General features: G+C 60.6%; 96 protein-coding genes, 1 tRNA gene, 1 pseudogene and 1 riboswitch (2 of these 99 running past the window's edge). Of the genes and pseudogenes, 56 read left to right on the top strand and 42 right to left on the bottom strand.

Annotation, left to right across the window (positions count from 1 at the left end):
- The 6 genes and pseudogenes from KUV39_RS05775 to KUV39_RS05795 form a co-directional block, all read left to right on the top strand.
- Positions 1–855 carry the 3' portion of a nucleoside hydrolase gene (locus tag KUV39_RS05775; protein ID WP_046210676.1) on the top strand. Its footprint begins 66 nt before the window's first position, so the window shows 855 of its 921 coding nt (coding positions 67–921); its start codon lies beyond the left edge, outside the window; it ends in the stop codon at positions 853–855.
- A 174-nt stretch (positions 856–1,029) separates the two neighbouring features.
- A tRNA-Ser gene (locus KUV39_RS05780) sits at positions 1,030–1,119 on the top strand.
- Between the two features lie 95 nt (positions 1,120–1,214).
- Positions 1,215–1,397, top strand: a pseudogene (locus tag KUV39_RS18780) (DUF6538 domain-containing protein); the annotation flags it as partial.
- Between the two features lie 12 nt (positions 1,398–1,409).
- Positions 1,410–1,655 (top strand): hypothetical protein, encoded by a 246-nt coding sequence (locus KUV39_RS05785; protein WP_222459204.1) that lies wholly within the window; start codon positions 1,410–1,412, stop codon positions 1,653–1,655.
- 74 nt (positions 1,656–1,729) lie between these two features.
- Positions 1,730–2,956 (top strand): site-specific integrase, encoded by a 1,227-nt coding sequence (locus KUV39_RS05790; RefSeq protein WP_222459205.1) that lies wholly within the window; start codon positions 1,730–1,732, stop codon positions 2,954–2,956.
- Between the two features lie 12 nt (positions 2,957–2,968).
- Positions 2,969–3,796, top strand: a complete 828-nt coding sequence (locus KUV39_RS05795; protein WP_222459206.1) for a hypothetical protein — start codon at positions 2,969–2,971, stop codon at positions 3,794–3,796.
- A 212-nt stretch (positions 3,797–4,008) separates the two neighbouring features.
- Here the strand turns inward: KUV39_RS05795 and KUV39_RS05800 are convergent, their stop codons facing one another.
- Together KUV39_RS05800 and KUV39_RS18785 are read right to left on the bottom strand one after the other, a co-directional pair.
- The gene (locus tag KUV39_RS05800; RefSeq protein WP_222459207.1) at positions 4,009–4,440 is read right to left on the bottom strand and encodes a hypothetical protein; all 432 of its coding nucleotides are present in this window, start codon (positions 4,438–4,440) and stop codon (positions 4,009–4,011) included.
- Positions 4,437–4,760: a DUF4236 domain-containing protein gene (locus KUV39_RS18785; RefSeq protein WP_419555529.1), complete on the bottom strand. Its 324-nt coding sequence runs from the start codon at positions 4,758–4,760 to the stop codon at positions 4,437–4,439. Before KUV39_RS18785 ends, KUV39_RS05800 begins: the two co-directional genes overlap by 4 nt.
- 285 nt (positions 4,761–5,045) lie before the next feature.
- Between KUV39_RS18785 and KUV39_RS05810 the strand changes: the two genes are divergently transcribed.
- The 7 genes from KUV39_RS05810 to KUV39_RS05840 all read left to right on the top strand — a co-directional run bounded on the left by KUV39_RS05810 (position 5,046) and on the right by KUV39_RS05840 (position 13,062).
- Entirely contained in the window at positions 5,046–6,146 is a 1,101-nt protein-coding gene (locus tag KUV39_RS05810; RefSeq protein ID WP_336512809.1) for a hypothetical protein, read from the top strand.
- Complete coding sequence (locus KUV39_RS05815) at positions 6,143–7,111, top strand: site-specific integrase (protein WP_222459209.1); 969 nt, start codon at positions 6,143–6,145, stop codon at positions 7,109–7,111. Before KUV39_RS05810 ends, KUV39_RS05815 begins: the two co-directional genes overlap by 4 nt.
- A gap of 115 nt (positions 7,112–7,226) precedes the next feature.
- Entirely contained in the window at positions 7,227–9,254 is a 2,028-nt protein-coding gene (locus tag KUV39_RS05820; RefSeq protein ID WP_222459210.1) for a type I restriction-modification system subunit M, read from the top strand.
- Between the two features lie 8 nt (positions 9,255–9,262).
- Entirely contained in the window at positions 9,263–10,654 is a 1,392-nt protein-coding gene (locus tag KUV39_RS05825; RefSeq protein WP_222459211.1) for a restriction endonuclease subunit S domain-containing protein, read from the top strand.
- Positions 10,654–11,445, top strand: a complete 792-nt coding sequence (locus tag KUV39_RS05830) for a hypothetical protein (RefSeq protein ID WP_222459212.1) — start codon at positions 10,654–10,656, stop codon at positions 11,443–11,445. Before KUV39_RS05825 ends, KUV39_RS05830 begins: the two co-directional genes overlap by 1 nt.
- Before the next feature lie 28 nt (positions 11,446–11,473).
- A complete protein-coding gene (locus tag KUV39_RS05835; protein WP_222459213.1) occupies positions 11,474–12,352 on the top strand; it encodes a hypothetical protein in 879 nt (292 codons plus the stop codon).
- Positions 12,353–12,720: 368 nt separating this feature from the next.
- Positions 12,721–13,062, top strand: a complete 342-nt coding sequence (locus tag KUV39_RS05840; protein WP_222459214.1) for a hypothetical protein — start codon at positions 12,721–12,723, stop codon at positions 13,060–13,062.
- 350 nt (positions 13,063–13,412) lie between these two features.
- On the opposite strand, the gene KUV39_RS05845 is transcribed toward KUV39_RS05840, so the two are convergent.
- Positions 13,413–14,075 (bottom strand): GntR family transcriptional regulator, encoded by a 663-nt coding sequence (locus tag KUV39_RS05845; protein ID WP_008562706.1) that lies wholly within the window; start codon positions 14,073–14,075, stop codon positions 13,413–13,415.
- A gap of 140 nt (positions 14,076–14,215) precedes the next feature.
- Between KUV39_RS05845 and KUV39_RS05850 the strand changes: the two genes are divergently transcribed.
- From KUV39_RS05850 to KUV39_RS05870, 5 genes are all read left to right on the top strand, one after another.
- On the top strand, positions 14,216–15,175 hold the full coding sequence (locus KUV39_RS05850) for a dihydrodipicolinate synthase family protein (RefSeq protein WP_222459215.1): 960 nt from the start codon (positions 14,216–14,218) through the stop codon (positions 15,173–15,175).
- A complete protein-coding gene (locus KUV39_RS05855; protein WP_222459410.1) occupies positions 15,166–16,110 on the top strand; it encodes a 4-hydroxyproline epimerase in 945 nt (314 codons plus the stop codon). The genes KUV39_RS05850 and KUV39_RS05855 overlap by 10 nt, the downstream gene beginning before the upstream one ends.
- Positions 16,110–17,540 (top strand): aldehyde dehydrogenase family protein, encoded by a 1,431-nt coding sequence (locus tag KUV39_RS05860; protein ID WP_222459216.1) that lies wholly within the window; start codon positions 16,110–16,112, stop codon positions 17,538–17,540. Before KUV39_RS05855 ends, KUV39_RS05860 begins: the two co-directional genes overlap by 1 nt.
- 54 nt (positions 17,541–17,594) lie before the next feature.
- Entirely contained in the window at positions 17,595–18,845 is a 1,251-nt protein-coding gene (locus tag KUV39_RS05865; RefSeq protein WP_222459217.1) for an NAD(P)/FAD-dependent oxidoreductase, read from the top strand.
- Positions 18,846–19,005: 160 nt separating this feature from the next.
- Complete coding sequence (locus KUV39_RS05870; RefSeq protein ID WP_222459218.1) at positions 19,006–21,288, top strand: methyl-accepting chemotaxis protein; 2,283 nt, start codon at positions 19,006–19,008, stop codon at positions 21,286–21,288.
- A gap of 117 nt (positions 21,289–21,405) precedes the next feature.
- Here the strand turns inward: KUV39_RS05870 and KUV39_RS05875 are convergent, their stop codons facing one another.
- The 8 genes from KUV39_RS05875 to KUV39_RS05910 form a co-directional block, all read right to left on the bottom strand.
- The gene (locus KUV39_RS05875; protein WP_222459219.1) at positions 21,406–22,557 is read right to left on the bottom strand and encodes a M56 family metallopeptidase; all 1,152 of its coding nucleotides are present in this window, start codon (positions 22,555–22,557) and stop codon (positions 21,406–21,408) included.
- On the bottom strand, positions 22,547–22,942 hold the full coding sequence (locus KUV39_RS05880) for a BlaI/MecI/CopY family transcriptional regulator (protein ID WP_037302556.1): 396 nt from the start codon (positions 22,940–22,942) through the stop codon (positions 22,547–22,549). Before KUV39_RS05880 ends, KUV39_RS05875 begins: the two co-directional genes overlap by 11 nt.
- Positions 22,943–23,096: 154 nt before the next feature.
- Entirely contained in the window at positions 23,097–23,375 is a 279-nt protein-coding gene (locus KUV39_RS05885) for a DUF2160 domain-containing protein (RefSeq protein ID WP_222459220.1), read from the bottom strand.
- The gene (locus KUV39_RS05890) at positions 23,375–24,172 is read right to left on the bottom strand and encodes a carbohydrate ABC transporter permease (protein ID WP_008561997.1); all 798 of its coding nucleotides are present in this window, start codon (positions 24,170–24,172) and stop codon (positions 23,375–23,377) included. The genes KUV39_RS05885 and KUV39_RS05890 overlap by 1 nt, the downstream gene beginning before the upstream one ends.
- Before the next feature lie 14 nt (positions 24,173–24,186).
- Positions 24,187–25,050, bottom strand: a complete 864-nt coding sequence (locus KUV39_RS05895; RefSeq protein WP_008561161.1) for a carbohydrate ABC transporter permease — start codon at positions 25,048–25,050, stop codon at positions 24,187–24,189.
- The gene (locus KUV39_RS05900; RefSeq protein ID WP_050672900.1) at positions 25,047–26,159 is read right to left on the bottom strand and encodes an ABC transporter ATP-binding protein; all 1,113 of its coding nucleotides are present in this window, start codon (positions 26,157–26,159) and stop codon (positions 25,047–25,049) included. The genes KUV39_RS05895 and KUV39_RS05900 overlap by 4 nt, the downstream gene beginning before the upstream one ends.
- A gap of 7 nt (positions 26,160–26,166) precedes the next feature.
- Positions 26,167–27,243, bottom strand: a complete 1,077-nt coding sequence (locus KUV39_RS05905) for an ABC transporter ATP-binding protein (RefSeq protein WP_222459221.1) — start codon at positions 27,241–27,243, stop codon at positions 26,167–26,169.
- A gap of 147 nt (positions 27,244–27,390) precedes the next feature.
- Entirely contained in the window at positions 27,391–29,124 is a 1,734-nt protein-coding gene (locus KUV39_RS05910; protein WP_008559243.1) for an ABC transporter substrate-binding protein, read from the bottom strand.
- Between the two features lie 305 nt (positions 29,125–29,429).
- Here KUV39_RS05910 and KUV39_RS05915 point away from each other — a divergent pair, with 305 nt between their 5' ends.
- Entirely contained in the window at positions 29,430–30,560 is a 1,131-nt protein-coding gene (locus KUV39_RS05915) for a THUMP domain-containing class I SAM-dependent RNA methyltransferase (RefSeq protein WP_222459222.1), read from the top strand.
- A 13-nt stretch (positions 30,561–30,573) separates the two neighbouring features.
- Here the strand turns inward: KUV39_RS05915 and KUV39_RS05920 are convergent, their stop codons facing one another.
- A complete protein-coding gene (locus KUV39_RS05920; RefSeq protein WP_222459223.1) occupies positions 30,574–31,431 on the bottom strand; it encodes a 2-dehydro-3-deoxygalactonokinase in 858 nt (285 codons plus the stop codon).
- 565 nt (positions 31,432–31,996) lie between these two features.
- Between KUV39_RS05920 and KUV39_RS05925 the strand changes: the two genes are divergently transcribed.
- The 3 genes from KUV39_RS05925 to KUV39_RS05935 all read left to right on the top strand — a co-directional run bounded on the left by KUV39_RS05925 (position 31,997) and on the right by KUV39_RS05935 (position 35,291).
- Positions 31,997–32,806, top strand: coding sequence for a sugar transferase (locus tag KUV39_RS05925; RefSeq protein WP_168612892.1), 810 nt, complete (start codon positions 31,997–31,999; stop codon positions 32,804–32,806).
- Positions 32,807–32,907: 101 nt separating this feature from the next.
- The gene (locus KUV39_RS05930) at positions 32,908–33,963 is read left to right on the top strand and encodes a CpsD/CapB family tyrosine-protein kinase (RefSeq protein WP_222459224.1); all 1,056 of its coding nucleotides are present in this window, start codon (positions 32,908–32,910) and stop codon (positions 33,961–33,963) included.
- 38 nt (positions 33,964–34,001) lie between these two features.
- Positions 34,002–35,291, top strand: coding sequence for a GumC family protein (locus KUV39_RS05935; protein ID WP_046210688.1), 1,290 nt, complete (start codon positions 34,002–34,004; stop codon positions 35,289–35,291).
- A 15-nt stretch (positions 35,292–35,306) separates the two neighbouring features.
- On the opposite strand, the gene KUV39_RS05940 is transcribed toward KUV39_RS05935, so the two are convergent.
- Positions 35,307–36,671, bottom strand: coding sequence for an oligosaccharide flippase family protein (locus KUV39_RS05940; protein ID WP_222459225.1), 1,365 nt, complete (start codon positions 36,669–36,671; stop codon positions 35,307–35,309).
- Positions 36,672–36,814: 143 nt separating this feature from the next.
- On the opposite strand from KUV39_RS05940, the gene KUV39_RS05945 reads away from it, so the two are divergent.
- Positions 36,815–38,044, top strand: coding sequence for a glycosyltransferase (locus KUV39_RS05945; RefSeq protein WP_222459226.1), 1,230 nt, complete (start codon positions 36,815–36,817; stop codon positions 38,042–38,044).
- A gap of 28 nt (positions 38,045–38,072) precedes the next feature.
- Here KUV39_RS05945 and KUV39_RS05950 read toward each other — a convergent pair whose 3' ends face one another.
- The 8 genes from KUV39_RS05950 to KUV39_RS05985 all read right to left on the bottom strand — a co-directional run bounded on the left by KUV39_RS05950 (position 38,073) and on the right by KUV39_RS05985 (position 57,033).
- A complete protein-coding gene (locus KUV39_RS05950) occupies positions 38,073–38,930 on the bottom strand; it encodes a glycosyltransferase family 2 protein (protein WP_222459227.1) in 858 nt (285 codons plus the stop codon).
- Complete coding sequence (locus KUV39_RS05955; protein ID WP_222459228.1) at positions 38,927–41,479, bottom strand: hypothetical protein; 2,553 nt, start codon at positions 41,477–41,479, stop codon at positions 38,927–38,929. Before KUV39_RS05955 ends, KUV39_RS05950 begins: the two co-directional genes overlap by 4 nt.
- On the bottom strand, positions 41,476–42,381 hold the full coding sequence (locus KUV39_RS05960; RefSeq protein WP_222459229.1) for a hypothetical protein: 906 nt from the start codon (positions 42,379–42,381) through the stop codon (positions 41,476–41,478). Before KUV39_RS05960 ends, KUV39_RS05955 begins: the two co-directional genes overlap by 4 nt.
- Positions 42,378–43,115, bottom strand: a complete 738-nt coding sequence (locus tag KUV39_RS05965) for a 4'-phosphopantetheinyl transferase family protein (protein WP_222459230.1) — start codon at positions 43,113–43,115, stop codon at positions 42,378–42,380. Before KUV39_RS05965 ends, KUV39_RS05960 begins: the two co-directional genes overlap by 4 nt.
- The gene (locus KUV39_RS05970; protein WP_222459231.1) at positions 43,112–47,767 is read right to left on the bottom strand and encodes a MupA/Atu3671 family FMN-dependent luciferase-like monooxygenase; all 4,656 of its coding nucleotides are present in this window, start codon (positions 47,765–47,767) and stop codon (positions 43,112–43,114) included. The genes KUV39_RS05965 and KUV39_RS05970 overlap by 4 nt, the downstream gene beginning before the upstream one ends.
- The gene (locus KUV39_RS05975) at positions 47,764–48,792 is read right to left on the bottom strand and encodes a glycosyltransferase family 2 protein (RefSeq protein ID WP_222459232.1); all 1,029 of its coding nucleotides are present in this window, start codon (positions 48,790–48,792) and stop codon (positions 47,764–47,766) included. The genes KUV39_RS05970 and KUV39_RS05975 overlap by 4 nt, the downstream gene beginning before the upstream one ends.
- Positions 48,793–48,795: 3 nt before the next feature.
- Positions 48,796–55,290 (bottom strand): type I polyketide synthase, encoded by a 6,495-nt coding sequence (locus tag KUV39_RS05980; protein WP_222459233.1) that lies wholly within the window; start codon positions 55,288–55,290, stop codon positions 48,796–48,798.
- Positions 55,291–55,569: 279 nt separating this feature from the next.
- Positions 55,570–57,033, bottom strand: a complete 1,464-nt coding sequence (locus tag KUV39_RS05985) for a hypothetical protein (protein ID WP_222459234.1) — start codon at positions 57,031–57,033, stop codon at positions 55,570–55,572.
- A 231-nt stretch (positions 57,034–57,264) separates the two neighbouring features.
- Here KUV39_RS05985 and KUV39_RS05990 point away from each other — a divergent pair, with 231 nt between their 5' ends.
- Complete coding sequence (locus tag KUV39_RS05990; protein WP_222459235.1) at positions 57,265–58,017, top strand: WecB/TagA/CpsF family glycosyltransferase; 753 nt, start codon at positions 57,265–57,267, stop codon at positions 58,015–58,017.
- A 5-nt stretch (positions 58,018–58,022) separates the two neighbouring features.
- On the opposite strand, the gene KUV39_RS05995 is transcribed toward KUV39_RS05990, so the two are convergent.
- Both KUV39_RS05995 and KUV39_RS06000 read right to left on the bottom strand, forming a co-directional pair.
- Complete coding sequence (locus tag KUV39_RS05995; RefSeq protein WP_222459236.1) at positions 58,023–59,003, bottom strand: glycosyltransferase family 2 protein; 981 nt, start codon at positions 59,001–59,003, stop codon at positions 58,023–58,025.
- Positions 59,000–60,103, bottom strand: coding sequence for a glycosyltransferase family 2 protein (locus tag KUV39_RS06000; protein ID WP_222459237.1), 1,104 nt, complete (start codon positions 60,101–60,103; stop codon positions 59,000–59,002). The genes KUV39_RS05995 and KUV39_RS06000 overlap by 4 nt, the downstream gene beginning before the upstream one ends.
- A gap of 185 nt (positions 60,104–60,288) precedes the next feature.
- Here KUV39_RS06000 and KUV39_RS06005 point away from each other — a divergent pair, with 185 nt between their 5' ends.
- Positions 60,289–61,242: a glucokinase gene (locus KUV39_RS06005; RefSeq protein ID WP_222459238.1), complete on the top strand. Its 954-nt coding sequence runs from the start codon at positions 60,289–60,291 to the stop codon at positions 61,240–61,242.
- An 80-nt stretch (positions 61,243–61,322) separates the two neighbouring features.
- Here the strand turns inward: KUV39_RS06005 and KUV39_RS06010 are convergent, their stop codons facing one another.
- From KUV39_RS06010 to KUV39_RS06020, 3 genes are all read right to left on the bottom strand, one after another.
- A complete protein-coding gene (locus tag KUV39_RS06010) occupies positions 61,323–64,946 on the bottom strand; it encodes a translocation/assembly module TamB domain-containing protein (protein ID WP_419555530.1) in 3,624 nt (1,207 codons plus the stop codon).
- Between the two features lie 32 nt (positions 64,947–64,978).
- Entirely contained in the window at positions 64,979–66,862 is a 1,884-nt protein-coding gene (locus tag KUV39_RS06015) for an autotransporter assembly complex protein TamA (protein WP_222459240.1), read from the bottom strand.
- Between the two features lie 150 nt (positions 66,863–67,012).
- Positions 67,013–68,245, bottom strand: coding sequence for a urate hydroxylase PuuD (locus KUV39_RS06020; RefSeq protein WP_222459241.1), 1,233 nt, complete (start codon positions 68,243–68,245; stop codon positions 67,013–67,015).
- A gap of 181 nt (positions 68,246–68,426) precedes the next feature.
- Between KUV39_RS06020 and KUV39_RS06025 the strand changes: the two genes are divergently transcribed.
- Complete coding sequence (locus KUV39_RS06025) at positions 68,427–69,353, top strand: LysR family transcriptional regulator (protein ID WP_222459242.1); 927 nt, start codon at positions 68,427–68,429, stop codon at positions 69,351–69,353.
- Positions 69,354–69,371: 18 nt separating this feature from the next.
- Here KUV39_RS06025 and uraH read toward each other — a convergent pair whose 3' ends face one another.
- Positions 69,372–69,743, bottom strand: coding sequence for a hydroxyisourate hydrolase (uraH, locus tag KUV39_RS06030; RefSeq protein WP_046210703.1), 372 nt, complete (start codon positions 69,741–69,743; stop codon positions 69,372–69,374).
- Positions 69,744–69,901: 158 nt separating this feature from the next.
- Here uraH and puuE point away from each other — a divergent pair, with 158 nt between their 5' ends.
- The 3 genes from puuE to KUV39_RS06045 all read left to right on the top strand — a co-directional run bounded on the left by puuE (position 69,902) and on the right by KUV39_RS06045 (position 73,407).
- The gene (puuE, locus tag KUV39_RS06035; RefSeq protein WP_222459243.1) at positions 69,902–71,317 is read left to right on the top strand and encodes an allantoinase PuuE; all 1,416 of its coding nucleotides are present in this window, start codon (positions 69,902–69,904) and stop codon (positions 71,315–71,317) included.
- A 43-nt stretch (positions 71,318–71,360) separates the two neighbouring features.
- On the top strand, positions 71,361–71,846 hold the full coding sequence (locus tag KUV39_RS06040) for an ureidoglycolate lyase (protein ID WP_222459244.1): 486 nt from the start codon (positions 71,361–71,363) through the stop codon (positions 71,844–71,846).
- A gap of 133 nt (positions 71,847–71,979) precedes the next feature.
- Entirely contained in the window at positions 71,980–73,407 is a 1,428-nt protein-coding gene (locus KUV39_RS06045) for a uracil-xanthine permease family protein (protein WP_008562663.1), read from the top strand.
- 82 nt (positions 73,408–73,489) lie between these two features.
- On the opposite strand, the gene KUV39_RS06050 is transcribed toward KUV39_RS06045, so the two are convergent.
- From KUV39_RS06050 to KUV39_RS06065, 4 genes are all read right to left on the bottom strand, one after another.
- A complete protein-coding gene (locus tag KUV39_RS06050; RefSeq protein WP_222459245.1) occupies positions 73,490–74,473 on the bottom strand; it encodes a type I glyceraldehyde-3-phosphate dehydrogenase in 984 nt (327 codons plus the stop codon).
- Positions 74,474–74,592: 119 nt separating this feature from the next.
- A complete protein-coding gene (locus KUV39_RS06055) occupies positions 74,593–74,985 on the bottom strand; it encodes a hypothetical protein (protein WP_244998251.1) in 393 nt (130 codons plus the stop codon).
- Between the two features lie 117 nt (positions 74,986–75,102).
- Positions 75,103–75,933 (bottom strand): bifunctional allantoicase/(S)-ureidoglycine aminohydrolase, encoded by an 831-nt coding sequence (locus KUV39_RS06060; RefSeq protein WP_222459246.1) that lies wholly within the window; start codon positions 75,931–75,933, stop codon positions 75,103–75,105.
- A 140-nt stretch (positions 75,934–76,073) separates the two neighbouring features.
- The gene (locus tag KUV39_RS06065) at positions 76,074–76,844 is read right to left on the bottom strand and encodes an IclR family transcriptional regulator domain-containing protein (protein WP_046210901.1); all 771 of its coding nucleotides are present in this window, start codon (positions 76,842–76,844) and stop codon (positions 76,074–76,076) included.
- A 405-nt stretch (positions 76,845–77,249) separates the two neighbouring features.
- On the opposite strand from KUV39_RS06065, the gene KUV39_RS06070 reads away from it, so the two are divergent.
- The 9 genes from KUV39_RS06070 to queF all read left to right on the top strand — a co-directional run bounded on the left by KUV39_RS06070 (position 77,250) and on the right by queF (position 87,565).
- Complete coding sequence (locus KUV39_RS06070; protein WP_222459247.1) at positions 77,250–78,701, top strand: glutamine synthetase family protein; 1,452 nt, start codon at positions 77,250–77,252, stop codon at positions 78,699–78,701.
- 275 nt (positions 78,702–78,976) lie between these two features.
- Positions 78,977–79,056, top strand: a riboswitch (glycine riboswitch).
- A gap of 91 nt (positions 79,057–79,147) precedes the next feature.
- Positions 79,148–80,290 (top strand): glycine cleavage system aminomethyltransferase GcvT, encoded by a 1,143-nt coding sequence (gene gcvT, locus KUV39_RS06075; protein WP_222459248.1) that lies wholly within the window; start codon positions 79,148–79,150, stop codon positions 80,288–80,290.
- A 41-nt stretch (positions 80,291–80,331) separates the two neighbouring features.
- Positions 80,332–80,694 (top strand): glycine cleavage system protein GcvH, encoded by a 363-nt coding sequence (gene gcvH, locus KUV39_RS06080; RefSeq protein WP_222459249.1) that lies wholly within the window; start codon positions 80,332–80,334, stop codon positions 80,692–80,694.
- A gap of 143 nt (positions 80,695–80,837) precedes the next feature.
- Positions 80,838–83,687: an aminomethyl-transferring glycine dehydrogenase gene (gene gcvP, locus KUV39_RS06085; protein WP_222459250.1), complete on the top strand. Its 2,850-nt coding sequence runs from the start codon at positions 80,838–80,840 to the stop codon at positions 83,685–83,687.
- A gap of 143 nt (positions 83,688–83,830) precedes the next feature.
- Positions 83,831–85,069 carry an acyl-CoA dehydrogenase family protein gene (locus tag KUV39_RS06090; protein WP_222459251.1) on the top strand — a complete coding sequence of 413 codons (1,239 nt, stop codon included), beginning with the start codon at positions 83,831–83,833 and terminating at the stop codon, positions 85,067–85,069.
- A gap of 231 nt (positions 85,070–85,300) precedes the next feature.
- Entirely contained in the window at positions 85,301–85,999 is a 699-nt protein-coding gene (queC, locus tag KUV39_RS06095) for a 7-cyano-7-deazaguanine synthase QueC (protein ID WP_222459252.1), read from the top strand.
- Complete coding sequence (queD, locus tag KUV39_RS06100) at positions 85,999–86,352, top strand: 6-carboxytetrahydropterin synthase QueD (RefSeq protein ID WP_046210713.1); 354 nt, start codon at positions 85,999–86,001, stop codon at positions 86,350–86,352. The genes queC and queD overlap by 1 nt, the downstream gene beginning before the upstream one ends.
- Positions 86,349–87,056, top strand: coding sequence for a 7-carboxy-7-deazaguanine synthase QueE (gene queE / locus KUV39_RS06105; protein WP_222459253.1), 708 nt, complete (start codon positions 86,349–86,351; stop codon positions 87,054–87,056). The genes queD and queE overlap by 4 nt, the downstream gene beginning before the upstream one ends.
- 44 nt (positions 87,057–87,100) lie before the next feature.
- The gene (queF, locus tag KUV39_RS06110; protein WP_008559824.1) at positions 87,101–87,565 is read left to right on the top strand and encodes a preQ(1) synthase; all 465 of its coding nucleotides are present in this window, start codon (positions 87,101–87,103) and stop codon (positions 87,563–87,565) included.
- A gap of 131 nt (positions 87,566–87,696) precedes the next feature.
- On the opposite strand, the gene KUV39_RS06115 is transcribed toward queF, so the two are convergent.
- Together KUV39_RS06115 and truA are read right to left on the bottom strand one after the other, a co-directional pair.
- A complete protein-coding gene (locus tag KUV39_RS06115; RefSeq protein WP_222459254.1) occupies positions 87,697–88,329 on the bottom strand; it encodes a PAS domain-containing protein in 633 nt (210 codons plus the stop codon).
- Between the two features lie 177 nt (positions 88,330–88,506).
- On the bottom strand, positions 88,507–89,277 hold the full coding sequence (truA, locus tag KUV39_RS06120; protein WP_008560788.1) for a tRNA pseudouridine(38-40) synthase TruA: 771 nt from the start codon (positions 89,275–89,277) through the stop codon (positions 88,507–88,509).
- A 200-nt stretch (positions 89,278–89,477) separates the two neighbouring features.
- On the opposite strand from truA, the gene KUV39_RS06125 reads away from it, so the two are divergent.
- The 3 genes from KUV39_RS06125 to KUV39_RS06135 are packed head-to-tail and all read left to right on the top strand — an operon-like array spanning position 89,478 to position 92,427.
- Positions 89,478–90,893: a YcjX family GTP-binding protein gene (locus KUV39_RS06125; RefSeq protein WP_222459255.1), complete on the top strand. Its 1,416-nt coding sequence runs from the start codon at positions 89,478–89,480 to the stop codon at positions 90,891–90,893.
- The gene (locus KUV39_RS06130) at positions 90,893–91,390 is read left to right on the top strand and encodes a GNAT family N-acetyltransferase (RefSeq protein WP_222459256.1); all 498 of its coding nucleotides are present in this window, start codon (positions 90,893–90,895) and stop codon (positions 91,388–91,390) included. Before KUV39_RS06125 ends, KUV39_RS06130 begins: the two co-directional genes overlap by 1 nt.
- Positions 91,387–92,427 carry a YcjF family protein gene (locus tag KUV39_RS06135; protein ID WP_222459257.1) on the top strand — a complete coding sequence of 347 codons (1,041 nt, stop codon included), beginning with the start codon at positions 91,387–91,389 and terminating at the stop codon, positions 92,425–92,427. The genes KUV39_RS06130 and KUV39_RS06135 overlap by 4 nt, the downstream gene beginning before the upstream one ends.
- Positions 92,428–92,429: 2 nt before the next feature.
- Here the strand turns inward: KUV39_RS06135 and KUV39_RS06140 are convergent, their stop codons facing one another.
- The gene (locus KUV39_RS06140; RefSeq protein ID WP_222459258.1) at positions 92,430–92,882 is read right to left on the bottom strand and encodes a group III truncated hemoglobin; all 453 of its coding nucleotides are present in this window, start codon (positions 92,880–92,882) and stop codon (positions 92,430–92,432) included.
- A 302-nt stretch (positions 92,883–93,184) separates the two neighbouring features.
- Here KUV39_RS06140 and ileS point away from each other — a divergent pair, with 302 nt between their 5' ends.
- The gene (ileS, locus tag KUV39_RS06145) at positions 93,185–96,115 is read left to right on the top strand and encodes an isoleucine--tRNA ligase (protein ID WP_222459259.1); all 2,931 of its coding nucleotides are present in this window, start codon (positions 93,185–93,187) and stop codon (positions 96,113–96,115) included.
- Positions 96,116–96,230: 115 nt separating this feature from the next.
- Here the strand turns inward: ileS and KUV39_RS06150 are convergent, their stop codons facing one another.
- Positions 96,231–96,560, bottom strand: coding sequence for a hypothetical protein (locus KUV39_RS06150; protein WP_222459260.1), 330 nt, complete (start codon positions 96,558–96,560; stop codon positions 96,231–96,233).
- Positions 96,561–96,749: 189 nt separating this feature from the next.
- Here KUV39_RS06150 and KUV39_RS06155 point away from each other — a divergent pair, with 189 nt between their 5' ends.
- The gene (locus tag KUV39_RS06155) at positions 96,750–97,208 is read left to right on the top strand and encodes a methylated-DNA--[protein]-cysteine S-methyltransferase (protein ID WP_222459261.1); all 459 of its coding nucleotides are present in this window, start codon (positions 96,750–96,752) and stop codon (positions 97,206–97,208) included.
- A gap of 22 nt (positions 97,209–97,230) precedes the next feature.
- Here the strand turns inward: KUV39_RS06155 and KUV39_RS06160 are convergent, their stop codons facing one another.
- The 5 genes from KUV39_RS06160 to fsa all read right to left on the bottom strand — a co-directional run bounded on the left by KUV39_RS06160 (position 97,231) and on the right by fsa (position 101,023).
- A complete protein-coding gene (locus KUV39_RS06160) occupies positions 97,231–97,926 on the bottom strand; it encodes a CDP-alcohol phosphatidyltransferase family protein (protein WP_037302949.1) in 696 nt (231 codons plus the stop codon).
- A 122-nt stretch (positions 97,927–98,048) separates the two neighbouring features.
- Positions 98,049–98,378: a hypothetical protein gene (locus KUV39_RS06165; RefSeq protein ID WP_222459262.1), complete on the bottom strand. Its 330-nt coding sequence runs from the start codon at positions 98,376–98,378 to the stop codon at positions 98,049–98,051.
- 131 nt (positions 98,379–98,509) lie between these two features.
- Positions 98,510–99,424 (bottom strand): tyrosine recombinase XerC, encoded by a 915-nt coding sequence (locus tag KUV39_RS06170; RefSeq protein ID WP_037302948.1) that lies wholly within the window; start codon positions 99,422–99,424, stop codon positions 98,510–98,512.
- Positions 99,425–99,453: 29 nt separating this feature from the next.
- Positions 99,454–100,167, bottom strand: a complete 714-nt coding sequence (locus tag KUV39_RS06175) for a DUF484 family protein (RefSeq protein ID WP_046210906.1) — start codon at positions 100,165–100,167, stop codon at positions 99,454–99,456.
- A 202-nt stretch (positions 100,168–100,369) separates the two neighbouring features.
- Positions 100,370–101,023: a fructose-6-phosphate aldolase gene (gene fsa, locus KUV39_RS06180; protein WP_222459263.1), complete on the bottom strand. Its 654-nt coding sequence runs from the start codon at positions 101,021–101,023 to the stop codon at positions 100,370–100,372.
- A gap of 158 nt (positions 101,024–101,181) precedes the next feature.
- Between fsa and KUV39_RS06185 the strand changes: the two genes are divergently transcribed.
- A complete protein-coding gene (locus KUV39_RS06185; RefSeq protein ID WP_222459264.1) occupies positions 101,182–103,377 on the top strand; it encodes a primosomal protein N' in 2,196 nt (731 codons plus the stop codon).
- A gap of 130 nt (positions 103,378–103,507) precedes the next feature.
- Here KUV39_RS06185 and KUV39_RS06190 read toward each other — a convergent pair whose 3' ends face one another.
- Positions 103,508–104,572, bottom strand: coding sequence for a YeeE/YedE family protein (locus KUV39_RS06190; RefSeq protein WP_336512810.1), 1,065 nt, complete (start codon positions 104,570–104,572; stop codon positions 103,508–103,510).
- 128 nt (positions 104,573–104,700) lie between these two features.
- Between KUV39_RS06190 and KUV39_RS06195 the strand changes: the two genes are divergently transcribed.
- From KUV39_RS06195 to KUV39_RS06205, 3 genes are all read left to right on the top strand, one after another.
- Positions 104,701–105,936, top strand: a complete 1,236-nt coding sequence (locus tag KUV39_RS06195) for an MFS transporter (protein ID WP_222459265.1) — start codon at positions 104,701–104,703, stop codon at positions 105,934–105,936.
- A 147-nt stretch (positions 105,937–106,083) separates the two neighbouring features.
- Complete coding sequence (locus tag KUV39_RS06200; RefSeq protein ID WP_008559202.1) at positions 106,084–106,956, top strand: 50S ribosomal protein L11 methyltransferase; 873 nt, start codon at positions 106,084–106,086, stop codon at positions 106,954–106,956.
- A 104-nt stretch (positions 106,957–107,060) separates the two neighbouring features.
- On the top strand, positions 107,061–107,405 hold the full coding sequence (locus KUV39_RS06205) for a hypothetical protein (RefSeq protein ID WP_037302551.1): 345 nt from the start codon (positions 107,061–107,063) through the stop codon (positions 107,403–107,405).
- 244 nt (positions 107,406–107,649) lie between these two features.
- Here KUV39_RS06205 and KUV39_RS06210 read toward each other — a convergent pair whose 3' ends face one another.
- On the bottom strand, positions 107,650–107,868 hold the full coding sequence (locus KUV39_RS06210; RefSeq protein WP_008560004.1) for a DUF1127 domain-containing protein: 219 nt from the start codon (positions 107,866–107,868) through the stop codon (positions 107,650–107,652).
- Positions 107,869–108,252: 384 nt separating this feature from the next.
- On the opposite strand from KUV39_RS06210, the gene ruvC reads away from it, so the two are divergent.
- From ruvC to tolB, 9 genes are all read left to right on the top strand, one after another.
- Positions 108,253–108,750, top strand: a complete 498-nt coding sequence (gene ruvC / locus KUV39_RS06215; RefSeq protein WP_008561008.1) for a crossover junction endodeoxyribonuclease RuvC — start codon at positions 108,253–108,255, stop codon at positions 108,748–108,750.
- Entirely contained in the window at positions 108,747–109,436 is a 690-nt protein-coding gene (gene ruvA / locus KUV39_RS06220; protein WP_046210722.1) for a Holliday junction branch migration protein RuvA, read from the top strand. The genes ruvC and ruvA overlap by 4 nt, the downstream gene beginning before the upstream one ends.
- 106 nt (positions 109,437–109,542) lie before the next feature.
- Positions 109,543–110,574 carry a Holliday junction branch migration DNA helicase RuvB gene (gene ruvB / locus KUV39_RS06225; RefSeq protein ID WP_046210909.1) on the top strand — a complete coding sequence of 344 codons (1,032 nt, stop codon included), beginning with the start codon at positions 109,543–109,545 and terminating at the stop codon, positions 110,572–110,574.
- A 308-nt stretch (positions 110,575–110,882) separates the two neighbouring features.
- Positions 110,883–111,551, top strand: coding sequence for a hypothetical protein (locus KUV39_RS06230; protein WP_046210723.1), 669 nt, complete (start codon positions 110,883–110,885; stop codon positions 111,549–111,551).
- 35 nt (positions 111,552–111,586) lie between these two features.
- On the top strand, positions 111,587–111,973 hold the full coding sequence (ybgC, locus tag KUV39_RS06235) for a tol-pal system-associated acyl-CoA thioesterase (RefSeq protein WP_008559577.1): 387 nt from the start codon (positions 111,587–111,589) through the stop codon (positions 111,971–111,973).
- 114 nt (positions 111,974–112,087) lie between these two features.
- Positions 112,088–112,783: a protein TolQ gene (gene tolQ, locus KUV39_RS06240; RefSeq protein WP_008559788.1), complete on the top strand. Its 696-nt coding sequence runs from the start codon at positions 112,088–112,090 to the stop codon at positions 112,781–112,783.
- A gap of 3 nt (positions 112,784–112,786) precedes the next feature.
- Complete coding sequence (gene tolR, locus KUV39_RS06245; protein ID WP_222459266.1) at positions 112,787–113,275, top strand: protein TolR; 489 nt, start codon at positions 112,787–112,789, stop codon at positions 113,273–113,275.
- A 13-nt stretch (positions 113,276–113,288) separates the two neighbouring features.
- On the top strand, positions 113,289–114,455 hold the full coding sequence (locus KUV39_RS06250; RefSeq protein ID WP_222459267.1) for an energy transducer TonB: 1,167 nt from the start codon (positions 113,289–113,291) through the stop codon (positions 114,453–114,455).
- 23 nt (positions 114,456–114,478) lie between these two features.
- Positions 114,479–115,343, top strand: the 5' portion of a protein-coding gene (gene tolB, locus KUV39_RS06255) for a Tol-Pal system beta propeller repeat protein TolB (protein ID WP_390655219.1). 449 nt of this gene lie beyond the right edge of the window; 865 of the gene's 1,314 nt are visible here — the first part of the coding sequence; its start codon is at positions 114,479–114,481; its stop codon lies off the right edge, out of view.

Raw genomic sequence — 115,343 nt, forward strand, 5'->3', positions numbered from 1 at the left:
GCGGCCCCGGATATCGACCTGCTCGGGCTCACCACAATCTTTGGCAACGTGACCACCAAGACCGCCACGCGCAACGCCCTGCGTCTGCTCGAAGCTGCAGGTCTGGATCTGCCGGTTGCCCATGGTGCCGAGGCGCCGCTGGTTCTGCCGCCGTTCACCCCCTCTGCCCATGTTCACGGCGATGAGGGTTTTGGCGATATTCCGGCTGCAACTCCCAAGGGCAAGCCGGTGGAGGAAGACGCAGCTGATTTTCTGATCCGCATGGCACGAGAGCACAAGGGAGAGCTGGTCCTGTGCCCGATTGGCCCGCTGACCAATATCGCCATTGCGATCCAGCGTGACCCGGAGTTTGCCCAAAACGTCAAACGGATCGTCATCATGGGCGGCTCGCTGGAAGAGGGCGGCAACATCACCCCCCACGCCGAAGCCAACATCTATCATGATCCCCACGCGGCAGAGGTACTGTTTGCCTCCGGTGCGCGGGTCGAAATGGTTGGCCTGGACGTGACACACCGCATCCTGTGTACCAAGGATGATTTCTCGGGCATCGCAGCGTCCTCGCCGCAACTGGGTGGTATGCTGCAGGAAATGTCAGTGTTCTATCTGCATTTCTACGAAACCGTGGGTAAGTTCGACGGCTGTTCCCTGCATGACCCGGCGGCCGTGATCGCCTGCACCCATCCAGAGTTGTTCACCGCCCGTTCAGTGCCAATGGAAGTCTCCTGTGAGGGCGACACATCTGGCGAAACCCGCCTGTCCGGCGAAGAGGGCCGCAAGCCGATCGACGTTTATATGGCCGTTGACGCAGAAGCGGTAAAATCCCTGTTCCTCAAGCGGTTGGCGATCCTGCCCTGAACCTTTGACAGCCCGCATAGGGCTCGAAGGCCCGTTGAATATCGCGCGCCCGCCCCGGTCATCCAGGGCGGGCGCCATCCGTTTGGGCCCATGATCCGGACCGCATAATTTTTTTCCCGAAAATGTCGATTTCGCCCTTGTTCTCAACGCCCTTGCGCTGATAGACGGGTCAGCGGAGACGTGGCCGAGTGGTCGAAGGCGCTCCCCTGCTAAGGGAGTAGGCGGGAAACCGTCTCGAGGGTTCGAATCCCTTCGTCTCCGCCATTTCACGGCTAACCTGCTGATATAAAACGATACTGGCTTTCGGGAAGGCCGAAATCCGCGCCCTGGTACAGTCAACTGGTATAGTGAGGGCAAGGATGGCCACGATACCAAGGCTGGTTACGCGCGGGCGAACCTTCTATTTTCGCGCCTCGGTTCCGCAGGATTTGTGGGATGTGGCGGGCCGAAAAGAGGTTAAGATTTCGTTAAGGACTGCTGAGCGATCATTGGCTCTCATGCGATGCCGCGCGATCAGCAATCATGTTGATCTCGTGGTGACGGAGGCGCGGAGGATGGCTCAAGGTCAGGACACAGCGATAGATCAGGCGATCCGCGACTATTTCCGCGAGGCGCTCGACTGGGGGCAGGAGTTTGCCGACATTTTCGCGCCCGAGGCTGAGGTGGATGTGGAGGATTGCATCGCGACCCTTGAGACGCGGCTCGCCCTCCTTCGTCGGCGTCTTGCGGTCAGGGACTTCCCAAGCGACGTACAGAGCGACGCAACCACTCTTGTGAGGCAATCCCCCCGGACACCCTAACAAGCCGCTTTCAGGCGCTCCAGCGCGCCCAGACGGGTCTGCTCAGAGCTAAGATCGAGGCGGACCGCCTACTGTTGGCGAAGCTGCACGGTGATTATGCTCAGACGCAGATTGCTGATCCGTTGTTTGAAGGCGTTGAGCCTTCGCCAGATGGCACAGTCCCGGCGGCGTTGCAGGTTACGCAGACAGTTCAAGCCCATTCAATTCCTGTCGCCCCGCCCTTGCGCGAGCTGGCCAAGAAATACGAAGAGGTGCTTGCCACGCAAAACATCAAGGAAAAGACGCTGGGCGATCTGCGCCTGTCCTTCGATCTGGCCCGTGCTGTGATCGACTTCGACAAGCCCTCGTCCCTGCTTGACACGAACGACATGAAGTCTTTGCGCGATCTGATCGGTCAGATACCTGCCCACTATCAGAAGAAGCCCGAAACCCGCGATCTGGACCCGGTTGCGGCGGTGGAAGCAGGCAAGCTGCTGCCCAAGATGGGTTATGAGACCCAGAAGAAGCGGTTCGATTTTTTCAAGCGGTTTGTCGCATGGATGGTGGCCGAAGAATATCTGCCGAAGGTACCGGGCGCTGACATCAAGCTGCTGGTCAAGAAGCCGCCCAAGGGCAAGCCCAAGCGGCTTCCCTACAGCGCCGAGCAGCTGCATCAGATATTCCAGACGCCGATCTACACCGGGCGGAGCAGTATTGCCCGATCTGGCGTAAAGGGTGATCTGCTGATGAAAGACGGTCGGTATTGGGTGCCTGTGATCGCGCTTTTTGCAGGGATGCGGTCGGGGGAGATTATCCAGCTGCTGAAAGCCGACGTCAGATCAGAGGAGGGGATCGCCTATTTCGATATTTCGAAATGGGAAGACGAGCCAGAGGAGGAGATCAAGAACCTCAAGACGGGTTCCAGCTATCGCCGCGTGCCGATCCACTCGGCCATCTTAAACCTTGGGTTCCTCGATTATGTAGCAGATCGACCCGGCGGTCGCCTGTTCCCAGATTTGAAGCTCGGTAGCGATGGGACATACAGCCAGCCGTGGTCCAAGTTCTGGAGCAACTACGGCAAGACATGGAAATTCCGAACCCCGCTGCATGTTTTTCACAGCTTCCGGCACAATTTTGTGGATGCGCTGCATGATGCCAACGTAACCGACGCCATCGCTATGCAGCTCTGTGGTCATTCTGATGATGCCGCGCACTGGGGTTATGGCAAGGATGCGTCCATAGCGCGGTTGAAAGAAGAGATCGAAAAGGTGCGCTACACCGGACTGGACCTGAGCCATGCGACCGGCTTCGGGTGGAAGTGAGGTGATGCGAGTATGAACGACTTTCCGCCGAAAACCGGCTGGCTGCATAAGGTCACCGCCGCAGCGAAGCAGCAATTCAAAAAGGAGATGTTTGACGGCGAGCCAGCTAAGCCGTTCGTGCCGCCGCCGGTGGACAGTGGCAAGTTCACGACCTACGGCTTTGAAGAGTATCAGAAGCTTAGAAAGACCCCACAGCCTAGCCCGGAGGACCTAAAGGGTGCGGCCAAAGAGGTATTTGCGCAGATCAAGTATTGGACGGAGCTTTCACCAATCCACGCCGAAGAGCGAGATTGGGCTGGGATCAAGCTGGACGACCTGGCGCAGGCCGTTGGGGTCAGCACCAAACAGGTGCAACGGATCGTCAAGAAACCTCCGTTTCACACTGCCACCAAGCTCATCGACAAGCGGACACGAAAGCTGATCAGGATCGGCCTGCCGTCAGACATGACCCACGAAGACTTTGCTCGCATAGTGGTGAGCGACTGGCGCAAAGAAAACAAAGAGGATTTCGGCCTGCTGGTCGGGATGGTCAAAGACGCGCCGAAGGGCCTCGCGCCGGACATCCTGCGCACTGTTGTAGCGAACTGGTCAGGCTTCATGGCTGGCGTCCATCTAGCTGTAGAAGTTGCGAAAGTCGAAGGTGATGCTTTCGATGGCAATCCCGAGCATTTCAAGAAGATGTTTTTTCACTACCCAGCGATTTCAGTGATACGTCGTTTCTGGCCGGTGGGCATCGAGTTTTATCACATGTTTATCCAAGAGAACTTGACGGGGGGTCCAATCCTTTATGACCAAATAAATAAGTTACTTAATAAACATGAGATACAGTCACCATTCTGACCAGTGGTCATAAAGAAAAGGACATGGTGACAGTTGCTCCACTCGCTACGCTCGCGGCGCACCTTGCCTTCGGAGAGGAAAGACTGAGAAAAAATGGATTGGGGAGATCAAGTGCTTTGCTGTTTTCGAGAAGGAACGGGGAGGCAGGTCTATGTCTTGCTCAGCTCTTGGGGATTTGCGCACACGACATTATGGCATCCATACGGATCGGATCAGATTTTGCTTTCGGCATCTGACAGCTCGTTCCCTACCTCGCGCCGAAGGCGACCCAAGGCCTCCAGCAGTTTGCGCGCGCCTTGGTGGTGCTCGTCTGCCAACAAGAGCAAGTCCTTTTGTGCCGCTTTCAGCTTGCCGCTAAATATTCCAAATCTCATGCCTCGCAGCCGATCCGTGATTGCCCGCAACTCTGCCCTCTGATCGTCAACGGTATCCTCGATTTTCTGATACCCGGCCATCGCCGTATCAAAGCGTTTTGTCAGGGTCTGAAACTTTGCGGTACTCGGGCCGCGACCGCCTTCAAAGCTGGCCACGGCCTTGTTCCAGCTTTCCGAGACCTTGTTGGTTTTTGGGGAGAGGGTGTTGAACGCTTTTGCCTGCCGATCCAAGAGCTTCCCCAATTGCAAAAGCTCATCTTCCGGCTTCATCGTCTTTGCATCAGACCACCGCTCTGTTTGGACCAAGATAGACCCGTCCCCGGAATGCCGACCGTGGTGCGAACGCCCTTAGAACTTAGATTGACGGTTCCACCTCTGCCGCCAAGGCTTGTACTGACGCCACTCTTGGACACATTCAGCCGCACACCCGGCGCGATCTTAATTCGTTTTTGAAATCGAAAAGCCACACGATGATTTCCTTTGAGAACATGTCGCGAGCTTAGTCTCCTAAGTCGGTTTGAGCGAGCCTCAAATTCTCCCTCAGGCTGTATCACTGACTGTCCCCGCGACATTTTTGGCGACAATTCCATATTCCGGGTTCAGCCAATGCAGGTTGGCCAGATGCGGGGTGCGCAAAGTGGAAATCCAGCGTCGTTTTCTGGGGGGACAAAACGGGTCCATCTGCTAATCCAGGTGTTGTGCCAATGTGGATATCTAGAGAAGTTGCAATTAACTGCACGCAACATGGGGTGGCATTATTTGGGGGGAACGCGTCCTGTCACCCCGATTTCCCTTCCCCTGTAGGTGTCACTGGATACGCTTAATGTGGGTGAGACGATCTCGCCCCCCTCCGGAAATGCCAAGGAGGGCACGACGTGATAGACACATCCAAACTCACCAGATTTCAGACCATCGCCGCACAAGGGATTGCCGCAGTTGATCTGGGGCCAAGGATCGCCCCGTTCACAAGCACCCATTGGGTCGCCAGCTCTTTGTTGCAGAAGGCCATCCGCCGGAGCGACCTGTATGCGGCGCGTCAAGCCGGACGGTTTTTGCTGGAGGCCAAAAGGGAACACCTGCTGCGCCGTCTCAATGTCATCGCCGCCGAAGACATCGGCATGGCGGATATCGAAACCGTGGGGATTGCAGCCTCCTGTCTGGCCAGCGCCAAGATACGGCGTGATCTGGGCGGGGATGTCTTGGTCACGGATTACCTGATCCGGCGCATGGTGGACGCCCGCAAATCCCGTGCTGCCGATGACCTGCTTATGAGCCTCGAACGACTGCCTGATTTGGGCGAGGATCGTACCCGCTTCGCTGCGATGTCAGATGATCGCCTGCGCCAGATTGTTCTGGGGTGCCCGTCACTCGACCGTAAGGCCCTCGCGCTTTGGTATCTGGTCGGCACGGCCCGTTGCCAGAGCGATTACCTGCCGACCCGCAAAGGCAATCCGAACTTGGCCTTCGATACCCTGGCTGAATTGGGCGTCGCGCCCACAATGGTACAGATCGCGCGAGCCAACTTCACCAAGACCTCGACCATGCTATCGCCGTTTGTCGCTCTGTTGTCCCTCGAAAACGGGGTGGTCGCAACCGGGGTTCAAGATGATCGAACCCCGGTTGAAACGCGGATCAATGGGGTGCCGTCCTATGCCTTTGACATGTACACGCGGCCCGGTCGTGCGGCCCTCGGGCGGTTGCTGGTGCGAAATGCAGGCATGGCGTCATGGGCCGGGGCGTTCCTGCCGCGAACGAACCGGGTGCAGGCGGCCGGGGAGTTGTTGTTTCGGGTCGAAGGTCAGTGCCTGCGCTGCCACGCTGTTGGGCCGCTGAGCGCCAGCCTGCGGGACAGGTGGCATTGGGAATGCTCAGGTCTGCCGCGTGACGCGCTCGAATTAGGGCTGGCCGCTCTCAAGGATGCGATGCCGGAGTTGAACGCGATCCGGGCCGAGGTTGTGCGGGAGGGCGTGGCATGAGCGATATCGTTCTAAACCGGCATAATCCTTTCTTATCCCGGTCCACAAAGGGCGGGGAAAGCGCCGATCTGACCGCCGATGAAGCGGTTGAGCATTTCATCCGCGAAAGCCTGTCCGAGAACACGCGCAAAGCCTACCGTTCCGATCTGGTCCATTTCACTGATTGGGGCGGGGAACTGCCCGCATCGGCTGATCTGGTTGCCCGCTATCTGGCCGATCACGCCGACACGCTGGCACCGTCCAGCCTCGCGCGGCGTGTGGCGACCCTGAGCATGGTCCACAAGGCGAACGCCTGGCCGAACCCGTGCCGCAGCGAGATCGTGCGCGCCACGATGCGGGGGATCAAACGAGTGAAGGGCACAGCACAGGATCAGGCCCGCCCCTTGCTGCGCGAAGACCTGTTCATTCTGCTGGACACGCTTGGGGATGACGCCCGTGGAAAACGTGACCGAGCGTTGTTGCTGATCGGTTGGGCGGGCGGGTTCCGGTCCTCGGAACTGGTCGGCCTTGATCTGGCCGATATCGAAGAGGTCCGCGAGGGGCTGGTGCTGCACCTGCGCCGGTCCAAAACCGATCAGACCGGCCAAGGTCGCAAGATCGGCATCCCCCTCGGTCGGACCCGCCATTGCCCCGTGGGCTCGTTGTCGGCGTGGCTGAGTGTCCTTGCGTCGGAAGAAGGCCCGATCTTCCGTCCCGTTGACCGCCACGGCAATGTGCAATCCGACCGCCTGCGCTCCGATGCCGTGTCCACCATCCTGCGCAATCGCCTCGCCAGAGCCGGGATCAACCCCGAGGGCTACAGCGGTCACAGCCTCCGCGCTGGCCTCACCACCAGCGCCATCAAGGCCGGGGTGCCAACCTACAAGGTGCGAGCACAGACAGGCCACGCCTCCGATCTGATGCTGTCGCGCTACGTAAGGGATGCGGGGCTGTTTGATGGCAATGCGGCGGGGGCATTGTTGTGATCGAGGCCGCCATAAGTCCTTGAGGAATACCCCTTCCAACCGCTAGAAGAGAGGCGACGGTTTCCGTTCAGAGCAAGGAGGCTCTGCGGAACCAATAAAATAGCGGGAAATACGAATGAATGTAGTCGCCTCTGAATTTAATGAATATGTGCTGTTTTCCGAGGCTGAGAATAATGCTCTTGATGAACGTAGTTTTCAAAAAGAACTACGTGGAAAGCAAGTCACCTATGTGACCTGCCTTGTGCGCGAAAAAGACGTTCAATTGAAGCCGGAGGAAAGAAACCGCCAGCTGTGGCTGTCCCGGTTAATTGAAAAGCTCGGGTACAGCCCGTCTCGAATTGCCGTCGAATACCCGATCACTTTCGGACGCGATACGTCAAAGCGCGCGGATATTGTCGTATTCGATGAGCACCGTCCAACCGTCCCTTACATCATCATTGAGGTGAAGCAGAAGAAGTACAAGGACGGGAAAGAACAGCTGCGGTCCTATGCTCATGCGACAGGCGCACCTCTCGCGGTGTGGAGCGACGGCATTCTGGCCGAAGTCTGGCACCGCAAGAACCCCAACTACTTCATGCCGATCCACGAGCTGCCTCGGGCCGATCAGACCATTGAGCAGGTGGTAGATCAGCCGTGGACGATCCAGACGCTGATCGACCTCGAAGACGAGCGCGTGAAGGAAGGCAAGTTCGCCCGATCCCTGCGCGATCTGATTGAGGATATGGAAGACGAAGTGCTGGCCAATGCCGGGGTCGATGTTTTCGAGGAAGTCTTCAAGCTGATCTTCACCAAGCTCTATGACGAGATGACCTCGCACCGACGGGGCACCGCACTGCGCTTCCGTAACCAGAATACCGCAGCCCAGCTAAAAGAGGCGATCCAGAACCTGTTCGACGAGGCCAAGAAGAAGTGGGAAGGCGTATTCCTCGAAGATGAACGCATCCGCTTGTCGCCCGACCACCTGCAAGTCTGCGTGGGGTCGCTTGAAGAGTGGAAGCTGTTCAACTCCAACCTCGACGTGATCGACGACGCCTTTGAATACCTGGTCTCGAAATCGTCCAAGGGCGAAAAGGGCCAGTATTTCACCCCGCGCTGGGTGATCGACATGTGCGTTCGGATGATGAACCCGCAAGAAGGCGAGACGGTGATTGACACCGCGTGCGGCTCGGCAGGGTTCACCGTGCACAGCATGTTCCACGTCTGGCGGCAGATCATCAAGGACATGGGCAAGGAGGAAAGCCACCTCTTCACCATGGACGAAAAGCCCGCCCGCTGTGTCGATTACGTCCGCGACAACGTCTTCGCCATCGACTTCGACGAGAAAAGCGTTCGTGTCTCGCGCTGCCTGAACCTGATCGCCGGGGACGGCGAAACCAACGTGCTGCACCTGAATACGCTCGATTTCACCAAGTGGGATGAGACGGTGAAGCAGGACGATTGGCAGGACACCTACGGTGATGGCTGGCGGCGGTTGCGCAAGCTGCGTGAGAGCACACGGCAGAAGGATTACCGCAACTTCGCCTTCGACGTGCTCATGGCCAACCCGCCCTTCGCTGGCGACATCAAGCAGTCGGATATGTTGTCGCCCTATGACCTGGCCCACAACGCCAAGTCGAACAAGCTGGAACGGGCCGTGGCGCGTGACTTGCTGTTCATCGAGCGAAACCTTGATTTCCTCAAGCCTGGCGGGCGCATGGCCGTGGTGCTGCCTCAGGGGCGTTTCAACAACTCGTCCGACCAGCGGTTGCGCGAATACATCATGGAGAAGTGCCGCATCCTCGCCGTGGTGGGCCTGCATCCGAACACGTTCAAACCCCATACCGGGACTAAGACCAGCGTCTTGTTCGTCCAGAAATGGAACGACAACGCCAAGGCGGGGCCGCTGTGCCCGAAGGTTGCGGACTACGACATCTTTTTCGCCACGCAGCAGATCGAGAGTGTGGATAACTCGGGCCGCAAGGTCTATCGCAAGAACCCGGACGGGACATTCCTGCGCGATACACATGGGCATTTCGTCGTGGCCCATGACCTGTTCAATCACGATGGGCTGACCGAAAATGGGGTGGCCGAAGCGTTTGAGGAGTTTGCCCGCAAGGAGGGCCTCAGTTTTTTTCGGGACGCCCCTTCGACCAAGGCCGCCTGAGCGGTCTGTTGGAGGGGCTTGAAGTAAGCTTCGTTTCGAATAACTCGCTAGAATACTCAGGCCGGATTGACGCTGAGTACTATCGGAAAGAATTTCTAGAGCTTGAAGAAGCCGTTCTGTCAAGAAACGGGGTTGAGTTAGGCTCGTTGGCTGATTTTCTCATAGGCCCGTTCGGCTCTGCGTTTACCGTCGACAATTACACAGATGACGCGAGCTATCGGTACATCCGCGGAAAAGACGTTAAGCCACTCACGCTTATGGACAACGACAATGTATTCATGCCTGAAACAGATTATTACCGCCTCCGTCGGTATGCGTTGCGTGAAGATGATGTGATGGTTTCAGTGGTAGGAACACTTGGAAATGCCGCTCTGGTGACGCCCAAAGACCTACCGGCGGTGTTCAGTTGCAAAAGCTCGGTCGTCCGGCCAGATAGCCTTAACCCTGTATATCTGACTGCATACCTCAACTGTCGTTATGGTCGAGGGCTGCTATTGCGAAAAGAACGAGGCGCAATTCAGAAAGGTCTGAACCTCGATGACCTGCGTGACGTTTTGGTTTTCGAGCCAAGTGAGGGTTCCCAGATCAACATAGAGCGCGCATTTCGCGCTGCTTTGTCTTTGCAAGAAAGATCGAAAAGCTTATTGGGTGCGGCCGAAAAAAAACTTCTCGACGCACTTGGGCTTGCGGACTGGACCCCACCTGAACCCCTTACCTACACCGCTCGTGCAGAGAATGTCTTTGCCTCAGGTCGGTTCGACGCGCGGTTCTTCGCACCGCGTATTCAGGTGCTCCTGGACCTAATTTCAGTTGATGGTCGCACAGTCGGCGATGTTGCGGCCCAAAGACGCGAGAGGTTTCGTCCGGCCAAGTGCGTGGACTTTCACTACATCGAAATCGGGGGCATCGACGGGGCCGGAGCGGCTACCTCCACCCACCTTGCCTGTTCTGAGGCACCCAGCCGCGCAACATGGCATGTCCGGCCCGATGACATCATCACCTCCACCGTGCGCCCGATCCGCCGCCTGTCTGCACAGATCGCGCCAGAGCAAGACGGCTATGTCTGCTCGTCCGGCTTCGTTGTCGTCCAGCCGCAGGACATCGCGCCCGAGGTTCTCTTGACCTACCTGCGCCTGCCGGTGATCTGCGAGCTTCTGGACCTATTCGCCAGTGCCAGCATGTATCCGGCGATCACCGATGCGGATATCTTCAACCTGCCGCTGCCGAACATTCCCAACGAAGTGACGGAGGAGGTGACGCGGAATGTGCAAGAAGCCAAAGCGGCCAAGGCCAGTGCAGCGAACATGCTCGAAGCCGCGAAGCGCGCGGTAGAGATCGCCATTGAAGACGGCGAACCCGCTGCAATGGCCTTCCTTGACCAAGCAGAGGAGGCAATCTGATGGCCCTGCCTCCCCATGCCGCAGACTGGATGAACCGGGCCGAGATCGACTACATCGGCCCCTTCGTCAAAGCCTGGGCCGCGTTCAACGCTTGGTTCCGCGAGGCATCCCGTGAGGGTCAGGAGCGAGTCATGCTGAACTGGGTAAAGAGCCAGCCCAACGCCGTTCGACGTGGCATTCTCCCTTTGCTGCGTGAGGATAATGATACGGCGGATGCGATCTCCTTCCAGCAGGCGGTGTCAGAGTTGCAGCAACGGCTCGACGCGATCCATCTGGAGGTTATGCGCAAGGGCATTCGGGAGCGTGTTTCCTTGCGGACGGTCTGCATCTACCCACGGCAGTTGAACCACGAGCGGATTGAGCATCGGCGCTATGAATTCACAGTGCGACGGGTGGCCGGGGGCCATATCCAAGTCCGCGTGGCCTCGACAGCGAATGGAACGGAACGCTTCAACGAAACCCAAGAGCAGTATGATCCGGCGGCATTGTATGCGCTCCCCGCTTTCACGACCAACTTGTCGGAGGATCAAAGGACGCGGCTGCGCGGGCTATACAATTCGTGTAATCCCCGGCCCATGATCGACCTGCTGCGCAACGGTGCGCCCGCCATGCAGATCGCAGCGGTCGAATTTCAATGCACCGATGAAGAGCTGTTCTCCGGCCTGATTGAAACAATTTATGCAATGCGAAACGCTCTCCTGCATGGGGAAGTGGAGCCGGACCCAACCGTGTTGGCCTGCTACGAGCCTGCGTATCAAATCGTGATGCAGTTCTTGAGCTGTGTGCGGTGATCGGGATGCGCTGGGTGGGTGAAAAGCCATGACTAAGGTCTTCTTCACCTATGTCTGGGGACCACCCGGCAACCCGGCGTGGCCGATGACGTTCGCCTCGAAAGCTGCGCGGTCACATGCTCGTAAGGTTCTGACGGAGGGCGACCTTGTCTTTACAGTTGGCACCAAGGGCGAATCGACAGCTCCGCAGGATCAAGGCCGGGTGCTGGGCGTGTTTCGCGTGTCCGACCTTGAGGTGAACACGCAGGACTATGGTCTGCCACGCCGCCATGAGAACCCCGAGTTCGACAGCGTGACCCGCTTCCCCTTCGCCCTGCATCCCATTGCAGTCTGGGAGATTACTTCGCCAGATAACATGTTTGCCGAGTTGGTCGGGCCGCTGACGCCGAACCATCATCTGCAAGCGCAGTCGAAGGTTGTCGAGCTGGACGAGATCACTGCCGAGCCTGTGCTGGCGCTGGACCGGCAGGAGGTGCCGCCTGCATTGCCCAAGACCGATTTCGGCAAGGGGCTGGTGGCGCAGAAGAACAGCAAGTTGGCCCCGAAGCACCAAGGCAGCTACACCGGCACGTTCGGGGATCACGACATCTGGTATGTCTACACGCTGGTGCTGCGTGACGCGAAGAAGAAGGCACTGGCGGTCAAGGTTGGGTATTCTAATGCACCAGAAGCAAGGGAAGCGGCACATAACGGCCCGCTGGCAGAAGAAGTGACAGGGCTACGCTGGCGTGTGGATGCTAAGCAGCCGACTGCAAGTGAAGACACCGCCCGAGAGATCGAGCAGGCCGTTCTGGCGAAGTATGAGAAACACAGGCTGGCCAGCAACGGCGAGATTATCTCCGGTGTCGATCCCCTGATGGTCGCTGCCGAGATCGGGACGCTGATGCGCTCACACTCGACGGAATAGCACGGTTATGAATTCTGGGGTCGGATGGGGAAGGCGAAAATAACGGAACCGCTACGCGCACGAAATTTGGTGGGTTTTCTAGCGGCATCCTCTTCCCATGGTCCAGTCATCTGGTACAGTATAGGCAAGTACTTGGGGCGTGGTCCAAGCTAACCCTCTGGTATCGTTACTTCGGCAGATTGAAGTAGGATATCCCTTCGTCTCCGCCATCACAACTTTTTCTATTATTTTCAAAGACTTAGGTGTTGGCATTGACCAACATTGACCAACAACATTGACCAATTGGGGCACCGTAGGGTTGGCGTATTTGACTGCCGTTGGTGTTTGCCAGACATTCACTTCAAAGCATTGCAGCAAGGATTGAGAAGTTGGCAAAGGATTGGTGGGATAAAGGGCTGATTATTGGCGAGGTGGCAGGCAAGGTCCTGACACCCATCGTGATAGGCGTGGCCGCATTGATCTTTAACAGCCAGACAAGCCAGCGGGAGCAAGCCGCTCGCATGACGCAGATCGCAGTTGGCATACTTTCTGAGAAACCTGAGTACTCGCCCGGAAACACCCAGCCTGACCCTTTGAGAAACTGGGCGATTTCCGTTCTTCAAAGGCCGGACGAGACTATTCCATTGGATGAAGAGGCAGCCGACGCCTTGCGCAAACAAGGGCTGTCCCTTGTTTTTCCGGAGTTGACCCTTTGTCTGCACTTAATCTAGTCACCGCAATGCAAAATACATGCATAGCTGAGAAGTCATTCAGAGGGCTGACCCCAGATGAAGCCAGAGCGGAATGTGCCACTGAAGCAGAAAGGCAATTCGAGGCTGTTCGCAAGCTTCTAGGGCCTGAGTAATCACCAAAAAGGTCGAAGGAGTCAGAAAACAACTGATACACACCAACGAACCCGTTCGCGTGAAACATATGTCAGGATTGCTGATCCTCATCCATCATACCCGCTCAAGTCGCTCTATGGTCCGCTTAACCTGCGATGCTTGCCATTTGCCGCCGCGAACCGTGGCGTCTTGGAGTGCTGCCTCGGGCTGGTTTGAGACAACGCATCGGTTCTCTCTTATCCCAGCTTGTTGAGTGTCTGCAGCAAGGCGTCGCAGGCGCCGGTGATGTGTTCGCGGGTGAGTGCGGCGGCGAGGTCGGCGTCGCCAGCAGCGCAGGCCTCCCAGATGGCGATGTGTTCGTCGTTTGCACGCTCACTGCCATTGGACAGGACGAGCTGGGCGCGCAGGTAGCTGTCGACCCGGTCCATCGCATTGTCGATGACATCCATATGATATTGCAACCCAGCCTCGCGGTAGAGAGTTGCGTGAAAATCACGGTTGAGATCGCCCCAGGTCATCGGATCTGAGGATTGCGAGAAGGCCACGAGGCACTCCTTGGCCTGGGCGAGGGCCTCTTTGGACATGCGAGGAACCGCTCTGCGGATGACCTCCGGCTCCAGAACTGCGCGCAGGTCGAAGATCTCCTGTGCTTCCTGCGCGGAGAGACCAGAGACAACGGCGCCCTTGTAGCGCTGCGTTTTGACCAACCCCTGTTCCTCTAGACGGGAAATTGCCTCCCGCACGGGGATTCGGCTGGTGTTGAACATCCGGGCAATTTCGTCCTGACGCAGGGGTTCCCCTTCCTTCAGATCGCCTTCGATGATGGCCTTGCGCAATGCGTCAAAGACAATGGTCGCGGCCGAGGCGGTCTTGGAAATATCGACGGATTTCAACTTCATGCGGGCTCTCCTCTGCACCGTTATAGCGCCGAAGACTGCAGGAGCAAAAGGATCCAAAAACTATTTATTGAATATTGGATCCAATATGGAATATGCACTGAGGCAGTTGAGCCATTCAAGCGATGACAAAGGAGCACCCCATGACCGACCTCGTTTTTTCCGGCTGTATTCCGGCCCTCATGACCCCCTGTACTGCCGAGCGGCAGCCGGATTTTGATGCTTTGGTGCGCAAGGGGCAGGAGCTGATGGCGGCGGGTATGTCGGCGGTTGTCTATTGCGGCTCCATGGGCGACTGGCCCCTGATCAGTGATGCTGATCGGATGGAGGGCGTGGCGCGTCTGGTGAAGGCGAGGGTGCCGACCATCGTGGGGACGGGCGCAGTCAACACTGCGCAAGCCGTTGCTCATGCGGCCCATGCGGCAAAGGTGGGTGCACGCGGGTTGATGGTCATTCCTCGCGTTCTGTCACGGGGCAGCTCGATTGCGGCGCAGCGGGCGCATTTTTCCGCCATCCTGTCCGCAGCGCCCGACTTGCCAGCGGTGATCTACAATAGCCCATATTACGGATTTGCGACGCGGGCGGACTTGTTCTTTGACTTGCGCCAGTCGCACTCGAACCTGATCGGGTTCAAGGAATTCGGAGGCGCGGCTGATCTGCGCTATGCGGCGGAAAACATTACGTCGCACGATGCGGATGTCACGCTGATGATCGGGGTGGATACCACCGTCTTTCATGGGTTCGTCAATTGCGGGGCGGGCGGCGCCATCACTGGGATTGGCAATGCGCTGCCCAGGGAAGTGCTGCATCTGGTGGCTCTGTGCCAGCGGGCGGCGCGGGGGGATGCAACGGCTCGCAGGCTTGCACTCGAGCTGGAAGCCGCGCTTGGGGTTTTGTCCTCATTTGATGAGGGGGCTGATCTCGTTCTCTTTTACAAACACCTAATGGTGCTGAACGGAGACCAGGAATACGGTCTGCATTTCAATGCAAGCGATGCGCTTACTGCGAGCCAGAAAACCTATGTAGAGACACAGTACACCCTGTTTAAGGCGTGGTATGCGGATTGGATCACCCAGCCAGAGGTCGCCGCATCGTGCGGGTAATCGACAGCCATACCGAGGGGCAGCCGACACGACTGGTCCTTGATCAGGGCCCCGATCTGGGTTCGGGGAGCCTTGCGGAACAGGCGGATCGGTTGCTTCGCGATCACGCGGATTTTTGCCGGGGCGTCCTGTGCGAGCCGCGTGGGCACGAGGCGATGGTCGGGGCGTTATTGCTGCCTCCAAATGCGCCGGATTGTGCGGCTGGGGTGATTTATTTCAACCCGGTCGGCCCCTTGGGGATGTGCGGTCATGCGACGATCGGCACCGCCGTCAGTCTTGCCCATTGCGGCAGGCTTTCACCGGGGGTGCATCGGTTTGACACGCCAGTAGGCCCTGTTGAGGTCAGTCTTGAAACGAACAATCGGGTCTCGGTCGAAAACGTCGAGGCGTTTCGCCATCGGGCTGATGTGGTGGTGGAAGTTCCCGGCTGGGGGCCTGTGAGGGGCGATGTGGCTTGGGGGGGGAATTGGTTCTTTCTCACTAAGGAATGCCAGATCCCGCTCGTTTCGGAGCAAATCGCCCCGCTGACACGATTTTCAACGGCGCTGAAAGAGGCGCTGGAGCAGGCAGGCATCACCGGAGAGGGTGGGGCGTTGATCGACCATATCGAACTGACTGGCCCGTCGCCGTCAGCCCACGCTGATGGTCGGAATTTCGTGCTCTGCCCCGGTGGCGCCTATGACCGCTCTCCCTGTGGGACCGGAAGTTCGGCCAAGCTGGCTTGTCTTGCGGCAGATGGGCTGCTCGCGCCGGGGGAGCGGTGGGTTCAGGAGAGCATCATCGGCAGCACCTACACGCTGAGTTATCGACCTGGCCCCGCTGGTGGGGTCGTCACAACAATCACGGGCAGCGCCTTTGTCACTGCAGAAAGCATTCTGCATTTCGAGCCATCAGATCCCTATCGGACCGGGATCATTCTAGAAGAGAGGCACTAATGGAGTTTCGCAATTTCATCGGGGGCGAGTGGCGTGAAACCGCAGCAGCCAGCGCCAATATCAACCCATCGGATATCTCGGATGTGATCGGCTACGCGGCTGAAAGTGATGCGGCGGAAATCGATCACGCAGTTGGCGCGGCAAAGGCCGCGGCCGTGTCCTGGTCGGCAAGCACCCCACAGCAGCGGTTTGATGTGCTTGATTTTATCGGCTCTGAACTCTTGGCTCGCAAGGACGAGCTGGGCCACCTTTTGGCGCGGGAAGAGGGCAAGACGCTTGCTGAAGGCATTGCGGAGACTGCCCGCGCCGGTCAGATCTTTAAGTTCTTCGCAGGAGAGGCCTTGCGCGGAGGCGGGGAGGCAATGGCCTCCGTCAGGCCGGGTGTTGGCGTGGAAATCACGCGCAGTCCGGTTGGGGTTGTAGGTCTCATCACCCCTTGGAATTTTCCCATGGCAATTCCTGCATGGAAAACTGCGCCAGCGCTTGCATACGGCAATGCGGTTGTTCTGAAACCCGCAGAGCTGACACCGGGATGTGCCCATGCGCTGGCAGAAATCATTGCGCGATCGGGGCTACCTGATGGGGTGTTCAATCTGGTCCTGGGCAAGGGCAAGGTGACTGGCGCTCGCTTGGTTGAGCATCGCGATACAGATGCGATTTCGTTTACCGGCTCGGCTGAGACAGGCAGCGAAATTGCTGCCACATGTGGTCGGCTGCGCAAGAAACTCCAAATGGAGATGGGTGGCAAAAACCCTATGGTGGTTCTGGACGATGCCGATCTCGACCTCGCTGTTGAGGCCTGTCTGAACGGGGCGTTTTATTCGACCGGACAGCGCTGCACTGCATCTTCGCGTCTGATTGTCGCGGGCGGCATTCATGACCGGTTTGTTGCCTCACTTACGGGCCGCATTGCTGCGTTGCGAGTTGGCAATGCGCTGGATCGGGCAACCGAAATCGGGCCGGTTGTGGATGGCCGCCAATTGGACAAGGATCTGAGCTATCTTGATATCGCCGCAAAAGAGGGTGGTCAGGTCTTTGGGGGACAGACCCTTCAGCGCACCACCAATGGCTTCTTTCTGGCACCTGCTCTGATCACGGAGACAAACAGCGGGATGCGGATCAATCAAGAAGAGGTCTTTGGACCGATTGCTTCCGTGAGCCGTGTTGAGGACTACGAAGCGGCGCTACAGGTTGCCAATGACACGCCGTTTGGTCTCAGTGCGGGGATCTGCACCGGGTCTCTCAAACATGCGACCCATTTCAAGGCCAACGCAGAGGCCGGCATGGTCATGGTCAACTTACCTACCGCTGGCGTGGATTATCACGTTCCGTTTGGGGGCACCAAAGGGTCGAGCTTTGGGGGGCGTGAACAAGGAGCTCATGCAAAAGAGTTTTATTCAAAAATCAAAACCTCTTATACGTTTGCATAAAAGTGAGTCCGTGGCGAGGTGGGAGCCTCGCCACATGTACGAGGGCAGTGCGATATGACACGGACGGTTGTGATCATCGGCGCAGGTGTGATTGGGGTCAGTACGGCCCTGCGCCTGCAGGAGGAACTGGCAGGAAAGGGGGATCAGGTCGTCCTTTTGGACCGCAAAGGTGTCGCTGCCGAAACCTCGCAGGGAAATGCGGGGGCCTTTGCTTTTACCGATGTAGAGCCTCTGGCCCATCCCGGCATCATGAAACAGGCGCCAGGTTGGTTGGTCGATCCGCTTGGCCCCTTGTCCATTCCGCCGAGCTACGCAATCAAGCTGGTGCCCTGGCTCCTACGGTTCTGGCGGGCCAGCCTGCCAGATCGCTACCGCGCCTCCATCGTGTCGCAGGCGGCTCTCATGAAACACTGCGAGGAAGCGACAGAACGTCAGATTGCCCGCACGGATGGCGAGCATCTGATTCAGAGACTTGGGGCTCTTCGGCTTTATGATTCCGAGGCCGCGTTTCGGGCCAGCAAACATAGCTGGGATCTGCGTGATGAATACGGGATCGACTATACTCTGCTGCACAGTCCCGACGAGATCGCAGAGATCCAGCCAGGTCTCAGCCGTCATTTCACCCATGGTGGGTTCACGCCAGGTTGGCACAGTACCATTGACCCCAAGGCCTGGGTGGAGCATCTGTTCGCGACGTTCCTGCAAAGAGGGGGTCGGTTCGAACAGGCCGAGGTGCGCGATATCGCAGCGTCTGATCACGGGGTCGTGCTCAAGACCGCTGATACGACCCTGAGGGCTGATCAGGTGGTTGTCGCAGCTGGCGCCTGGTCCCACCATTTGACCAAACGACTGGGCGACCCGCTCCCGCTGGAGACGGAACGGGGCTATAACACAACGCTACCGCCTGGCGCCTTTGACCTGCGGACCTCCCTCAGCTTTGGCAAACACGGGTTCGTGGTGAGCCCGATCAAGGGCGGCGTGCGGGTTGGTGGAGCCGTCGAGCTGGGCGGTTTGGAGCTGCCACCCAATTACAAACGAGCTGACAATCTACTGGCCAAAGCGAGCCGTTTCATGCCTGGCCTGGATATTTCAGGCGGCACCCAATGGATGGGCTACCGCCCGTCAATGCCAGATAGTCTGCCGGTGATCAGTCAGTCCCGTCGCCATAAGAGCGTGGTCTATGCCTTTGGCCACGGCCATGTTGGGCTGACGCAATCCGCTGGCACGGCGGAGTTGGCTGTCGATTTGTTGCAGGGACGTAAGTCTCTGATTGATATGGCACCTTACCGGGCAGATCGGTTCTGAAACCTCTGCACTTGGGTCTGAAATCCTGATGAGTGCGCGCTTTCGGCTGCCCCAGGCGGGCTCTGCGCAAAGAGAGCGTGAACGAATTGGAAGGATTTACATGCCTATTTTGAGCTGAATTTGGTCGTATTACGACGGAATCGGCACTGAAATAGGAGACATGCGCGTCATGCCCAAGACCCGGAAACTTTCGTTGAAGCTGAAATTGCCACTTATCATGGTGGCGTTGACGGCCACCTTTCTGGTGACGGTTTCATTCCTGGTCTATTCGATGGCTGAAAAAAGCATCCGGCAATTTGTCTATGCGTCAAAGGAAACGGCTGCGCGATCTGGAGAGCAGGCGCTTACCTTCATGGTTGATGCCGCCCGCAAGGATCTTGCGGTCAATGCTTCGCAGCCGACCGTGTTTCGCGCCATCAACAATTTTGACCGTGTCTACACAATGATCGAGGAGGAACCGACCGGGTTCCTGCGGCGCCACTACATAGAACAGAACCCGCATGAGGCCGACAAGCGATACGAGCTGGTCGATCCCGGTGACGGTTCTTATTACAGCCAGTCTCATGCGACCTACCATCCGACGTTTCTTCAGTCCTTGCAGGTCAACGGGTATGAAGATCTGTATCTCCTGAATGCGGCCGGTCAGCTGCTGTATTCCGTCAAGAAACGGGACGATTTCATTCAACAGTTCGGCTCTGGCCCCAATGCCGAAAGCGGTCTGGGTCAGGTGTTCGCGGCTGCGTTGACAGCTGAACCGGGTGAGGTCGTGACCTCTGATTTTGCAGTCTACGCACCAGGTGGCGGCGGAGCCGGTGCCTTTATGGGGGTGTCCGTTCTCAACAAGAAAAAAGAGGTGATCGGTGTGCTGGCTGTCCAACTGTCTAGCGCATCGGTGGTGTCTGCTTTGACCTCCAATCTGGATGGCAGCGGGCACCAGAACATTTTTCTTGTTGGTCCAAACGGGATTGCGCGCAGCCCGTCTGTGCTGGAGGGGCGATTTGCGGTTGGCGACAGTCTTCCCGACGCAACCCATATCGCTGCCGCCGGAACAGGGGAGGGGGGCCTGTTTGAGGGGATCACCTCCACTGCGGGAGAGCAGGTGATTGCCCTCGTCAAACCGCTTGATATCACAGGTTTTGACTGGTCTCTGGTTCTGGAAACAGATGAACATACGGCCTTCGCAAAGGTGAATGAGATCCGTTTGGTTGCGGTACTCATGATCGGCGTTTCGGTGCTGATCGCGATTGTGGTGTCCTTTATCGCTGCGCGTCACGTCACCAAACCCATTCTTGCCCTGCGCGAGGCCACGAACGCGCTGGCAGATGAGGATTACAGCGTTGATATCGCCGGTCGCAAACGTGGCGACGAGTTGGGTGACCTGGCCCGCAGTCTGGATACCTTCAGGGACAAACTGGTTCTGGCGGATGAGGCTGCCGAGCGCGAAGAGCAAGCCGCCAAGCAGACCGCTGCCGTGGTCGAGGAAATGAGCGGCGCGCTGTCCGAACTGCAACGCGGCAACCTTGCCTGTGACATTCAACAGCCCTTTGCAGAGCACTACGAGACCCTGCGCGAAAACTTCAATCGCTCGCTGGTCAACCTGCGCGAGTCGCTGTCAGAGGTGGTGGATGCCGCTCAGAATGTGGACAAGTTCTCTGAAGAACAACGCGCTTCAGCGCAGGAGATGGCGCATCGCACCGAAACCCAGGCAGGCACACTGGAAGAAACAGCCTCTGCGCTCAAGGATTTGACCAGTGGTATTCGGCAGACGGCGGATCGCGCGGGCAAGGTTGATGAAACCATGCGCGGGACACGCGACGAGGCCGAACATAGCAATCATATCGTGACATCCGCAGTGCAGGCGATGGACCAGATTCAGGAGGCGTCGGAGCAGATCTCGCAGATCATCAACATGATCGACGATATCGCCTTCCAGACCAATCTTCTGGCGCTCAACGCAGGCGTGGAGGCCGCCCGCGCAGGCGAGGCAGGGGCCGGGTTCGCGGTGGTTGCATCAGAGGTGCGCGCCCTTGCCATGCGGGCCTCAAAGGCCGCGGGGCAGATCAAGGATCTGACATCCGCAAGTGAAGAGCATGTCGCCAATGGTGTGGCGATGGTTGGCCGCGCAGGCGATGCGCTGAGCAGCATCATCGACCGCGTGACAAATGTGTCCGATCTCATCACAGAGATTGCAGATGGTGTTCAGAAGCAGTCGAATGGTCTCGAAAGCATCAACAACGCGATGACCCGTCTCGACGGAACAACCCAGCAAAACGCAGCGATGTCGGAGGAGGCATCTGCCGCGAGCCAGCTTCTGCAGAACGAGGCTCAGGCCCTGAGCGCAGTGGTGTCCCGTTTCCAGCTGGGGGCGGCCTTGGGCGATCACGGCGGGGATGTGGACTGGTCCCAGACCGAACATGGCGGTCCTCAGACGGCCTACGGCTGATGGGACATGCCAGTTAGGGGGAAAGGCCCGGTCTGACGGCAGACCGGGCCTTTTGTCGTTTGACTGTTTGTCCTGTGACGGTTGTGCGCTCGGCGCGCTTTTTTGTTCCGCTGCCGGTTACTGGCTGAGCGTCATGAAACCACCCTGTAGCGCCGTGACAGCGGTGTGGGTGGTTTCGGGCATGGCATTGCGATGCGCCATCCGCTCGAGGTTCACAATGGTAGAGAGCATGATCCGGTCGTGGCTCCAGTCACCTGGGCGCTGCATCAGCAGAGCTGTTGCCATAACACCAGTTGCCAGCAGGGCTGAAACAAACATCCAACTCAGAACATGACCGTCCTGTGGCTGTGCCGCAGTAACGGCCCGGATCCGTCGTTCCAAAGTCGCCCCACGGCGCACCTCGCGGCGGTCAACCAGCGCAACGGATGGGCTGCGACGAACAAATCGGATCGGGTCCTGAGCCGCCAATACGCAGGCACGGATCAGGCATTCGCAATAGGCCCGTACGTCCCGCTGACCGCGGCTGACAAGGGCCTGGTCGCAGGCGAATTCCCGCAGCATACGCACCTCGCGGCGCCAGATGTGGTAGGCCGGGTTCCAAAACAGCAACGGGCGCAGGGCTTCCAACAGAAACTCGCATTCCACGTCGCGCTGCCGGAAGTGCTGCAATTCATGCGCAACGCTCAGCCGCAGATCCGCGGGATTTTCAGCCAGCGCTGTCGGCAGAACGACATAACGGGTCCAGAGGCCGCGCGTCGAAAAGGCAACCTTGCTGCTGTCGCTAAAGCGGATTTGAAGGCGACCGATCCGTTTCCAGACATAAGCGTTCTTGAGAACACGGCGCAGGCGGGCAACCGAAATTGCGACCTGTACCACCGACATGGCAGCACCAAGAATCAGAACCGCCAGCGCAGCCTGGGCCCACAGGCTGGTTTGGGCCATCAGGTCACGCACCAGATCTTCGCGCAGGCCCAGAATGCTCTCGAACCGGGTGGCGCTCATGTTGACGTTGCCCTGAAGGTACTGCGCCACCAGCATGTCCGACAGGGTCGGAGGCTTGGACACAACATAAGTCGTCAGCGCGACAACGAGGAACGGGGACAAAGTCAGCAAAAGCGTCATGCCGTTGAGCAGGCGCAGTTGAGGGCGAAATGCAGGGCCCAGATGGCTTCGGGTCAGAACGGCACGGGATCCAAGCCAAAGGGCAATCCCAGCAAAGAGCAATAGATTGAGATCAATATAAGCGTTTAAAAAAGCTTCAGCGTTCATCGTCCCCCAACCTTTCATTCAGCAAGGCCCGCATCTCCACGAGCATTTCGTCGGTGACATCTTCGTCGTCCACCAGCCGGGCTACGAGAGCCGCCGGGGCGCCATTGAAGAGCTTGCTCGAAAGGTTCTTCAGGGTGGTTTTCTGATAGTCAGCTTTTGGTACCGCAGGGCGATACACGAGCGATCTGTCAGCGCGTTCGCTGGTCAGAAAACCTTTCTGTTCCATAATCTTCAGGACAGTCGCGACCGATGTATAGGCGCGTTCCTGCCGTTTGTTCAGCTCGGCAAGGATTTCCCGTACCGTGCCGCCGCCCGTTTCCCAGACAACTGTCATGAACTCGAGCTCTACCTCGGTCAAAAGCGGGTTGTCCTGTTTCTTTCGCATCACTTGGTGTCCGGTCCTCTTGGGCTTTTGTCATGCTAGGGGATAGCAGGGGCGTTTGAAAACTATTTTTTTAGAAGTTCATCGTCGCGTGGGCCGATCTAACCTTGGTCGGCAAGGGAAAAGGGGCCCTGCGAACAGGACCCCCCATTTTGGGTCACACCTTCCAGAAGGTGAAGATGAACCAGACAATCGACAGACCCAGCGGCCACCAGAGGGGCATCCCGACCAGTCCCAGCCACGCCAGGAAGATATAGGATGTCCCAAGGAGGCTGATGAACAGCCGGTCCCCGCGGGTTGTGACAAGTCCCAGCGCACCTTTGCGGGCATCTCCGCCGGGGCTGCGGATTTCGAGAACGATCAGCAGGCCAATGGCCGAAAAGATCCCGATAAAGACCAGGGCCGTGGGCCAGGTCCAAGCCATCCAACTCAGCATTATACCCTCCCCATCGCAAAGCCTTTTGCGATGTAGTTTCGGACGAAGTAGATCACGATCGCGCCCGGAATGATTGTCAGTGTACCCGCAGCCGCCAGCAGGCCCAGTTCATAGCCCGCGCTTGAGGCGGTTTTGGTCATGGTGGCGGCAATTGGTTTTGCGGCAACCGCTGTCAGTGTCTTCGCCAGCAGCAGCTCCACCCAAGAGAACATGAAGCAGAAGAACGCTGCCACACCGACGCCGGCCTTGATCGACGGGATGAAGATCGTCGCAAAGAAGCGCGGGAAGGAATAGCCATCCACATATGCGGTTTCGTCCAGCTCTTTCGGGATGCCACCCATGAACCCCTCAAGGATCCAGACTGCCAGCGGAATGTTGAACAGGCAGTGTGCCAGCGCAACAGCCAGGTGCGTGTCAAACAGGCCCACCGCCGAATAAAGCTGAAAGAACGGCAGTGCGAAAACTGCGGCTGGCGCCATCCGGTTGGTGAGCAGCCAGAAAAACAGCTGCTTGTCGCCGAGGAAGCGATAGCGCGAGAACGCATAGGCCGCAGGCAGCGCAACAGCAACAGAGATCACCGTGTTGATCGACACGTAGATGATCGAGTTGATGTAACCCCAGTACCAGCTCGGATCGGTGAAGATCGTTGCATAGTTTTCCAGCGTGAAGGTCTGCGGGAACAGCGAGAAGCCGGACAGGATTTCATTTGTCGTCTTAAAGCTCATCGCGACCAGCCAGTAGATCGGCAGCATGAGGAACAGGATATAAACGATGGGGACGATGGTACGTTTTTGCATCGAAGTATCCTCCTTTAGTTTTGATCGTCTTTGGTCATGACGGTGTAGAACAGCCAGCTGACCAGAAGTGTGATTGCAAAGTAGATGAGGCTCATCGCTGCCGCCGGACCAAGGTCGAACTGTCCAAGCGCGATTTTGACCAGGTCGATGGACAACAGTGTTGTCGAGTTGCCAGGGCCACCGCCGGTCAGAACAAACGGCTCGGTGTAGATGTTGAAACTGTCCATGAACCGCAGAAGGATCGCGATGGTCAGAACGGTTTTCATCTTTGGCAGCTGGATAAAGCGGAACACAGCCCAGTTGGAGGCACCGTCGATCTTGGCCGCCTGGTAATAGGCGTCCGGGATCGACACGAGGCCAGCATAGGACAGAAGCACCACAAGAGAGGTCCAGTGCCAGACATCCATGGTCACGATGGTGATCCATGCGGCAACGGGATCCTGGGTCATGTCATAGTTGATGCCAAGCGTGTGGTTCAGGAAATACCCCAGCAGGCCAATGTCGGGCAGGGTAAAGATGTTCCACATTGCACCAACCACGTTCCACGGGATCAGCATCGGCAGCGCCATCAAGACCAGACAGACAGGCACCCAGAACCCCTTGCGCGGCATCGACAGTGCGATGGCAATGCCAAGCGGGATTTCGATGATCAGGATCAGGAAGGTGAACATGAACTGGCGGCCAAGTGCCGCGTGGAACCGGTCAGAGCGCAGGATCTGCTGAAACCAGTCGAGCCCCTGCCAGAAAAAGACGTTGTCGCCAAATGTCTCCTGGACGGAGTAGTTGACCACAGTCATCATCGGGATCAGCGCGTTGAATGCAACGAGCAGCAGAACGGGCAGAACAAAGAACCACGCCTTTTGGTTTTCGGTTTTCATCGTGCCTCCTCCGCACTTTGGGATTGCGCCGCAGATTCAGCCGCTTCGGTTGCGATCCAGCCGTCGACATACAGTCGGGTCTGATCCTGACGGAACGCCAGATGGACGGTGTCGCCCTTGTTTGGCCCCGCACCTTCGACCACGGCGTTGATCCGATGCCCTTCAGCCTCGCACTCCACCACTGTGTGGCGGCCAACATCCGAAACCTTGGTCACGGTAGCGGGCAGGCCGCTGTCGGCCAGGGACACGAATTCGGGTCGGATGCCTACCTCGGTCTTGCCTGCAGCGTCGCCTTTGATGGGGCCTTCCAGTGCGATGGGGTGACTGCCGATGTAGGGCTGGCCGGCGCGCAGCTCACAGGGCAGGACGTTCATGCCCGGCGAGCCGATGAAGTGGCCGACAAACGTGTGGGCAGGACGCTCAAACAATTCGACCGGCGTGCCGATTTGAACAACTTCACCCAGCTGCATGACCACAACCTGATCGGCAAAGGTCAGCGCCTCTGTCTGGTCATGGGTCACATAGATCATCGTGGCCTTTACGCGCTGGTGCAGCTCTTTCAGCTTGGAACGCAGTTTCCACTTCAGATGCGGGTCGATCACGGTGAGGGGTTCGTCGAACATGACGACGTTCACATCCTCGCGCACAAGGCCGCGCCCCATGGAGATCTTTTGCTTGTTGTCCGGGCTCAGACCCGCAGCGCGCGTGTCCAGAAGATCGGTCACCTCCAGCATCTCGGCAATCGCCATGACGCGTTCCTTGACCGTGGCCTCGTCCCGACCGCGGTTGCGCAGCGGAAAGGCGAGGTTGTCGTAAACGGTCATGGTGTCGTAGATCACCGGGAACTGGAACACCTGCGCAATGTTGCGCTGGTCCGGGGGCAGTTTGGTGACATCCTTGCCGTCAAACAGAATCTGCCCTTCGGATGGCACCAGAAGGCCCGAGATGATGTTCAGCAGGGTGGACTTGCCACAGCCTGACGGACCAAGCAGGGCGTAGGCGCCACCATCAGTCCAGTCGAGATCGATTTCCTTGAGGGCATAATCGGACGCGCTGGAGGGATTCGGCATGTAGCTATGCCGCAGTTTCGAGAGAGTAATCTTAGCCATTTGCGCCTCACGCCACGCGGGAGCCATCGGGGGCAAACACATATGCTGCCGATGGATCCATGTAGAAGTCATGATGCTCACCCACCTCATAGGGGTGAACGCCAGCAGAAAGGGAAACCCAGCTGCCGTGATCGCTGTCCAGACCCATGTCGAAATGGGCGCTGCTTTCGGATCCCGAAAGCTCTGTTACCTGAACCTGCCCCGACAGCTGCACCGTGGTCAGAGGTGTCGCAACGGGCAGAACGTGATAGGGGCGGATGGCGATGGTATAGGGGCCGTCAGCCAAGTCTGCTGCCGCACCGGTCAAGGACCAGCTGACGTCATTGCCAAGGCGGGCGGTCGTGCCCTGTTTCACAATTGGGGCGGTATTGATCGGTGGATCAGAGAAAACCCGAGCTGCCGCGACATTGTCGGGGTTGCGATAGATATCAGCGGTCGTGCCGAACTGGGTGACGCGACCATCCTGCATCAGTGCGGTTTTGCCACCGAGCAAAAGCGCCTCTTCCGGTTCGGATGTGGCATAGACAACAACCGCGCCGCGACCGGCAAACAGTTCAGGTAGCTGATCGCGCAGCTCCTCGCGCAGTTTGTAGTCAAGGTTCGCCAGCGGCTCATCCAGGAAAACAGCGCGGCTTTCCTTGGCAATTGCGCGGGCCAGCGCGGTTCGCTGCTGCTGGCCACCAGACAATTCATGCGGGCGGCGGTGAAGCATCGGACGCAGCTGCAGGATGTTCGCAGCTTCTTCCACGCGACCTTCAATCTCGGATTTCGCCATGCCGGCCACTTTCAGCGGCGAGGCGATGTTCTCGTAGACGGTCATATGCGGGTAGTTGATGAAAAACTGGTGCACCAGGCTGATGTTGCGTTTCTGGGTGCTAAGTGCGGTCACATCCTGACCATCCATGAGCACCTGTCCGCTGGCAATCGGGTCAAGCCCGGCCATCATCTTGATAAGAGAGGTCTTGCCAGACCCGGTGGCGCCCAGAAGGACGTTGAAGTGACCCGGTTCCAGCACAAGGGAGGTTTCCTTGATATGCAGCTGGGCGCCGACACGCTTGGTCACGTTTCTGAGTTCGAGTGCCATCTTGTTTTGACTTTCCGGCGGGCGGCCTGTTGCGCGCGGCATGCGCGATCTTTGGGGACAAAATACCCCGGAGAGGGCCAGCCACGCTCCGGGGCGAAAGCGGGGAGCGCAACGGAAGATCCGCACGCTCCCCACGGGGAGGAGAGGTTACTGGGAGGCCCAGCGGGCAACCAGTTCGTCATAGTTGACGGTCTGGCCCTGAGGCTTCTCGTTCTCCAGTTTCGGCTTGGCGCCACCGTTGGCATACCACCACTCAGCGTCTTTCTCTTCGTTCAGACGCGGGCCGCAGCCGCCGTAGACATTCGCCTGCTCGTCTGCACGCTGCATACGGGCCATTGTGATGTCCATTTCTTCGGCCAGACGGTCCATGGCTTCCTGCGGGGTGAAGGCGCCGGAGTTCACGTCACCGATCTGCTGCCACCAGATTTGGGCCAGCTTCGGATAGTCAGGCACGTTCACGCCGGTCGGGGACCATGCAACGCGGTCGGGCGAACGATAGAATTCGACCAGACCACCCAGCTTGGGTGCACGCTCGGTGAAGCTCTCGTGGTTCACAGAGGAGTCACGGATGAAGGTCAGACCAACGTGGGATTTTTTCACGTCAACGGTCTTGGACACAACAAACTGAGCATAGAGCCAAGCAGCTTTCGCACGATCAACCGGAGTGGACTTCAGGAAGGTCCAGGAGCCTACGTCCTGATAACCGACCTTCTGGCCTTCTTCCCAATAGGGGCCATGCGGGCTCGGCGCCATCCGCCACAGCGGGGTGCCGTTCTCGTCGACGGTGTTGTTGCCTTCGGACTGCGGTTTTACCATGTCGGCGGTAAAGGCGGTGTACCAGAAGATCTGCTGAGCCACGTTGCCTTGCGCCAGTGCGGGCAGCGACTGGTAGAAGTCATAGGACGCAGCACCCGGAGGCGCGTATTTGCGCAGCCATTCGTCCCACTTGCGGATCGCATAGACAGCAGCCGGACCGTTGGCAGCACCACCACGGGTCACGCTTGCACCGGCAGGGTTACAGGAATCCGCTTCCATGCGGATGCCCCATTCGTCGATCGGCACACCGTTCGGCTCACCTTTCGAACCGGCACCGGCCATCGACAGCCAGGCATCGGTCATACGCCAGCCAAGGTCAGGCGCGCGCTTACCATAGTCCATGTGGCCATAGATTGCGGTGCCGTCGATTTCCTTGACGTCTTCGCTGAAGAACTCGGCGATGTCTTCATACGCGGACCAGTTGACCGGCACGCCCAGGTCATAGCCGTATTTCTCTTTGAAGGCGGCTTGCAGATCTTCGCGATCGAACCAGTCCTTGCGGAACCAGTAGAGGTTCGCAAACTGCTGATCGGGCAGCTGGTACAGGTCGCCATCGGGACCAGTGGTGAACTGGGTGCCCATGAAGTCGCCCAGATCCAGACCGGGGTTGGTGACGTCAAAGAAGTCGCCTTCCATCATGTCGGTCAGGTTGTAGGCAAGCTGCAGGCGCGAGTGGGTGCCGATCAGATCGGAGTCATTGACGTAAGCGTCATAGAGGTTCCGCTTGGTCTGCATCTGGGTCTGCACGGCCTGAACCACTTCGCCCTCGCCGAGGATCTGGTGGTTCACCTTGATGCCGGTGATTTCCTCAAACGCCTTGGTCAGAACTTCGGACTCGTAGCTGTGCGTCGGAATGCCTTCGGACAGGACGTTGATTTCCATGCCTTTGAACGGTTCAGCAGCGTTGATGAACCACTGCATCTCCGACATCTGCTCGTCCTTGGTCAGAGCCGAGGGCTGGAACTCTTCGTCGATCCATTTCTTGGCAGCTGCCTCATCGGCATAGGCTGCCTGTCCCGCGACCACGGCAATAACCGCGGCTGCGGACAAAAGATACTTGCGCATCTTTCTCCTCCCTAGTGATTGTGTCGCCAGACATGCCACACGGCACCTGACTGTCATTCAGGTTTCACAGAGCGGCTGGTCTTGTCAAACTAATTTTTTAGTATGACGTAATGTAATGTTTGGAAACGATTTTTCAGAAATCCTGATTTAGGCGAGGGACTCGCCTGCCGAGGGAATTCGTTGCTGCGATGCGGCAATCTGCAACCTGTGGGTGTGCTGGTCATATCGCGCACAAAATGGCAACGGCGCCGCAAGTGTCAAAGTTTGTCGTCGCTGAGGCTGGGTTTTGCGGTTATGGAGAGCGCATGGAAAACACTGATACCTTCGAGATCTTTCTGACCGCCCCACCGGGATTGGAACAAACTCTCCTGCGCGAAGCCAAGGAGCTGGGTTTTGCCGAACCAAAAACGGTTCCCGGTGGCGTGACTGTCCAGGGGGGCTGGCCGGATGTGTGGCGCGCCAATCTTTGTCTGCGTGGCGCCGCGCGTGTCTTGGCGCGGATCGGCTCCTTTCGGGCCTTTCACCTCGCCCAGCTGGACAAGCGGGCGCGCAAGTTCCCCTGGTCCGAAGTGCTGCGTGCCGATGTCCCTGTCCGGGTCGAGACGACCACAAATAAAAAGTCCAAGATCTATCACGCGGGCGCCGCAACCCAGCGGATCGAACGTGCCATCACCGAAGAGCTGGGCGCCGAAATCAGCGCAGAAGCGGCGATCACGATCAAACTTCGGATTGAAGACAATCTTTGCACCTTCAGCGTCGACACATCGGGCGAAGGGCTCCACAAACGTGGCCACAAGACTGCTGTGGGCAAGGCGCCCATGCGCGAAAACCTCGCCGCATTGTTCCTGCGGGACTGCGGATATACAGGCACGGAACCCGTGGTGGACCCGATGTGCGGCTCCGGCACCTTCGTGATTGAAGCGGCTGAGATCGCGCGTGGCCTTCTTCCCGGTCGCAGCCGCAATTTTGCGTTTGAACAGCTGGCGACCTTTGATGCCGATGCCTGGGCGGCAATGCGAGATGTCACAACGACCCAAGACACGGACGTGCGGTGCTACGGATCAGACCGAAATGCCGGCGCAGTCGAGATGGCCGCTGCCAACGCAGAGCGAGCGGGTGTTGCGGATCTTGTTCAGATCACACAGCAGGCTGTCAGCGATCTGACACCCCCTGATCTGGGAGAGGGAGAGCAGCCTGGCCTTGTGATCGTGAACCCACCTTACGGTGCGCGGATTGGCAACAAAAAGCTGCTCTATGCGCTTTATGCGGCGCTCGGCGAGACCTTGAAAAGCCGCTTCAGTGGCTGGCGCGTTGGTATCGTCACCAGCGAAACGTCACTGGCAAAGGCCACAGATCTGCCGTTCCTGCCCTATAGTCCGCCGGTGGCCCACGGCGGGCTCAAAATCCGGCTGTTCAAAACGGCCCCGCTTCCCTGATCGACCTTTGTGATCAGGCAGACAGGGTGCGCCAGGCGCTGACCAGACCGGCCAGCGTCATTCGCTCACCATCTGTCCGGGTCAGAGGAATGCCCTGATGGCCCAGGGCTGCGGCGTAGGCTGGCTCAATTTCGGCTGGGGAAACCAGGGCGATGTTCTGGCCCAGCCAATAAGGGCGCGCTGCAGATAGCTCGGCCCCCAACAGCAGCCCCCAAAGGCGCGCAGCACGATCTTGCGGTGAACCGGATTGATCTGCTTGCAGTTCGGCAACCCGTGCGGCCATCGCTTCGGGCCGGGATTGAACGCTTTCCATCGCGCCGGTCAAAGCCGACGTTGCGGCCGTGGCTGCTGTCTCCAGCGGATCCAGACCCAGCTGAGGCGCGAGCGCGCGCCACAGTCCTGCGGTCAGGAAGCTTTGAAAGCTCACCACTTCATTGGCGCTGATCAGAGCCCAGTGGGTTGTCTCGCCGGGAAGACAGACGACCCCATCCCAATTTGGGTTCAACGACAGAAACCCCGCGATCCGGGTTGCGGCCCCACCCATTCGCGCCACAGGGCTGTTCTGGCTGAGCCCGGCAATCAGGTGAACATCTCTTTCGCCCATCGCCATGACCGGCAGCTCTGCAGGCTTGGCGGGGACCGCTATGGCGGCTGTTGTCTCTGCGCCGGACAACATTACGGGCGCCGTGGCATGTGCCTCGCCCAGCTGGGCCCTGAGATCATCCAAAGCGGTCATGATGCCGTCGGCCAGGCAGCAGGTCTCAGCCCGCTCGGACACCGTCTCACCTGTCATGGCCCAGATAACGAGATGTCCGTCGGTAAAATCGGCGGCAATCCAACATTCTGTCTTGGCGGTCATGCTAGCGCTCATTGTTTCGGTCCTTCGGTCAAACTGGCGTAGGTTGGACGGGGCTGTCTCATTGCCAATTTTCGACCCTTTGATCAACACAGCGCCTTCAGAAAGTGGCTCAGCCGGGGTGTGGAATGGTTAACAGGTCTGCGCTGATGCTTCGAAGGTGATTCAAATTGTCATGAGTATTGCTCTTGATTCCTTATACTTTTGGGTAGTTTCGCAGAACAGTTCCTATCCTTATGAGGAATTGTTTCCACAAATGTCGCCTGATTTACTCCACAGGCCGCGAAATGCTGGATCTCACCGAATTTACTGAGATTTGTGTAAAATTGCTTTATTAAGGTTTTACCGCATCCGCGGACTGTAAACGGCCCAAAACGGGCCGGTTGATTGGGACGAAGGTGTCGGCCGCATTGGGGGTGCGGCCGGAAACAAACCATCGAACTGCACTGACGTGAGATCCGGGGCGCTGCCGTTCCCGGCCAGTCGAATTGATACGAGTGTCTCCGCTTCGGCGGACCGGAAAAGCTGTGTTCAGCGAAAAGTTGGGGGCTGCGGGGGCGGCCTTAGATTGGGGTTGGAAATGAAGGACTTTGTGCATGATGGGGCGGTGCATCCGCCACTGCGCTCTGGCCGGACGATGATGCTGCCGCGCTCGCGCATGTTCTATGCGGGCAGGCCATTTCAGCGGGTCGAACAGCCAAGGCTTATCGCCAATCTGAACACTGCCATCAGTCGGCAGCCGAGCCAGATTGTCGACTGGGCCCAGCGGGATCGCCCTGCATGGGCCTACGGACGATTTGGCAAGCGCGTGCTTGATATCCTGCTGGTGTTGATCGCCCTGCCGATCACGCTGCCGCTGATCTTGTTGGCCGCGCTCGCATTGTGGTTTGAAGGCGGACAGCCGTTTTACACACAGGACCGTCTGGGGCAGCGGGGACGGGTGTTCTCCATCCTCAAACTGCGCACGATGGTGCGAAACGCCGACCAGCTTCTTGAGGAACATCTGGCGCGTGATCCCGAAATGCGCCGCGAATGGAACGAAACACAGAAGCTCAAGCATGACCCCCGCATAACGCCGGTTGGTCGCTTCCTGCGCACGACATCGCTCGATGAGTTGCCGCAACTTTGGAATGTCATCATCGGAGAAATGAGCCTCGTTGGCCCACGTCCGATGCTGCCAGATCAATTGCCCCTTTATGGGGACGCGCGGCCCTATTTCTTGCTGAAACCGGGGATCACCGGGCTTTGGCAGGTGTCGGTGCGCAACGAAGGCGGCTTTGCGGTACGTGCAGGTTCGGACGCCAGCTATTGCCGCACCCTTTCATTCCGGCAGGATTTGGCAATCCTTTGGCGCACGGTGGGCGTGGTGCTGCGAGGCACCGGATATTAACGGCTTTGGCTTAGTCGGGATGGATGCTTCTTGCACCATTCCGGTTGGGCCGCGTCCTATAGGCGGGCTAAGGCGGACGTGGTAGAAATGCGGAGGCGGTTATGAAAGACACTCTGACAGATACCCAGTCTCTGACCTGGCCAGCACAGGATTTTGAAGGAAACGAAACACCCGCGATGACGCAGCAGGGCTTCAAACGATTTCGCCGCCGCAAGGGGCGGACGCAGGGCGAGCCGGAACAGCCATCTGTTCTGGACGGTCGGGTTGAGCCCGGCACGTCGCCCGATCGTCCGTCGCCTAAGCCAAAGGCGCGACCTAGTGACAAGACCCAGCGCCAGTCAGGTTTCTCCGGCCGTCCTGAAACACAGGACAAACCGGCGGTCAGGGGTGCCGCAGATGGCCTGCGCACGGGACCTGTCTCTCAGCAGCAGCTGCCAGCACCTTTGCCCGAAATGTGGGAACGCATTCATCGCGTTCCCATGGATATGCGCAGCCATCAGGTCGCGCGCTCGCCGCTGGTGAATTTTTTCCGCAGCTCACCCACTGCCAAGGCGTTTGATTTGCTGCGCACGCGCTTGCTGCACAGCCTCAAGGCGCATGGCTGGAAACGGGTCGCGATTGCCTCACCCACTGCGGGATGTGGTGCGACGTTTACGGCTGTTAATCTGGCGCTCAGCCTGGCGCGTGTTCCGAACACCCGCACGATCCTGATGGACATGAACTTTCGCCGCCCCGCGGTGGCTGCAACTCTGCGGCTGCCCGCAGCGGGGGATATGCGTGGCTTTCTGTCCGGGGAGCTGAGCATGCCGGAACATCTGGTGCGCCCCGCTGAAAGCCTTGCGGTCGGGCTGACTGCCGCGCCAGATCGCAATGCCGCCGAAATCCTGCACGATCCAACTTGCGCGCAGGTCTTGGATGACATGACGCTGACCACTGGGGCTGATGTTATTCTGTTCGATCTTCCGCCAGTTCTGGAACATGATGATGTGGCGGCCTTTCTGCCACAGGTCGACGGGGTTTTGCTGGTTGCAGACGGCACCCGTACGACTGCCGCCCATCTCGCGGCCTGCGAGCAGATGTTCAAAGGCCAGACGCAGCTTCTTGGGGTGAGCCTGAACCGCGCGCGCGGTGCCGGGCTGCTTCAGCATGGCCAATAACCCAGCCCATTCACTCAACAAAGAGACCAGCAAACCAAATGGGACCGATCCGCACACTCGAAGATCTCTTTGATATGCTGCGCCGCAGGGCGTTTGTGATCTTTTGGATCGTGGTTCTCGGGGCCATGGTGTCGGTTTGGGTCGCGCTCAAACAGCAGCACAGCTACGAAAGCGCGGCCGTCTTGCAGATCACCCGTCCCAAGATCGCGGGCGAGCTGGCAAAATCAACCGTTGACGGCTCTTCTGCGCGCAGGCTGCAGCTGATCGAACAGCGGCTGATGGCGCGCGGCTCGGTGGAAGAGATCATCGAGAAGTTCGGCCTTTACGGCAATCTGCCGCTGCACCCCTCGGAGAAAGTGGCGCTTTTGCGGGAGTCGGTTCTGTTGACCGGCGTGGCCGCTGCGCGCGAAGGGTTTACCGATGATGGCACCATTTCGGTTTTGACCATCACCGCCCAGATGCCGACCCCGGAACAGGCACAGGCCGTTGCCAGTGAATTTGCCAGCCGCACGATCGAGCTGAGCCAGAGCTCGCGGATCGAACAGGCCCGCGAAACGCTGTTGTTCTTCACGGACAAGGCCAACGCCCTGACCGCTGAAATTGCGGCTCTCGAAGATGAGATCACCGCCTATCGCAATTCCAACAACGTGGCTCTGCCCGGTGGGATCGAAATGCGCCGGGAGGAGATTTCGTCCCTGAACACGGGTCTTCTGGAAATCGAGCGCGAGCAGATCGAACTGCGCAGGCAGGCGGATCAGACGACATCGAACCAGCGGCCTGCAACTGCCCAGCGGATGCTTGCGGTTTTCGAAGAGAAGCTGGCCACACTGGAAGCGCAGCGAGAGCTGCTGCTTGAGCGCCGCGCCGCGCTAGAAGCCTCCCTGCAGACCACGCCAGAGGTGGAACGTCAGCTGGGCGTCTATGAACGGCGCATGGACCAACTGCAGGGAGAGCTGGAGACCATCAGCCAACGGCTGGCCGAGGCCGAAGTGGGGTTCCGGCTGGAGTCATCCCGTCAGGCAGAGCGTTTGACCGTGATCGAGCCTGCATCCTTGCCGGATTATCCAATCACCAGCGGACGAAAGAAACTGGCCCTGATGGGGCTGATTGCCAGTATCGGTATGGCGATGGGTGTCGCGTTCCTGATGGAGCTGCGCCACCCGGTTTTGCGGTCGGTCGCGCAGATGGAACGAGAGACCGGGCTGACACCAGTTGTGGCGATCCCCCTGCTGGATACACGGCCACGCAAACGCGGCCTGTTGGATCGGCTACGGGGCCTTTTTTCACGCAACGGGCGCGGCGGCATGGGGGCATCCTCCGGCGCTTGAGCCGCGCATCGACGATCAGCTGACCGCCGCAATCATCTCGGCAATGGCTGACTGGTGCCACCAGATGGCCCCACCGCCAATAGCTATCGTCAGAAGGGTAAAGCCAAGATCATGGCGAGGATCCCAGACGTGGTGTTTGCGCGCAAGCCAGACCATCACAGGGTAGGCCAGGATCATTGCCCCCGCCAGCGCGGCGATCCCTCCCGGCAGGCCAAACATCATGACAGCGATCAGAAACAATGCGGTCTGGGCAATCGCGCGGCTGGCGGTAAAGACAAAGAAGGATCGACTGTCGCCCGCCGCCAATGCCGCCTGATCGTAGGTCATGGTGATAACCGCAGGGGCCAAAGCGACCGAAATCAGAACGATCATTGCGCCTGCATGCAGGTATCGATCATCGTAAAGCACATCGACGAGCCATGGCCCCAACCACGCCATGCCCAGCAGCATCGACAGGATAAACGCGCTGAGACCAGCGCGCAGTTGGCGTTGCTTGCGCTTATAGCGTGGATCCGCCTGGGCAGGTTTGTCGCGGTAGACCGGGATCATCAGGCGCTGGTTGACAGCGTGCCCCAGAGCCATGGGAAAACTCGCCAGAAAAAATCCGATGTTGTAGATCCCCAGAACTTCCAGTGGGACAAACTTGCCGAGGATCGCCCGGTCCCCCTGTGAGGTCAGAAACCAGAACGCGGTCGAGAGAAAGATCCATTTCCCAAAGTGCAACAGTTCACCGAGCGCTTGTCGTTCCCAGTGGAACCGGCTGCGCCGACCGGGCAGGGCACGCCAGACCAGGATCAGAAAAGCAGTCGCCTGAATGACGCTACCCAGCACCAACGCCATGACCGATTGGGTCCACCAGGCAATCAGCACCATGGCGCCGATCCCAATCGCCTGACTGATGAGCTCCAGCGCGGTGAGCCGCCCGACCAGCAGATGACGATGCGCAGTTTCTACCCGGATCGGGTCGAGCCCGTTGATCGCGAGGGCCGCACCGGCAATTGGCAGGTACCACAACAGCTCTGGCGCGTCGTAGAACTCCGCAATGGGCCAGGCCAGCAAAAGGGTCATCCCCCACAGGATGAAACCCCGCACCACCTGAACGCTCCAGGCCGTGTCCAGAAAGTCGGGATCGTCGCCTCGTTTGCTCTGAGCGATAGACGGGCCCACGCCAATATCCGAAAACAGCGCAAGACCCGTGGTCACCACGCTGACCAATGCCATCAGACCAAAGGCTTCGGGAAACAGGAGCCGCGTCATCAGCAGGTTGGCGGCAAGGCGCAGAGCCTGACTGCCGCCATAGCCGATCATCAGCCAAGAGGCAGACCGCAGCACCCGTGCTGCCAGCCCTTCGCCGCTGAATAGGGACAAAACCTGCTGCATGACATGTCTCTCGGTCTTGGTTCTTGCGATCTGCCTGATCCCGAAAGGCGACAATTCGACGGCACCTTCGCGGCAATGCTGGGCAACTGGGTGAACTACGGATACGCTGCGGCAACTCTTGCACAAAATGGGCGTGTGTCCTCGTGAAAATTGCCTACATCCTCAATACCTACCCTCAGCCATCCCACAGCTTTATTCGCCGCGAGATACAGGCGCTGGAACGGCACGGCGTCGAGATCGAGCGCATCGCCATGCGCCCAGCTGATGTGCCATTGGTGGATCCGGGTGACATCGATGAACAGGGGCGCACCGACTATGTCCTTGCCAAGGGGGGCGCGCGGCTGGTCACTGGCCTTGTGCGGCGCATGTGGCGCAGTCCCCGGCGGTTCCGATCCGCCCTGGCCAAGGCCTGGGAAATGGGGGGCCGCTCTCAGGTTGGTCGCTTGCGACATCTGATCTATCTGGCCGAAGCGGCCTATGTGGCTGACCGGGTTGAGGGGGAGGGGATAGACCATCTCCATGCTCACTTTGGCACCAACTCCACCACGGTTGCGCTTTTGGCTGCGATGCTGGCTGATGTGTCGGGCGGGTTGGGCTACAGTTTTACAACTCACGGACCAGAGGAATTTGACGCGCCGCAGGTGCTGTCTTTGGGAGCCAAGGTGGACACGGCCGACTTCGCCGTCGCAATCAGCAGCTTTGGCCGCAGCCAGTTGAGCCGCTGGGCCGCATTTGGCAGTTGGGCACGGCTGAAGGTGGTGCATTGCGGCATTGAACCCTCGCGGTTTTCTGAACCGCAACCACTGCCAGAGGGGCCGTTGCGGCTGGCTGCGATTGGCCGATTTGTTGAACAAAAAGGGCAGATGGTTCTTATCCACGCGCTCGCAAAACTGGTCGAAACCCACCCGGATCTGCACCTCTCGTTGATCGGTGATGGAGAGATGCGGCAGGATATTGAGGCTGCGATCGCGCGTTATGACCTTTCGCGCCACGTCACATTGACCGGTTGGCTGTCAGAGGCGAACGTAAGGGCGGAGCTGGCAAAGGCGCATGCGCTCGTCATGCCGTCCTTTGCAGAAGGCCTGCCAATGGTGGTCATGGAGGCAATGGCAGCTGCCCGTCCGGTGGTGGCAACCTATATCGCAGGGACCCCTGAACTGGTTGTGCCGGGGCAGACAGGGTGGCTGGTGCCAGCTGGCGACCCCGACGTTCTGGCTGAGGCGATATCGGATCTCGCGGCCACACCAGTCGAGACACTAAGCCGGATGGGACAGGCCGGGCGCACACGCGTGCTGCAGCGGCACGATAGTGAGATCGAGGCGGGCAAATTGGTGCATCACTTTGAAGAGGCTGTCCGCGCGCGTCGCCCCTGACTGCCGCACCGCTTGCTTTCATCGTGGCCTACCGCCCGCGCGTCCAGCGATTGGCGCGACTGTCGCGGTAAAGTGGCGATTTCACCGCCACGGAAACTGCCGCATAGGTCAAAAAACCAGCCGGATCGCGCAACGCGCGCCCTGCGATCTGTGAAAGGGAAGGGCGGCGCACGTCCTCATTTGCCAGCAATTGCGGAAACCGGGATGCAATTTCGTCAACGCCTGCATTCTGCCTGCGCCGAACCCTGACCAGATTGCGAAACCCTTCGACCAGAGGCCAATGATAGGATGCCGCCAGACGCTGACGTTCCTGCGGGGCAAAGCTGAGGCGGGCAAAGATGTCGTCGGCAATGACATCGGGCCAGTCCCCCCAACGCGCGCGTCCGGCCTTGTTCATCGCAAATAGCCCGAACCCCGGAACACCCTTTTGCACGAAGGGCAATGTCGCCCAGAACCGGGCATATAGTCTGCTCACGGTGCTTCTGGCGCGCATCAGCTGCGGCTCGCCACTGGCGTAGCGCGGCTCGTTGCAGTCCAAAGTGGCGCAGATGAGCGGCAACAGCTGTGGTGAGACGAGGACATCTGCATCAAGATATACGAGCACACGGCCACGCGCACGTGTCTCTCCATCTTGCAGGGCGCCGATTTTGCCCCCTTCCGCGCGATCTATTACATGGCAGTCCCAACGATGGGGAACCGGGACCGACTGTGCCTCTGCCACAGTTGCATCAGAGCAGCCATTGGCCATCACGATGACCTCGCCGGTGGCTTGGTCGGGCAGCGGAGCGCTTTCAAACAGGGCAGAGAGGCACGGGCCAATATAGCCTGCTTCGTTATGCGCCGGGATGATAACACTCAGCGTCGGAGCAAGTGCTGTCGGCGTCATTTCGCGGCCTCCAGTGCCTGCCATCGCGGGTTGTCATCGCTCAGGGTGCGCAAGCTGCCCCAGCTGCCCCATTTGCCGGGGGTGGAAACGTCGGAATAGGCCGTGAACAGCGCACCGCCCAGTTCGGGCCACCCCCGCAACAGCGACCGATAGAGCGCGCCCATCTCCTCGGTGTAGTTGAAATGACTGAAAAACGCCGTGAGCGTTTCATCATCCACCATCGGGCCGAGGCCAACGACATGGCTCCCCCCCTCGTACATGATGAGATCCAGATCATGCTTGGCCGCGATTTTTGCGTGATAGGGCAGGACGCGCTCTAGTAGGTCAGTAATCGTGTCCTCGCGCGAGCCGGACACCAGCCCGTCACGCAGTTCGGCCTCGGCCAGTGCGCTGGCCGCATCATATCGGTGCTTGGTGACAAACGTTGCTGCGGCGGTTCCTTCCAGCCCGCGGGCTGCCGCCGTCGCCTCGGCCTGCTCGTGGCTTTGTGCAATCCAGGCTCGCAGCGTGGCCGCGCGCTCAGGCAGGCCAAGGATGCCGCCGAAGTAACCAGTGACCGCGTAAGCGTCAAAACTCTTGGCTGGTGGGCGGCGGGCCGGATCTTCGGCCACCCAGAGTGGCGCTTGCAGGATCTGCTCTTCCAGGCCCAGCCAGCCGGTCTGGGTGGAGAGCACGCGTACCAGGCGCTCTGGTGTGGTGTCGCCAAAGACCTCACTCCAGATCCCGGCAACCTCGGCCGCCCGACCGCCGTAATATTGCATCCACAGGTCAGAGCCGCCCCAGCGCGCCTTTGCCTGCGCATCTGCCCAGACCGCCTGCTCGAACTGCCAGTTCCATACCTCGTTGGAGTATTCCACATAGGCGCGCAAATCCGGGTCCAACTGATCCTGCACCAGCCGGGCATAGTTCCGGATATAGCTGTCATCCGCCATATGGGGCAGGGTGAACCAAGGCGCGGTTTTCAGCTGGTTTGCCAATGCAACCAGAACCTCGGCGGGGACGCCTGCTTGGGCCCACGTGTAATCCTGCGGGTGCGGGCGGTCTTCCCAGCCGATTTGGGAGGAGTCATTAGTTGCCATCCAGTCCATGAACCGCAGCGCCGCAAAACCCTGCATCAAAGACAGCCAGTCGGGATTGAACAGCTCTCCCCGCTGCCACAGAGGCAGGTGACGTTCTTGCACGACAGAAATGTTGCGAATGTAGTCGCCAGTGCCTCGGCGGTCGCTGCGCTGGATGCGAATGTCCACTGCACCGGGGCCGGGAGTATAGTCGAAACGGATCTCACTGCTCCCGTAGCGGATGTTTTCGGCGCGGCCTGCGACCTCGATGATCCCGTCTCCGTCAAACTGGAGGACATAGCGCCCCTCCAGCGTTGTTGCCGTGCGCGGCAGATCCGTCAGGATCAATGTGCCGATTGACCCCAACTCAGGAGGCAGCGATGTGGGCCAGCCGTACTCGTCCAGGTATCCAGCAGCGGCCAAATCCGGGTGATCGACCCCGCCCCATTGGCCGGGCAGGTGACCGATCCAGGGGCGTGCGGTTTTGAAATGGTCCAGAAACGGGGCCTGTGGGCTCCAGTCCGCGATTGCCGCGAGGTTCATGGCAATCGGTTGGCGTGGGACAGGAGCCGATTTTGCCAGAGTGGGTGCCTCGCCCGTGGCGCCAAGCTTGGCCTGAACCGGGGCATTCAGAACCGGCAGTGTCGGGTCAGTGGGCATCGGCAGAGGGTCAGCGGGCAGGGCGGCGCGAATAGACGTTTCTTGGGCAGCCTCCCATGCAATCATTTGCAGGCGCCGGGCAAGCGGCGGGGTGGGTGCCGCGTATGCCTGCCCCCACCGATTACGCAGCTGATGGGGCAATCCGACCGGGGACTGGCCGGTCAGAACGGCATATTGAAAAGCGGAGAGAAAGTAGAAACCGATATCATTGGGGTGAATGTCATCGTCAAAGATATCTTCAATCCGGTTGAGCCCGGGAACTGTTCCCGCGCGAATGGCGTCATCCAGCCGCGCCATCGCCTGACCTGCCTTGAGCAGGCGAATATCCCCTCCGGTCTCGCGATTGACGGCGTCAACCACGCCTTGCCAGCGGGGCAGGTCTGCCTCCAACCGGTCGCGCCACGGGATAGAGGCGTCAGCGTCAAAAGGCACCTCTGTCCCGCTGCCGCTCAGCAACGAGTGCCAGGTCTCCTGCAGGTAAACTTCCACCTCCGGGTTGGTCGTTTTGGCAAGGGTGTAGAAATCACCCAGCGCAGCCTCGGTGTTGCTCCACTTCAGGTGATTTGCGAGCGGGATGGCCTCGGTCACGATCAGGGCATCGACGGGCTCTTGAAGCCGCTCCCGGGCGTTGATGCCTTCCGCACGTGCGGCATGGGTCCAGTTGTAGCTGAGAGGCGCGCCGTTGATGATCTGTGCCTCAACCGTGACGGGCTGTGTGGTTTCGCGGCCGGGTTGTTCCGACAAAAGCTGGTTCAGCATGACGGGATTGTCCGGCCCAAACAGTGAATGGCCGACCATCACGACGCTTGTGACCAGCTCTGCCAGTGTCATCTGCGGACCCCGGTGCGGGGGTGGGACGTCACCACCGTCCAGACAATTTCCTGAACCTTGCGTGCAGCCTCTGCAGAAAAGGCCCGCGCTGGGCTGCCGTCTGCGCGTGTCAGCTGATGGGGCTGTCCTGCCGGGTTCACGTGGTAGAGCACGCTTAGATGGGTCAGTGCGACAATGTAGGCGCCCAGATCGTTGATATGGATCTGGTCCTGCGCTCCGTCAGGGGTGATGGCGAACACATCCTCGCGTCGTGACAGGCCGGGGATCTCTCCCGCCTCGATGGCGCGCACGACGGCGGCCATGACCTGACCTGCGGGGATCAGATAGGCCGGGCGGTTCGGGTTGCGCCGGGTGTCTGAGCCCGCCAATCCGCCGAGCCATAGCTGTTCCAGATCAGTGTCAATTCGGGCAAGCCAGCCATCGGGCGTATCCAGAGGGTGCCATGTTTCATAGAGATAGAGACGTGTATTGGCAGACCCGGCCCGTGCCAGATCAGCCCACCGGCGGAAGTAGCGCGCGCCTTTGAAATAACGGATCGCATCCCGCAGCTCGACCATCTCGGTCAAGATGACGGCATCATAATCACCCGAGCCCACCGCCTCGCGGGCATCCCGCCAGATTGGAGGGTGGTTGACCTGATCGAAATGCAGGATGTCCTGATCGGGCTCCCAATGCTGTTGCAGCGGTGTGCCGGACCCCAATTGCGTGTTGTAGGCATGTCCCTTGGGGGCCAGTTGCGCAAGCATATGTGGCATGTCGGCCCCAACCAGTGAATGCCCCAGATGATAGACCGTCATCGCACCGGATGGCGGGGCAAGTTCGGGTACGGCGAAAGGGGTCGCCTGAACAGAGCCAAGCGGCAGCAGAGCCAGAAATGCAAGAAAACCGCGACGCCCGATCATCGCACCCGCGGGAGCTGCGCCGCAGTTGCGATCAACCCCTCCCCAATAGCAAAGCGCCCTTCGATCCGGTCACCGGTCACAAATGGTGCACGCTCCGCAGTGAAACACGCCGAAAACCGGCCACAAAGCGTGACCTGGGCGTGTTGTGACGTCGCACAGGCGCTGTTATCCAATGTCAGGTCCAGTTCCATTCCCTCAAATCCGAAAAACTGCTGGCTCAGGTGATACTGACATTTATAGGCGGCTTCCTTGGCGGAGAATATCACTTTGGCAAGCTGACCGGGATTGGCCTGCCTGCTGAGCCAGGCGCGTTCTGCGGGTCGGCAGATCTGCGGGATCAGATCATCGGAAAGCGGTGTGTCTTCTTCCAGATCTACACCAAGGGCCTGAATGTCCTCTGCTTTGGTTGCCACGGCGACGGCCGCGCTGCGGCAATGGCTGATGGATCCAATGAGCCCGGTTGGCCAGATTGGCGCCCGTTTGGGGCCGATCAATATCGGTTCGGCCGTCAGACCAAGCGCCGCCATTGCCCGATGCGCCGCAGCGCGCCCTGCTGCAAATTCGCGCCGCCGCTTGTCGACGGCATTTGGCGAAAGACATGCAGCTTCAGACGGGAAGGGCGCGGGCGGGTCGTCTTGCGGATCGCAGGTTTCCACTGCAACGGATGCGGCAAACAAGGGCCGTATCAGCGCCCGGTGGCGGGCGCTGCGCTGGCTGTCCAGAATGGCAGTCATCCCTGACGCGCCCGCCTGTTGGCCCGCATTGCGCGGCGTTTTGACATCATGTCGGACTTGGCCGCCGCATCAACAGCGGTCGCCGCCGGCTCTGCTTCAGGGGGGGCGTCACCGGTCAGCGTGGCGATGTGGCCTGCCAGACCAGACAGCGTTGGGAAGCGGAAAATATCCGTGATCGACAGTTTTGGTACATCCAGCGTGCTCCGAATGTCGCGATGCGCCTGAACCGCTAGCAGAGAATGCCCGCCGAGCGTAAAGAAATTGTCCTCGGCGCCAATGCCTTCCAGCCCCAGAATGCGGCCCCAGATCTCGGCGATCTGGGCCTGCGTGCCCCCCGTTGGGGGCGCAGAGTGGACGGGCACGGCGATCTTCACGGGGGTCGGATCCGGCAATGCATTGCGGTCGATTTTTTTGTTGGGCGTCAGAGGGAAATGATCAAGGTGCTCAATGTGGCTTGGCACCATGACCTCTGACAGCTGCTGAGCCAAGGCGGCCTTGATCGCGGCCTGATCCAATGGCGCCTGTCCGGTGACATAGGCAATCAACCGTGTGTCAGAAGCCGTCACACCAGCGGTGGCCATGTCCCGCGCAACCACCACCGCTGCGGTGATACCCGGCAGCGCGGCCAGCGCGGCTTCGATCTCGCCCAGCTCGATCCGCTGGCCGCGGATCTTGACCTGATGGTCGCTGCGGCCAAGGAAATCCAATTGGCCGTCACTGCGCCAACGCACGAGATCGCCGGTCCGGTACAGATGAGAAGAGGCAACGCCGGTTGTTGCGGCCTTGGCAAAAGGATCAGCGACAAAGCGTTCGGCGGTCAGCTCCGGCCGCTGCCAGTAGCCCGCCGTGACCCCAGCGCCACCAATCATCAACTCCCCCGGCACACCAACTGGCTGCGGCTCTAGCTGATCGTCCACGACATAAACGGTGGTATTGGCAATGGGGCCACCGATGTGGGCGGTGCCTGCTGGCGTATCACCAAGGGTTTGCATGGTGGACCAGATCGTCGTTTCGGTCGGGCCATACATGTTGTGAATGGTGGCTTCGGTTGCGCCACGCAAGTCGCCAACCAGATCACCCGGCAAGGCCTCGCCACCAACCAGCAGCTGGGAAAGCCGGCCGAGAACGGGCCGCGCATCACTGTCAGCCGCGATCATCCGTGCCATCGACGGGGTGCACTGCATATGGGTCACGCCATGGCGCAGGATCTGCGCCGCGAGCGATACGTCATCAGCCGCCAACTCCTGTGGTGCATTTGACAGGCGCAGCACCTCAGCCAGCGGTTTCAACCCTTCCAAAACGACCTCCGGCGCGATGCCGTAGTCGATGAGGCAGGCAATTTCATCCACCCCGATGCGTTTGAGCTGTTCAACCCGCTGAAGCGCGTCTTCGACCGTGCCGAACAATCCCGAATCCTCAAAGTAACGCTCAAAGGCGAATTCGAGGATCGCTTCGAGCTCGTCTGCCGAGAGCATGCCAAGATCCATCTCAAACGGGTTTGAGACGCCTTTGGGTTTTTTGAAGGCGGGGAAGGCCCAGGCATATTGCTTGATGAGCCCGGCGGCCGCGCGCAGGTAGTCCTTCATCGGTTCGCGCGCGGTCTCACGCGCCTCTTGCCGTGTCGGGGCAAGATAGCTGTGCAACATGAGGGTGACCTTGTGGTCGCGCGGATCATATCCTGCAGCGCGCAGTGCGTCGTGATAGATGGTGATCTTGCCTGCGACCTCTTCGATGCTCTGGCCGAGCAAATGGGTCAATACGTTGGCCCCGATGCTGCCTGCTTCGCGCCAGGTGTCCGGGTTGCCGGCGGTTGTGACCCAGACGGCAAGCTCTTTGGAGACGGGTCGCGGCTGCGTCATCACGCTGTGCAAGGCACCATCCTTGCGCGCAAAGCTCACCTCTTCGCCGCGCCACAGCTTGCGCACGGTTTCGATGGCCTCAAACATCGCGGGCTTGTTTGCGGGCGGGGTGTTTTCAGGCCGCAGGATGAAATCATCCGGCTGCCAGCCAGAGGCAAACCCAATACCTGCGCGTCCTGCTGTCAGGTTGTCGATGACAGACCATTCTTCGGCAATCCGAGCAGGGTGATGCAGTGGTGCGACGCAGGATCCTGCCCGCACGCCAATATTCTGCGTGACAGCTGCAACCGCGGCGCCGGTCACGGATGGGTTCGGATAGGGGCCACCAAAGGCGTGGAAATGCCGCTCTGGCGTCCAGACCGCGTTGAACCCATGTTGATCGGCGAACTTCGCGCCCTCCAGCAGCAGTTCGTATTTGCGCGGGCCAGGACCATCGTCATTGCCCCAATAGAACAAGTTGAAGTCCATGCCGCGGTCACTGGTGGAAATCGGCCCGTTTGAGAGCTGCAACCGGCTTTCATCGCTGGACAACACCAGCTTCAACCCGCGCGACAGCGTCCAGAACAGTTCCAGCACGGAAATATCAAACGACAGGCTCGTCACGGCAAGCCAACAGTCCCCCGGCTGATGTGGGATTTTCCGGTCCATTGCGGCAAAGAAGTTGGCGACATTTCCGTGACGCACCATCACCCCTTTGGGGGTGCCAGTAGAGCCGGAGGTATAGATCAGATAGGCCAGATCCTCTGGCCCGGGGGGCTGGGCGCCTGCGTCCTGCCCGTTCACTGTGCGCGATGGGAGGTCATCGAGCGCCACAACGATTGCAGCTGCGCGATGCGGCAGCTGTGGTTGCAGGGTGCTGGTGGTGAGCAGGACGGATGCGCCGCTGTCGGTGATGAAATGTGCGATACGATCGGCGGGATAGGCCGGATCCAACGGCACATAAGCGGCGCCGGTTTGCATGGTCGCCAGCGCGGCAACCACCAGGTCGATGCTGCGATGCAGATAAATTCCGACCCGGTCGCCGCGTGTGACACCCTGTTGGCGCAGCACAGCAGCCAGCGCGTCAACACGCCCCTGAAGGTCGCGGTAGCTCAGGCTGTCATGTTCAAAAACCAGCGCAGTTGCATCAGGTGTGCGAGCCACCTGGGCTGCGAACTCTGCCGGGATTGTGCTGTCTGTTGTGCCCTCAAGCGCTGTGGCGTTCCACTCGACCAGTAGCTTGCGACGCTCGTCCTGTGGCAGGGCAGGAAGGTCGCTGATGGTGCGGAATGCCCCCTCCTGCAAGGCGGTGACCAACAGGCTGGCGCGCGCCACCAGCAGCTCTTGAGCGGTTTCGTCCAACTGGCTGCTATCAAGGATCAAGGTCAGCGTGGCATCCGTCAGGCATAGCGTCACAGCACAGCCTGCAATCGGTGCGTTTGTATCCAGGGCGCAGCCAAATGTCGGCTGCAAGGGGCCGCGGGCGCGCAGTTCCGGTGCGCGTTGCTGCAGGTCGACTGCAAAGCCTCCCAGCTGATCTGCGGTCTCGACCTCAGCTGCAAGCCCTGCGCGCAACTTGGGCAGATCATCCGTGCGCGCGACCTGGGCGGGCACCCAGTCGCTGATGAAACCGGGACGCGCCATTTGCGCAATGCGGCTGGTGCGCAGGGCAATACCTGTTGTTTCTGCCCCAGTGCTGCGCAGGCTCAGCGCGGCGGTTGCCAGCACCGCGTCCGCCGGTGTCAGCGCGGCTTTGGCGGGAACGGGGATCACATGGTTGACGTGGCCTGTTGTCGCCTGAGCGGAGATCAGCGCGAAATCATCAGCTGGCAGATCTGCCAGTCGCGCGCGCCACTGCGTTTCGCCTTTCTGGGTCGATTTGAGCGCATCGCCCAATGTCGTGCGCGCCGTCGCATCTAGCTGGGGCAGGATATCCCCCTCTTTGGCCACGGTTGCGAGATCGAGGCCAGAGCCATCGCTGCGTTTTACTGAGCTGAGATGCAGCGCCCCTTCGGCGCAGGCCACCGTCAGCCGGTCCTGCGAGACAGCCAGAACCTCACCCGCTGCGCCTGCGCCCTCAGCGCGGCTTGCGGTGCCAACACTCAGGACGTCAGTCTGTCCATCTGTACCGGCAACCATGATCTTGGCGGTGCACAGCGGATTCCAGTAGCCATTGAAATCCAGAGCCCGAACCAGACGCAGGAGATCATCTGCCGGTTGCCCGAAATCCAGAACACCGCCGGCCGCGGGGCGATCGGCGCGGGTATATAGCTTGCGTGTCGTGAAATCCTGCGGCTGTCGGTCCAGTGTGCCGCTTTCCAGTTGCGCCAGCACCTCGCCAAAATTGTCCATCGCAGCGGCGTAGCACTTTGCGTTCAGGCTGTAGGCGGTTTCGTCTTTTGCGATATCGAACAACCGTTGGGCAAGGATATCCCCCTCGTCCACGCCACCCTCGATCATGTGCCAGGTGATGCCATAGCTATCGGCACCCTCGATCAGGGCCCAGTTCGGAGTGTTAAGACCGGCATAACGCGGCAGTGGGCCGTCGTGAAAGTTCACGCCTCCCTTGCGAGCACGGGCCAGCACGGGGGCTGGAATGATGTCGAGATTGGCAATCGACAACAGCCAGTCTACGTCCCCCTCAAATGTACGCGCATCTGTTAGAACCGGCAGCCCCTTGCCTTCAGCCCAGGCGCTGATTTCGGCGTCGCGGCTGACAACGGCGCTGATCTGATGGCCTCTTGCCAGCAGGCTGTCCGCACAGGCGATCAGCAGTGATTCATTGCCAAGCACGATACAGGAGAAGGGTGTCATTTGGGTTCCTCCGCAGAAGACGGGGTGGGGCGCGTTTCCATAAGACGGGTCACATGCGGACGAAAGAGCGCACGTGAGTGATGGGCAAGCAGATCCCGCAGGAAATGGGGGGGATCTGTTGCAGGCTTGTTCGAAATCACCCGTCGCAGACGATAAAGCAGACTGCCTGCGACAAGTGCAGCCGTGGCAAGCGCTGCATAGGTGCGGCCACGGGTGCTGATAAAGTAATGCAAGCGGCTGTCGAACCAGTAGCGTGGCGTGCGCTGCCAGTTTTTCATGCCAGTGGATGCCGACCCGACATGGGCGACTTCGCTCGCGGGGAGGTAATGCGTCTGCCATCCCGCGCGAGCAGCCCGGTGGCACAGCTCGGTTTCCTCAAAATAAAGAAAGAAGGCCTCATCAAATCCGCCAACGGCCTCAATCACCTCTCGTCGGATCAACAGGCTGGCTCCCGCTGTCCAGTCCAGCGGTGCCGGTTCTTTTGGCAACGCCATCGGCACAACGGAATTGCGCAACAGGCGTGTGATGATCCCGGTTTGTACGGCGCCTTCAAACTCTCCCGCGACGGAGGGAAAGCGAAACGCCGTACAGTGCGGTTCGCCGTCCATGCCGCGCACATAAGAGCCGACCAGCCCGGCCCGTGGCGTGGCAATGAGATAGTCGCGCAGGGAGCGAATGGCGCCAGGCTGCACAAAGGCGTCAGAGTTCAGCAGATAGTAAAACGCAGGTGCGCTGCCATCCGAGAGACCAAGCCGGAAGCCGATGTTCATTCCCGCGCCAAAGCCACCGTTTCTGTCGCTGGCAATGACACGCAAGCGACCTGTGTTCAGCCAGCCGCGATCCTTGGCAGCGGCCAGTATCGTATCGTAGGATCCATCGCCCGACCCGTTGTCGATGATCACGATTTCCCCTGGCAGTTCCGCCATTTCAACCAGCGCCGCCGCCGCACAATCCAGCGTCATCTGTGGCGTCTTGTAGTTCAGGATAATCGTGAGAATCCGGATATCGTGCGTGGTGTCGAGCATAGGCTACTCTGCGGCCTCCGCTTGTCGGGAGGCACTGGACTGTCGGAACGCACCCCGGTCGGCAGCGTCGAGGCGGGCTTTTACCTCTGCGGCCAGTACGCTGACATTTGGAACCAGAACCATGCTGTCATGATCACCCGGCACCTCGACCACCTCGATGTTGCGGGCAAAGCGGGTCCAGTCGTTGTCTTCAAAGACATATTCACGTTCGGCACTGACCCAATTGCCCCCGGACACCGGCCAATGACGATCCAGTGGCGGACGGAACAGCGTCAGCGGTCCTTCCCATGGGCGTAAATCGTAAACCGGCAGCGCGGCCCGGAACGCCAGTTCGACCTTTCGGTTGTTGAAAGCGGGCAGAGTGCCATCTTCTGCAGGGCGGTCGCGACGCTTTTCGATCTCCCAGGCGATCCGGTTGCTCAGCCATTCGCCGAGATAGCCCAGCCCCTTGCGACGGAGTTCAGCCCATTTGATCAGCGCCTTGTCATGGCGGCTGAGCTCAGGGCGCATCGGCAGCGGTGTATCGAGCAGGATCAGGGCAGCGGTTTCCTCGCCTGCCTGCTTGAGCTGCTGCGCCATTTCATAGGCGGTCAGCCCCCCGCCAGAGAAGCCACCCAGCAGATAGGGGCCTTCGGGTTGGACACTGCGAATTTCAGCGAGATAGTCGCGCGCAGCATCGTCAAGACGGTCATGCGGCGCCTCCTCTCCGATCAGGCCCTTGGCCTGCAGCCCATAGACCGGGCGGTCCTTGCCAACCATCAGGGCAAGATGGCGCAGGTTCAGGACATTGCCGAACATGCCCGCCACAAGGAAGAAGGGCCGCCGTCCGGTGCCATCACCGGGGTGCAGCTGCACCAGATGGGTGTGGCGTGCCGCGGCCTGTGTCGATCCGGCATCATCGTCAGAGGATGCATCGGTTGTCAGCCCCCCGCCGGTTCGGGCGATGATGATCTCGGCCAGTTTTGCCACTGATGGGGCCTCAAAGAGGGTGGAGATGGCCAGATCGACGCCAAAGGTGCGTTTGATCTGCGCAAACAGTCGCACGGCAATCAGCGAGTGCCCGCCAAGGTCAAAGAAACTGTCCTCCACCCCGATCTGTGAGACGCCGAGCAGACGGGCGAACTGTGCGGCGATGTCTTCTTCTACCGCGTTGCGAGGCGCGATGTAGTCGGTATCGAGCTGCGGTCGGGCAAAGCTCTGATCGGTTGTGGCCTGTGCCTTGGGTGGTTGATCGGCCTCGGCAATCAGGTCCGGCAGATGAAGCGAAGAGACGACCACTTGGTTCAGGTCTGTCGCAAGCGCGCGGCGCAGTGCCTCTGGTCCCTCCTCGGCGCGAATGCCGTTTGCGATATTGCGGTGCAGACGACGTTCCTCGGGGGAAAGGGGCTGCGCGTGATTGGCGCTGGCCAGCCCCAGATCCGCTGTTGTGGCATCCACCGTGTTGACAGGCGCAGAGGCAACCGGCCCGCTCATTTGTTGCATTCGGAAGCCGTGAATTTCGACCAGAACAGCGCCGTCCGGGGCGCAAAGGGTGATGTCAAAGCGCGCGGCGCCAGCTGCGCTGTCGCGAAGGCGCATGTGGCTGACAATCTCGGAGCCCTTGGTGGCGGGCAGGGCGGCATAGATACACAGGCTGTCATAGGACACCGGCACCCACAGGGAAGTATCGCGGTAAGTCGGCGCGAGGTCGATGGCCCAGCCGGTGGCCAGATCCATCAAGCCCGGCGGTAGCAAGGTGGCGTCTGCGCTGGCAGCATCCGGCAGGCGCAGGCGCGCGAGACCTTCGCCGTTGCCGCGCCGCATCTCCTGCAGCGCGTGCCAGCGCGGACCAAAGTCAAGGTTGGCCTCTTGCGGGACCATCAGTCGATCACCAGCGGCATCGGCAAGCGCGGTGCAGCGGGCGCTGATCTCAGCAATCGGCAGCGGGGCGGGGTGTTCCGGTGCTGCGTCGGTGACCAGCACCGCCTGGACGTGCAGGGCGTAGCCTTCGGCAACTTCGCTGAACACGGCAAACTCATAGCCCTGTTCAACCGCGGTCAGGCGTACGACAATGTCGACAGGGCGGGCTGCCGTGACAATCAGCGGGCGCAGAAAATACAGCTCACGGATCTCAAATGGCGCCTCGTGGCCCAGCTCTGCCAGGGCTTCGGCTGCATACTCGATATAGCCGGTGCCAGGCACCAATGCGGTGCCATCCTTGGTCCTGTGTTCCGCAAGCAGCCATTGATCGTCTGTCAGGCGGCGATGGAACAGGACAGCGCCATCGCTGGCAAATTGACGGCTGTCAAACAGCGGTTGGCTGGATGGCTGTTCTTGTGGTGTCTCGCTTCCCGAGCGCGCGTCCATTGCATCTGCGGCCATGCCGACATCCGCCCAGACCCCCCAATCGATCGCAAGCACTCTGGTTTTGCTGTCAGGGCGCGCGGCATGGTGGCGGGCAAAGGCATTGAGATATTCGTTGGCCGCCACATAGTCGACCTGTCCGATGGGTCGCGTCACCGCAGAGGAGGAGGAGAACAGGACCATGACCTCCAGTTGATCCGGATCAAACAGGTCCGAGATGACCCGCAGCCCGCTCACCTTCGGGGCGAGCACCTGTGCGATGTCCTCTTCGGTCTTGGCAAGAACCGGCGCATCGTTGATCTGACCTGCGCCATGAATGACGCCCGTGATGGGACCGAACGCAGCCTCTGCACTGGCGACAGCCGCGCGCATCTGCTCGCTGTTGCAAACATCCGCAGCCAGCGACAGGACACGTCCCTTGCCGATCGCTTCCAGCTGCTGCACTGCGCGGATGCGCTGGGATTGTGCATTGGCAGGGCTGTGGCGGTTCAGATGGGTATCCCAAGTGTCGCGCGGGGGCAGGCCAGCACGCGAAATGAGCACCACATTCGCGGCATAGTTCCGCATCAGATCGGCTGCGATCGTGCGCCCAATACCGCCATAGCCCCCGGTAATCAGATATGTGCCACCGTTTCGGAAGCCGGGTGCGTCCGTCTCCGTCGCATCCGCTTTTGCAAGAGGAATGGCTCGCCAGCGCAGAGAATAACGCCGCCCATCCCGGATCAGCGCGATGTCATTTGAAGGCTCTGCCAGTAGATCCTCCAGAAGTGGCGACAATGACAGCTCTGTTTCCTGATTAGACAACAGTCGGCGCAGCCCGGTTGGCCGCTGTGGCAGCTCAATGTCCAGCGTTGCACAGGTGAGCCGGGCCACTTCGCGGGGCAGAACACCTGCGGGCCCAGCAATCATTGCCTTTTCCGGATAGGGCAGGGGCTCGTCGCGCAGTTGGGCCGCGCCTGTGGTCATGACGCAGAGGTGGATGGGATGGGGCAGATCAACTTGCGCAAGCGCCTGACCAAGTGCCGTCAGGGCGTAAAACCCCATCTCCAGATTGCGGTCAAAGAAGGACGCACCGGGGCGAAAGCTCTCTTGCTGCGTGACCAGCCAGAAATGGCCAATGCGGGTTGGCATCAGATCGCCATCTGCCAGATCGGAGAACAGCGCGTCATAGCCTGCGCGTCCCTGTTCGGGAGCAAGCATAAAGCGGGTTTCGCTCAGCCTTGCGTAGGTGTCGCCGGGAACCACGTGCACGACCCTGTGTCCCGCGTCTTCAAGCCTGCTGGCAAGCGCTGCGGCAAGTCCGGTGTCATCCTCAAAGAACAGCCAGGTTTCAGGGTGGCGGTTCAGATCATCCTCTACATCAATATCGCAGCTTGCAAAGGCAGGCCGCCAGGCTGGGCGATACCCCCAGTCGCGGATGTCCTCGTGGCGGGCGGGAGCGCTATAGGCCTGTTCCGCTGCCTTTTCCTTGGCCGGTTCGATGAAATAATGACTGCGCTGAAAGGCGTAGGTGGGCAGGGGCAGGCGGTTGCGACGTACATCGCCCCAGATCTGATCCCAATCCGCCTCGTAACCGCAGGCCCACAAACGGCCGATCACACCAAAGAAGTAGGCATCATCCGCGACGTCCTGTTCTGGGTGGCGCAGGCAGGACAACACCTGTCCCGGCTTTACCTGTGGCGCCATCTGAGCCAGTGATGACAGCGCTTTGCCGGGACCAACCTCAAGGAAGATGCGGTTGGGAACCGCGGCAAGCGTGTCGATGCAATCGGCGAACATCACAGTGTTGCGCAGTTGGCCGACCCAATAGTCCGGATCCGTCGCCTCTGACGCGGTCAGCGCCTTGCCGCTACGATTTGAGATAATCGGCAGATTTGGCGGCGTGAGCGTCAAGCCCTTCAGGAACTGGCGATACTCCTCCAGAATGCCGTCCAGCATCCGGCTGTGGGCAGCGATGTCGATCTGGATGCGTTGGTGATCGATGTCTTTGGCCGTCAGCTGCGCAGACAGCGCATCAAGGGCATCTTGCGGTCCGGACACGGCTGTCAGGTTGGGGGCGTTGACGCTGGCAATATCAAGATTAGGACTGATCAGGGCCTCAACATCCTGCAACGGAAGAGAAATCGAAAGCATGCCGCCTGCGGGCACATTGTCAAAGAGACGACCGCGCAACAGGATCAGGTCGATGCAGGCCTCAAACGACAAGACGCCGGCGAGGCATGCGGCTGTGTTTTCGCCCATTGAATGCCCGACCAGTGCCGCTGGGCGCACGCCCCAGCTGATCCACAACTGAGCAAGGGCGTATTCGACAATCATGATCAGCGGCAGCTGTACGGAGGGTTGTTGCAGGCGGGCATTTGCGGCCGCCTCGTCGCCGTCCTCTGCCAGCCAAATTGCGCGGATGTCATAATCCAGCTGGTTTTGCAGATGGTCGAGCCCCCGGTCCATCCAATCGGCAAAGACCGGTTCTGTCTCATATAGATCGCGGGCCATGCCTGCGTATTGTGCGCCGCCTCCCGGGAACATGAAGACGGTTTCTGGCGTGCCGTCCAGACGGTCATGGGTGAAGACCTTGCGGGGATCAGCCTCTATCAGCAGCGCGGCCGCTTCTTCGGCGGTTTCCGCAACCAGAGTGCGGCGTTTGGCAAAACCGCGTCGCCCTTCCTTTAGCGTGTAGGCGACATCTGCCAGATCAAGACCGGGATTGGCCTTCAGGTGGTCGGCCAGGGCATTGGTATTTGCATCAAGCGCAGCTTTGGACTGACCGGAAATGCACAGGATGTGGAATGGGAAATCGCTTTCCTCGGAAGGCGGGCGGGCAGGGGTCTCTTCCAGAATGACGTGGGCGTTCGTGCCACCCACGCCGAGAGAATTGACACCGGCGCGGCGCGGTCCCTTATGGGACGTCCAGGCCGTCAGCGCAGAATTGACGCGAAACGGGGAGCCATCAAAGTCGATGGCGGGGTTGGGGGCCTCATACCCCAACGATGGGGGGATTTCGCCGTGGTGCAGTGCCAGTGCGGTTTTGGTCAGGCTGACCACCCCCGCTGCGGTATCGAGGTGGCCAATGTTGGTTTTGACCGACCCGATACGGCAAAAGCCCGTGGCGTCGGTGCTGTCGCGGTAGGCTTCCGTCAAAGCGGTGACCTCGATCGGGTCGCCAAGATAGGTGCCGGTGCCGTGGCATTCGACATAGTCAATGGTTTCGGCCGGTGTCTTTGCTGTATCCAGCGCCTTGCGGACGGCCTTGGCCTGGCCGCCGACAGAGGGCGCAAGGTAGCCCGCCTTGTCGGCCCCGTCGTTATTGATCGCCGACCCTTTGATGACGGCCCAGATGTGGTCACCGTCTGCGATTGCGTCTTCCAGCCGACGCAGGGCAACCGCCCCCGCGCCAGAACCGAACACAGTGCCCTGCGCGCGGTGATCGAACGCGTGGCAATGCCCGTCGGGTGAAAGGATTTCGTTCTCCTTGAACAGGTATCCCCGACCTTGTGGCAGCTCGATCGTCACGCCACCGGCGATTGCCATTTCACACTCGCCCTCGCGCAGGGCCTTGCTGGCGTAGTGGACCGCGACCAAAGACGTGGAACACGCGGTCTGAATGTTGACCGAAGGGCCGCTGAGATCAAAGACATGGCTGACGCGGGTGGACAGGAAATCCTTGTCATTGCCGGTATGACGCAAAAGGAACATGCCGACGTCATCGACCAATCCACGGTTTGAGCAGATGTTGAAATAGAAATAGCTGCCCATGCCACAGCCCGCATAGACCCCGATGGGGCCGTTCAGGCTCTCTGGGGGGTGGCCTGCATTTTCCATAGCCCCCCAGGCAACCTCAAGAAACTTGCGGTGCTGAGGGTCAAGGATTGCGGCCTCCTTGGGGCTGAAGCCAAAGAAGTCTGCGTCAAATTCCGCATAGCCCTCCAGTGATGCAGTGGCGCGGACATAGTTGGGGTCACTCAGCGTGTCGGGGTCTTCCCCGGCGGCGATCAGCTCTTCATCGGTGACGGGACGGATGGACTCGATTCCATCGCGCAAATTGTTCCAAAATTCAGCCGGAGACGCTGCTCCGGGCACGCACAGGGACATACCAACAATAGCGATGTCGCCGCTGTAGCGCGTGTCGTCAAACGGTTTGGATCCAGAATTTCCCAATGCCCCAATCGCCTTTAAATCATGTGCCCCGATCCGGCGTGCCGGCCGCGACAGGTTCGCTACCAATCAACAACACAGGCCAGACCTCTGCAGAGATCCAGCAATGGTGGCACAAATTGGTCCCCAACATGTGAACAGAGCGTACGCACGTCAGCCCCCTTGCCGACATCCACCCCGAGCGCATAGCGCACCGTGCCTAAATTATACGGTAACGTTAGGGACGAAATGTGTCCAATTGCGCCAAAAAAACGAAGAGTTTAAGGCGCCGCAGTCGAGCAGTCAGATCACGCTGCGGGGCTTGTTTGTCACCCCTTGTTGGGCCATTGCCTGCTGGCCCTCGAACAACGCACGCTTTGGCTCGAACAGGCCGGGGTATCGCAATCGTTCTGCGTAGCCGAGCACAGATCCCGCACACAGCCAGGTCACCGGTGTCAGCGTGGCGTTCAAGAGCATATCCACCAGGGTCGCTGCCAGCATCAGGGCCAGCGGCGCCGCATATGGGGACACATCGGCAGGCGCGCGTTTGCGGATCTCGCTCCAGAGCAGCACAAGTGGGCCAGCCAAGAGCCCCATTTCCGCGATGTAGCCCACCCAGCCGTAGGTGCCAAAGACCAGGATCCAACGCCCGTCAGGAATTGAGACGATTTCGCCGGTTTCGCTGTGCCGTACCAGATTGCGGCCCCAGCCGCCCCATCCAAACCACGGCTTTTCTGCTGCACGATCAAGCATCAGGCCTTCGTTGGTGAAACGAAAACCGAGCGATTGCGCCCGTTCGGGGCTGAAGGCCTGAGCCTTGGCGAGAATGGCATCAACGGGCACCACACCAAAGTTGCGCAACATCGGGTAGACGATCGCGATGATACCCAGTGCCAGCGCGAGCCGCATCTGCCAACGATAAGAGGCCATCGCGACAAAGGGTGTGAAAATCAGGCCGTAAACCAGGGATGCAATGCTCTTGCACAGGATCAAAACACCGAAAAGGTAGACAGCAGCCAAGGCAAAGCGACGTTTGTCCGGCCCATCGGCCGCCCGGGCCAGAGCGGTGGCCGACAAAAGGGTCATCAGGACGAACAGTGCCAGCCACAGACTGTGAGGCAGGAACACGATGGGTCGGAAACCACCCTGGCGGATGGTCTGGCTGAAGTCATGCTGGAAAAAACCGTAGATCCAGGTGTTCAGCTGCGGGCTGAAACGGACTTCGAACAGTGAAGGGATGGAATACACCAACCCAGCCACCATCAGCGTCATCACAAGCGTTTTCTGTTGGGCCTCGCTTGATAGATAGCGGCGGCCAAGAAAGAAAGGCAGCAGGAAAATCAACTGGTTGATCATCACTGACCCCAGATCCCGCCAGCGGAGTTCGGGCAGAGCGTAGGTCGGGAAGACGATAGGCGCCGCATCCTCAAGAACCCGGAAAATGATCGGATCCCCATTGGTCAATACTGTCGCGATGACAGAGCCGAGAAACAGGGCGACGAGCGCACGCATGATGGGCTGGCGGGGCCAGATTTCGACCTTTTTGCCCAATAGGTAGACGCAGATGACAAAGGCCACGACAGACGGAATGGAATCCTTGTCCATGTCCGGAATCAACGGCAGGTCGAATACGGCGATCGGGGGCAGGAACAGATAGCCACCGATGATTGTCCACAAAATGGCGTGCTGAAGCGACAGCCGTTGAAACAAGCCAAAAGCAACCGCCGGCCAGGCGATCAGCATCAGATATGCCAGCGCATTGGGCATTGCTCGTCTTTGTGGCCTCGTCTTGTCCGACCTAACAGGCGCTGGGCCGAATGGTCTCGGTATGGGCTCAGTTCTGGCGCAATCTGGCCGTTTCAATCGTTAAGTTTAACCATAGTTCCCGCATCTGTCGCGCGCATTCGTCTATAGAGGTAAACTCTTGCTCGGATGTGGTGTCCGTGTGATCGAGGACATGTCGGATGCAGGCTCTGGGGCAGAAAATGGGGCAAGGTCGTGTATTTTGATTTCAAAGACGTTCGGATCGACGTCAATATCGCCGACCGCACCCGGTTGGAGCAGGCGGTCATGGGCCATTTCCAGACGCGCCGCGGGTTTGCTCTTGCCACTGTGAATCTCGATCATCTGGTCAAGATGAAGGCCTCTGACTCTTTTCTGAAAGCCTATGCCGCGCAGGATTTCGTGGTGGCAGATGGTCGGCCAATCGTCTGGCTGTCACGGCTCGCGCAGCGGCCCGTGTCGCTCATGCCGGGGTCTGACATGGTGGTACCATTGTGCCAGTGGGCCGCTCGGGCGGGGGTGCCGGTCGCATTCGTGGGCAGCACAGATGTTGCCCTTCGCGACGCTGCCGAGGCGCTGAAAGCCGAAGTGCCGGGGCTGGAGGTCAATTGGTGTCATGCGCCCTCGGGTGTGTTTGATCCTGCCAGCGATGAAGCTACCGACATCCTGCAAGAGCTCGCCCGTCGGAAGATCGGTCTTTGTTTTCTGGCGCTGGGAGCCCCGAAGCAAGAGGCGATGGCCGCGCGCGGTCGTGCCCTTTCGCCCGAGGTGGGATTTGCCTCTGTCGGGGCCGGGTTGGATTTTCTGGGCGGCCACCAGAAACGCGCACCAAAACTGGTGCGGGATCTTGCGCTGGAATGGGCGTGGCGTTGGCTCTGGAGCCCGCGTCGGCTAGGCCCGAGATACCTGAAATGCCTTGCGATCCTGCCCGGTCAGCTACTGCACGCGTTGAGACTGCGCCATCCTTAGACGCGCTATTTATATTCCAATAGACCACGGGATCGGCCGCGCATCCGCAGCCAGTGATATTCCAGTGCGCCTTGGGCTTCGGCAAATTTACCGATGACAGAAAACCACGCCCGCTGCAGTCCCATCTGGCGGGAAAGCCGGATGATCTGCGCAGGGTACGCCAGCAACAGCACTGCCGCCCAAGCGGTGCAGGCCACGGACAGGGCCAGCGCGGCAAGAGGCAATCCAGCGCCCCAGATCAACGCGCGGCGGGTTTCGCGCACCCAGTGCCGCTCAGGCGCGTTGCCATGCAGAGCGGCCCCTTCGGCAAAGGCAAATCCGGCACGCCGACTGCGCTGCCACCATTGGCCAAACCGCATCATCTGCGCATCATGCAACGTCATTTCCGCTTCATGACGCCAAATCCCCCATCCGGCGCGCGACAGACGCAGGCAGAGTTCCGGCTCTTCCCCGGCAATCAGATCATTCCGGTAACCGCCGACTTCGCGCAGGGCTGAAAGACGCATCATTGCATCCCCCCCGCAGGCCTTGGCTGGACCCACAGGCGTGTCCCATTCATGATCACAAAGCCGGTTGTAGACCGAAGCCTCTGGATGGCGTTCGCGCCGACGGCCGCAGACCACGGCGAGTTTTGGGTCGCTCTCCAACGTGGTGACCGCAGCGTCGATCCAGCCCGGCACAACCTCGCAGTCACCATCCACCAATTGCACATATGTACTGTCGCCATCGAGATGGGCCAGGCCCGCGTTCCGGGCGCGGGCGGCGGTGAACTTCTGCGACATATCCAGACTGACCACTTCGGCCCCGAGATCGCGGGCGGCTTCAACTGAACCATCGGTAGAGCCGCTATCAACATAGATCAGGCGCCGCACCTGACCTCGCAAACTGGTCAGGCAGGCAATCAGTCGCGTGCCCTCATTTCGGCCAATGACGACCGCATCGATATGGGGGGCAACCTTGCCCGGCAGGTCGGGATCGGTGGTCAATTCGACATCTCCTCCACGAAACGCGCGGACACCTGCAAAAAGCCCGCAGCCCGCAGAGCAGCGGGTCCGTCGTAGACCTCGGCGTGGTCTGACCACAAAGACAGGTCTGGTCGGGCATCAAAACCGGCCAGGCGCAATGCGTCTTCTCCGTGGCCAATGGACTTGCTCGCAAGGCTCGCCTGATCGCGGCCGATCGGGTCATTTGCAAATTTGTAATGCTTCAGCACGGCCATGGCGTCTGCCACTTTGACACCCGTCGACAGATGTGGATGCACCGCAGGCGCGACGCCCGGCACGACCTTCACCAGCGGGTGCTTGCTCAGGCAGCAGTTTTCACCAAAGGCGCTGGCGCGGATGCCGCCAAACTGAAACCGGGGGGCGGTGGTATCCGGCACTGTGTTGAGGTGCAAGAGATCTGAAAGCCCAGTTGCACGATCACGATAGGCCAAACTGCGCACTGCCGTGAGATCGTAGTGGCAGAACTCATCCTGTGCCTCGGCGTAGCTCAGGTCTGCAGTGTCGCGCAGCGCGCATCGGGGGAACATCTCCAGCATCTGCGCCATCATCGCAGTGTAGCCGTACCGCTCCAGGTACCCCGTCAGCCCACGCAGTCCGCGCTCGGAGCGGCCGTCGAAGTCGAGGATTTCATCCATGTCGGCAAAAAGGCACCACCGTCCGCGACTGAACCGGGTCGCGGCATACCCGCGAAATAGGTTCTCGAACCGCCCCCAAGGAAGGGTGGATTGCAGGACGCTTGCATCCGGTTCTGCGGCAAGCCGTGACAGGGTTTGATCTGTTGATCCCGTGTCGCAGAACACAAAGTGGCGCACGCCAAGGCTGCGGTAGTGGTCAAGAAAGATATCCAGATAATAGGCTCCATCCCGTACGAGGGCGACCACGGTGACATCGTCTGCCATTCCTTGCGGGTCAACGGGGCCGGAGAGGTGGCGCAGCGAGCGGTCAAACCTGAGCTGGTCAATCCGGGCCCGGACATGGCGCTGCAGAATACCCCCGAGCCGATCAACCGCCCGCGCCGCCAGGCCGGGCACTTGCATGGCGTCGGAATCGGGGTGGCCTGCGATGTCCTTGTTGCCGCTCAAATCTGTCTCTCCTGTTGTCGGTCGCGGTACGTCGATCTGTTGCTTTCTTTGGTTTAGCAGTTGGCCCGCAGTCTCACGCTACATTTTTTATGTTAGCGCTAAAACTTTTGCCCTGCGTCCAATTGCATTTAACCGCCGAATACTGCACTGTCTCGCAAAATTCGTACATTCGAAAGGCAGAGCATATGAGCTCGGACGTGACAGTGCTGGTTGGCGATGTGGGTGGCAGCAATACCCGGCTGGCCCTTGCCGGGCCTGAAATTGGTGTGACCGCCCTGCAGAGCTTTGCCAACGACAGTTTCGCGAGCCTTGATGACGTGCTTGCCGCTTATTGCGCACAGCCCGATCTGCCGCCCCTGGCTGGCGCCTGCATTGCAGTTGCCGGCCCTGTTTACGGCAATGAATACCGTTTGACGAACCGCGACTGGCACGGCACGGCAGATGACCTGGCAAAACAGCTGAACCTGGGGGAGGGCGGGCGCGTTGATGTGATCAATGATCTTGCCGCGCTCGGCCATTCAGTGCCTGCGCTTATTCCGGGCCAGTTGTCGTCGCTGCGGGCAGGTCACCAGCGGGGCAATCAGGCGTTGGTTGCGGGGATTGGAACTGGCTTCAACGTTGCCCTTACTGCGAATGGCAACACGGCTGAGGCTGAGATGGGCCATGCGAGCCTCGCAGCGCCCGTGGCTGACCTGCTGAGGAACATCCTGGGCGATGACCGGGCCGCTGGGTTCGCGACCAACGAAGATCTGTTCTCTGGTCGGGGGCTGGTGCGCTATCATCAGGCAATGCACGGCACCGCACCCGAAGGCGGCGCGCAGATCGTGGCACGTTTCCTCGAAGACGAAAACGGCCCAGAGGCACAAACCGTCATCACCTGGGCAAAGCTGCTGGGGCAGTTCGCGCGGGAACTGGTGCCGACCTACATGCCCGGCATGGGGATTTTCTTTGCAGGAAGCGTTGCGCGCGGCATTCTGGGCACCTCTGCGCGCGACGTGTTTCTGGAGCAGTTCCTGCAGCCGGCAACAGGTGTTCAGGCGCGCTGCGAAACCACACCACTTTGGGTGATCACAGATGATGCCGCCGGGGTCAGTGGTGCGGCCCGTTTTGCAATCGAGACCGCCAAATCCGCAGAGTGATCTGTCCGCTTCAGCTTGGGGTGAATTATCCCGGTGGCATCCACCGGGATTTTCTGTGACCTGCGGGAATGCCCCCGTCTTTAGTAGTCGCGCTTGAAGAACAGGCCAAACCCGGTTTCACCCTCGCCATCAACCTTGCCGGTGACGGTGACGCTCTTGCTGACATCAAGGTTGATGCTCAGCTCGCTTTCGCCGCGGGTGTTGACGTTGAAGTCGGTGTAGACGTTGTCAGAGATGTAGCCGCCGATATCCAGCAGGCCGGATCCGAGGTTGTCGAGCCCGACTTCTACGTTGCTGGCGCCAGTTTCGTCCCTCAGCGCGCCTTCGACTCCGCTGCTTTGACCGCTGAGGCGGGCGACAGAGCCTGCCAAACGGGCAAGCGCGAGTGGCGACAGATCTTGAATGTTGTCGCCAAACAGCAAGAGCGCCAGTGCTTCCTCGCTTGGCCGTTCAGGGTCAGAGGTCACCTTGATTTGCGGGCTGTCGATCAGACCCGAGATTTCAAGCGTCGCGGTGCCTTCCGAGGTGGTGGCAGAGGAGCGCAGCAACAGATATGGGCGCAGATCTCCTTGCAGGGTGATTTGCCCCTCGTCCAGCGCGAGCCGACGGCCCAGAATGTCAAAGGTGCCCCGAATAAGGCTGATCTGGCCTGCGGGTGCGAGGTTGGCGGTGCTGCCGCGCAGATGGATCTGGCCCCCCAGTTCGGCGCGTACGCCCCTGCCACGCGCAAATATCCGGTTTGGAGCGCTGATCATCACATCTAGCAGCGTCCGACCACTGCCACCGCTTGCGCTGTTGCCGCTGTTCAGCAGGCCTGCACGCGCGCGGGTGGTGCGGACGGCCTTGGGTTCAGAAACATGGCGGATCTCGGGAATGGGGGCTGCGGTGACTGAGCCGCCGGCGGTAGCGAGGTTGATGTTGGTTTCCCCCACATTGATGCGACCAGACAGCCTATTGGTGCCGATTAGCCCGCCTTGCACGGAGAGAGCACCGGACAGCCGTGTGTCGTAGGACAGCTTGTCGCTCAGCACCACGTCAGACAGGGAGATATTCAGACCGGCATCAAACGGGGCCGTCAGGCCAATGGGGCCGGAAATTTGCAGCTGGCCGCCGTCACGGGGGCGTGCACTCAGGGTGATGCTTGCGCGCGAGTTTGCGATCGAGACAGTGCTGTTGATGCCGTCTATCCGTTGGGCTGCAGCAGGAATAGCAAGTGAGGCATCGCTGGTTCTGATTTGACCACTGAGCGCGCCAAGGCCCGGGGGGCCGTTCAGCGCCAGGTCGAACTGCGCCGCCCCGCGCAACAGGTTTGGCGCGATAAACGGATTGATCCCTTCCAGCCGCAGCTGACCGTTTGCATCGATATCTGCGGTTCCGGCGACTTCGTCCCAGGTGCCGCGCACAGTGCTGGTCACGCCGGCCGGGCCTTCGGCGCGACTGTCGATGGTCCAGACCCCTGCGCGTCTCTCGGCGGTGCCGGTTGCCGTCAGTTGGCCTGCCAACTCGGGCACAAACCGCTGAACCTGCGCGACCAGGGCGTCAAACGAAATGTCAGCGTCGCCCTTGTCCTCGCTCACCCGGCCCTCAAGCTGCGCTGACAACCCCGCGGGGCCATCGGCGTTGCCGTCAAAGGTCCAGACGCCAGCCCTGCGCGCGCCGGTGCCCTTGACCTCAAGAGAGCCAGCAAGCGTCGGGATAAAGCGTTCCAATGCGTTGATTGCCGCATCAACTGTCAGATCGCTATCACCATTGAGGTTTACATCACCCGATAGTGTTGCCAGCGACGACCGTGGACCGCGGAGTTGTGCGACCCCGGAAAAGACGTCGTGATCACGCGTGATATCCGCTGAAAACTCCAGCGCGCCGGGCGCCTGCGGAAGGATCTGCTCCAGCTCCTTCAGTGTGGCGCCCAAGGTCAGTTGCCCGCTGGTGCTGCCAAGGGTTCCCTTGGCGTTGGCAGCCAGGGCTTTGGCCGCCAGATCGAAATGGTCGATCCGCAGTCCGTTTTCGTCGCGACCCGCCTGCAAGGCGATTGTGCTGGTGCCACCGATCAGGTCATCGACCGGAGCGAGACCGGAAGACAGATCCTGCCCCAGCACGGAAAGGTCGACGTCAAAAGCACCGGAAAGAGGGGTGGCAGAGCCGGAAACGGTTGCCGTGACGCGCCCTGACAGGGATTGACCGCTCAGATCGGAGAGGCGGGAAATATCCTGCAATCCCGCCCGCAAATCGGCGGCAACCCGAAGGCCGCTTTCCAATCCTTCAAGAGTCAGATCGCCACTGGCCTGATAGTCTGTTCCGGACAAATCCATGTTGGTGATGCGGACTGCCCCAGGGCCATCAGTTGTGACCCGCCCCTCAAAGTGCAGGCTGTCGCCAATAGCACGCGCCAACGCCGGGTCGGTGAGAGCAAGACCGTTCAGCGAGGCGGTGATCTGCCCGTCCAATGCAAAGGCCGGGCTTTGATCCAATGTGCCTGTCATTTGCAGTTCTGCCGAAGCAAGCGAAACGTCCGGCGTGCTGAAGCGGTCGGCCTGCGCCGCAATCACCCACTCCCGACCTTCGGGTTTGCGGGCGTGCAGTGACAGGGCAGAAACGGTGGTCGATCCGCCAGATACCGGAAGAACGACAGCAATCTGATCGTTGGGCGGCGTAATATCGGCGCGAATGTCCGCCTGTTGCAGCATACCGCCAGCCGCCATTTCAACGCCGCCACTGACATTCAGGGCCTGGGTGCTGAGCAGCAGGTTGTCGATAACAAGGCCACCCGCAGCTTTGGTCTGGCCGCGCAACCGTGCCTGCATGTCGGGGCCAAAGAAAGGCTGGTAGACAGGTTCAACCAGTTCTGTGATGTCGCCGGTCAGATCCGCAGAGAACTCGATCGGGCGGGCGTCGATTTCTCCCTCCGAGGGGGGCTCTCCTGCTGCGGCCAGCACAACCTGACCTGCCAGACGTTCGCTGCCATCTGTCTTGAGCACAAGATCCGCATTGAAATCGGACACGGGGCCCTTGCCGGTCAGGACCAGATCAATATCCGGCCCCCCCGGCAAGTTCAGCGTGCTAGATACCAGGCCGCCATCATCTTCGTGCAGGGTCATGTCCAGCGTGATGTTGCCCGTGGCATTGGCAAACCCTGCGCTGAGATTGAGCGTATCGCTTGCGCGGTCCAATCGGGTAATGGTCAGCTGGCTGTCCAGTGCACCATCGGCAAGCGTCAGCGTGCCGTCCACATCCAGAACCGCGGCCACCCCGGCGAGCTGTTCTCCAAGCGTCAGCTCTGCCACCGAAAGCTCGCCGATCTTGATGGCAACCGGCACTTCGGGGAGCTGAAAAGGAGTGGCTTCGGGTGCAGGCAGATCCGGGTCTTCCAGCGGCGTTGTGGGCGCACGTTCTATGTGGATGCGATCAGCCTTGAGCGCGTTGACGGAGAAATTCCCGCGCAGCAACGCCAGGCGGTTCCAATCCAGCTCTGCCCCTTCGATGGTGAGCCAAACGCCATCGGCGTCTGCCACTGTCAGCTTGTCCAATGTCGCACGGGAAGAAAGCGCGCCCTCAAGACCCGTGACGCGGATTGCCCGGCTTTCCCCCGACAGCGTATCTTCAAGAAAATCGACAAGGAGCCCGCCAGAGCTCTCGCTCTCCTGGGCTATGGCCACGGGGGCTGAAGCGATCAGGCTTGTGCTCAGCAACACGGGGGCGAGCATGGAGGCCGGGCGCAGATATGCGGGAATGCGTGTCAAAATGCCTGTCCTATGCCAATGTAGAATTGCAGCCCATCTTCCGTGTCACCGTTGACCGGATAGGCCAGATCCAGTCGGATTGCGCCAATGCCGGTCACGTCGTAACGCAAGCCAACCCCGGCCCCTGCGTGTCTGGCGGAATCTGACGACACGAAACTCTCGCTGTCGACAAACCCCACGTCGTAAAACCCGACAAGCGTGATCTTCTCTGCAACCCTTGCGCGGATCTCACCGGACAGCGCGAGATATCCGCGGCCGCCGGAAATACCGCCAGCAGCAGGAACGCCGAGCGACTGGAATTCCTGTCCGCGCACCGATCCCGCACCACCAGAATAAAACAGAAGTGTCGGCGAGACCTCGGACACGCTGGGGCCAATGACGGAACCAAGCTGCATCCGGCCGGCCAGCACAATCCTGTCAGAACCGCCAAGAGACCGATAGGCACGCCCATCAAAACGCAGCTGGACGCCAGACTTTGTTCCGTCCACGCCAATAAAGGGCAGGACGCGTGCATCCAGGTAATAGCCGCTTGTGGCGCTCAGGCTGCTGTCACGGCCGTCATATTCCACCCGCAACCGGCCCAGAAGGAACTTGAACCGCCGTTTGCCATACACGTCTTCTGCAAGCGTGCTGGCAAAACCGAACGCTGCTTCGCCAAACAGCTTATCGGAATAGACGCGACGCACACCAAAGGCACCATAGCCCTGGGTGGCGGTGTAATGCTCTTCGTCCAGCTTTTCGGCCTCAAGCAGATAGAACTGGCTGTCGTCGGGCCCGAATGCCGCGGGGCGGTCCAGCCGAACCGCAATTCGTCCGTCCAAATCATTGGCGCTGCCAATGCCGGAAAGACGCGTTTCAAACCGTAGCCGCTCGGCCCCGCCAAAGAGATTGCGGTGGGTCCAGGTGCCGCTGACTTCCAACCCATCAGACGAGCTGATTTCGGCACCAAAGGTCAGCCTGCGTGGGGGCAGGTCTTCAATCGTTGCGACATAGTCCAGCGTGCCATCTGGATTGGCGCGTTCTTCTGGGCGGATGGTGACGGATGCGAAACTACCGGTGCGGCGCAACCGGGTGGCAGATTGCGACAAAAGATCAGGGTGGAACACTTCGCCGGTTGGAAAGCCTGCGATGCGTTGGATCGCATCGGGGCGCACCGCAGAGGCCGAGGCGAGTTTCAGCTGGCCAAAGCGCAGGCGGGGGCCGGGGGCAAGGCGCAGGCTGGCGTTCAGCCGCGCTTCGACGTGATTTGCCGTAATCGATTGCCCACCGACATCTGCCTGCGGATGGCCGGCATAACGCCAGTTCTCCACGCCGGCGTTGGCGGCATCGCGCAGCACGGCGGTGGTTGCGGTGCGGCCTGTCGCGAACGCTTCCGGGATGTCCACTTCCTGCGGTGAGGGCAGTGGCGCGATCTCTGCCCGCCCAAAAGTGAACTGGCGACCAGGGCGCACGGTTATGGCAATTTGATCAATGGACCTTGGCGGGTTCAGCAGCTGGATGGAGGCTGCCTCGCGACCATCCATGCGGATCTGCACGACGGGAGAGAAATAACCCTGATCGTACAGAACCTGCACCAGGGTCCGGTAATCAGAGAGAGCCGCTGCGAGAAGCGGCTGAACCCCGGTTTCGCCGCGTGCGCTTGCAGACAGGGTGGCAGAGGCGGCGCGCAGCCGGTCGCGCAGATCCCCGTCCGAGCCCGGTGCATCCAGCCGGGCCTCAACCGCAAGCGCCTTGCCCACGCCGCCACAAAGGAGCAGCGCTGCAACAGCGAGCGAGCACAAAGTACGAACCCAGCCCTGACGGGGAGCGATGGCCCCACCGGACCAGAGATGTTTCGGCGATTGAAGGGTGCGGCGCCGCTGAACTCGATAAAGTGACATGGGTGCTCCGGGCAGGGTGCAGAAATGGCCTTTCCCTGCCGAAGCGGTGACGCTGTGTCAGCTGCGACCGGGCAGGAACACAGCTAACATAGGGCCCGGGTTCGGTAAAACGACAATAACTTGAGACTGCAGGTGTTTGCGGGTCCGTGCCTACATCTGAGCGGCGCGAAACCAGGCCCGAATAGCGGCGCGGTCTTCGGGTTCCATATAGGTAATATTGGCCGGCGGCATGGCATGGGTCACACCCGCCTGCAGATAGATTTCATGCGCCCTGCTCGCGACATCGGCTTCGGTTTCCAGCAAAACGCCTTTTGGGGCGGTGCGGATACCGTCCCAGAATGGCTCGCGGGCATGGCACATGCTGCAGCGGCCAAGGACGATTTCATGGACGTCCTCGAAACCCTCGGCGTTGGCCATGACCAGAGCGGTGCCGCTCAATGTGGCCTCTTCGAATGCTTCGTCGCCTTCATGTTCCAGCCCAAGGGAGGACAGGATGATCACCCCCAGAAACAGAAGTGCAGTTGCCAGCCACGTCCAGGTCGGATTGCCCGCGCGGGCATGACGGGTGTTGAAATAGTGCCGGATCGTAACCCCCATCAGAAACACAAGTGCCGCGATCACCCAGTTGTATTCGCTCGAAAAGGCCAGCGGGTAATGGTTGGACAGCATCAGGAACACGACGGGAAGTGTCAGGTAGTTGTTGTGGGTGGAGCGCAGTTTGGCGATCTTGCCGTATTTGGCATCGGGGGTGCGGCCTTCCTGCAGGTCTTTCACCACGATGCGCTGGTTCGGCATAATGATGAAAAACACATTCGCGGTCATGATGGTCGCGGTAAAGGCACCAAGGTGCAGCATCATGGCCCGCCCGGTAAAGACCTGGTTCAGCCCCCAGCCCATCGCAACCAGCATCACGAACAACAGCACCATCAACAGCGTCGGGCGTTCGGCCAGGCCGGATTTGCATAGACGGTCATAGACCAGCCATCCAATCGACAGCGTTGCCGCCGAAATGAGGATCCCCTGCCAAAGCGCCAGATCCGCTTTGGATTGGTCGATCAGATACAACTCGCCGCCGACCCAATAGACGACCATCAGCAGGGCAAAGCCGGACAGCCAGGTCGAATAGCTTTCCCATTTGAACCAGGTCAGATGATCCGGCATCTCTGCCGGAGCGACGAGGTATTTGCGGATGTGATAGAACCCACCACCGTGTACCTGCCATTCCTCGCCGTGGGCTCCGGGCGGAAGATCTGGTGCCTTGCGCAGTCCAAGATCCAGCGCGATGAAATAGAAAGACGAGCCGATCCAAGCGATCGCGGTGATCACATGCAGCCAGCGGATGGCAAATCCCAGCCAATCCCACATCATCAACAGCTCAAACATTGCGTCTTTGTCCTTCGTATCCTTGGCATTGCGCTATGAGGCCTGCCCGCGCAGTCTCGCCTTTGGCTAGGCGGAATGAGGGCAGGGCAGTTCCGTCACCCTAGGCAAACCCGTGTTTCTTCGGTATTCCCATATACTGCCAAACTGTATCAAAAAAACTGGAACAATCGCAGGTCGCGTCATGTCTTATCTCGATAACATCCGCACATTTGTTCGCGTCTACGAACTGGGGTCCATGTCTGCGGCTGGACGGGATCTGCGGGTATCGCCGGCGGTGACCTCGGCCAGAATTTCCCAGCTTGAGGAATATCTTGGCGTGCGCCTGTTCCAGCGCACCACGCGCAACCTGACTGCAACCGAACAGGGGCGTGCCTTTTACGATGGGGCCGTTGCGGTGCTGGATGCGGTGGATGAGGCCGAGGCAAAGGTCATGCATCTGACCGAAACCCCGCGCGGGACGTTGTTTGTGGCTGCGCCTCTCGGGTTGGGGCGTCGCCTTTTGGCTCCGCAAGTGCCAGAGTTCCTGGCCAGATATCCCGAAATCAACCTGCGCCTGCGCCTGTCAGACCGAGCCGTCGACCTGACCAGCGAAGGATTGGATCTGGCCTTTTTCCTTGGCCAGCCGGAGGACAGCAACCTGCGCATCCGCAAGATCGCGGATTGTCCGCGTGTGCTGTGTGCAGCACCTGACTACATTGCGCGTCGCGGAATGCCCAAGGACGGCAGTGCCTTGTTGCGGGATGGGCATGATTGCCTGAATCTTCGCTATCCGGGAGCAAGTGAATTTCAATGGCTTTTGCAGACAGCGGATGGCCCACGACGCTTTGCCGTCAGCGGGCGGTACGAATGCGATGATGGCGATGTGCTGACCGATTGGGCGCTGGCGGGTGAGGGGATCATCCTCAAGCCGGAGTTCGAGGTTGCCGATCATCTGACCTCTGGGCGGCTGGTTCCCGTCGCCGCCCAAACCCCACCTGTGCCGGTTCAACTGGCCTGCCTTTACACCCATCGCCGCCACCAGGATCCGAAAACCCGGCTGTTCATGGAATACATGATTGCACAACTCAGCGAGGTGTTGCGCCAGTCTGGTGCTGCGGGGGCAGACTGATCTCGCCCAACCCGTGGATCAGCTGCCGCGATAGGTTGAATAGCCAAAGGGCGACAGCAGCAACGGCACATGATAGTGGGCACTGCCGTCGGTGATGCCAAAGCGGATCGGGACTTCATCAAGGAACAAAAGTTCCCCCGATGCCTGACCGCTGGCGCGCAGGTATTCTCCGGCTTCGAATACCAGCTCATAGGTTCCGGTCACAAAATCCTTCTTCGGCAAGATGGGGCTGTCGGTGCGGCCATCGGCATTGGTCAGCATGCGCGCCAGTTCGGTCCGACCGCGTTCATCGAGACGGTACAGGCGGATCTGCAGACCCGCAGCAGGGCAACCCCGTGCGGTATCCAGAACATGGGTGGTCAGATAGCCGGCGTCTGATTGGGTGCTCATCGTCAGTGTCCTCCTGCTGGGCCCTTTGCATCTGCCTGATGCGCCGAGGCGCTGCAAACATGCGTGTTCTGATAGTGTATTCGGGAAAATTTGAAAAATGGCCGTGATCTTCTGCCATAGTAATGTCCTGATACCGTTTGAAAAGAGGCGTCCTTTCCATGAACAGATACCCCCGCAACATGATCGGCTATGGCGCGACACCGCCGGATGCCGCCTGGCCCGGTGGGGCCAAGGTCGCGGTGCAATTTGTGCTGAACTATGAAGAGGGCGGCGAGAACAATATCCTGCATGGGGATGCGGGATCTGAGGCTTTTCTGTCAGATATTGCCGGTGCAGCACCATGGCCGGGGCAGCGTCATTGGAACATGGAATCGATCTACGACTACGGCGCCCGTGCCGGTTTTTGGCGCCTGCACCGGATGTTCACGGCTGCGGGGATTCCGGTCACCATCTATGGCGTGGCGACGGCGTTGGCCCGCTCTCCCGAACAAGTGGCCGCGATGAAATCTGCGGGCTGGGAAATTGCCTCTCACGGGTTGAAGTGGGTCGAGCACAAGGACATGCCCGAGCCAGAAGAGCGCGCAGCGATTGCAGAGGCCGTTCGGCTCCATACCGAGGTCGTGGGTGAACGGCCGCGTGGCTGGTACACGGGACGCTGCAGCGAGAACACGGTGCGGTTGGTGGCCGAAGAGGGCGGTTTCGACTACGTCTCTGACACCTATGACGATGATCTGCCGCATTGGATGGAATTTGGCGATCGCGACCAGCTGATTATCCCCTACACGCTTGAGGCCAACGATATGCGGTTCGCAACCGCGCCGGGCTACATTACCGGAGAGCAGTTTTTTCAGTATCTCAAGGATGCTTTTGATCTGCTTTATACCGAGGGAGAGGCCGGGGCCCCCAAGATGATGTCCATCGGGTTGCACTGCCGTCTGATTGGCCGTCCGGGCAAAGCAGCAGGGCTGAAGCGGTTTCTCGACTACATCAGCGGTTTTTCTGACGTGTGGTGCCCGCGCCGCATTGATATTGCAGAACATTGGGCCGCGACCCACCCCCATCAGCGCCGGGACCGGCCCAGCACGATGGCGAGAGACGAATTTGTCGCCGCATACGGCGGTATCTTTGAACACTCTCCCTGGATCGCGGAACGCGCCTTTGATCTCGAACTGGGACCAGCCCATGACCGTGCAGCGGGGCTGCATAATGCCCTGTGCCGGATGTTCCGCTCTGCCAGCGAAGACGAGCGTCTGGGCGTTTTGCGCGCTCACCCGGATCTTGCGGGGAAACTGGCGGCGGCCAAGCGCCTGACAGCAGAAAGCACGTCAGAGCAGGCCTCTGCCGGGCTGGATGCGCTGACCGACGCGGAGCGCGCTCGCTTTAGTGAACTCAACGCGGCCTATGTCGAAAAACACGGCTTTCCCTTTATCATTGCGGTGCGTGATCACGATAAGGCGTCTATTTTGCAGGCGTTTGTTCAGCGCATCGAAAATGACCGTGCGACAGAATTTGACGAGGCTTGCAGGCAGGTAGAGCGCATCGCAGAGTTTCGTCTGATGGATCTGCTGCCATGAAGCAATTGGATCGGTGGCCGGTTTCCAGCGTGCAGGGGGCGTCATGCAGACAATCGTAATCCAACCGATGACCGCAGCGGCCTTTGCGCCGTTTGGAGATCTGATCGACTGTTCCGGCGCTGCTGACAAAATCATCAATCAGGGCCTGTGCGGTCGGTTCCATGACCGCGCGCAGATGGATTTTGCCGACGGGCGCGCAGGCATCAGCCTGTTTCGTGCCGAGCCGCGTCATCTGCCGTTATCGCTTGAAATGGTGGAGCGCCACCCAGAGGGCAGTCAGGCCTTCATCCCCATGAGCGAACATGGCTTTCTGGTGATTGTGGCCCCGGACGATGCGGGAAAGCCGGGTCAGCCGCTGGCATTTGAAACGGCACCGGGGCAGGCGATCAACTTTCATCGGGGCACCTGGCACGGTGTGCTGACACCGCTGCATGCGCCCGGACTTTTTGCCGTTGTCGATCGCATAGGGGACGGCGGCAATCTCGAAGAACACTGGTTTGAAACTGCTTTTCAAGTGGTTCGACCCTGAAACGCATCAAGCGGCGCATCCCTGCAGGGGCTGCGCCGTTTTCATTTACTGAAGGCAGTCCAGAAAACGAGGCTGCCGCACCAAAGACCAAAGAAAGACCAATAGAAAAAGATCAAACAGAGAGGGACAAACCATGGCCGACGGGTCGATTGGAACGCCGGATCAGTTGAAAGATCCGAACTACACGCCACCACTGGGCAAGGCCGTACCGCTGGGAATTCAGCACGTATTGGCGATGTTCGTGTCAAACGTCACGCCAGCAATCATTGTTGCGGGCGCTGCGGGGTTTGGCTTTGGATCGAACTCGCCCGATTTTCCAGAGCTGTTGTATCTGATCCAGATGTCGATGCTGTTTGCAGGGGTGGCGACCCTGATGCAGACGCTGACAATTGGGCCGGTTGGGGCTGCCCTGCCGATTGTGCAGGGCACGAGTTTTGCGTTTCTGCCCATCATGATCCCGCTGGTGGCGGGCAAGGGGGTTGATGCGCTGGCAGCGCTCTACGGCGGTGTTCTGGTCGGCGGCGTCTTTCACGCAGCGCTGGGGCTGGTGATTGGGCGTATTCGTTTTGCTCTGCCACCGCTTGTCACCGGTCTGGTTGTCACGATGATCGGTCTCGCCCTGGTCAAGGTGGGCATCCAATATGCCGCCGGAGGTGTGCCGGCGATTGGGACGCCGGAATATGGCTCGCTTCTTAACTGGTCCGCCGCACTTGTTGTGATCGTCGTCACCTTGGGGCTCAAGTTTTTTGCCCGCGGGATGCTGTCGGTTTCGGCTGTTCTGATGGGGCTGATCGTGGGGTACGCCTATGCGATGTTGATGGGAATGGTCACGGTCGAGGCAATCGGTACCAGCTGGTCGCGCGCCGCGAGTTTTGCCCTGCCGGTGCCGTTCAAATATGGGCTGGAGTTCTCCTTTGCGGCCATTCTGGGGTTCTGCCTGATGGCCTTTGTGTCGGCTGTCGAAACCGTGGGCGATGTCAGCGGTATCGCGCGGGGTGGCGCCGGGCGCGAAGCAACCGACGAAGAAATTGCCGGGGCAACCTATGCTGATGGTCTTGGCTCTGCCGTGGCGGGGATTTTTGGCGGTTTGCCGAACACGTCTTTCAGTCAGAATGTGGGCCTGATCGCGATGACCGGCGTGATGAGCCGCCACGTCGTGACCATTGGCGCGCTCTTCCTGATCCTCTGCGGGCTGGTGCCTAAGGTGGGGGCGATTATCCGCACCATTCCGATTGAGGTGCTGGGCGGTGGCGTGATCGTCATGTTCGGCATGGTCGTGGCTGCGGGCATTTCCATGCTGTCCGATGTGGACTGGAACCGCCGCAATATGGTGATCTTTGCGATTTCGCTTTCGGTCGGACTTGGTCTGCAGCTAGAGCCTGGCGCGGTGCAGTATCTGCCAGATACGCTGCGGGTTCTGATGACATCGGGCCTGTTGCCGGCGGCGCTAATTGCAATCGTGCTGAATTTGGTTCTGCCGCAAGAGCTGGCCAGTGAGGCAACGGAAGAGGTCTCTGGCGGGCTGTCGGGTCAGGGGCGTGGCAGCCTGCCTGGCCGTTGATCGACAGAGCAGCGACTTTCAGGGCAAAAAATGGGCCGCGTCAGGGATGGCGCGGCCCTTTGCTATGTCTGTGGCGGGGCTTTCAACCAGCCATCAGGCGCGCCATGTCGATCATGCGCGCGGAAAAGCCCCATTCGTTGTCATACCAGCCAAACAGCCGCAGCTGGTGGTCAGCGACGCTGCGGCTCTCTGGCCCCGCCAGGATCAGCGATTCAGGACGCGCGCGCAGATCAGAGGACACCAGCGGGTGATCCGTCCATCCCAGAACGGGCGAGACATCAACAGCCCCGCGCAGGGCCGTATCGGCGAAGTCCTCTGCAAGCGGGGTTTTGGTCCGAACGACCAGATCGACGGCAGAAACGCTGGCGGTGGGGACACGCACGGCAGCGCCGCTGATACGCCCGGCCAGATGCGGCATGACCTCATCAATGAGATGCATGGCGGAGGTTGTGGTTGGCACCATCGACAGCGCCCCAGCGCGTGAGCGTGCGAAATCCCCGCGCGGTGCATCGACCATCGGCTGAGAGTTGGTGTAGCAGTGGATCGTGGTCATGTGGCCGCTGTCGATCCCGACAAGCTGGTCGACCAGCTTGACCAGTGGAGCCAATCCGTTTGTGGTGCAGGACGCGTTGGAGATGATGCGCGCGTCTCCAAGCTCGTCTTCATTCGCGCCCAGAACCACCGTGCGTTCAGCTGCGGGGGAGGGGCCGGAGATCAGCACCTTGCGCGCCCCGGCCGACAGCCCGCGCTCCGCAACATCGGAGGTGCGGGCAATACCGGTACATTCCAACACCACGTCAACGCCAGTCAGGTCCAGCGTGCTCAGATCTGCGGTCTGGCTAAAGGCAATACGTCGCCCGGCAACAACAAGCGCGCCGTCTTCGGTACGGACGTCTTCGGGAAAGGGGCCAAAGGTGCTGTCGTATTGGAACAGGTAGGCACACATGTCCAAGGGGGCGATGTCATTGATGCGCACCACCTCGATCCCGTCGCCGCGTGGCGTCGTCAGGATCTGGCGCAAGATTGCGCGGCCGATGCGGCCGAATCCGTTGAGTGCTATTTTCATGCCCAAGCTATGACAGGGCAGGCAATGGGGCTCAATCCGCAACAGCGGCAATTGCGTCGTGGTTTCGGTCACAATTGCCTGTGCAGTGTTTCAGGTGGGCAAGGGGCGCGTGATTTGTGTCAGTCGCAGCTGATACGCGCGAAATACGCACCGCTGATCGTGCGCATCATCGTATTCGTATGAACGCGGCAGCCGGTTGCGCCTCGCAGGGCGCGCGCGGCTTGTCTCGCGCTCAGCAGCGAGGGACGGCGAAACGCCTCAAGCTTGGGGTTTTGGCGTACGGCCATGTAGATCGGTGCATCTACGCCCAGCCGTTCGGTCGCCTTGGCGTGTACAGGCGTGTCTTCGACGACCGGTCCGACGTGCCATATCGCGCCCTCGACCGTCACGGAGGTTAGTCCCGCTGCTGGGTCAGACCCCGCGGCGAGCGGGCTGGCGGGCAGGGATGTGATCGCAGCGAGCAGGCCCGCTGCAATCATGAGGCGGAGGGTTGATTGCTGGCAGTTTGACATGGGGGCACCTCGGCTGGTTCGGGTGGGTCACGGAACTAGACCCATCCACCACAGCTTGCCCATGCCTGGGTGCGCTGCATAGGGGAAAACCGACAGCGCAACCGCATTGCCCGCTACTCAGCGCAGCGGGCTGAGCGGCATGTGGCGATTGACGTCCTTGTAAAGCAGATAGCGGAACCGCCCGGGTCCACCCGCATAACAGGCCTGCGGGCAAAACGCGCGCAACCACATGAAATCACCCGCTTCAACCTCGACCCAGTCCTGGTTGAGCCGGTAAACGGCCTTTCCCTCCAGCACAAAGAGCCCGTGCTCCATGACGTGGGTTTCCGCAAACGGGATGACGCCGCCGGGTTCGAAGGTGACAATGGTCACATGCATGTCATGGGACAGATCTGCAGGATCTACAAAGCGGGTCGTGGCCCATCGGCCTTCGGTGCCCGGCATCGCAGTTGGGGCCACGTCGCGTTCATTGGTGATCAGGGGGGCGGGTTTGCTGACACCAGGCGCGGCTTCCCACCGTTTGCGGATCCAGTGAAAACCGGCGGCGGTGTCAGAGCGGTTGTGCAAAGTCCAGGACGCGCCCGCCGGGATATAGGCATAGCCGCCATCTTCCAGCTGATGCGTGTCGCCGTCTATGCGCAGCGTGAGCTGGCCCTCGGTGACAAACAACACAGATTGCGCGCCTGCGTCGCTCTCGGGGGTGTCGGATCCGCCGCCGGGCTGAAGCTCCACGATATATTGCGAAAAGGTTTCGGCAAACCCGCTGAGCGGGCGGGCGATGACCCACATCCGCATGCCGTCCCAGCCGGGCAGGAACGAGGTGGTGATATCTCGCATGGTTCCTTTCGGGATCACCGCATAGGCATCGGTGAACATTGCCCGATCGGTCAAGAGCTGCTCCTGCCCCGGATGCCCCCCCTTGGGGGTGTAGTAACGCGGTGGGGTCATTTGTGATCCTTTCCTCATGCGATGGATCAGTTATGCGCCGCCCCCTCGGTGGGTCCAAGGGGGGCAGAGCAGGTAACATTCTTCGTGAAATTTTGAATATGGGCTGCGACGCGCGCCAACGGGCACCTATCGCCCCATGCTCAGAGCTCGGCGAGTGCCTGGCTTTGACGCAATTCGGCTGCACAGACTTGCAGCGCACGCAGCGACCGTTCGGTATCCTGCGCTGGTGTGACGCCGCGCGGAGAGGAACTGCCCACCACAATCGGGGTCTGGCCAGGGCGTGAAACCGGCACCGCATAGCCGACAATTCCGGTTTCAAATTCGCTGTCCGTCACGGCATAGCCGCGTTCCCGCGCGAGACTGACCCGTGACAGGATCTGCGCAGGCTCGGTCAGCGACTGTTCCGTATGGCGGGGGATTTCTGCGTGGGCCAGAACCTCTGCTGCGTCCTCGACCGTCAGGCAGGCCATCAGCATCCGGCCCAAGCTGGTATGGACCAGCGGGATATGGGCGCCGGCGGTAAAGCCATATGTGATCGGCGCATGTTCGACGGTGGATTGCGCCAGCAAGAGAACGCGCCCCTGATCCAATGTGGCCAACGTAATTTCGGCATCCAGGCTGGCGGCGTGACGGTTCAGCACTGGCTGGATCTTGCGGCCAAAGTGATTGGCCTGAAGAAACCCGCCCGACAACGCCAGCACTTTCGGGGTCAGCGACAGAACGCGGCCCTGTTGGCGCAGGTAGCCGGCCTGCACCAAAGTCAGTGCACCCCGCCGGGCCGTTGCCCGATCTTGTCCGGTGCGCCGTGCAATCTCGGCCAGTGTCAGTGTCGGAGTGGCGGCATCAAATACCGCAAGCACGGCCAGCCCTTTGGCAAAGCTCGAGGAAATATTGCGATCTTGGTCAGTCATGGTGTCTTTCAAAACGAACGGGGCGGGTCCAGCCAGCGAATGAACCTGCGTCAAAATAGTCTCGGGACAGATCATTGGTGCGCCACCTGTGTGCCGTCAACCCGCTAGACGACCCCCTTGCGCCATCAGCGTCACGACGCCACGTTGCTGCAGGTTTTCCCGAAAACGCGTTATTGGATAGCATGTTAAGCATCGTTCAATCGGGGGTTACTTTTTCACCGAATTTTCACATAAGGGTCTGGACCTTAAACTCTTTTTTGTTCAACCCTTCAATTATACCAACGTGTAACAAGCGCCCGCATGGCGCCGTCATCATCAGGCGCCAGAATGGGCTCTCTTGCGGCAGGACCAACTGCCGAACTGCCCGGATGCTGCTGCGCGCCGCAGGCAGGGACGAGAGCAGACATGAGCAGCACGGTTGCCAAAGGGGATCTGGCCAGCATGGGTCTACTGGGCACCACCGCCTGTGAGCAGGCAGAGGCGGTGATCGCGCAGGCCGCAGCGGCGCGGTTGGAAACCATCCGTGTCCTGTTCGTCGACCAGCATGGCATCCTGCGCGGCAAGACAATCGTGGCGTCTGCCTTCAGGCGGCTGTTTGAATGCGGGATCGCGGTTCCTTCGACGCTGCTGCTGAAGGACACGGCACATCGCACCGCCTTTCCTGTCTGGAGCGAAAACCCGGAGGACGAAGTCACCCCGATGCAGGGGGCGAGTGACGTCCTGTTGGTGCCAAGGCCTGAGAGTTTTCGGGTCCTCCCCTGGTCGCCGCACTCTGCCTGGATCTTCTGCCATGTCGCGTTTCATGACGGCGCACCGGTGCCGTTTGGCTCGGCCCATGTGCTTGCGCGGGCGATGGATACCTTGTCGGAACAGGGGATGGAGCTGGTTGTCGGGCTCGAAGTTGAGTTCCAGATCTTCGAGCGGGTGGACCCCTCGCTTGGTCACAGCCAATCCGGGATGCCCGGCGTTCCGATCCAGACCCGCAATCTGATCCAGGGGTATCAATATCTGACCGAAACCCGCTATGGAGAGGCCGAAGCCATTCTGGACAGGCTGCGTCGCCATGCCCAGGCTCTCGGTCTGCCGGTGCGCACGGTCGAGATCGAGATGGGGCCAAGCCAGTTCGAGTTCACGTTCGAACATGCCGACCCGTTGACCCAGGCCGATGCGATGGTGATGTTTCGCACAATGGTCAAAGAGGTCTGTGCCGCGCAGGGGCTGCACGCCAGTTTTATGCCCAAGCCCCGCCAGGATCACGCAATGGCCAACGGCTGGCATATCCACCAATCCCTGACCGTTCCCTCTAGTGGCCGCAATCTATTTATGCCGGAAACCGCAGAGACCCTGACGCCCGAGGCAAGTGGCTGGATGGCGGGGCTCCTCACCCATGCAGAGGCGATGTCGGTGCTCGTTGCGCCCACCGTCAACAGCTACAAGCGATATCTGCCGTTCCAGCTGGCTCCCAATCGGGTACAATGGGGGCGGGACAACCGCGGCGCAATGCTGCGGGCATTGATGCGGCCCGGCGATCAGGGCAGCCGTGTCGAAAACCGTGCGCCAGACAGTTCCGCCAATCCGTATTTCGCGCTCGCGGCGCAGATCATTGCTGGCAGCGAGGGGATCGCGGCAGGGCGTCAGGCGCCAGCACCGACGGTTTCGCCTTATTCCGATGATGCGCAAAAACTGCCGCGTTCCTTGGGGCAGGCGCTGCAGGCGTTTCGGGCCTCTGACCTGTTCAGAACTGCGCTGGGTCAGGATGTGGTCGACTATATCTCGCACCTCAAAGAGGTCGAATGGGCCCGCTATCTCGACACCGTAAGCGAGTGGGAGCAGGCAGAGTATTTCAATCTCTACTGACCTGTTGACGGGTCGCAATCTGCCCTTGCGTCAGTCAGCGGTTGTGATTCGGGTAATCCACTGACGAGGTTGAAAAAAATAATTGCACATAAAAAGCGGCAATAGCCCGGTTCAAAGCGGCATATTCGGCATTTGTTTATTGCGAGGCGGCAGGTGCCTTGCTAGTGTATGTGCGCGTATGCGGGAGAACCGGCGCAGCTGCTGTCACGGCCGCTGACACCGGTGCCGAAGGAGCAACCGCCCCGGAAACTCTCAGGCACAAGGGACCGTACACGCGCATCAACTCTGGAGAGATCCGGTCAAAGCCGGACGCCGAAGGGATAACGATCTCAGGCGAAGGGACAGAGGGGGCATCAGGTTGCACAGGTGTTCCTGTGCGCAATCCAGGTGCCGGAAACTGCCGTCATTTCTGACCAGCCCGGCCCGTGTTTATGGGACGGACACGCATGTCGGCTGACACGACGTCGAGTGATTTGAAGAAGACCCCTTTGTTTGACCTCCACCAGGAGCTGGGTGGAAAAATGGTGCCTTTCGCCGGCTATGCGATGCCGGTGCAGTATCCGATGGGCATCATGGGTGAGCACAGCCATACACGCACCAGAACTGGTCTTTTTGACGTAAGCCACATGGGGCAGGTGATCCTGACCGGTGACAGCTATGAAGCAGTCGCAAGGGCGTTCGAAACCCTCGTCCCGATGGATGTGCTGGGCCTGAAGGAGGGCCGCCAGCGCTATGGTCTGTTCACCAATGATGCAGGCGGCATCGAGGACGATCTGATGTTTGCCAATCGCGGGGATCATCTGTTTGTGGTCGTCAATGCGGCATGCAAGGACGCTGATATCGCCCGGATGAAAGCCTCGCTGGAACCAGCTGTCACCGTGACGCCGGTGACCGATCGCGCCCTTGTTGCGCTACAGGGGCCGGGCGCCGAGGCCGCACTGGCGGCGTTGACCCCTGCGGCGAGAGATATGTCCTTTATGGATGTGGCCACGCTGGATCTGGACGGGGTGGAAATTTGGGTGTCGCGCTCGGGCTACACCGGCGAAGATGGCTATGAGATTTCCATCCCCGAAGCTCATGCCGAAACAGTTGTTCGCAAGCTGCTGGCACAGGACGGCGTGGCGCCTATCGGGCTCGGCGCCCGTGACTCGCTGCGGCTTGAGGGCGGCATGTGTCTCTATGGTCATGATATCGATGCAACCACCGGGCCGATCGCGGCGTCGCTTGGTTGGGCTATTCAGAAGGTGCGCCGCCCCAACGGTGATCGTGCCGGCGGCTTTCCGGGGGCAGCGGCCGTTTTTGCGGAAATCGAGGCCGGTGCATCGCAACGCCGTGTCGGGCTCAAACCCGAAGGGCGCGCGCCGATGCGCGAAGGGGTTCTGCTGTTCAAAGATGCCGAAGGAGGTGAGCCCATTGGTCGCGTGACCTCCGGCGGATTTGGCCCCACTGTCGGTGGCCCTGTTGCGATGGGCTACGTGTCCGCTGACCTCAGTCAGGTCGGAACTACCCTGTTTGGTGAGCTGCGTGGAAAACGCCAGCCCATCACCGTTCATGCGCTGCCCTTCGTGGCGGCCAATTTCAAGCGCTGATCCCGGCGCAATTCCCCAGCCATCTGCAAAGGAAGAGACAGATGAAATACACCGAAGAACATGAATGGCTGCTGGCCGAAAGCGACGATCTGATCACCGTCGGCATCACCAATCACGCGGCTGAACAGCTGGGTGACGTGGTTTTCGTGGAACTGCCCGAGGTCGGCACCGAGGTTTCCAAGGACGATGAAATCGTGGTGATCGAATCCGTCAAGGCGGCTTCCGATATTCTGGCACCGCTGGATGGTGAAATCGTCGAGGTAAACGAGGCCCTGGCGGACAACCCCGGCAAGGTAAACGAAGATCCGCAGGGCGAAGCCTGGTTCTGCAAGATCAAGCCGTCTGATCTGTCACCGATGGACGATTACATGGATGAAGCCGGTTACAAGGACTTCATCGGTTAATCCCTTCGGCCCCGCCTGCGCAATGTTGCGCGGCGGGGTTTTTTGATCGCTGTTCCCGCATTTTCAGCGGTGTCATTCCGCATGCCCGGGCCAGCCCGCAGCATCCCGCTGCCTTAACCTCCTGTTGCTGAAGAGGGCGACACATGTCTTTTGAACCCACGGACTATCTGCCGTATGACTTTGCCAACCGCCGCCATATTGGCCCGTCTCCCGAAGAGATGGACGACATGCTGGCCGTGGTCGGCGCCGAGAGCCTGGATGCGCTGATCGACGACACCGTGCCGGCCACGATCCGCCAGGCCGCCGCGCTGGAGTTTGGCCGCCCTCTGTCGGAACGCGAACTGCTGCACCACATGCGTGAGGTCGCAGGCAAGAACGTTCCGAAAACCTCGCTGATCGGCCAGGGCTACCACGGCACCGTGACCCCGCCCGCCATTCAGCGCAACATCCTGGAAAACCCGGCCTGGTACACCGCCTACACGCCCTATCAGCCCGAAATCTCCCAGGGGCGTCTTGAGGCGCTGTTGAACTTCCAGACCATGATCTCGGATTTGACCGGTCTGGAAATTGCCAATGCCTCGCTTCTGGACGAGGCCACCGCCTGCGCCGAAGCGATGACCGTGGCCCAACGGGTTTCCAAATCGAAAGCCAAGGCGTTTTTTGTCGACCGCGACTGCCACCCGCAGAACATCGCCGTGATCCAGACCCGCGCCGAGCCGCTGGGGATCGAGGTCATTGTCGGCAACCCTGACAAGCTGGAGGCGGACAAGGTCTTTGGCGCCATCTTCCAATACCCCGGTACCTACGGCCACGTGCGCGATTTCACCGACCACATCGCCCAGCTGCATGCGCATAAGGCCATCGGCATCGTTGCAGCCGACCCGCTGTCGCTGACCCTGCTGAAAGAGCCGGGCGCAATGGGCGCGGATATCGCTGTCGGCTCGACCCAGCGCTTTGGTGTGCCTGTGGGCGCAGGCGGTCCGCACGCGGCCTATATGGCGACCAAGGACGCCTACAAGCGGTCAATCCCCGGCCGGATTGTCGGCGTTTCGGTCGATGCGCATGGAAACCGGGCCTATCGTCTGTCGCTGCAGACCCGCGAACAGCACATCCGCCGCGAAAAGGCGACCTCCAACGTCTGCACCGCGCAGGCCCTGCTGGCGGTGATGGCGTCTATGTATGCAGTCTTCCACGGGCCCAAGGGGCTGAAGGCCATCGCGCAGCGGATCCATCGCAAAACCGTGCGTCTGGCCCGCGGGCTGGAAGGGGCCGGGTTCAGCGTTGATCCCAGATCCTTCTTCGATACGATCACCGTGGATGTGGGGCCGCTGCAATCGGCGGTGCTGAAATCCGCGGTAGATGAGGGGCTGAACCTGCGTCGCGTTGGCGAAACCCGGGTTGGTATCACCCTCGATGAAGTGACCCGCCCCGAAACCATCGAAGCGGTCTGGCGTGCCTTTGGCATTCGCCGCAAGGATGATGACTTCACGCATGAATACCGGGTGCCGGAGAACATGCACCGCACGTCGGAGTATCTGACGCATCCGATTTTCCACATGAACCGGGCCGAGACAGAGATGATGCGCTACATGCGTCGCCTCGCGGATCGCGATCTGGCGCTGGACCGTGCGATGATCCCGCTGGGCTCCTGCACGATGAAGCTCAACGCCGCGGCGGAAATGATGCCGCTCAGCTGGCCGGAGTTCGCAAATATCCACCCCTTTGCGCCTGCGGATCAGATGCAGGGCTATGCAGAGATGGTTCGCGATCTCTCCGGCAAACTGTGCCAGATCACCGGGTATGATGCGATTTCCATGCAGCCGAACTCCGGCGCGCAGGGTGAATACGCAGGCTTACTGTCCATCGCGGCCTATCATCGCGCCAACGGGCAGGGCCACCGCAACATCTGTCTGATCCCGATGTCCGCTCATGGCACCAACCCGGCTTCTGCCCAGATGGTGGGGTGGAAGGTTGTCGTGGTGAAATCCGCCGACAACGGCGATATCGACCTCGATGATTTCCGCGAAAAGGCAGAGAAACACGCCGAAAACCTCGCAGGCTGCATGATCACCTATCCCTCGACCCACGGCGTGTTCGAGGAAACCGTGCATGAGGTCTGCAAGATCACCCACGATCATGGCGGGCAGGTCTATATCGACGGGGCCAATATGAACGCCATGGTTGGCCTGTCGCGTCCCGGAGATCTGGGCGGCGATGTGAGCCACCTGAACCTTCACAAGACCTTTGCCATTCCCCACGGCGGCGGTGGCCCCGGCATGGGTCCGATTGGCGTCAAGGCGCATCTGCAGCCGCATCTGCCCGGCCACCCGGAAACCGGCGGGCAGGAGGGTCCGGTCTCGGCCGCGCCCTTCGGCTCTGCCTCGATCCTGACCATCAGCTGGGCCTACTGCCTGATGATGGGCGGCGCGGGTCTGACGCAGGCGACAAAGGTGGCGATCCTCAATGCCAACTACATCGCCAAACGTCTCGAAGGGGCCTATGACGTGCTTTACAAGGGGCCCACGGGCCGCGTCGCGCATGAGTGCATTCTGGACACTCGCCCGTTCGAGGCCAGCGCAAATGTCACCGTGGACGATGTTGCCAAACGTCTGATCGACAGCGGTTTCCATGCACCAACAATGTCCTGGCCCGTTGCGGGCACCCTGATGGTGGAGCCGACAGAATCCGAGACCAAGGCCGAGCTGGACCGTTTCTGCGAGGCCATGCTGTCGATCCGCGAGGAAATCCGCGCGGTCGAGGCAGGGGAAATGGACGCAGAGAACAACGCGCTGAAGAACGCCCCTCACACGATGGAAGACCTCGTGAAAGACTGGGATCGCCCCTATTCCCGCGAACAGGGCTGCTTCCCTCCGGGGGCGTTCCGGGTGGACAAATACTGGCCGCCGGTCAACCGCGTCGACAACGCTTACGGCGACCGGCATCTGGTCTGCACCTGCCCCCCGATGGAAGACTACGCCGAGGCGGCTGAGTAAATCGCTGACAAACGGGCCCTTCGGGGCCCGTTTTTCTGTCCTGTGCGGCCTATCCATCCGTGACGTCCCGTCACGCGGCTGGACAGCGACACAACCCCCGCGCCATGCTGCCGCCAAGGGAAACAACACAAAGAGGCGCCGGGATGGACATGAACTTGGGTATGCGCAGCGAAAACCGCGCGCTTCTGGAACGGGTGGCGGCGATGATCCGCGACGAGATCATGCCGATGGAGGCCGAATATCACGCCGAGATCTCCAAGGGGGATCGCTGGCAATATACAGACCGGCAGGCCGAAATCCTTGAAGGCCTGAAAGCCAAGGCCAAGGCAGAGGGGCTGTGGAATTTCTGGCTCACCGACAGTGACAAGGGGTTTGGTCTCTCCACCGTGGAATATGCCTATTTCGCTGAGGAAATGGGTAAAACGCCGCTCGGGGCAGAGGTTTTCAACTGCTCTGCGCCGGATACCGGCAATATGGAGGTGTTCGAACGCTACGGCAGCGAGGCGATGAAACAGCAATGGCTCGCCCCGCTCCTGCAGGGAGAGATCCGCTCTGCCTATCTGATGACAGAGCCTGATGTGGCCAGCTCGGACGCCACCAATATCGCCATGTCCTGCGTGCGCGATGGCGATGACTACGTGCTGAATGGCGAAAAATGGTGGGCCTCCGGTGCCGGGGATCCGCGCTGCAAGGTTTATATCGTCATGGTGCGCACCGGCGGGGACGACCTGCCCAAACACAAGCGCCAGTCAATGATCGTGGTGCCTGCGGATGCGCCGGGGATCGAGGTGCTGCGCCCGATGGAGGTCTACGGCCACGACGATGCCCCCCACGGCCATATGCACATCCGCTTTTCAGATGTGCGGGTGCCTGCTGAAAACATGCTGCTGGGCGAAGGGCGCGGGTTCGAGATCGCCCAAGGCCGCCTTGGGCCGGGGCGTATCCACCACTGCATGCGGGCCATTGGTCAGGCTGAAAGCGCGCTGGAACAGCTCTGCCGCCGCTCGCTGCGCCGCGAGGCCTTTGGCAAGCCGCTGGCCCAGCTGGGCGCCAACTACGACATCATCGCCGAATGCCGGATGGAGATCGAAATGGCCCGTCTCCTCTGCCTCAAGGCGGCATGGTACATGGATCAGGGGGACCCCCGCGCTGCCGCCCCCTGGATCAGTCAGATCAAGGTGGTCGCCCCCCGCGTCGCGCTGAAGGTGATCGACGAGGCGGTGCAGATGCACGGCGGGCAGGGCATCAGTCAGGACACTCCGCTGGCGCAGGCCTGGACCCATGTGCGCACCCTGCGCCTTGCCGATGGTCCGGATGCCGTCCACCGCAGGCAGGTCGCGCGGGCAGAGCTAAAGGCCTACAGTCAGGAAGACCTGGGCTGAAATAGCACGACAGAAAAAAGCAAAAGGCGCCACCGATAAGGTTGGCGCCTTTTTGCTGCGTTCTCTTATCTGTCTGAAAACAATCAGCAAAGGCTCGTTCTGAACGCTCTCACGTCGCAATCGTGACGTCGAGGAAATTCTCTGTGGATATCTTGCCGACGTACACGTCAGTCGTTATACGCACGCTCTCCGGTCGCAGCCTACCCGGATATCAAAACAAGGACTGAAAACTTGAAAACACTTGTCATTTGCTCGGGCGGGCTCGATTCCGTGTCCCTTGCCCATGTACTTGCTGCTCAAGGGCAGCTGTCGCGTTTGGTGTCGTTCGACTACGGACAGCGCCACCGCAAGGAACTCGACTACGCCGCCGCCTGCGGGCAGCGGCTTGGGGTTCCACATGAGATCATTGATATGCGTTCGATCGGTGCTGCGCTCAGCGGCTCGGCGTTGACGGATGATATCGATGTGCCGGACGGGCATTACGCCGAAGAGACCATGAAGGTCACTGTCGTGCCCAACCGGAACGCCATCATGCTGACCATTGCCTACGGGATTGCCGCCGCCAAGGGCGACACGGCTGTCGCAACCGCGGTTCATGGCGGCGATCACTTCATCTACCCGGATTGTCGTCCGGCCTTTACCGACGCCTTTGACGCGATGCAGCGCATGGCGCTGGATGGCTATGCTGACGTGTCGCTGGTGACGCCTTTCGTGCATCGCTCCAAAGGGGACATTGTCGCCGCAGGCGCGGCCGTGAACACCCCCTTTGCCGAGACATGGTCCTGCTACAAGGGCGGCGAACATCACTGCGGGCGCTGCGGCACCTGCGTAGAGCGGCGCGAGGCCTTTGATCTGGCGGGGGTTGAGGATCCGACAGTCTATGCTGATCCCGATTTCTGGCGCACAGCGATCATAGACGGGGGTGCGTGATGTTCCGGATCACCAAGGAATTCCACTTCTCCGCGTCCCATCAGCTGACGCATCTGCCAGCGGATCACCAATGTGCCAGGCTGCATGGGCACAACTATATCGTGGTGGTCGAACTGGCGGGGGCCGAGCTGAACAGCGATGGTTTTGTGCGGGACTATCACGAGCTTGCACCGCTGAAGAATTACATCGACGGCAGCTTTGATCATCGCCATCTGAATGACGTGATGGAGGGCCCCTCCACCGCAGAAAACATGGCGCGCCACTTCTACGATTGGTGCGTGTCGCGTTGGCCGGAAACCGCCGCTGTGCGGGTGTCCGAGACCCCGAAAACCTGGGCTGAGTATCGACCATGAGTTTACGTATCGCCGAAATTTTCGGCCCCACGATCCAGGGTGAAGGTGCCCTGATCGGGGAGCCGACAGTCTTTGTGCGCACAGGCGGTTGCGATTATCGCTGCAGCTGGTGCGACAGTCTCCATGCGGTGGACAGCAAGTTCCGCGACACATGGATGCCAATGACAACTCGCGACGTCTGGGCAGAGGTCACGCATCTCAGCGGCGGGCAGCCGTTGACCGTGTCTCTGTCCGGCGGCAACCCGGCCATCCAGGACTTTGCCGAGTTGATCGCCATGGGAAAAGAGGCGGGCTATCGCTTTGCCTGCGAAACCCAGGGATCGATCAGCCAGGCCTGGTTCAGCAAGCTGGACACGCTTGTGCTCAGCCCGAAACCGCCGTCCAGCGGACACAAGGCCGATTGGCTCAAATTCGCATCCTGTTTGGCGGCTGCAAAAGACTGCCCAAACGTGGTGCTGAAGATCGTGGTCTTTGACGAAGTGGACTACGACTGGGCGCGCGCAGTGGCGGATCGTTACCCGGAACTGCCGCTCTACCTTCAGCCCGGCAACCCGACGGTCGATCCTGAAACTCCCGTTGATCTGACAGAGACGACCGCCCGCCTGCGTTGGTTGATCGACAAGGTCACAGCCGACAAGTGGTTTGCCCCGCGTGTGCTGCCGCAACTGCATGTCCTTGTCTGGGGCAATCAGCGCGGCGTCTGACCGGCGCAAGAGACCATATCGCAGGATCCCATTGGAGACGCATCATGAGTGAAGATATCTACCAAAACCTCAAACAACTGGGCGGTGCCACCGTCATGCCGTCCAGCCCGGAAGACGCCGAATTGGAGCGCGTCGAAAATCCGCAGGCCGATGTGGCCTACAACGTGCGTTTCACAGCGCCGGAGTTCACGTCCCTCTGCCCGATGACGGGCCAGCCCGATTTCGCCCATCTGGTGATCGACTATGTCCCCGGCAAATGGCTGGTGGAAAGCAAATCGCTAAAGCTGTTCCTTGGCTCGTTCCGAAATCACGGTGCCTTCCACGAGGATTGCACTGTCTCCATCGCGCGCCGTCTCGCCGATTTCCTGGAGCCCCAATGGCTCCGGATTGGCGGATATTGGTATCCGCGCGGTGGTATTCCCATTGATGTCTTCTGGCAGACCGGGCCGCTGCCAGACGGCGTATGGATCCCCGATCAGGGCGTGCCGCCCTATCGTGGGCGGGGTTAAGATCTGCATCAGACAGATCATCCCCACCCGGCAGCGCCATACAGGCACAGATCACACCAGGCGGTGTTGCGCCCGGTGTGATCTTCCCCGACCGTGGTTCAGGTCATGGTCGCCCGTTTCTTCGGGCATCATCACGCGTCCAGCTCGTTCGCAACAAACGAAGCCTTTGGCGCAGGTTCAAGAAAGCTGCTTGGAATGTCCCCGGGCAGCACACCCTTGTGCCGGTCAAGGTATAGATTGATGCGGCTGTAAAGCGTGTTGCGCCGCATTTCCAAACAGCGGACCATCGCCTGTTTGGCATAGTTAAGAAGATGGTCGTGCTGTTCGTCCCGTTGCTGCAGTTCGCTTTGGCGACCGCTCAGAACCCCGTCGCCAGCAGGCTCTGATGCCCGGCTGAAGGCAGTGGCGAGCGGGAAATGCACCCCAAGCAAAAGGCATGTTTCCTGCCCAAAGAAGATCGGATCTACATAGGTCAGGCACTCGATCACCCGCCCGTCAGCATGGGTGTTGGTCAGGATGAGCCGCAGCGACCTGCATTCATCGCGCGCCTTGCGGATCTTGCGCACGGCCATTGGGTCAATGGAGGCACCAGTGAACAGCGGGCAGGGCGCGGCCAGCGCCTCGTCAAAGCGATACCCGGTGGTGGTCTCAAACGCGCGGTTCACATAAGTGAGCCGCAGTTCGTCTGATGCTGGATCGATCAGCGAAATCGGCAAGGCGGAGTACTTCAGTATATTCCCGAGGAGGTCGATTTCTTGGGGCATACGGAAACCTGGTGAAACTAACGATGCAAATTAGATCCCCAACGCACGCCCTGTGCGTTTGGTTCCCGCGGAGATTAAAAAAACTTCGCCGCGCCCGGATTTCATTATTGATGCCTGTTTTGGGGGCTGAAGACAGCCTGACCCTGGGCTGGCACGCGGGGCCAACCGTGTCGATGCCTAGCTGGCAAAGGGATCCTGAGGGTAGCCCACGCGCGCCAGATACAGCCCGTGGCCGGGGCAGACCGGTCCACATGCTGCGCGATCACAGGCCTCCAGCGCGTCTTTCACGTCAACCGGATCCCATGCTCCGGCGCCAACGCGTTCCAATGTGCCGACAAAGCTGCGCACCTGATTGTGCAGAAAGGAGCGGGCCCGCACATGAAAATGGATCTCCGGCCCGGAAAAGCCCTGCACCCGTTCCACCCGCAGTTCATCCAGTGTCTTGAGCGGGCTCGCCGCCTGACAGATCGAGGAGCGGAAGGTCGTGAAATCATGCTGACCCACCAGATGGTCGGCGGCTTCCTGCATGGCGGCCACATCCAGATCATGGCTCAGCTGCCACACCTGACCTGCGTCATGTGTGGCGGGCGCGCGGCGGATCAGGATGCGGAACAGATACTGTCGCTCAATGGCCGAGAATCTGGCGTGCCAGTCGTCGTCCACCTGGGCGCAGTCCACGATCGCAACGGGGGCGGGTTTCAGGTGATAGTTCAGGGCCTCGGATAGACGAAAGGGATCCCATGCCTTGGCCATGTCGCAATGGGCCACCTGACCCAGACCATGCACGCCGGTGTCCGTCCGCCCTGCCGCTGCAATTGTGTGCGGGCCGGGTTCAAGTCGCGCAAGCGCATCCTCAATCGCCCCCTGAACAGAGGGCTGATCTTTCTGGCGCTGCCATCCGGCAAAAGGCGCGCCGTGATATTCGACTTTCAAAGCAAAACGCGGCATGGCGGGCAAGTAACCTGCCAGCGAAATTCGTACAAGTCCCCGCGTGTCCCTCCCGTGGCTCTGGTTCTGCGCCCGCCAAGATGGGTGGCATCACGGGCGGGCAGTGCTTATCTTGGGGGTAATCAACAGGATCACGGGGGCGGGGCAGCGATGCCCAAGGCCCCCTTCTCCTGAAAACGGGTAAGGCACGGGGCATCACTGTGGGACTTTCTTCAATCGCAGACGGCGTCTTGCGCAGCGTGGAAAACGCGGGCGCCTCCCTGTCGGAAACCCTGTTTGAGCCCTCTATCCGGCTGGGTGTCACAGGGCTGGCACGGGCGGGCAAGACGGTGTTCATCACCTCATTGGTGGCCAATCTGATGAACCGGGGCCGCATGGTGCAGCTGGCGGCAGTGCGCGATGGGCGGATCGAGACCGCTTTCCTGCAGCCCCAACCAGACGATACCGTGCCGCGGTTTGACTACGAACAGCACCTGGCCGCCCTGACAGGTCCACGCCCTTTTTGGCCCGACAGCACCCGCGCCGTGTCAGAGCTGCGGCTCAGCCTTCGGGTCCAGCCCAATGGTCTTCTATCCGGGTTGCAGGGGCCTCTTACACTGCATCTGGATATCGTCGACTATCCGGGAGAGTGGCTTTTGGATCTGGCGCTTTTGGACAAAACCTACGCCCAATGGAGCGACGAGGTTCTGACCCGGATCCGCAGCCGGAGCGAAGCGCAAGCCTATCTGGGCAAAGCCCAGAAAGCCGATGCAACGGCCCCCCACGACGAGGTGCAGGCGCAGGACTTGGCTGGCGCGTTTGCAGAGTATCTTCAGGCCGCGCGCACCGCCGGGTATTATGATTGCACGCCGGGGCGGTTCTTGTTGCCCGGTGATCTGGCGGGATCGCCGGTTCTGACCTTTGCCCCCCTGCCACAGAGCGACACCGCCCCGCGCCGGTCCCTGCAGCGCGAGATGGAGCGCAGGTTCGAGGCCTACAAATCCAAAGTGGTAAAGCCATTCTTCCGGGATCACTTTGCCCGCATCGACCGGCAGGTGGTGCTGGTGGACGCATTGAGCGCGATCCATTCTGGCCCGCGTGCGGTCGAAGACCTGCGCCACGCCATGACAGATATCCTCGCGGCGTTCCGGCCTGGGCGAAATGGCTTCCTGACCCAGATCCTGCGGGGAAAGCGGGTTGAAAAAATCCTGTTTGCCGCCACCAAGGCCGATCATCTGCACCATCAGCAGCACCCGCAGCTGACAGCCATCATCGAGGCGCTGACCCGTGACGCGCGTGACCGGGCGCGCTTTGCTGGGGCCGAAACCGCAGCGCTCTCGCTTGCAGCGCTGCGTGCCACGACCGAGGAAATGCGACGTCACAACGGTGAAGACCTGCCCTGTGTGCGTGGCACCTTGCTTGATACTGGCAGACCGGCTGCGTTTTATCCCGGTGCCTTGCCACAGGATCCTTCGCACCTGCTGACGCCCGCGCGGCAGGGGGCGGAAAACTGGCTGGAAGGGGACTATCGGGCGATGTCCTTTGCGCCTGCGCCGCTGACCCTGCGTCCGGGGGACGGGCCACCTCATATCCGCTTGGACCGGGCGGCGGAGTTCCTGATCGGGGATCGTTTGTGATGCAGCCGCACGCTGATACAACCCTGCGCCCGGCACGCAGCACGGATGCTGGCAAAATCGCCGAGATCCTGCATGGGTTTGAAACCGATACGCCGTGGATGCCAAAGCAGCACTCCGGCGCCGAGGCGATCCAGTTCTGCGCTACCATGATTGACCGGGGTTGGGTGACGATCGCCCAGAAACAGAACCGGGTTGTCGGCTTTATCGCGCAAGACGGGCCAGAGATCTGCGCGCTCTATATTCATCCTCAGGCCCGTGGGCAGGGGGTGGGCAAGGCGCTCTTGGACACGGCCAAAAGCAAGATTGATCATCTGGATCTGTGGACCTTTCAGGAAAACACCGGCGCGCAGAGGTTTTATCTGCGGGAAGGGTTCCACGAAGTCGCCCGCACCGATGGGGCGCAGAACGACGAAGGTCTGCCGGACATCCGCTACATCTGGCCCGCCGCCTGTTTGCAGACCGGCCAGAACAGCACCAGCGACAAGGGGCAGACATGAGCCGCCAGAAAGACGCCATTCTCTTTGATCTGAGCGAAACGCCGAGCGCACAGCCGCATCCCAACGTGGCAGAGGCCCCGCCGGTGCCGGATCTAGACGGTGCGGCGGGGGACGGGCTTGCGCCATCGCCTGCACTCGCACAGGCGGCTGAGCTGGCAGCGCGCCGTCCGTCCCGGCTGGTCAGGTGGTTCTGGGCTAGCCTTCTGGCGTTGACGGGCGCGGTTGTCTCGGTTGCGGCCTGGGAATTCGCAACCTCTCTCATTGACCGGGTGCCGCTCTTGGGCTGGGCCATCACCGCGGGGTTTGCGGTTGCGGTTGTGCTGGCTTTGGCACTGTGCCTGCGAGAGCTGGCGGCCCTGTCCCGTCTGCGCCGGGTGGAAACGCTGCGCACTGGCCAGCCCGACCTGACAGCCTCCAGTGATCCCGCAGCAGACCTCGCAGAAGCGCGCAGCTATGTGTCTGACCTTGAACGGTTCTACCACGGCCGCAAAGATCTGACCTGGGGGCTCGCGCGTCTGGCAGAACGCAAGGCAGACGTCATGGATGCAGATGCGCTCCTGCAGTTGGCAGAGGCAGAGCTGATGGCCCCGATGGATGCCCGCGCACTAAAGGTGGTCGAGGGTGGCGCGCGTCAGGTCGCGACTGTCACGGCGCTGGTGCCGCTGGCACTGGCCGATGTGGTGACGGCCTTGTTCACCTCGCTGCGCATGATCCGGCGGATTGCCGAAATCTATGGCGGGCGGTCAGGGTTCTTCAGCTCTTGGCGCCTCACGCGCGCGGTGCTTGCGCATCTGGTGGCAACCGGTGCGGTTGCGGTCGGGGATGATCTCTTGGAACCCGTGCTGGGCGGGTCGGTCCTGTCGAAACTGTCGCGTCGCTTTGGCGAAGGGTTGGTCAACGGGGCGCTGTCCGCGCGGGTAGGGATCGCCGCGATGGAGGTCTGCCGCCCGATGGCCTTTGGCCCGGATCGCCGCCCCAGCACGCGCCGCGTCATTCAGCGCGCGCTAACGGGGTTGTTTTCCAAGGATAAGACCTGAACCTAGAACAGTTTGGGCGGGGCGTCCTTGGGCTGGCGCATCGCAACGACGCCAGTGCGAAACCCCTCTCCGATGCGGTCGGCCAGGGCGCCCCACTGGCGCGCTGTCAGCTCCGGCAGCTCCGTCTGCAGCACCTCGTGAAACAGCCCCAGCCAGATCGGGAAATGCTCTTCGCGCACGTCAGGGCGGCTGACATGGATCCGCATCGGATTGCCGCTATAGCATTTCTCCCGCAGGATCGCATTGCGCCAGAAACGCGCGATCTTCTCCTCATGTTCGGGCCAATCCTCCACATGGGCGCCAAACACCGGCCCCAGCACATCGTGTGACCGTACCCGGCCGTAAAACACCGCAACAACCCGGCTGATCTGTTCGGCTGAAATGTCGAAACGGGCCAGCGGAGCCTCAGGGCGAGAGGGGGAACCGGCAGTGGGGGAGGGGGCAGGATCGGACATCTGGGTGGTCTCCACTAAGTCAGCCACTATCTACGGCAGCCATCCGGCAGACAAAAGAGGGCCGGCGCATCTGCCGCATGGGGCAGGGACCGGCCTGTGCAGTTCCGATGCGGCACATCTGCCGCTTTACCCTGCGCGCAGCCCACCCTATAAGGCTCTCATGTCCCAGATTGCGGCCATCATTATTCGAATTATATCCCCGGCGCTCTGACTGACTTCGAGCTGCCGGGCAAAGGCGCTTGAGCGATCGCGCCGAACCGAATATCCCAAAATCCGACCAGATCATCCAAAGGACGCTGCACATGTGTGCCGACACGCCTCAGACGCCTGAATATAAAGACACCCTCAATCTGCCCAAAACTGATTTCCCGATGCGCGCGGGCTTGCCCAAGCGCGAGCCCGGCTGGCTGGAGCGTTGGGCGCAGATTGGTGTGTATGACAAGCTGCGCGAAAAGGCCGCCGCCGCAAAAGGCACCGACGCCGAACGCAAGCCCTTCACGCTGCACGATGGCCCTCCTTACGCCAACGGCCACCTGCACATCGGTCACGCGCTGAACAAGACGATCAAGGACATGATCGTCCGGTCCCACCAGATGCTGGGCTTTGATGCGCGCTATGTGCCGGGTTGGGACTGCCACGGTCTGCCCATCGAATGGAAGATCGAAGAGCAGTACCGCAAGAAGGGCAAGAACAAGGACGAAGTGCCGGTTGTCGACTTCCGTCAGGAATGCCGTGCCTTTGCAGACGAATGGGTCGGCATCCAGCGTGAGGAATTCAAGCGTCTGGGCATCACCGGCAACTGGGATGATCCCTATCTGACCATGAACTATCACGCCGAGGCGGTGATTGCAGACGAGTTCATGAAGTTCCTGATGAACGGCACGCTCTATCAGGGCTCCAAGCCCGTGATGTGGTCGCCGGTCGAAAAGACCGCGCTGGCAGAAGCCGAGATCGAATATCACGACCACAAGTCGCACACCATCTGGGTGCCATTTGGCTTTGCTGGGGCGACCGGTGATCTGGCCGAGGCCCGCGTGGTGATCTGGACCACCACCCCCTGGACCATCCCATCAAACCGCGCCATCGCCTATAACCCCAAGGTGGCCTATGGGCTTTATCGCGTCGACGCCACCGAAGAGGAAAGCTGGACAAAACCCGGCGATCTTTATCTGTTTGCGGATGCATTGGCGGCCGACGCGCTTGGCAAATCCCGCGTCACCGAATTCACCAAGGTTCGCGACGTAGACGCATCCGAGTTCGCAGATCTGATCTGCAAGCACCCGTTCCACGGCATCGACGGAGCAGATGGCTTCTGGGATTACGACGTGCCGATGATCGACGGTGATCACGTCACCGATGACGCAGGCACTGGTTTCGTGCACACCGCACCCAGCCACGGTGCGGATGACTACGAATGTTTCGTGGCGCGGAACTGGCTGGATCGCATGACCCACAACGTGGGCGAGGAATCCGAATTCCTGCCGCATGTGCCGTTCTTTGCGGGCCTTCAGGTCTTTGACAAGAAGGGCAAGGAAGGCAAAGCCAACAACGCTGTCATCGCGAAACTGGTCGAGGCCGGTGGCATCATTGCCCGTGGCCGCATCACCCACAGCTACCCGCATTCCTGGCGCTCCAAGGCGCCGATCGTGTTCCGCAACACGCCGCAGTGGTTTGCCAGCGTGGACCGCGAGCTGGATGACGGCATGGGCGAAATGGGCGACACCATCCGCACCCGCGCGCTCAACTCCATCGACCAGCTGGTGCAGTGGACCCCGCAGACCGGCCGTAACCGTCTCTATTCCATGATCGAGAGCCGCCCGGACTGGGTGCTGTCGCGTCAGCGCGCCTGGGGCGTGCCGCTCACCTGCTTCACCAAGAAGGGCGTGCTGCCGACCGATCCCGAATTCCTGTTGCGCAATGAAGAGCTGAACAAGCGCATCGTGGCCGCGTTCGAGGAAGATGGCGCCGATGTCTGGTACACCGATGGCTTCAAGGAAAAGATGCTGGACGGCATCGTGAACCCCGACGACTACGATCAGGTGTTCGACGTGCTGGACGTGTGGTTCGACAGTGGCTCCACCCACGCCTTTGTGCTGCGCGACCGCGAAGACGGCACCGAGGACGGCATCGCCGACGTCTACATGGAAGGCACCGACCAGCACCGCGGCTGGTTCCACTCCTCGCTGCTGCAGGCCTGCGGCACCAAGGGGCGCGCGCCTTATCGCAATGTGGTCACCCACGGTTTCACGCTGGACGAAAAGGGCAACAAGATGTCCAAATCGCTCGGCAACACCATCGTGCCCGAGAAAATCGTCCAGCAGTATGGCGCCGATATCCTGCGTCTCTGGGTGGCCCAGACCGATTATACCGCGGACCAGCGGATCGGGCCGGAGATCCTGAAAGGCGTGGCCGATGGCTACCGTCGCCTGCGCAACACCATGCGGTTCATGCTGGGGTCGCTTGGCGATTTCAAGGAAGACCAGCGCGTTGCCCCCGCGGACATGCCCGAACTGGAGCAATGGGTGCTGCACCGTCTGGCAGAGCTCGATCACCGGGTCCGCACTGGTTATCAGTCCTTTGATTTCCAAGGTGTTTTCTCTGCCGTGTTCAACTTTGCCACGGTAGAGCTGTCGGCGTTCTACTTCGACATCCGCAAGGACGCGCTCTACTGCGATGGCGATACGCTGAATGCACGGGCCGCCCGCACCGTTTTGGACATCCTGTTCCACCGCCTGACCACCTGGCTGGCACCTATTCTGGTCTTCACCATGGAAGAGGTCTGGCTGGAGAAATATCCGGGCGATGACAGCTCCCTGCACCTGCAGGACATGCCGGGAACCCCCGCCGACTGGCTGAATGAGCCGCTGGCATCGAAATGGGCCAAGGTCCGTCAGGCCCGCCGCGTTGTGACAGCCGCCTTGGAAGTGCAGCGCACCGACAAGGTGATCGGTGCCTCGCTTGAGGCCGCGCCAGTGGTCCATGTCCGCGACCCCGAAGTGCTGGAGGCGTTGAAATCGGTGAACTTCGCGGATGTCTGCATCACCTCCGATATCGTCCTCAGCGGTGATCCGGCCCCGGCCGAGGCGTTCCGCATGCCCGAGGTCGATGGCATCTCTGTCGTGTTCGAAAAGGCCGATGGCGAAAAATGCCAGCGTTGCTGGAAGATCCTGCCGGATGTGGGCAGCCACAGCCACGCTGGTGTCTGCGGCCGCTGTGACGACGCGCTGAGCTGATCGGGGCAGACCCCCTTTGGCCAAACAGGTTGCGCCGCCCACCCCTGACGGGGCGGGCGGCGCAGTTCGTTTACAGGCGACTTCGGAGTAGTAGGCTGTTCAGGGCCGGTTCAACTCAGCGTAGGGCCTTCATGGCGGCGCGGTAACGGTCCTGCGCGATCAGTTCGCGGGTCGGCAGGGGTCCGGCCTGACAGCCGGACTGGATATCCTGCAGACGCTGCTGAATGATGCGACGCATGTATTGCGGACCAACCACCATCAAGGCGGCATCGGCGTGGCCGGTGTGGGCGGCCTGACGAGCTTTAGCGAGCTCTTGGACCTTCGCCTTGGCACCTGCGCCGACGGCCGTATTGAGGGCATTCATCTTTTGCGGTGACGACTGACCATTGGTGTGCCCATTGAGCTTGCGATAGACACCCACGTTGGAAATAGCCGAGACTTGCATGATGGTCTTCCCTCTGAACAGCTTGCCTCTTAGGTTTATTAAAATTTGCATAAACACGGGATAGGTGCTGCGGGTTAGCCCGATCTGTCGAAGGCATAAGTGGCCCTATCCCAAAGGATAGGCCGCTGATCCAAAGGCCGCAAAACAGGGGGGCGAAATCCCGCCCGACGCTTGAAAAAGGAATCGACCATGCCCCATGCGTCCATCGACAGCCCCGTCGGGCCTCTGTGTCTGCATGAAGAGGACGGCGCGATCATCCGGCTCAGCTGGCAGCATCCAGAGGCAAGCGCGGACGAAACCCGCCTCCTGCGGGAAGGTGTGGCCCAGCTGCGTGCCTATTTTGCCCATGAGCTGCGTGACTTTGATCTGCCGCTGGTGGTTCGCGGCAGCGCATTTCAGCAAAAGGTCTGCGCGGCGATGTCGGCCATCCCGCTGGGCGAGACGCGCACCTATGGCGATCTGGCGCGCGAGCTTGGCGCGGCCGCTCAACCCGTCGGCAACGCATGCGGCGCCAATCCCATTCCGGTCATCATCCCCTGCCATCGCGTGCTTGGTGCAAACGGGCTAGGGGGTTTTTCGGGTTCAGGCGGGGTTGAGACAAAGGTCGCCCTGCTGCGCCACGAAGGGGCGGCAGGGCTGTTGATCTGACAGGGCGGTCAGGGTGCCGGGATCAGCTACGCCGTTCCGGGATGATCTGCTGGGCAATGCCCACGAACAGCAAGTAGACCGAGGTCACAATCAATCCCCAATGCGCCCAGCTTTCCGGGTGAAAATCGACCCATGCCGCCCAACCGGCAAAAAAGGTCCAGGCCAAGGCCATCGGCAGGGACACATTGCGCCAGCGCTTTGTGCGGACGGGATGAATGAACTTCAGCGGCAGGAACATTGCAACGGACAGCACAGTGACAAGGATGAGGCTGGTCCAGTGGCTTGGTTCCAGCGCAAAAATCACCAGAACCGGCATGTTCCAGACGCCTGGATAACCGGAAAAGGAGTTGTCCTTGGTCTTCATCCGGGTGTCGGCATAATACATCGCACTGCCAAAGGTGATGACGATGATCGCAAACCACCCGGTCCAGCCCGCCATCAGCCCCGATTGGAACAGGGCAAAGGCCGGGATAAAGACGTAGGTCAGATAATCAATGATCAGGTCCAAAAGGACGCCGTCAAATTCAGGGGCATAGCGTTTGACGTTGTAATGCCGGGCGAGCGGGCCATCGATGCCATCCACGGCAAAGGCGACGACGAGCCAGACAAACATCAGGCTCCATTTGGCATCAACAGCGGCCAACATGGCCAGCATTGCAAAAACGGCACCGGTGGCAGTAAGCAAATGAACGGAAAGGGCACGAAACTGAGGTGTCATGCCCCCCGTGATGGCGAATTTCGCCACAGCCCGCAAGCGCTCAATCCCAAAACCCTACAACTCTGGCGGATTTTCGTTGCGATGCGTCGCACGGATCGGCTGAGGCAGGGCTGGTGGCCTCTTCAGTCCTGCTCTTTCATGGCCGCACGAAAGAGCGTTTCGGTAATCGCGCGGGTATTCATCGACTGGTGGCTGTGCTGCGTGGGGCCGTCAGCGGGAATATACTCTCCCCGAGCGGCCTTGGAGGCGCGGTAGTTGGCCCATTCCTGATCGGAAATCTGGCGATCCCCGTCGCTGTCCAGTCCGGCCAGAAGCTGTTCGTAGAACTGGCTGAAATCCAGATCGCCGATCGCGGCGTTGGTGGCGTTTTCGGCACCGGTGACAGCAGGAGCGTAAGGCGCGGCAGCAAGCGGCGCGGTGGCAGGTTGGGCGGTCTGGGTAATCGTGGTCATATTGGCATCCTTCTGGAGAACCGAAATGTGGCAGGCCCGCATCCTGCCACAACAGCTGTTATCACCCGGTTAAGCTGGGCCCGCCTGCCTGGTGTTCACCTTTGCGTTGCGCTTCGCACCCGGTCGGGCTGCTACGCCTTGGGGTGGGCGCGGTTGTAGACTTCCATCAGATGGGCTGTGTCAACGGCCGTATAGGCCTGGGTCGTCGACAGCGAAGCATGACCCAGAAGCTCCTGAATGGCCCGAAGATCCCCTCCCGCCTCAAGAAGATGGGTTGCAAAACTGTGGCGCAGCGCATGGGGCGTTGCTGTTGCAGGCAGGCCCAGCTGGGCCCGTGCCTGTGCCATCGCCTTGCGGATAATGCTGGCATTTAGGGGGCCACCGCGGACCCCGCGAAACAGCGGCGCGTTGGTCTCTTGCGGGTGCGGGCACAGATCCAGATAACGATCGACCGCCGCCCTGGCAGCGGGCAGAACCGGCACGATGCGTTCCTTGCCGCCCTTGCCGGTGATCCGCAGCACTGCGGGCAGGGGGGCATCCCCCCCGGTCAGCCCCAGCGCCTCGGATATCCGCAGGCCGCAACCATAAAGCACCGTCACCACGGCCACATCGCGCGCAGCAACCCAGTCGCTGGTCGATTGATACTCGACCGTTTCGATCATCGCCTTGGCCGCATCCTCGGCAAGGGGGCGGGGCAGTTTTTTCTGAAACTTCGGGCTACGTGCCGACAAGACGGCGGTCGCCTCGAACCCCTGTCGTTCAGCCAGCCAGGTGTAAAAGCTTTTGACCGCAGACAATTTGCGCGCAAGAGAGCGTGCGCCGGTGCCGCCGGCCCGTGTGGCAGCCATCCAGGCGCGCATGTCGCCCGTGGTGATCTCTGCCAGCGCCCCGAGCCCCTGGGGACTGCCGAAATGCTGTGTCATAAAGGCGAGAAAATCGACCACATCTCCGCGGTAGGCGGTCAGCGTATTATCCGCAGCATCGCGCAGCCCGCCCAGATGAGCCAGCCAGTGTTCCAGCGCATCGCGGCACGCGGGAGAGATCATCACGGCCTGCGCCGCTCTCTCCCCGCTGCTCACGACAGCCAATGGCGCATGGACCGTTCAAACACACCGGCGAAAAACGCCAGCAGGTCAGTGCCATGCTGGGGGGTGAACTGATGGGGATCTTCAGAGCCAAGCACGAGCAGACCGGGCAGACGGCCTTCGCCGAGTTCCAGACGAAGACAGGCCTCAGAGCGGATGTAGTCGGCTTTGCTGCCGTGGGTGCGGGCGTTGCCACACTCCATCTGGCGCAGGGTGACCTGACGGTCAGGACGATCTCCGCCGCCCCGCTGGCTCAGATAAGTGGCAACGAACCCCGGCTCGACCACCTTCAGCACCTGATCCATGCGCTGAACCGCTGCATCCTGTTCGGGTTGTGCGGATTCCAGCACCAGCGTCACGCTGTCAACGCGCAGGATCTCGGCCAGCTCGCCGCCCAGATTGGACAGGTAGCTTTCAAAATCCATCGGATCCAGCAGGCGCAGGACTGCGCGGTGAATCTGGTTGGTTCCGGCAAGGTTTTCATAGGCCGCCGCAATCACCGAACGATGGGTGTCCTCCAGCCGGTCCAGCCGGGCCTCCATCCTCTCCATCGCAATGCCGCGCAGGTCCACGATATTGGACCCCATCGCACGTTCATTGGCGCTGACCAGCGCGTTCATCACGCTTTGGTCGTCAAGAAGGGCATCAGGTTTGGCCAGGATTGCCTGGCGCAGGCTCTCGTCGAGTTCTGCTGTATTGCTCATTTTCTGCTCTGTCTGACCTCTGGTGGGTTTGCGCCCGTTATAACACGGGATCCCGGAAAGGGTGGCAAAAAATTCCACTGCCGGGGCAGGTCATCGCCAGCGGTGCTGCGGCAGGCTGCAGGGAGCACCAGAAAGACGGGCAACAAAAAAGGGGCCGCCTGATTGGCCGCCCCTGATGTTCTTCTGTCTGATGCCGCTTGGCTTACAGGATTTTGATGTTCGCGGCCTTGATGTCGGCCAGGAACGCATCAAGCCCCTTGTCGGTCAGCGGGTGGTTGATCATGCTCTTGATGACGGCCGGCGGTGCGGTGATCACATCAGCGCCGATCCGCGCGCTTTCCAGAACGTGGTTGGCGTTGCGGATGGAGGCCGCGAGGATCTCGGTCTCAAAACCGTAGTTGTCGTAAACGGTGCGGATATCTTCGATCAGATCCATGCCGTCGAGGTTGATATCGTCCAGACGGCCGATGAAGGGCGAAATGAAGGTCGCGCCCGCCTTGGCAGCCAGCAGCGCCTGGTTGGCAGAGAAACACAGGGTCACATTCACCATGTGGCCATCGTCGGTCAGGGTTTTACAGGCTTTCAGACCATCCCAGGTCAGCGGCACTTTGACGGCGATGTTCTCGGCAATCTCAAGCAGCTTGCGGCCTTCGGCAATCATGGTGTCCGCGTCGGTTGCGGTCACTTCGGCAGAAACCGGACCGTCCACCAGTTCACAGATTTCCTTGGTGACTTCGATGATGTCACGGCCGGATTTCTTGATCAGCGAGGGGTTGGTGGTCACACCATCCACCATGCCCAAAGCGTTCAGCTCGGCAATGGCGTCGATTTCAGCGGTGTCTACGAAGAATTTCATCGGCTAGGGTCCTCTGGATGGGTTGGCCTTGATTGCGCTAGCCTTTACCTGATGGCGGCGGCTTTAAAAACCCCCCGCTGTTTTCGATGCGTCCCGGGCGGGCGCCGTCGGGGCAGGGCGCCGGGGTAGAGCCCCGACAGGCAAAAGAGGCAAACAGCGTGCAGGAGCAGGCATTTTTCCACGAAGGTGAGCGGGTTGGCGTCCTGACGACACAGCCTCTGGACCGTGTTCTTGACTACCGCGCCCCCGAAGGTGGCTGCCATCTGGGCGCCTATGTCGAGGTGCCGCTGGGCCCGCGCCGTGTTCTTGGGGTGATCTGGGGGCCGGGAGCGGGGGATTTCGATTCGGCCAAGCTGCGCCCGGTGAACCGGGTTCTGGATGTGGCACCGATGCGCGACGAGATGCGCCAGTTCCTCACCAAATCGGCGGATTATACGCTGACGCCTCTGCCTGCGATGCTGCGGCTGGCCACGCGCGCGCCGGGCCTTTCTGATCCTGTGTCCATGCGCAAGGTGCTGCGCCCCACAGGCCAGATGCCCGACCGCATGACAGAGGCCCGCGAGCGGGTTCTGACGGCCGCAGATGAATACGGCGGTCTGGCCTTCACGGCAAAGGAGCTCGCAGATCTCGCAGGGGTCACAACCTCGGTCATCAAGGGGCTGGTGAAACAGGGCGCCCTGCGCGAGGAGGACGCCCCGCGCGATCTGCCCTATCCCCGCCTTGACCCTGACCTGCCCGGCAAGACCCTGACCGAAGATCAGGCTGCCGCCGCCGCCAGACTGGGCGAAGGGGTCGCAAGCGGGCGCTACGGCACAACCCTTCTGAAAGGCGTGACCGGCTCCGGCAAGACCGAGGTCTATCTGGAGGCAGTCGCCGCCGCTCTGCGCGCAGGGCGTCAGGCGCTGGTGCTGTTGCCGGAAATCGCCCTGACGGCCGAGTTCCTCAAGCGGGTGGAACAGCGGTTTGGCGCAACGCCCGCCGAATGGCACTCAGGTGCAACCATGACCGAACGCCGCCGGGTCTGGCGCATGGTCGGGCAGGGCAAGGCCCAGCTGGTGATCGGCGCGCGCTCGGCCCTGTTTCTGCCCTATCAGAACCTCGGCCTCATCATCGTGGATGAGGAACATGACACCTCTTACAAACAGGACGATGGCGTCTGTTACAACGCCCGCGACATGGCGGTTTTGCGCGCGGCGATGTGTTCGGCGCAGGTCGTGCTGGCGTCGGCAACACCAAGCCTTGAAACCTGGGCCAATGCCGAAGCCGGCAAATACCAGCGCCTTGATCTGAAATCCCGGTTCGGTGCCTCGGTCCTGCCGGATATGCGCGCCATCGACATGCGGGCAGAGCAGCTGGCCCCCTCCACCTGGATCTCGCCCAGCCTGCGTCAGGCGATGGCAACCCGGCTCGAGAGGGGGGAGCAGTCGCTCCTGTTCCTCAACCGTCGTGGCTTTGCGCCGGTCACCATCTGCCGCGCCTGCGGCGGCCATGTGACCTGCGATCACTGCGACTCCCGCATGGTTGAACACCGTTTCATGAAACGACTGATGTGCCACCAATGCGGCGAGACAAAACCGGTGCCCGAGGCCTGCCCGACCTGTCAGGTCGAGGGCAAGATGGCCCCCGTCGGCCCCGGCATCGAACGTCTGGGAGAGGAAACCGCAGCCCTTTTTCCAGAGGCAAGGATCGCGGTTCTCTCCTCGGATCTTTTCGGCTCTGCCCGCGCGCTCAAGCAGCGGATCGAGGAAATCGCAGCGGGGGAGGCCGATATCGTGCTGGGCACCCAGCTGGTGGCCAAGGGACATAACTTCCCGCTCCTCACGTTGGTCGGCGTGATCGATGCCGACCTTGGCCTGCAAGGGTCGGATCTGCGCGCGGCAGAGCGCACCTTTCAGCTGATGCGTCAGGTCGCAGGCCGGGCAGGGCGGGCCGACAAACCCGGTGAGGCCCTGATGCAGACCTTCCAGCCCGAACACCCCGTGATCCGGGCGATCCTTTCCGGGGATGAAGAAGCCTTCTGGAAAGCCGAGGCTGCCGAACGTCAGGCCGCAGGCGTGCCCCCCTTTGGCCGCATGGCGGGCATTGTGCTGTCCGGGCCAGATCTGCCCGCGGTGATGGATCTGGGGCTGGCGTTGTCGCGCAATGACATGCCGCTGCGCCAGGTCGGTGCACAGGTCTTTGGCCCGGCCCCGGCCCCCATCGCCCGCATCCGTGGCCGCCACCGCGTGCGTCTTCTGGTCAAGGCCGCCAAGGGCACGCCCCTTCAGGACGCCATTGCCCGCTGGATCAGACCGGTGAGGCTCAGGGGGGATCTGCGCCTCTCTGTCGATATCGACCCGCAGAACTTCTTCTGAGGGATCGGTTGGGGGCTCTGCCTGCAAACTTGTGATCTCCCCCGGAATATTTCAGACCAGAAGATGATCTGTATGCCGCTTCTTCTGGCCCCAAATATCCCGGAGCGCGAGGCAGCGCCTCGCATCCTGTCTAAGCGGGTGCCGCAACACTGCGCTGATCCACCAGAAAGTCGGTCAGCACAGCCCCGACCCACATGGAAAACAGCGCCAGCCAGGCGGTGCCTGCAAAGATCGACCCGCCAGTGACACCCGCGCCAATCGCGCAGCCTCCCGCCAGCATGCCGCCAAACCCCATCAGCGCCGCGCCGATCATGGCCTTGCGCATGGTCACCGCCCCGTCAAAGGCCTGAATGCGCATCTCTCCCGCCAAGGCCGCAGCCCCCATTGCGCCTCCAAAAACACCCGCGACCAACCCGACGTCGAATTCCAGAACCGAGGCGCGATCCAGAAAGAACGTCAGCATCCGGGCGGAGGGGCCCGTGAAGGTCACGCTTTCGATCTGCACCGGATCAAACGCCACCTGCGCCAGCGTCGATGTCAGCCCCCAGCCAAGCGCGACGGCAAAGCCGACACCAGACGCAAAGATCAGCCGCGCGGCCCCGATCCGGTTTTGCAGGGACAGGCCAAGCGCAAAGACAGCACATCCAACCCCCAGCGCCAGTCCGGACCAATCGGGCAGGCCGAGGGCTGCCAACAGATCCAGATTGCGCCCGCCAGAGGTGATCCAGAGACCAGCCAGATAATCCCGCAGCGGCGCCAGATGCCCTGCGAGGCTCATCTGGGCGACCACCGCAAAAATCAGGCCAGAAACAACGCTGCGCAGGTTGCCGGTTGCCGCCAGCACCAGCAGCCGCCCCGAACAGCCGCGCGCCAGCACCATGCCCGCGCCAAAGATCAGCCCGCCGATGATGGCGCCCGACCAGCTGCCAGGCACCGCCATCATCCGTGCCTCATCGGTGTCGATCCAACCAATCAGCCGTCCCGCCTGCACCCAGACCAAGGCGGTAGAAAAGGTCAGCAGCCAGACCGCCACCCGATCGCCCAACTGGCCGCGGGCAAACTCTACCGTGGCGGCGCGCAGGCAAAATCGCGACCGCTGCGCTGCGACGCCGAAAATACCACCTGTGAGCAGCCCGAACAGCGCAGCGGTGCCGGGCTCTCCCACCCATTCGACAAACTCAACAAGCCCGGTCACGCCATGTCCTCCATTTGCATTCATATTCTTGAATATGGTTAGCGTCACAACCGTGCATTGATGCAGATCAGATGTGCGCACGGCTTTTTTGCTCGCCAGAGGGGGCGGATGAGCGTAGAGCCTTGGACATGTTCAAGCCATTTCCCACCGATGCGGCTGCCTCGCTGCCGCTGTGGCGCCGCCCCACGACCCTGTTGGTTGTGATGGCGCTGACCATGCCCATCGCCTTCAACACCTGGAGCGCGCTGCTCAACAACTTTGTCATCGAGGCTGCGAATTTCGATGGCGCCGACATTGGCCTGCTGCACACAGTGCGCGAGATTCCGGGCTTTCTGGCGGTTGGGGTGATCGCGGTCATCATGTTCGTGCGCGAGCAGGTGCTGGGAATGGTGTCGCTGATGATGCTGGGGATTGCCACTGCAGTGACGGCCTGGTTCCCCAGCCTGGGTGGGCTGCTGGCGGTGACGCTGCTCAGTTCGATCGGCTTTCATTACTATGAGACGGTGAACCAGTCATTGCAGCTGCAATGGCTCCCCAAGCTGCGCGCGCCACAGATTCTGGGCTGGCTCGTGGCCGCGGGATCGGCGGCGACGCTGGTGGTCTACGGGTTGATCGCGCTCCTGTGGGAGCCGCTCAATCTATCCTACAATCTGGTCTTCATGCTGGCAGGTGGCGCGACAACCTTGCTCGCCCTGTTCTGTCTGGTCGCCTATCCCCAGTTCGAGGCACCGCACCCGCAGACCAAACGCCTGATCCTGCGCCGCCGCTATTGGCTCTATTATGCGCTGCAGTTCATGGCGGGCGCACGCCGCCAGATCTTTGTGGTTTTTGCGGGCTTCATGATGGTAGAGAAATTCGGCTTTGACGTGCATGAACTGACCGGGCTTTATCTGATCAATCTGGTCATCAACATGACCGTGGCGCCATTGCTGGGGCGCGCGGTTGCTCGGTTTGGCGAGCGTCGCACGCTTATCTTTGAATACGCGGGCCTGGCGATGGTTTTTGCGGCCTATGGTGGGCTGTACTGGTTCAGCTGGGGCGTGATGCTGGCCGGGGTGCTTTACGTGGTGGATCACATCCTTTTTGCGCTAGCACTGGCGTTGAAGACCTATTTCCAGAAGATTGCCGATCCGGGGGATATCGCCCCAACTGCGGCGGTGGCTTTCACCATCAACCATATCGCAGCGGTGGTGTTGCCCGTGCTCTTGGGGCTTTTGTGGGTGGCGTCTCCGCCTGCGGTCTTTGCGCTGGCGGCCTGTATGGCACTGGTGTCGCTGACCCTTGCGCTGCTGATCCCGCGCCACCCTGAACCGGGCAACGAGACGATCTTTTGCAAATGGCAAAGCGCAGCCCCGGCTGAATGATCTGCTGCCCCTAAGGAGGGGCGACATAGGCAACGCCACGCCAATACCGGCCAATCGCCCCTTCCGCCGCGCGCTGAGGGGGCGCAGCCCCTTGACCTGACCCGCCGCTCAGCCTAGGCGCTGTGCAACCAATGTCCGGAGACAGCCATGCCCACCTTTACCGCCCTGACCACCCTGACCGGAAAAGCCGCCGCCGAAGCGCTTGGCGAGGCGATGGAGCGTCTGACGCCGGAACCCACCGGTCTTGGCGTCTTTGAGGTCGAGGATGATTCCGGCCTGTGGGAAGTGGGCGGTTATTTTCTGGAAACCCCGGACGAAGCCGGTCTCGCGCTTCTGGCAAAGATGTTTGATGCCCAGCCCTTCGTGATCTCCGAACTGCCGGAAACCGATTGGGTCGCGCATGTCCGTCGTGAACTGGCCCCGGTCGAGGCCGGTCGTTTCTTTGTTTACGGCAGCCATGACGCCGACAAGGTGCCCGCCGACCGCATCCCGCTGCTGATCGAGGCGGCGATGGCTTTTGGCACAGGTCACCACGGCACCACCCTGGGCTGCCTGAAGGCACTGGACAAGCTGATCACAGACGGGTTTGTCGGCCACAAGGTGGCTGACATCGGTTGCGGCACCGCAGTTCTTGCGATGGCAGCAGCGCGGGTCTGGGACGGTCAGATCCTGGCCAGCGACATCGATCAGGTCGCCGTCGAAGTGGCCGAAGCCAACCTCAAGGCCAACGACATGGAAGGCGCTGTCGACTGCATGGAAGCAGCCGGTTTCGACGCCCCCGCCCTGGCAGAGGCTGCGCCTTTTGATCTGATCTTCGCCAACATCCTCAAGGGGCCTCTGGTTGCGCTCGCGCCCGATGTGGCGGCCCATCTGCGCGACGAAGGTTACGCGATTCTGTCCGGTTTGCTGAACGATCAGGCCGAAGAGGTGATGACCGTTTATGCACAAAACGGCATCAATCTTGTCGAACGCACCTCCATTGGTGACTGGACAACCCTGCTTTTGCAGAAAAAGGGCTGAATCGCTCGCATTTGTTGAGCATTTTAATGAAGCGCCCCAAAATCGACGCATTACCTACCTAGGCTTTAACCAGCTGATGGTGGGAGCCATAGCGAGGTTTTGGTATGGGTGAGCAAAGTAACAACTTTTATGCACGTCTTGAGCGTCTCGAGCAAAAGCACGAGGCCATGTCACGTGGATACACTGCACGGGTGCGGTCTGATGGTCTGATTGTGGTTTCTCCACGCAGGCTTCAGTCCCGGATTTCCGGCCGTTCCGTCGTTCTCTTTGTTGCCGCCTTTTTGCTGTTCAAGGGCTTCCTGATGGCCGCCCTTGGATTTGGCAGCTACGACTTCCGTGTCGATCAGCTACGAGCCGGATCCGGCCTTGAAAAGGCCGGTGCATTTGTCATGCAACGGGATCCGGTATCTCAGTTCATCGCGGAAAAGATCGGACCTGTGCTGCGGTAGAGGGGCCGGCTGACGGATCGCGTAACGGGCGCTGGGGGGCATCCGTTACATCCGATTGCGCAGCTATGTCCGCCGCATCAGGGTCGCGCCACAGACAGGCGCTGACCATTCCGACCTCGACAAAAGAAAACGCCGCACTCCGAAAGGAGGCGGCGTTCTTCTTTTCCAGCACCTGACCGAGGGAGGAGACTGCCCGAGGGAGACCAGGCAGGGCAGGTGCGGAAAATGTCGGTCTTGAACCCGATCAGTAGGCAGAGCGACCTTCGGCAACGACGTCGATGTCGCTGCGGGTCATGCCGATGTCGGCCAGCTCGCGGTCGGTCAGTTTGTTCAGCGCATTGCGGGTCATGCGTGCGTCGTTCCAGTCAACAACGGTGGAAACAACAGCGCCAAAAACTGCGGCGACACGGCCAAACAGGTTGCCGGAGCCATAGGTGGTGCGGGTGGTGTCAAATGCGGCCATGTCCTCGTCCTTTCGAGTTCTGGAATTTCTGTGATGCCATGTGGCGATGGACGGCAGATAGAGACGGAATCTGACGCGCACAATCGCTGAAAACGCATGTGTCCCATGCGCAAACTGCATGGCTTATTGCCCTTAAAAACAAGGGAATTCCCTGCATCTTTTGGCGTATTGCGGGCAATGTCCGTTTCCGAAATACGGGAGGTCGCTTTCAGAACAGGTTTGGCCCATTTTGACCCTGATCCACCCGGTGCGATGCCGTGATGAGGGGGCGGATTGCTGTCTTGTAACCGGTGAAAGCGGTTGGATATGTTCGCGTTTTGTGCTAATCCTGCGACAAATATGACCACCCGGATTGTCGCCGGGGCAGGCAGGGATAGGGCAGACATGCGAATACTTGGCATCGATCCGGGGTTGCGGAACCTCGGTTGGGGCGTGATCGAATCACGCGGCACCCGCCTGTCCCATGTCGCAAACGGTGTCTGCACCTCTGACGGGGATGATCTGGGCGAACGTCTGCTGTCGCTCCACAATCAGGTGATCGAGGTGATAGAGGCCTACCGCCCCGATCAGGCCGCCATCGAACAGACCTTCGTCAACAAAGACGGCGCCGGCACGCTGAAACTGGGGCAGGCGCGGGGGGTTGCGCTGATGACGCTGGCGCAGGCCGGTCTGCCAGTTGGCGAATACGCCCCGAACCGGGTGAAGAAAACCGTGGTCGGGGTTGGTCACGCGGCCAAGGAACAGATCCTGCATATGGTGAAACTGCAGCTGCCCGGGTGCCTGCCAAAGAATGCCGACGCGGCAGATGCTCTGGCCATTGCCATCTGTCATGCGTTTTATGGGGGCACACAGGCCCGCCAGCTGAAGGAGAAACGCGCGTGATCGGAAAACTGACCGGACGACTGGAATACCGCAGCAGCGACCACGTGCTGATCGATGTACGCGGCGTGGGCTATATCGTCTATTGCTCCGAGCGCACGATGGCCGCTCTGCCGGGCGTGGGTGAGGCCGTTGCGCTTTATACCGATATGGTGGTGCGCGAGGATCTGATGCAGCTTTATGGCTTTCCCTCGCTGGTGGAAAAGGAATGGCACCGCCTGCTGACCTCGGTGCAGGGGGTGGGGGCCAAGGTCTCTCTGGCGATCTTGGGCGCGCTTGGTCCCGATGGCGTCAGCCGCGCGATTGCACTGGGCGACTGGGCCGCCGTAAAGGCCGCCAAGGGCGTTGGCCCCAAGACCGCGCAGCGCATCGTGCTGGATCTGAAGGACAAGGCACCGGGCGTGATGGCGATGGGTGGCACCGTGGCAGACGCGATGGATGGCCCCGGTTTGGATGTGGTCGAACCCGCCGATCCGGTGGAGCCTGCGAAAAAGCCCCGCAAGGCCCCGCCAAAGCAACCCTCCGGTGCCGCTGCGGCCTCTGCCGGTGCGCTGTCGGCCCTTGGCAATCTCGGCTATGGCCCGTCAGATGCCGCAGCAGCGGTTGCAGAGGCGGCGGCCACCTATCCAGACGCCAACGAGGCAGAGCTGATCCGCGCCGCCCTGCGTCTCCTGGCGCCGAAGGGGTGAGGCGTATGGGCGTTAAATTTCAATGTATCGCCCGACCGCCCGCATGGGCGGGCGCTTCGCTTCCACCCGCGGCCGGGTGCTGCTCTTTATGCCAGGGGAAATGATTATGATTGACGCCGATCCCACCCTGCGCCCCGCGCCCCTGCCCGAAGACAGCGCCGCCGAAAATGACCGCGCCTTGCGTCCGCAGGGGCTGGGGGAGTTCATCGGCCAGGCCGAGGCTCGCGCCAACCTGCGCGTCTTTATTGAATCCGCGCGCCGCCGGGGCGAGGCGATGGACCACACGCTGTTCCACGGGCCTCCGGGCCTTGGCAAGACCACGCTCGCGCAGATCGTCGCGCGTGAACTGGGCGTGAATTTTCGCATGACATCCGGCCCGGTGCTGGCCAAGGCCGGCGATCTGGCGGCAATCCTCACCAATCTTGAGGCTCGCGACGTGCTGTTCATCGACGAAATCCACCGGCTGAACCCGGCGGTGGAAGAGGTGCTCTATCCGGCGATGGAGGATTTCGAGCTGGATTTGGTGATCGGCGAAGGGCCGGCCGCGCGCACCGTGCGGATCGAGCTGCAGCCCTTTACCCTTGTTGGCGCGACCACCCGCATGGGGCTCCTGACGACCCCCCTGCGCGACCGTTTCGGCATCCCGACACGCCTGCAGTTCTACACCATTGACGAGCTGTTCGAGATTGTCAGCCGCAATGCCCGCAAACTGGGCGCCCCCGCCGATGACGATGGCGCCCGCGAGATTGCGCGGCGCGCCCGCGGCACCCCCAGGATCGCAGGCCGGCTCCTGCGCCGCGTCGTGGACTTCGCGGTTGTCGAGGGCGATGGCACCATCACAAGGGATCTGGCCGATGGCGCGCTGACGCGTCTGGGGGTGGATCAACTGGGGCTGGATGGCGCCGACCGCCGCTATCTGCGGATGATCGCTGAGAACTATGGGGGCGGTCCGGTCGGGATCGAAACCATGTCCGCAGCCCTCAGCGAAAGCCGCGATGCGCTGGAAGAGGTGATCGAGCCCTACCTGCTGCAACAGGGTCTGATCCAGCGCACGCCACGGGGTCGGATGCTGGCCCACAAGGCCTGGGAGCATCTTGGAATGCGCCCACCGCGCACCCAGGGCGATTTGCTGCTATAGCGCGTCAGTTGTCGCGTATCGGCGTCAGGTAGCTATCAGCCTGGCGCAACCCCCGCGTCAAAGCCTTAAGGTGGATTTGAAAAATTCATTTCAATTTTAGCGTATGTTTCGCACGCGAAACATTTGGTCATGGCTGCTGACCTACGTGGCAGGCTCTCGAATGAGGCGCCGCGCCAGACGCGGCGCTGCCTCCGGCGGGGATATTTCAGGCCAGAAGATGCAGGGCGGCGGCAGGTCGCAACCCTTGCCGTTGAGCCCGTGAGCGGGCATTAAGCCCCCATAGGACCGCAGTCTGAGTAGAGAGCCGCATGATGACCCCAGCCGAGATCGAAGCCCTGTTTACCCGCGCGGACGGGTCTTATGCCTTTGCCCGCTGGGGGCGGCCCATCGCGCCGATCGTCTTTGGCGTAGAGGACAGCACGCTGGCCACCGTAAAAGGCGCGATCGAGGCGGTGGTGACGCTCGCCGGACACCAGATGGCAGAGACCGATCCGGAGCTGGGTTCCAACCTGATGGTGTTCTTTTTCCGCGATTGGGACGAACTGATGGGTGTGCCCGATCTGGACCGGCTGATTCCGGGGCTTGATCCCTTGCTGGCGCGGCTGAAGGCAGCGGATGCCAGCCAGTACCGCGCCTTTCGATTTGACGATCAGGGGGCCATTCAGGCCTGTTTCGTCTTCCTGCGCATGAGCGGTGCGATGGCCAAATTGCCAGCCGAGACCCTGGCCCTGACGCAGGCGGTTCAGGCGATCCTGATGTGGGGCGACAGCGCCTTTGCCGAGACCTCGCCCCTGGCCGTGATCCCGGACAGCGGCGCCACCATCCTGCGCCCTGACATCGCGGGTGTCATCGCCGCGGCCTACGACCGGATGATGCCGGTTGCCGCCGCTGACCCGTCACATGCGCTGCGGCTGTTTGCGCGTCTGCAGGCCCCGATTGATCCGCCAGCGGGTGACCCTGGACCCACCAAACACTGACCGACCACAGGCCCGCCCCGCAGGAGACCGCCCCAATGATCCATCGCTTTCCGGTACGTGTGTACTATGAAGACACCGACATGGGCGGGATCGTCTATCACGCCAACTATCTGCGGTTCATCGAACGCGCCCGCAGTGACTGGGTGCGCAATCTGGGCAATGACCAGAACGCCATGCGCGACGCCGGACTGATCTGGGTGGTGCGCCGGATTGAGGCAGATTACCTCGCGCCCGCCAAATTCGACGAAGAGCTGTTGATCGAAACCGAGGTGAAAAAGGTCACGCCTGCGCGGCTCACCATGTCGCAGCAGGTGTTTCGCGGCGAGACAGAGCTGTTTCGAGCCGAGGTCACGGTGGTTTGCGTGAACGCGGCGACAGGCGCGCCGATCCGGCTTCCGGCAGAGATTCGCGCATTGCTGTAACAATTCCTGCCGTCACAGCTGTTTCATTGGCTTTTGGCCTTGAACTGCGTTAGCCTTTTGCCAAATGAAAGCCGAGAAACGGCTGAAAAACGGCCAAAAACATAGAGCAGGTCCATGGAAGCAGAAACTCTGGCGTTGGCGCAGGAGATTGATTTCTCCATGTGGGGGCTATTCGAACGCGCGACGGTCACCGTCAAGCTGGTGATGGTGATGCTGGTGGCGTCCTCCATCTGGTCCTGGGCCATCATCCTGCAAAAGCTCATCAATTATCGTCAGGCCCGCCGGGAGGCGGCAGAGTTTGACCGCGCTTTCTGGTCGGGCGAGCCGCTGGATGGGCTGTTTGACGACATCGGCCCACAGCCAAAGGGCCAGTCCCAACGCATTTTTGCAGCTGGCATGACCGAATGGCGCCGCAGCCACCGCACCGACGGGGCGCTGATCGCGGGCGCGCAGGCGCGGATCGAACGGTCGATGGATGTTGCCATCGCCAAGGAAAGCGAAAGCGTCCAAAGCGGTCTGTCTATCCTCGCGACCATCGGCTCGACCGCCCCATTTGTCGGTCTCTTCGGGACTGTCTGGGGCATCATGACGGCGTTCATCGAGATTGCAGAACAGCAAAACACCAACCTCGCCGTCGTGGCGCCGGGTATTGCCGAGGCGCTGATGGCGACGGGGCTTGGCCTGCTGGCGGCGATCCCGGCGGTGATTTTCTACAACAAACTCAGCGCTGACAGTGATCGCATCATTGGCAGCTACGAGGCATTTGCCGACGAGTTTGCAACCATTCTCAGCCGTCAGCTGGATTCCTGAGCCATGGGTGCGTCGGTTCAGCCCAATGCCGCAAACGGGCGGCGCCGGGGGCGGCGGCGCAGCCGTGCGCGTCCCATGTCGGAAATCAACGTCACACCTTTTGTTGACGTGATGCTGGTGCTGCTCATCATCTTTATGGTGGCGGCCCCCTTGCTGACCGTGGGCGTGCCGGTTGAGTTGCCCAAAACCGCAGCTGGCGCGTTGCCGGGAGACGAGGAAGAGCCGCTGACCGTTACCATGACGGCGGCTGGCGAAATTCAGATCCAGACAACGCCGGTGACCGCGGATGAGCTGGTGGCGAAACTGCGCGCCATCGCGGCAGAGCGGTCATCGGATCAGGTCTTTTTGCGCGCTGATGGGGCGATCCCGTATGAGGCGGTGATGCAGGTGATGGGCGCTTTGAACGCAGGTGGATTTTCCAGCGTTGGCCTGGTGACGGATGTGGGTGGCCCGACCCTTGATGGGCGGGCTGTCGACGACAGCGGTCAATAAGCGGGGCACGGGTGTGCAGACCGGAACCAAGATCTCTCTTGCAGGCCACGGATTGCTGGCGGGCTGGGTTGTGTTCGGCGCCTGGTTTCCGTCGGAACCGCTGCCGATGGCAGTGCAGGACGTATCCATCATCTCAACCGAAGAATTCGCCCGCCTGAGCCAGCAGCGCGCTGCGCCGGTGATTGCGGATAGCGCTGCGCCTTTGACCCCGCCAGAGACGGAGACCCCGCCGGAGGTCACACCGCCCGCTGCGCCTGCCGAACCTGCGGTGACGCAACCCGACCCCGTCACGCCACCTGCGCCGGATCCCGAAGTGGCCGAGGTGCCAGAGCCGCAGCCAGAACCGACCCCGCCGGTGACAGCGCCTGCCGCGCCAGAGCCGCCGCAGACACCAAGCGTTGTGCCCGATGTGGCAGAAACCCCGCAGCTGCGTCCAACCGATCGTGTGGCGCCAACACCGGTTGCGCCGCCAGAGCCGGACGTGCGCATTGACGATGTCGCACAGCCCGAAATCGCCACTGCACCCGGCAGCGAGACCAATCAGGACGCGCAGGAAGAAACCGCCGAAGCGGCGGCCAACGATCGGATCGTGACCGAAGAGACAGAGGCCGATACCGATCAGGTCGCAAGCGCCGCGCCAGAGCGATCCCTGCGCCCGCAGGCCCGCCCCAATCGCCCAGCACCCACGCCCGAGCCGGAGCCCGATCCCGCGCCGCAGACCACGGCCGCGCGCGAACCAGAGCCCGCTGCACCGTCGGAGCCCGAACCGCAGGAAGATCGGGCCGCCGCGGTTGAGGATGCGTTGGCGGCTGCGCTTGCAGGCGGAGGGGATGTTGTTGCGCCCGAACCTTCGGGGCCACCGCTGACCTGGGGTGAGCGAGAGGCGCTGCGCCTTGCGGTGCAGAACTGCTGGAACGTCGGGGCGCTGTCGTCAGAGGCGCTGCGCACCACCGTCGTGGTGGCGCTGTCGCTGACGCCTGATGGCCACCCGGAGGAGGGCAGTATCCGCCTCTTGTCCAGCACCGGCGGATCCGGCGCTGCGGCCAATCAGGCCTTTGACGCGGCACGACGGGCAATTATGCGCTGTGGTGCGCGTGGTTTCCAACTTCCGTCTGACAAATACGCCCAGTGGCGTAATATCGAAATGACCTTCAATCCCGAAAGGATGCGGAACAGATGAGAACATATCTGGCGAGCCTTGCGATGGGTGCGGCCCTTGTGGGGGCGGCGATCATGGGGACCGGACAGCCGGTCAAGGCGCAAGATGGCCCCCTTCGGATCGAGATCACCGATGGTGTCATTGAACCGCTGCCTTATGCGGTGCCCGACTTTGTGCCCGAAACCCCTGCCGCTGCTGAACTGGCGCGGGAAATCTCGCGGGTGATTGCCGCAGATTTGAGCGGGACGGGCCTGTTCCGCGAGATCCCGGCATCGGCGCATATCTCGAAGATCAGCAATTTTGACAGCCCCGTCAGCTATGCCGACTGGAAGGCGATCAATGCTCAGGCGCTGATCACTGGCGGGCTGAGCGTCAATGGCAACAGGCTGACGGTGCGGTTCCGCGGTCACGACGTGTTTGCAGAGAAAGAGCTGGGCAGCGGCCTGCAGTTTGCAGGCACCACCGACGGCTGGCGCCGCATGGCCCATAAGGTGGCGGATGTCATCTATAGCCGCATTACCGGCGAAAGCGGCTATTTCGACAGCCGTGTGGTGTTTGTCTCCGAAAGTGGCCCGAAGAATGACCGCCGCAAGCGGCTGGCGATCATGGATTATGACGGCGCAAATGTTCAGTATCTGACCAACAGCGCCTCTATCGTGCTGGCGCCGCGGTTTTCGCCCACCGGCGACCGGGTTCTTTACACCAGCTACGAAAGCGGCTTTCCCCAGATCCATGTTCTGGATGTGGGCAGCGTTCAGCGGCGCGTGCTGTCTTCGGACAATGGCATCATGAGCTTTGCGCCGCGCTTTGCTCCGGATGGGCGCACGGTGGTCTATTCGCAGGCGCAGGGCGGCAATACCGACATCTACACGCTGGACATCAACAGCGGCGCGCGCCAGCGCCTGACCA

The organism is Phaeobacter italicus (genome assembly GCF_019801785.1).
Taxonomy (GTDB): Bacteria; Pseudomonadota; Alphaproteobacteria; order Rhodobacterales; family Rhodobacteraceae; genus Phaeobacter; species Phaeobacter italicus.

What these genes read in the sequence shown, in the direction of transcription:
- KUV39_RS06210 (WP_008560004.1), bottom strand. Translation starts at nt 107,868, where the DNA reads ATGGCCGCATTTGACACCACCCGCACCACCTATGGCTCCGGCAACCTG.
- KUV39_RS05925 (WP_168612892.1), top strand. Translation starts at nt 31,997, where the DNA reads ATGAAGGACTTTGTGCATGATGGGGCGGTGCATCCGCCACTGCGCTCT.
- KUV39_RS06140 (WP_222459258.1), bottom strand. Translation starts at nt 92,882, where the DNA reads ATGTCCGATCCTGCCCCCTCCCCCACTGCCGGTTCCCCCTCTCGCCCT.
- queF (WP_008559824.1), top strand. Translation starts at nt 87,101, where the DNA reads ATGAGTGAAGATATCTACCAAAACCTCAAACAACTGGGCGGTGCCACC.
- KUV39_RS06060 (WP_222459246.1), bottom strand. Translation starts at nt 75,933, where the DNA reads ATGACCCCACCGCGTTACTACACCCCCAAGGGGGGGCATCCGGGGCAG.
- KUV39_RS05970 (WP_222459231.1), bottom strand. Translation starts at nt 47,767, where the DNA reads ATGACACCCTTCTCCTGTATCGTGCTTGGCAATGAATCACTGCTGATC.
- KUV39_RS06135 (WP_222459257.1), top strand. Translation starts at nt 91,387, where the DNA reads ATGAGCCGCCAGAAAGACGCCATTCTCTTTGATCTGAGCGAAACGCCG.
- KUV39_RS05975 (WP_222459232.1), bottom strand. Translation starts at nt 48,792, where the DNA reads ATGCTCGACACCACGCACGATATCCGGATTCTCACGATTATCCTGAAC.
- KUV39_RS06020 (WP_222459241.1), bottom strand. Translation starts at nt 68,245, where the DNA reads ATGTTTGAGCTGTTGATGATGTGGGATTGGCTGGGATTTGCCATCCGC.
- KUV39_RS18785 (WP_419555529.1), bottom strand. Translation starts at nt 4,760, where the DNA reads ATGGAATTGTCGCCAAAAATGTCGCGGGGACAGTCAGTGATACAGCCT.
- KUV39_RS06160 (WP_037302949.1), bottom strand. Translation starts at nt 97,926, where the DNA reads ATGACACCTCAGTTTCGTGCCCTTTCCGTTCATTTGCTTACTGCCACC.
- KUV39_RS05820 (WP_222459210.1), top strand. Translation starts at nt 7,227, where the DNA reads ATGAATGTAGTCGCCTCTGAATTTAATGAATATGTGCTGTTTTCCGAG.
- gcvH (WP_222459249.1), top strand. Translation starts at nt 80,332, where the DNA reads ATGAAATACACCGAAGAACATGAATGGCTGCTGGCCGAAAGCGACGAT.
- KUV39_RS06230 (WP_046210723.1), top strand. Translation starts at nt 110,883, where the DNA reads ATGATGACCCCAGCCGAGATCGAAGCCCTGTTTACCCGCGCGGACGGG.
- KUV39_RS05955 (WP_222459228.1), bottom strand. Translation starts at nt 41,479, where the DNA reads ATGACACTGGCAGAGCTGGTCACAAGCGTCGTGATGGTCGGCCATTCA.
- gcvP (WP_222459250.1), top strand. Translation starts at nt 80,838, where the DNA reads ATGTCTTTTGAACCCACGGACTATCTGCCGTATGACTTTGCCAACCGC.
- KUV39_RS05900 (WP_050672900.1), bottom strand. Translation starts at nt 26,159, where the DNA reads ATGGCTAAGATTACTCTCTCGAAACTGCGGCATAGCTACATGCCGAAT.
- tolR (WP_222459266.1), top strand. Translation starts at nt 112,787, where the DNA reads ATGGGTGCGTCGGTTCAGCCCAATGCCGCAAACGGGCGGCGCCGGGGG.
- KUV39_RS06175 (WP_046210906.1), bottom strand. Translation starts at nt 100,167, where the DNA reads ATGAGCAATACAGCAGAACTCGACGAGAGCCTGCGCCAGGCAATCCTG.
- KUV39_RS06050 (WP_222459245.1), bottom strand. Translation starts at nt 74,473, where the DNA reads ATGAAAATAGCACTCAACGGATTCGGCCGCATCGGCCGCGCAATCTTG.
- KUV39_RS06130 (WP_222459256.1), top strand. Translation starts at nt 90,893, where the DNA reads ATGCAGCCGCACGCTGATACAACCCTGCGCCCGGCACGCAGCACGGAT.
- KUV39_RS05935 (WP_046210688.1), top strand. Translation starts at nt 34,002, where the DNA reads ATGGGACCGATCCGCACACTCGAAGATCTCTTTGATATGCTGCGCCGC.
- KUV39_RS05905 (WP_222459221.1), bottom strand. Translation starts at nt 27,243, where the DNA reads ATGGCACTCGAACTCAGAAACGTGACCAAGCGTGTCGGCGCCCAGCTG.
- KUV39_RS05915 (WP_222459222.1), top strand. Translation starts at nt 29,430, where the DNA reads ATGGAAAACACTGATACCTTCGAGATCTTTCTGACCGCCCCACCGGGA.
- KUV39_RS06065 (WP_046210901.1), bottom strand. Translation starts at nt 76,844, where the DNA reads ATGACTGACCAAGATCGCAATATTTCCTCGAGCTTTGCCAAAGGGCTG.
- KUV39_RS06010 (WP_419555530.1), bottom strand. Translation starts at nt 64,946, where the DNA reads ATGCTCGCCCCCGTGTTGCTGAGCACAAGCCTGATCGCTTCAGCCCCC.
- KUV39_RS05865 (WP_222459217.1), top strand. Translation starts at nt 17,595, where the DNA reads ATGACACGGACGGTTGTGATCATCGGCGCAGGTGTGATTGGGGTCAGT.
- KUV39_RS06040 (WP_222459244.1), top strand. Translation starts at nt 71,361, where the DNA reads ATGCAGACAATCGTAATCCAACCGATGACCGCAGCGGCCTTTGCGCCG.
- ruvB (WP_046210909.1), top strand. Translation starts at nt 109,543, where the DNA reads ATGATTGACGCCGATCCCACCCTGCGCCCCGCGCCCCTGCCCGAAGAC.
- KUV39_RS05795 (WP_222459206.1), top strand. Translation starts at nt 2,969, where the DNA reads ATGAACGACTTTCCGCCGAAAACCGGCTGGCTGCATAAGGTCACCGCC.
- KUV39_RS05860 (WP_222459216.1), top strand. Translation starts at nt 16,110, where the DNA reads ATGGAGTTTCGCAATTTCATCGGGGGCGAGTGGCGTGAAACCGCAGCA.
- KUV39_RS05940 (WP_222459225.1), bottom strand. Translation starts at nt 36,671, where the DNA reads ATGCAGCAGGTTTTGTCCCTATTCAGCGGCGAAGGGCTGGCAGCACGG.
- truA (WP_008560788.1), bottom strand. Translation starts at nt 89,277, where the DNA reads ATGCCGCGTTTTGCTTTGAAAGTCGAATATCACGGCGCGCCTTTTGCC.
- KUV39_RS06055 (WP_244998251.1), bottom strand. Translation starts at nt 74,985, where the DNA reads ATGTCAAACTGCCAGCAATCAACCCTCCGCCTCATGATTGCAGCGGGC.
- KUV39_RS05985 (WP_222459234.1), bottom strand. Translation starts at nt 57,033, where the DNA reads ATGCCCAATGCGCTGGCATATCTGATGCTGATCGCCTGGCCGGCGGTT.
- KUV39_RS06155 (WP_222459261.1), top strand. Translation starts at nt 96,750, where the DNA reads ATGCCCCATGCGTCCATCGACAGCCCCGTCGGGCCTCTGTGTCTGCAT.
- KUV39_RS06165 (WP_222459262.1), bottom strand. Translation starts at nt 98,378, where the DNA reads ATGACCACGATTACCCAGACCGCCCAACCTGCCACCGCGCCGCTTGCT.
- uraH (WP_046210703.1), bottom strand. Translation starts at nt 69,743, where the DNA reads ATGAGCACCCAATCAGACGCCGGCTATCTGACCACCCATGTTCTGGAT.
- KUV39_RS06005 (WP_222459238.1), top strand. Translation starts at nt 60,289, where the DNA reads ATGAGCTCGGACGTGACAGTGCTGGTTGGCGATGTGGGTGGCAGCAAT.
- KUV39_RS05890 (WP_008561997.1), bottom strand. Translation starts at nt 24,172, where the DNA reads ATGCAAAAACGTACCATCGTCCCCATCGTTTATATCCTGTTCCTCATG.
- KUV39_RS05895 (WP_008561161.1), bottom strand. Translation starts at nt 25,050, where the DNA reads ATGAAAACCGAAAACCAAAAGGCGTGGTTCTTTGTTCTGCCCGTTCTG.
- KUV39_RS05930 (WP_222459224.1), top strand. Translation starts at nt 32,908, where the DNA reads ATGAAAGACACTCTGACAGATACCCAGTCTCTGACCTGGCCAGCACAG.
- queE (WP_222459253.1), top strand. Translation starts at nt 86,349, where the DNA reads ATGAGTTTACGTATCGCCGAAATTTTCGGCCCCACGATCCAGGGTGAA.
- tolQ (WP_008559788.1), top strand. Translation starts at nt 112,088, where the DNA reads ATGGAAGCAGAAACTCTGGCGTTGGCGCAGGAGATTGATTTCTCCATG.
- KUV39_RS06170 (WP_037302948.1), bottom strand. Translation starts at nt 99,424, where the DNA reads ATGATCTCTCCCGCGTGCCGCGATGCGCTGGAACACTGGCTGGCTCAT.
- KUV39_RS05965 (WP_222459230.1), bottom strand. Translation starts at nt 43,115, where the DNA reads ATGACTGCCATTCTGGACAGCCAGCGCAGCGCCCGCCACCGGGCGCTG.
- KUV39_RS06150 (WP_222459260.1), bottom strand. Translation starts at nt 96,560, where the DNA reads ATGCAAGTCTCGGCTATTTCCAACGTGGGTGTCTATCGCAAGCTCAAT.
- KUV39_RS05920 (WP_222459223.1), bottom strand. Translation starts at nt 31,431, where the DNA reads ATGAGCGCTAGCATGACCGCCAAGACAGAATGTTGGATTGCCGCCGAT.
- KUV39_RS05845 (WP_008562706.1), bottom strand. Translation starts at nt 14,075, where the DNA reads ATGAAGTTGAAATCCGTCGATATTTCCAAGACCGCCTCGGCCGCGACC.
- KUV39_RS05950 (WP_222459227.1), bottom strand. Translation starts at nt 38,930, where the DNA reads ATGACGCCGACAGCACTTGCTCCGACGCTGAGTGTTATCATCCCGGCG.
- KUV39_RS05960 (WP_222459229.1), bottom strand. Translation starts at nt 42,381, where the DNA reads ATGATCGGGCGTCGCGGTTTTCTTGCATTTCTGGCTCTGCTGCCGCTT.
- KUV39_RS06045 (WP_008562663.1), top strand. Translation starts at nt 71,980, where the DNA reads ATGGCCGACGGGTCGATTGGAACGCCGGATCAGTTGAAAGATCCGAAC.
- KUV39_RS05850 (WP_222459215.1), top strand. Translation starts at nt 14,216, where the DNA reads ATGACCGACCTCGTTTTTTCCGGCTGTATTCCGGCCCTCATGACCCCC.
- puuE (WP_222459243.1), top strand. Translation starts at nt 69,902, where the DNA reads ATGAACAGATACCCCCGCAACATGATCGGCTATGGCGCGACACCGCCG.
- KUV39_RS05815 (WP_222459209.1), top strand. Translation starts at nt 6,143, where the DNA reads ATGAGCGATATCGTTCTAAACCGGCATAATCCTTTCTTATCCCGGTCC.
- KUV39_RS06070 (WP_222459247.1), top strand. Translation starts at nt 77,250, where the DNA reads ATGAGCAGCACGGTTGCCAAAGGGGATCTGGCCAGCATGGGTCTACTG.
- KUV39_RS05875 (WP_222459219.1), bottom strand. Translation starts at nt 22,557, where the DNA reads ATGAACGCTGAAGCTTTTTTAAACGCTTATATTGATCTCAATCTATTG.
- KUV39_RS06025 (WP_222459242.1), top strand. Translation starts at nt 68,427, where the DNA reads ATGTCTTATCTCGATAACATCCGCACATTTGTTCGCGTCTACGAACTG.
- ybgC (WP_008559577.1), top strand. Translation starts at nt 111,587, where the DNA reads ATGATCCATCGCTTTCCGGTACGTGTGTACTATGAAGACACCGACATG.
- KUV39_RS05910 (WP_008559243.1), bottom strand. Translation starts at nt 29,124, where the DNA reads ATGCGCAAGTATCTTTTGTCCGCAGCCGCGGTTATTGCCGTGGTCGCG.
- ruvC (WP_008561008.1), top strand. Translation starts at nt 108,253, where the DNA reads ATGCGAATACTTGGCATCGATCCGGGGTTGCGGAACCTCGGTTGGGGC.
- KUV39_RS05800 (WP_222459207.1), bottom strand. Translation starts at nt 4,440, where the DNA reads ATGAAGCCGGAAGATGAGCTTTTGCAATTGGGGAAGCTCTTGGATCGG.
- KUV39_RS06205 (WP_037302551.1), top strand. Translation starts at nt 107,061, where the DNA reads ATGGGTGAGCAAAGTAACAACTTTTATGCACGTCTTGAGCGTCTCGAG.
- KUV39_RS06115 (WP_222459254.1), bottom strand. Translation starts at nt 88,329, where the DNA reads ATGCCCCAAGAAATCGACCTCCTCGGGAATATACTGAAGTACTCCGCC.
- KUV39_RS06200 (WP_008559202.1), top strand. Translation starts at nt 106,084, where the DNA reads ATGCCCACCTTTACCGCCCTGACCACCCTGACCGGAAAAGCCGCCGCC.
- KUV39_RS05870 (WP_222459218.1), top strand. Translation starts at nt 19,006, where the DNA reads ATGCGCGTCATGCCCAAGACCCGGAAACTTTCGTTGAAGCTGAAATTG.
- KUV39_RS06090 (WP_222459251.1), top strand. Translation starts at nt 83,831, where the DNA reads ATGGACATGAACTTGGGTATGCGCAGCGAAAACCGCGCGCTTCTGGAA.
- KUV39_RS05830 (WP_222459212.1), top strand. Translation starts at nt 10,654, where the DNA reads ATGGCCCTGCCTCCCCATGCCGCAGACTGGATGAACCGGGCCGAGATC.
- KUV39_RS05885 (WP_222459220.1), bottom strand. Translation starts at nt 23,375, where the DNA reads ATGCTGAGTTGGATGGCTTGGACCTGGCCCACGGCCCTGGTCTTTATC.
- fsa (WP_222459263.1), bottom strand. Translation starts at nt 101,023, where the DNA reads ATGAAATTCTTCGTAGACACCGCTGAAATCGACGCCATTGCCGAGCTG.
- ileS (WP_222459259.1), top strand. Translation starts at nt 93,185, where the DNA reads ATGTGTGCCGACACGCCTCAGACGCCTGAATATAAAGACACCCTCAAT.
- KUV39_RS05785 (WP_222459204.1), top strand. Translation starts at nt 1,410, where the DNA reads ATGGCTCAAGGTCAGGACACAGCGATAGATCAGGCGATCCGCGACTAT.
- KUV39_RS05880 (WP_037302556.1), bottom strand. Translation starts at nt 22,942, where the DNA reads ATGCGAAAGAAACAGGACAACCCGCTTTTGACCGAGGTAGAGCTCGAG.
- KUV39_RS06195 (WP_222459265.1), top strand. Translation starts at nt 104,701, where the DNA reads ATGTTCAAGCCATTTCCCACCGATGCGGCTGCCTCGCTGCCGCTGTGG.
- KUV39_RS05835 (WP_222459213.1), top strand. Translation starts at nt 11,474, where the DNA reads ATGACTAAGGTCTTCTTCACCTATGTCTGGGGACCACCCGGCAACCCG.
- KUV39_RS06015 (WP_222459240.1), bottom strand. Translation starts at nt 66,862, where the DNA reads ATGTCACTTTATCGAGTTCAGCGGCGCCGCACCCTTCAATCGCCGAAA.
- gcvT (WP_222459248.1), top strand. Translation starts at nt 79,148, where the DNA reads ATGTCGGCTGACACGACGTCGAGTGATTTGAAGAAGACCCCTTTGTTT.
- queD (WP_046210713.1), top strand. Translation starts at nt 85,999, where the DNA reads ATGTTCCGGATCACCAAGGAATTCCACTTCTCCGCGTCCCATCAGCTG.